Annotated in this window: 95 protein-coding genes (2 of these 95 only partly in view); 55 read left to right on the top strand and 40 right to left on the bottom strand. The window is 41.9% G+C overall.

What is annotated here, in order from left to right; all coding sequences use genetic code 11:
- Window positions 1-520, top strand: the end of a protein-coding gene (locus AAG747_RS07085) for a GH116 family glycosyl-hydrolase (protein ID WP_346820451.1). 2,093 nt of this gene lie to the left of the window's left edge; only the last 520 of its 2,613 coding nucleotides appear in the window; the start codon falls outside the window, past its left edge; it ends in the stop codon at window positions 518-520.
- 200 nt (window positions 521-720) lie between these two features.
- On the top strand, window positions 721-1,965 hold the full coding sequence (locus AAG747_RS07080; RefSeq protein WP_346820450.1) for a DUF6786 family protein: 1,245 nt from the start codon (window positions 721-723) through the stop codon (window positions 1,963-1,965).
- Between the two features lie 118 nt (window positions 1,966-2,083).
- On the opposite strand, the gene AAG747_RS07075 is transcribed toward AAG747_RS07080, so the two are convergent.
- Window positions 2,084-2,809, bottom strand: coding sequence for an alpha/beta hydrolase (locus AAG747_RS07075; RefSeq protein ID WP_346820449.1), 726 nt, complete (start codon window positions 2,807-2,809; stop codon window positions 2,084-2,086).
- Between the two features lie 409 nt (window positions 2,810-3,218).
- On the opposite strand from AAG747_RS07075, the gene AAG747_RS07070 reads away from it, so the two are divergent.
- The gene (locus AAG747_RS07070) at window positions 3,219-3,632 is read left to right on the top strand and encodes a hypothetical protein (RefSeq protein ID WP_346820448.1); all 414 of its coding nucleotides are present in this window, start codon (window positions 3,219-3,221) and stop codon (window positions 3,630-3,632) included.
- A gap of 153 nt (window positions 3,633-3,785) precedes the next feature.
- Here AAG747_RS07070 and AAG747_RS07065 read toward each other — a convergent pair whose 3' ends face one another.
- On the bottom strand, window positions 3,786-4,334 hold the full coding sequence (locus AAG747_RS07065) for a nucleotidyltransferase family protein (RefSeq protein WP_346820447.1): 549 nt from the start codon (window positions 4,332-4,334) through the stop codon (window positions 3,786-3,788).
- Window positions 4,335-4,473: 139 nt separating this feature from the next.
- On the opposite strand from AAG747_RS07065, the gene AAG747_RS07060 reads away from it, so the two are divergent.
- The 3 genes from AAG747_RS07060 (at window position 4,474) to AAG747_RS07050 (ending at window position 7,074) form a co-directional block, all read left to right on the top strand.
- Window positions 4,474-5,034, top strand: a complete 561-nt coding sequence (locus AAG747_RS07060; protein WP_346820446.1) for a TetR/AcrR family transcriptional regulator — start codon at window positions 4,474-4,476, stop codon at window positions 5,032-5,034.
- A gap of 49 nt (window positions 5,035-5,083) precedes the next feature.
- Entirely contained in the window at window positions 5,084-6,331 is a 1,248-nt protein-coding gene (fabF, locus tag AAG747_RS07055; RefSeq protein WP_346820445.1) for a beta-ketoacyl-ACP synthase II, read from the top strand.
- Between the two features lie 80 nt (window positions 6,332-6,411).
- Entirely contained in the window at window positions 6,412-7,074 is a 663-nt protein-coding gene (locus tag AAG747_RS07050; RefSeq protein ID WP_346820444.1) for an HAD family hydrolase, read from the top strand.
- A gap of 174 nt (window positions 7,075-7,248) precedes the next feature.
- Here the strand turns inward: AAG747_RS07050 and AAG747_RS07045 are convergent, their stop codons facing one another.
- Both AAG747_RS07045 and AAG747_RS07040 read right to left on the bottom strand, forming a co-directional pair.
- Window positions 7,249-7,950, bottom strand: coding sequence for a phytanoyl-CoA dioxygenase family protein (locus tag AAG747_RS07045; protein ID WP_346820443.1), 702 nt, complete (start codon window positions 7,948-7,950; stop codon window positions 7,249-7,251).
- A 72-nt stretch (window positions 7,951-8,022) separates the two neighbouring features.
- Complete coding sequence (locus AAG747_RS07040) at window positions 8,023-8,478, bottom strand: MarR family winged helix-turn-helix transcriptional regulator (RefSeq protein WP_346820442.1); 456 nt, start codon at window positions 8,476-8,478, stop codon at window positions 8,023-8,025.
- A 400-nt stretch (window positions 8,479-8,878) separates the two neighbouring features.
- On the opposite strand from AAG747_RS07040, the gene AAG747_RS07035 reads away from it, so the two are divergent.
- The 12 genes from AAG747_RS07035 to AAG747_RS06980 all read left to right on the top strand — a co-directional run bounded on the left by AAG747_RS07035 (window position 8,879) and on the right by AAG747_RS06980 (window position 29,740).
- Entirely contained in the window at window positions 8,879-10,366 is a 1,488-nt protein-coding gene (locus tag AAG747_RS07035; protein WP_346820441.1) for a gluconokinase, read from the top strand.
- Window positions 10,367-10,390: 24 nt separating this feature from the next.
- Window positions 10,391-11,296, top strand: coding sequence for a phosphogluconate dehydrogenase (NAD(+)-dependent, decarboxylating) (gnd, locus tag AAG747_RS07030; RefSeq protein ID WP_346820440.1), 906 nt, complete (start codon window positions 10,391-10,393; stop codon window positions 11,294-11,296).
- Between the two features lie 222 nt (window positions 11,297-11,518).
- Window positions 11,519-12,115, top strand: a complete 597-nt coding sequence (locus AAG747_RS07025) for an RNA polymerase sigma factor (protein WP_346820439.1) — start codon at window positions 11,519-11,521, stop codon at window positions 12,113-12,115.
- A gap of 315 nt (window positions 12,116-12,430) precedes the next feature.
- On the top strand, window positions 12,431-13,450 hold the full coding sequence (locus AAG747_RS07020) for a FecR family protein (RefSeq protein WP_346820438.1): 1,020 nt from the start codon (window positions 12,431-12,433) through the stop codon (window positions 13,448-13,450).
- A gap of 248 nt (window positions 13,451-13,698) precedes the next feature.
- A complete protein-coding gene (locus tag AAG747_RS07015) occupies window positions 13,699-17,175 on the top strand; it encodes a SusC/RagA family TonB-linked outer membrane protein (protein WP_346820437.1) in 3,477 nt (1,158 codons plus the stop codon).
- Between the two features lie 20 nt (window positions 17,176-17,195).
- Complete coding sequence (locus AAG747_RS07010; RefSeq protein ID WP_346820436.1) at window positions 17,196-19,010, top strand: RagB/SusD family nutrient uptake outer membrane protein; 1,815 nt, start codon at window positions 17,196-17,198, stop codon at window positions 19,008-19,010.
- A gap of 294 nt (window positions 19,011-19,304) precedes the next feature.
- Complete coding sequence (locus AAG747_RS07005; protein ID WP_346820435.1) at window positions 19,305-19,940, top strand: RNA polymerase sigma factor; 636 nt, start codon at window positions 19,305-19,307, stop codon at window positions 19,938-19,940.
- Between the two features lie 211 nt (window positions 19,941-20,151).
- Complete coding sequence (locus tag AAG747_RS07000) at window positions 20,152-21,174, top strand: FecR family protein (RefSeq protein WP_346820434.1); 1,023 nt, start codon at window positions 20,152-20,154, stop codon at window positions 21,172-21,174.
- 191 nt (window positions 21,175-21,365) lie between these two features.
- Entirely contained in the window at window positions 21,366-24,800 is a 3,435-nt protein-coding gene (locus AAG747_RS06995; RefSeq protein WP_346820433.1) for a SusC/RagA family TonB-linked outer membrane protein, read from the top strand.
- 22 nt (window positions 24,801-24,822) lie between these two features.
- On the top strand, window positions 24,823-26,337 hold the full coding sequence (locus AAG747_RS06990) for a SusD/RagB family nutrient-binding outer membrane lipoprotein (protein WP_346820432.1): 1,515 nt from the start codon (window positions 24,823-24,825) through the stop codon (window positions 26,335-26,337).
- A 527-nt stretch (window positions 26,338-26,864) separates the two neighbouring features.
- Entirely contained in the window at window positions 26,865-28,208 is a 1,344-nt protein-coding gene (locus AAG747_RS06985; protein WP_346820431.1) for a Gfo/Idh/MocA family oxidoreductase, read from the top strand.
- A 422-nt stretch (window positions 28,209-28,630) separates the two neighbouring features.
- Window positions 28,631-29,740, top strand: a complete 1,110-nt coding sequence (locus tag AAG747_RS06980; protein ID WP_346820430.1) for an App1 family protein phosphatidate phosphatase — start codon at window positions 28,631-28,633, stop codon at window positions 29,738-29,740.
- Window positions 29,741-30,032: 292 nt separating this feature from the next.
- Here AAG747_RS06980 and AAG747_RS06975 read toward each other — a convergent pair whose 3' ends face one another.
- The 4 genes from AAG747_RS06975 to AAG747_RS06960 all read right to left on the bottom strand — a co-directional run bounded on the left by AAG747_RS06975 (window position 30,033) and on the right by AAG747_RS06960 (window position 34,992).
- Window positions 30,033-30,419, bottom strand: coding sequence for a DUF3037 domain-containing protein (locus AAG747_RS06975; RefSeq protein ID WP_346820429.1), 387 nt, complete (start codon window positions 30,417-30,419; stop codon window positions 30,033-30,035).
- A complete protein-coding gene (locus AAG747_RS06970; protein WP_346820428.1) occupies window positions 30,394-31,191 on the bottom strand; it encodes a HipA family kinase in 798 nt (265 codons plus the stop codon). Before AAG747_RS06970 ends, AAG747_RS06975 begins: the two co-directional genes overlap by 26 nt.
- 326 nt (window positions 31,192-31,517) lie before the next feature.
- Window positions 31,518-33,749, bottom strand: coding sequence for a TonB-dependent receptor (locus AAG747_RS06965; RefSeq protein ID WP_346820427.1), 2,232 nt, complete (start codon window positions 33,747-33,749; stop codon window positions 31,518-31,520).
- A gap of 850 nt (window positions 33,750-34,599) precedes the next feature.
- Entirely contained in the window at window positions 34,600-34,992 is a 393-nt protein-coding gene (locus tag AAG747_RS06960; protein ID WP_346820426.1) for a hypothetical protein, read from the bottom strand.
- A gap of 312 nt (window positions 34,993-35,304) precedes the next feature.
- On the opposite strand from AAG747_RS06960, the gene AAG747_RS06955 reads away from it, so the two are divergent.
- Together AAG747_RS06955 and AAG747_RS06950 are read left to right on the top strand one after the other, a co-directional pair.
- On the top strand, window positions 35,305-35,649 hold the full coding sequence (locus AAG747_RS06955; RefSeq protein ID WP_346820425.1) for a VOC family protein: 345 nt from the start codon (window positions 35,305-35,307) through the stop codon (window positions 35,647-35,649).
- A gap of 270 nt (window positions 35,650-35,919) precedes the next feature.
- Window positions 35,920-36,600: an RNA polymerase sigma factor gene (locus AAG747_RS06950; RefSeq protein WP_346820424.1), complete on the top strand. Its 681-nt coding sequence runs from the start codon at window positions 35,920-35,922 to the stop codon at window positions 36,598-36,600.
- Between the two features lie 136 nt (window positions 36,601-36,736).
- Here the strand turns inward: AAG747_RS06950 and AAG747_RS06945 are convergent, their stop codons facing one another.
- Entirely contained in the window at window positions 36,737-38,473 is a 1,737-nt protein-coding gene (locus tag AAG747_RS06945) for a DEAD/DEAH box helicase (RefSeq protein WP_346820423.1), read from the bottom strand.
- Between the two features lie 743 nt (window positions 38,474-39,216).
- Between AAG747_RS06945 and AAG747_RS06940 the strand changes: the two genes are divergently transcribed.
- The 6 genes from AAG747_RS06940 to AAG747_RS06915 all read left to right on the top strand — a co-directional run bounded on the left by AAG747_RS06940 (window position 39,217) and on the right by AAG747_RS06915 (window position 48,916).
- A complete protein-coding gene (locus tag AAG747_RS06940; protein WP_346820422.1) occupies window positions 39,217-39,651 on the top strand; it encodes a MarR family winged helix-turn-helix transcriptional regulator in 435 nt (144 codons plus the stop codon).
- A gap of 953 nt (window positions 39,652-40,604) precedes the next feature.
- Window positions 40,605-46,316: a S8 family serine peptidase gene (locus tag AAG747_RS06935; protein ID WP_346820421.1), complete on the top strand. Its 5,712-nt coding sequence runs from the start codon at window positions 40,605-40,607 to the stop codon at window positions 46,314-46,316.
- A 185-nt stretch (window positions 46,317-46,501) separates the two neighbouring features.
- Complete coding sequence (locus AAG747_RS06930; RefSeq protein WP_346820420.1) at window positions 46,502-46,702, top strand: YwbE family protein; 201 nt, start codon at window positions 46,502-46,504, stop codon at window positions 46,700-46,702.
- A gap of 386 nt (window positions 46,703-47,088) precedes the next feature.
- Window positions 47,089-47,805 carry a hypothetical protein gene (locus AAG747_RS06925; RefSeq protein ID WP_346820419.1) on the top strand — a complete coding sequence of 239 codons (717 nt, stop codon included), beginning with the start codon at window positions 47,089-47,091 and terminating at the stop codon, window positions 47,803-47,805.
- Between the two features lie 12 nt (window positions 47,806-47,817).
- Window positions 47,818-48,276, top strand: coding sequence for a hypothetical protein (locus tag AAG747_RS06920; protein ID WP_346820418.1), 459 nt, complete (start codon window positions 47,818-47,820; stop codon window positions 48,274-48,276).
- A gap of 172 nt (window positions 48,277-48,448) precedes the next feature.
- Complete coding sequence (locus tag AAG747_RS06915) at window positions 48,449-48,916, top strand: hypothetical protein (RefSeq protein WP_346820417.1); 468 nt, start codon at window positions 48,449-48,451, stop codon at window positions 48,914-48,916.
- 89 nt (window positions 48,917-49,005) lie between these two features.
- Here AAG747_RS06915 and AAG747_RS06910 read toward each other — a convergent pair whose 3' ends face one another.
- On the bottom strand, window positions 49,006-49,344 hold the full coding sequence (locus AAG747_RS06910) for a winged helix-turn-helix transcriptional regulator (RefSeq protein WP_346820416.1): 339 nt from the start codon (window positions 49,342-49,344) through the stop codon (window positions 49,006-49,008).
- 139 nt (window positions 49,345-49,483) lie between these two features.
- On the opposite strand from AAG747_RS06910, the gene AAG747_RS06905 reads away from it, so the two are divergent.
- The 10 genes from AAG747_RS06905 (at window position 49,484) to tenA (ending at window position 66,068) form a co-directional block, all read left to right on the top strand.
- Entirely contained in the window at window positions 49,484-50,356 is an 873-nt protein-coding gene (locus AAG747_RS06905) for an MBL fold metallo-hydrolase (RefSeq protein ID WP_346820415.1), read from the top strand.
- 274 nt (window positions 50,357-50,630) lie between these two features.
- Window positions 50,631-51,215 (top strand): RNA polymerase sigma factor, encoded by a 585-nt coding sequence (locus tag AAG747_RS06900; RefSeq protein WP_346820414.1) that lies wholly within the window; start codon window positions 50,631-50,633, stop codon window positions 51,213-51,215.
- A gap of 155 nt (window positions 51,216-51,370) precedes the next feature.
- Entirely contained in the window at window positions 51,371-52,420 is a 1,050-nt protein-coding gene (locus AAG747_RS06895; RefSeq protein ID WP_346820413.1) for a FecR family protein, read from the top strand.
- Window positions 52,421-52,546: 126 nt separating this feature from the next.
- Entirely contained in the window at window positions 52,547-56,023 is a 3,477-nt protein-coding gene (locus AAG747_RS06890; RefSeq protein WP_346820412.1) for a SusC/RagA family TonB-linked outer membrane protein, read from the top strand.
- Between the two features lie 15 nt (window positions 56,024-56,038).
- On the top strand, window positions 56,039-57,934 hold the full coding sequence (locus AAG747_RS06885) for a RagB/SusD family nutrient uptake outer membrane protein (RefSeq protein WP_346820411.1): 1,896 nt from the start codon (window positions 56,039-56,041) through the stop codon (window positions 57,932-57,934).
- 73 nt (window positions 57,935-58,007) lie between these two features.
- Complete coding sequence (locus AAG747_RS06880) at window positions 58,008-59,183, top strand: DUF5000 domain-containing lipoprotein (RefSeq protein WP_346820410.1); 1,176 nt, start codon at window positions 58,008-58,010, stop codon at window positions 59,181-59,183.
- A gap of 38 nt (window positions 59,184-59,221) precedes the next feature.
- Window positions 59,222-60,412: a DUF4998 domain-containing protein gene (locus tag AAG747_RS06875; protein ID WP_346820409.1), complete on the top strand. Its 1,191-nt coding sequence runs from the start codon at window positions 59,222-59,224 to the stop codon at window positions 60,410-60,412.
- A gap of 288 nt (window positions 60,413-60,700) precedes the next feature.
- On the top strand, window positions 60,701-64,792 hold the full coding sequence (locus tag AAG747_RS06870) for a LamG-like jellyroll fold domain-containing protein (protein ID WP_346820408.1): 4,092 nt from the start codon (window positions 60,701-60,703) through the stop codon (window positions 64,790-64,792).
- A 325-nt stretch (window positions 64,793-65,117) separates the two neighbouring features.
- Window positions 65,118-65,330 (top strand): hypothetical protein, encoded by a 213-nt coding sequence (locus tag AAG747_RS06865; protein WP_346820407.1) that lies wholly within the window; start codon window positions 65,118-65,120, stop codon window positions 65,328-65,330.
- A 90-nt stretch (window positions 65,331-65,420) separates the two neighbouring features.
- Complete coding sequence (tenA, locus tag AAG747_RS06860) at window positions 65,421-66,068, top strand: thiaminase II (protein ID WP_346820406.1); 648 nt, start codon at window positions 65,421-65,423, stop codon at window positions 66,066-66,068.
- A gap of 56 nt (window positions 66,069-66,124) precedes the next feature.
- Here the strand turns inward: tenA and AAG747_RS06855 are convergent, their stop codons facing one another.
- Window positions 66,125-67,084, bottom strand: a complete 960-nt coding sequence (locus AAG747_RS06855) for a GNAT family N-acetyltransferase (RefSeq protein ID WP_346820405.1) — start codon at window positions 67,082-67,084, stop codon at window positions 66,125-66,127.
- A gap of 112 nt (window positions 67,085-67,196) precedes the next feature.
- On the opposite strand from AAG747_RS06855, the gene AAG747_RS06850 reads away from it, so the two are divergent.
- Complete coding sequence (locus tag AAG747_RS06850) at window positions 67,197-68,603, top strand: aminotransferase-like domain-containing protein (protein ID WP_346820404.1); 1,407 nt, start codon at window positions 67,197-67,199, stop codon at window positions 68,601-68,603.
- Between the two features lie 9 nt (window positions 68,604-68,612).
- On the opposite strand, the gene AAG747_RS06845 is transcribed toward AAG747_RS06850, so the two are convergent.
- The 14 genes from AAG747_RS06845 to AAG747_RS06780 all read right to left on the bottom strand — a co-directional run bounded on the left by AAG747_RS06845 (window position 68,613) and on the right by AAG747_RS06780 (window position 80,535).
- Entirely contained in the window at window positions 68,613-69,092 is a 480-nt protein-coding gene (locus AAG747_RS06845; RefSeq protein ID WP_346820403.1) for a DUF3592 domain-containing protein, read from the bottom strand.
- Window positions 69,093-69,110: 18 nt separating this feature from the next.
- Window positions 69,111-69,407 carry a GNAT family N-acetyltransferase gene (locus tag AAG747_RS06840; RefSeq protein WP_346820402.1) on the bottom strand — a complete coding sequence of 99 codons (297 nt, stop codon included), beginning with the start codon at window positions 69,405-69,407 and terminating at the stop codon, window positions 69,111-69,113.
- Entirely contained in the window at window positions 69,404-70,291 is an 888-nt protein-coding gene (locus AAG747_RS06835; protein WP_346820401.1) for a pirin family protein, read from the bottom strand. The genes AAG747_RS06840 and AAG747_RS06835 overlap by 4 nt, the downstream gene beginning before the upstream one ends.
- 273 nt (window positions 70,292-70,564) lie before the next feature.
- Window positions 70,565-71,728, bottom strand: a complete 1,164-nt coding sequence (locus AAG747_RS06830; RefSeq protein ID WP_346820400.1) for an MFS transporter — start codon at window positions 71,726-71,728, stop codon at window positions 70,565-70,567.
- Between the two features lie 70 nt (window positions 71,729-71,798).
- Window positions 71,799-72,542, bottom strand: coding sequence for an SDR family NAD(P)-dependent oxidoreductase (locus AAG747_RS06825; RefSeq protein WP_346820399.1), 744 nt, complete (start codon window positions 72,540-72,542; stop codon window positions 71,799-71,801).
- Window positions 72,543-72,764: 222 nt separating this feature from the next.
- On the bottom strand, window positions 72,765-73,199 hold the full coding sequence (locus AAG747_RS06820; RefSeq protein ID WP_346820398.1) for an SRPBCC family protein: 435 nt from the start codon (window positions 73,197-73,199) through the stop codon (window positions 72,765-72,767).
- A gap of 160 nt (window positions 73,200-73,359) precedes the next feature.
- Window positions 73,360-74,343 carry a helix-turn-helix domain-containing protein gene (locus AAG747_RS06815; protein WP_346820397.1) on the bottom strand — a complete coding sequence of 328 codons (984 nt, stop codon included), beginning with the start codon at window positions 74,341-74,343 and terminating at the stop codon, window positions 73,360-73,362.
- 77 nt (window positions 74,344-74,420) lie between these two features.
- The gene (locus tag AAG747_RS06810) at window positions 74,421-75,248 is read right to left on the bottom strand and encodes an MBL fold metallo-hydrolase (protein ID WP_346820396.1); all 828 of its coding nucleotides are present in this window, start codon (window positions 75,246-75,248) and stop codon (window positions 74,421-74,423) included.
- 17 nt (window positions 75,249-75,265) lie between these two features.
- Window positions 75,266-75,703, bottom strand: a complete 438-nt coding sequence (locus AAG747_RS06805) for a MarR family winged helix-turn-helix transcriptional regulator (protein ID WP_346820395.1) — start codon at window positions 75,701-75,703, stop codon at window positions 75,266-75,268.
- A 62-nt stretch (window positions 75,704-75,765) separates the two neighbouring features.
- Window positions 75,766-76,833, bottom strand: a complete 1,068-nt coding sequence (locus AAG747_RS06800) for a winged helix DNA-binding domain-containing protein (protein WP_346820394.1) — start codon at window positions 76,831-76,833, stop codon at window positions 75,766-75,768.
- 21 nt (window positions 76,834-76,854) lie between these two features.
- The gene (locus AAG747_RS06795; protein ID WP_346820393.1) at window positions 76,855-77,778 is read right to left on the bottom strand and encodes an arginase family protein; all 924 of its coding nucleotides are present in this window, start codon (window positions 77,776-77,778) and stop codon (window positions 76,855-76,857) included.
- A gap of 223 nt (window positions 77,779-78,001) precedes the next feature.
- On the bottom strand, window positions 78,002-78,394 hold the full coding sequence (locus AAG747_RS06790; protein ID WP_346820392.1) for a VOC family protein: 393 nt from the start codon (window positions 78,392-78,394) through the stop codon (window positions 78,002-78,004).
- Window positions 78,395-78,434: 40 nt separating this feature from the next.
- Window positions 78,435-79,160, bottom strand: coding sequence for a hypothetical protein (locus AAG747_RS06785; RefSeq protein ID WP_346820391.1), 726 nt, complete (start codon window positions 79,158-79,160; stop codon window positions 78,435-78,437).
- Between the two features lie 235 nt (window positions 79,161-79,395).
- Complete coding sequence (locus tag AAG747_RS06780) at window positions 79,396-80,535, bottom strand: epoxide hydrolase family protein (protein WP_346820390.1); 1,140 nt, start codon at window positions 80,533-80,535, stop codon at window positions 79,396-79,398.
- Between the two features lie 902 nt (window positions 80,536-81,437).
- Here AAG747_RS06780 and AAG747_RS06775 point away from each other — a divergent pair.
- Window positions 81,438-82,400 (top strand): GlxA family transcriptional regulator, encoded by a 963-nt coding sequence (locus AAG747_RS06775; RefSeq protein ID WP_346820389.1) that lies wholly within the window; start codon window positions 81,438-81,440, stop codon window positions 82,398-82,400.
- Between the two features lie 90 nt (window positions 82,401-82,490).
- Here AAG747_RS06775 and AAG747_RS06770 read toward each other — a convergent pair whose 3' ends face one another.
- Together AAG747_RS06770 and AAG747_RS06765 are read right to left on the bottom strand one after the other, a co-directional pair.
- Complete coding sequence (locus AAG747_RS06770; protein WP_346820388.1) at window positions 82,491-83,267, bottom strand: SDR family NAD(P)-dependent oxidoreductase; 777 nt, start codon at window positions 83,265-83,267, stop codon at window positions 82,491-82,493.
- Window positions 83,268-83,339: 72 nt separating this feature from the next.
- A complete protein-coding gene (locus AAG747_RS06765; RefSeq protein ID WP_346820387.1) occupies window positions 83,340-84,242 on the bottom strand; it encodes an AraC family transcriptional regulator in 903 nt (300 codons plus the stop codon).
- Between the two features lie 244 nt (window positions 84,243-84,486).
- On the opposite strand from AAG747_RS06765, the gene AAG747_RS06760 reads away from it, so the two are divergent.
- Entirely contained in the window at window positions 84,487-85,377 is an 891-nt protein-coding gene (locus AAG747_RS06760; protein WP_346820386.1) for an NAD(P)-dependent oxidoreductase, read from the top strand.
- Window positions 85,378-85,417: 40 nt separating this feature from the next.
- Entirely contained in the window at window positions 85,418-86,299 is an 882-nt protein-coding gene (locus tag AAG747_RS06755; protein ID WP_346820385.1) for an NAD(P)-dependent oxidoreductase, read from the top strand.
- A 1,679-nt stretch (window positions 86,300-87,978) separates the two neighbouring features.
- On the opposite strand, the gene AAG747_RS06750 is transcribed toward AAG747_RS06755, so the two are convergent.
- The 6 genes from AAG747_RS06750 to AAG747_RS06725 form a co-directional block, all read right to left on the bottom strand.
- Window positions 87,979-88,221: a hypothetical protein gene (locus tag AAG747_RS06750; RefSeq protein ID WP_346820384.1), complete on the bottom strand. Its 243-nt coding sequence runs from the start codon at window positions 88,219-88,221 to the stop codon at window positions 87,979-87,981.
- Window positions 88,222-88,424: 203 nt separating this feature from the next.
- The gene (locus AAG747_RS06745) at window positions 88,425-88,886 is read right to left on the bottom strand and encodes a carboxymuconolactone decarboxylase family protein (protein ID WP_346820383.1); all 462 of its coding nucleotides are present in this window, start codon (window positions 88,884-88,886) and stop codon (window positions 88,425-88,427) included.
- Between the two features lie 92 nt (window positions 88,887-88,978).
- Window positions 88,979-89,878, bottom strand: coding sequence for an EamA family transporter (locus AAG747_RS06740; RefSeq protein ID WP_346820382.1), 900 nt, complete (start codon window positions 89,876-89,878; stop codon window positions 88,979-88,981).
- A 4-nt stretch (window positions 89,879-89,882) separates the two neighbouring features.
- Window positions 89,883-90,284, bottom strand: coding sequence for a RidA family protein (locus tag AAG747_RS06735; protein WP_346820381.1), 402 nt, complete (start codon window positions 90,282-90,284; stop codon window positions 89,883-89,885).
- 54 nt (window positions 90,285-90,338) lie between these two features.
- Window positions 90,339-91,181: a sigma-70 family RNA polymerase sigma factor gene (locus tag AAG747_RS06730; protein WP_346820380.1), complete on the bottom strand. Its 843-nt coding sequence runs from the start codon at window positions 91,179-91,181 to the stop codon at window positions 90,339-90,341.
- A gap of 144 nt (window positions 91,182-91,325) precedes the next feature.
- Complete coding sequence (locus AAG747_RS06725; protein ID WP_346820379.1) at window positions 91,326-91,685, bottom strand: winged helix-turn-helix transcriptional regulator; 360 nt, start codon at window positions 91,683-91,685, stop codon at window positions 91,326-91,328.
- 208 nt (window positions 91,686-91,893) lie between these two features.
- On the opposite strand from AAG747_RS06725, the gene AAG747_RS06720 reads away from it, so the two are divergent.
- From AAG747_RS06720 to AAG747_RS06665, 12 genes are all read left to right on the top strand, one after another.
- Window positions 91,894-92,754 carry a DUF6597 domain-containing transcriptional factor gene (locus AAG747_RS06720; RefSeq protein WP_346820378.1) on the top strand — a complete coding sequence of 287 codons (861 nt, stop codon included), beginning with the start codon at window positions 91,894-91,896 and terminating at the stop codon, window positions 92,752-92,754.
- A 119-nt stretch (window positions 92,755-92,873) separates the two neighbouring features.
- Entirely contained in the window at window positions 92,874-93,770 is an 897-nt protein-coding gene (locus AAG747_RS06715) for a DUF6268 family outer membrane beta-barrel protein (protein WP_346820377.1), read from the top strand.
- Window positions 93,771-94,498: 728 nt separating this feature from the next.
- On the top strand, window positions 94,499-95,239 hold the full coding sequence (locus tag AAG747_RS06710) for an acyl-CoA desaturase (RefSeq protein ID WP_346820376.1): 741 nt from the start codon (window positions 94,499-94,501) through the stop codon (window positions 95,237-95,239).
- Window positions 95,240-95,413: 174 nt separating this feature from the next.
- A complete protein-coding gene (locus AAG747_RS06705; RefSeq protein ID WP_346820375.1) occupies window positions 95,414-95,758 on the top strand; it encodes a 5-carboxymethyl-2-hydroxymuconate Delta-isomerase in 345 nt (114 codons plus the stop codon).
- A gap of 109 nt (window positions 95,759-95,867) precedes the next feature.
- Window positions 95,868-96,605, top strand: a complete 738-nt coding sequence (gene bla / locus AAG747_RS06700) for a subclass B1 metallo-beta-lactamase (RefSeq protein ID WP_346820374.1) — start codon at window positions 95,868-95,870, stop codon at window positions 96,603-96,605.
- Window positions 96,606-96,848: 243 nt separating this feature from the next.
- On the top strand, window positions 96,849-97,382 hold the full coding sequence (locus tag AAG747_RS06695) for a dihydrofolate reductase family protein (RefSeq protein ID WP_346820373.1): 534 nt from the start codon (window positions 96,849-96,851) through the stop codon (window positions 97,380-97,382).
- A gap of 112 nt (window positions 97,383-97,494) precedes the next feature.
- The gene (locus AAG747_RS06690) at window positions 97,495-98,430 is read left to right on the top strand and encodes a polysaccharide deacetylase family protein (RefSeq protein ID WP_346820372.1); all 936 of its coding nucleotides are present in this window, start codon (window positions 97,495-97,497) and stop codon (window positions 98,428-98,430) included.
- A 219-nt stretch (window positions 98,431-98,649) separates the two neighbouring features.
- Window positions 98,650-99,372: a hypothetical protein gene (locus AAG747_RS06685; RefSeq protein WP_346820371.1), complete on the top strand. Its 723-nt coding sequence runs from the start codon at window positions 98,650-98,652 to the stop codon at window positions 99,370-99,372.
- Window positions 99,373-99,383: 11 nt separating this feature from the next.
- Window positions 99,384-99,845, top strand: a complete 462-nt coding sequence (locus AAG747_RS06680; RefSeq protein WP_346820370.1) for a GNAT family N-acetyltransferase — start codon at window positions 99,384-99,386, stop codon at window positions 99,843-99,845.
- Between the two features lie 78 nt (window positions 99,846-99,923).
- Window positions 99,924-100,484 (top strand): AAA family ATPase, encoded by a 561-nt coding sequence (locus AAG747_RS06675; protein WP_346820369.1) that lies wholly within the window; start codon window positions 99,924-99,926, stop codon window positions 100,482-100,484.
- 301 nt (window positions 100,485-100,785) lie between these two features.
- Window positions 100,786-104,070: a T9SS type A sorting domain-containing protein gene (locus AAG747_RS06670; protein WP_346820368.1), complete on the top strand. Its 3,285-nt coding sequence runs from the start codon at window positions 100,786-100,788 to the stop codon at window positions 104,068-104,070.
- A gap of 289 nt (window positions 104,071-104,359) precedes the next feature.
- Window positions 104,360-104,935 (top strand): hypothetical protein, encoded by a 576-nt coding sequence (locus tag AAG747_RS06665; protein WP_346820367.1) that lies wholly within the window; start codon window positions 104,360-104,362, stop codon window positions 104,933-104,935.
- 87 nt (window positions 104,936-105,022) lie between these two features.
- Here AAG747_RS06665 and AAG747_RS06660 read toward each other — a convergent pair whose 3' ends face one another.
- Window positions 105,023-106,288, bottom strand: coding sequence for a hypothetical protein (locus tag AAG747_RS06660; protein WP_346820366.1), 1,266 nt, complete (start codon window positions 106,286-106,288; stop codon window positions 105,023-105,025).
- A 358-nt stretch (window positions 106,289-106,646) separates the two neighbouring features.
- On the opposite strand from AAG747_RS06660, the gene AAG747_RS06655 reads away from it, so the two are divergent.
- Window positions 106,647-107,255 carry a hypothetical protein gene (locus tag AAG747_RS06655; protein ID WP_346820365.1) on the top strand — a complete coding sequence of 203 codons (609 nt, stop codon included), beginning with the start codon at window positions 106,647-106,649 and terminating at the stop codon, window positions 107,253-107,255.
- Between the two features lie 66 nt (window positions 107,256-107,321).
- Here the strand turns inward: AAG747_RS06655 and AAG747_RS06650 are convergent, their stop codons facing one another.
- Both AAG747_RS06650 and AAG747_RS06645 read right to left on the bottom strand, forming a co-directional pair.
- Entirely contained in the window at window positions 107,322-108,149 is an 828-nt protein-coding gene (locus tag AAG747_RS06650; RefSeq protein ID WP_346820364.1) for a hypothetical protein, read from the bottom strand.
- Between the two features lie 117 nt (window positions 108,150-108,266).
- Window positions 108,267-109,679 carry an MBOAT family O-acyltransferase gene (locus tag AAG747_RS06645; protein WP_346820363.1) on the bottom strand — a complete coding sequence of 471 codons (1,413 nt, stop codon included), beginning with the start codon at window positions 109,677-109,679 and terminating at the stop codon, window positions 108,267-108,269.
- A gap of 297 nt (window positions 109,680-109,976) precedes the next feature.
- Between AAG747_RS06645 and AAG747_RS06640 the strand changes: the two genes are divergently transcribed.
- Both AAG747_RS06640 and AAG747_RS06635 read left to right on the top strand, forming a co-directional pair.
- A complete protein-coding gene (locus AAG747_RS06640) occupies window positions 109,977-110,738 on the top strand; it encodes a carboxypeptidase-like regulatory domain-containing protein (protein ID WP_346820362.1) in 762 nt (253 codons plus the stop codon).
- A 197-nt stretch (window positions 110,739-110,935) separates the two neighbouring features.
- Window positions 110,936-112,123, top strand: coding sequence for a hypothetical protein (locus AAG747_RS06635; RefSeq protein ID WP_346820361.1), 1,188 nt, complete (start codon window positions 110,936-110,938; stop codon window positions 112,121-112,123).
- 62 nt (window positions 112,124-112,185) lie between these two features.
- Here AAG747_RS06635 and AAG747_RS06630 read toward each other — a convergent pair whose 3' ends face one another.
- The 4 genes from AAG747_RS06630 to AAG747_RS06615 form a co-directional block, all read right to left on the bottom strand.
- Complete coding sequence (locus AAG747_RS06630) at window positions 112,186-112,932, bottom strand: SDR family NAD(P)-dependent oxidoreductase (RefSeq protein WP_346820360.1); 747 nt, start codon at window positions 112,930-112,932, stop codon at window positions 112,186-112,188.
- 7 nt (window positions 112,933-112,939) lie between these two features.
- Window positions 112,940-113,143: a tautomerase family protein gene (locus AAG747_RS06625; RefSeq protein ID WP_346820359.1), complete on the bottom strand. Its 204-nt coding sequence runs from the start codon at window positions 113,141-113,143 to the stop codon at window positions 112,940-112,942.
- 133 nt (window positions 113,144-113,276) lie between these two features.
- Window positions 113,277-114,125 (bottom strand): helix-turn-helix domain-containing protein, encoded by an 849-nt coding sequence (locus AAG747_RS06620; protein ID WP_346820358.1) that lies wholly within the window; start codon window positions 114,123-114,125, stop codon window positions 113,277-113,279.
- Window positions 114,126-114,266: 141 nt separating this feature from the next.
- Window positions 114,267-115,343, bottom strand: the 3' portion of a protein-coding gene (locus AAG747_RS06615; RefSeq protein ID WP_346820357.1) for a TolC family protein. The gene runs 390 nt beyond the window's last position; only the last 1,077 of its 1,467 coding nucleotides appear in the window; its start codon lies beyond the right edge, outside the window; its stop codon occupies window positions 114,267-114,269.

The raw sequence follows: 115,343 nt of genomic DNA, 5'->3' as shown, positions 1-115,343 counted from the left end.
GCTGATGGCAAGTTGGCCCAAAGGGCGTCTTAAAGTCCCTTTTCCGTATTTTGCCGAATCTATGACGGGGTTCGAATACACTGCGGCCGTGGGCATGTTGTACGAAGGGCAAATCGACAATGGCCTGAAATCTATCCAAAGTATCCGCGCTCGTTTTGACGGCAGAAAACGCAACCCTTTTAGCGAACCCGAGTGCGGGCACCACTATGCCCGTTCCATGACCAGTTGGGCTGCCTTATTGGCCTGGACCGAATTTCATTATTCCGGAATAGAAAAATCCTTTTCGATCACCTCCAAGCCCGGCAAATACTTTTGGTCCAATGGCTACGCCTGGGGAACCTGTGAAGTCAAAGGCAATGAGGCGACATTAACCGTGCTGCATGGAGAGTTGCTTATCCGGGAACTGGTTTTAGAAGGAAACCCCGGTAAGAAATTTCCTGAAAAAATTCTAAAAGAGGGAGATGTTTTTTCTATTGTAATTCAACGCTCCGGAAGCTTTCCTTCCGGGACTGACAAGTGATTCGGCAGGACTTATATTGGGAGCTAGGCAAGGCTGGCCGTGCATAGTATTAGCACATAAATGCAAGAATCGATTTTGAAAAGGCTTATACCCTAGATAGGATAAATCCTCTTGCTGCGCCAGTTTTTCAAAATGCCCAATAGGATGACTACATTGCCAAATAATCTTTTAGATTATTATTGAAAATCAATAAAATAAATATGAAAACAACAATTTTCATCCTTTTATCACACTTGATGTTGTTCCTCTTTTTAGGATGTAATCAGCAGTCATCCCAATCCGAATCTTCAAAAGCGAATATTTATCCTAAAGGGACATTTGGGTATGACCTGCAATTTTTAGAGAAGTATTTTAAGGACTTGATCATTTTGACACATCAAGATGCCCGGGTGTTGATCTCCCCGCAATTTCAAGGGCGGGTACTTACCAGTACCGCTGAAGGAAGGGAAGGAATCAGTTTTGGATGGCTAAACTACGAGTTAATTGCTTCGGAAAGAGTGCAGCCTCATATTCATGCTATCGGAGGAGAAGAGCGTTTTTGGTTGGGCCCGGAAGGAGGGCAGTTTTCCCTGTTTTTTCAACCCGACTCGGCATTTACCATTGAAAACTGGCAAGTGCCTAAGGAAATCGATACGGAACCTTTCCACCTGTTGGAAAATAGTGAGCGGGAAGTCCGCTTTGAAAAAGTAATGCAGTTGACTAATTATTCGGGTACCCGTTTCAACTTAAGGGTAAATCGTACAATCCGGTTATTGGATCGGGGGAACGTCCGGTCTCTGTTAGCTATGAATCTGCCAGAAGGCGTAAATATGGTAGCCTTCGAGTCGGAAAACAAGCTGACCAATACCGGAGAGAACACCTGGAACGAACAATCCGGAATGCTGTCTGTTTGGATATTGAGTATGTTAAACTCCTCTCCACATACTATGGTAATTGTACCTTTCCGACAGGGCAATGGCAAGGAACTGGGAAGGGTGGTCACTGACGATTATTTTGGGAAAGTCCCCGCAGACCGGCTTATTTTACAAGACAGCGTATTGCTTTTCAAAGCGGATGGACAATTACGAGGGAAAATCGGATTGTCACCGCAACGGGCCAAACCTGTAGCCGGGAGTTATGATGCCGGCAATAAAGTGTTGACGATTATTCAGTATAGTTTGCCGGAAGGGAAGAAAGCTTATGTCAATTCCCTATGGGAAATCCAGCAAGAACCTTTTGAAGGAGATGTCTTGAACGCCTACAATGATGGTCCCTTGGAAGACGGTAGTCAGTTAGGTCCTTTTTACGAGCTGGAAAGTTCCTCTCCGGCTGCTAATTTACAGCCCGGGGCAAGTTTAACCCATATTCACCGAACCTACCATTTTAGCGGAAGTGAAAAGCAATTGAGTAAAATAGCCCAATCGGTATTGGGAGTGGACCTGCAGAGGGTAAAGAGAGCGTATTGAGGCTGTTTAATCGTGTCGGGTTACGTCAAATAAGTTTAACTTTTACTGATGTATCCCTGACTCATTGATAAGAAACACCCATCTTGTTTTATGAAAAAAAATTTGATGGGTGTTTAGATTATTCTTTCCTTTTAAAAAAATTATCAAAATACAAGAGCTGGTATTTTATGGCATTTCTCCAATATTCCCAATTATGAGCTCCTGGCCGCTCTATGTAATCGTGTGGGATATTGCGTTCCACCATTTTTTTGTGTAAATTTTTATTGACTTCATAGAAGAAATCATCCGTGCCGCAGTCAAAGATTAATTTTAAAGACTTGTCATTCAGCAAATATAAAAGATTGATCACAGTGTTGGTTTCCCAATTGTCAGGGTGTTGAGCATATGTCCCCAAGCGTTTGGCTAAGTCCCAACCTTTGGGAAAGGGACGTATATCAACCCCTCCGCTCATACTCCCGGCAGCTCCCCATATATCTTGATGGCGAAATGCCAGATAAAAAGCTCCGTGACCTCCCATGCTCAATCCCGTGATGGCCCTGCCTTGTTGCTTGGGAATGGTATTGTAATGTTGATCCATCCATTGGACTAACTCTTGACTGATATAAGTTTCATACTTCATTTTTTTGTCTACCGGGCTATCAAAGTACCAACTGGTTTTTTCTCCATCCGGACAAACAATGAGCATTTCGTATGTGTCCGCAAAAGTTTGTAACTCAGGTACTTTGTTTAACCAACTGTCATATTGACCATATGCCCCGTGAAGAAGGTATAAAGTTGGAAAAGCCTTCCCTTGTGGTAAATATGTTTTAGGTTTGATTACCAGATTTTTAATGGATTTGTCCATTGCTTTGCTGGTTACCAATATTGTGTCTACCTTTGATGCATAGCTGTGTAGACTTTGGGTAAAAATGAAGAGAAAAAAGAAAGTCAATTTCATAGAAATAAATAGCTAATCCGGATAAGTTGATTCTCTCTAATTTAGAGTATTCAAATCAATATTTTGATCTTTTTTAAAAATTTCATCCGGAGCGTAATCACCTTCATAGCGTTTACAACCGGAAAATCAGTGTTGTTGAGAAGCGCTATCATATTGGAAATTCAGAGCGTATAGGAGAGGTTTCGTTTTTTCAGAAGCATTTCTTTTGGCATAAATGTGGAATTTTTTTATATATACACTAAATTAGGTAGTGGTTATTGGCGTTTTTTTAACTGAAAAACATTATTTTTTATTCAATAATTAAATTGTAGAACAAATGAGTGAATTAGTAGCCTCAACCTCACTAAAGAATGAAAAGCATTTTCATCTGTTTATTGATGATGCAAATCAAGTAATTGTAGCCCGATGGAAAGGTTTTTTAAAACCTGAGCAACTCGATGAAGGAACCAAGGCATTGACCCAAGCTATCCGCTCCAGAAGAATCAAGAAGCACCTAAGTGACCAATCAGAGTTGAAAGTACTTTCTTCGGATATCCAGAAACGACTGGTAGAAGGGGTTTTACCCGAAATTGAAAGAGCCGGAGTGACGAAGTTAGCCGTGAAATCTGCGGATGATATTTTCGCCATTGCTACAGTAGAAAAAGTAAACAATTCTTCTCAGATTGGGAATATGACAATCAAAACTTTTAATACTGATCAACAATGTCTCAACTGGTTAAATGAAAAATAATGTCAGTTGACTGACCGGAAGGTTTATCAATAGAATCGTACTATCAAAGATCAGGGTTTTGGGCAGCCAAAACCCTCTTTGTTATCTAGTGCCTTAGCCATCAATCGAAGCACTTAGTTAAACAGGGAAGAGTTCAAAATTGCGAATTGGTTATTAGGCCTCATAATTTTCGAAAAACTTTAATTTGGGCCATTTTTCTTTCCAGGCTTTTTGCTCAATACGTTGTTTGTAAATTCTCAAGTCAATGAATGGGGTGGGTCTTACTACTAAGTTGAATAAATCCTTGAGTCCATAGGGTGCAATACATTCCAATTGACCATAATTGTTGAGCCTTACCGCGATAGCTGTTGCGGTTTCCGACCAAAACGAAAGAGCATGTTCACAGTCCATATAGCCTGGGTGATGGTTTTTAATATGCATCCGTGCTTGGTTTTTCACCGACCAGTTTAAGCCCGGCCAATCGGATATTAGTTTTCCTTCTATTTGCTGATCTCTTTCCGGAGTTTTATTCGTTGAGTTAAAGTAAATGACATCGATATCATTGAGCTCACTCCTTTCTTTTTGATGGAGATAGTCCCATACCCTGTTTCTGACAAATCCTGCTCCTATCCAACAGTCCGTTAACTTCAGGTTTTTGACGGTTTTCAAAACATCCATCATCCATTGGTCCTCTCTGATGATTGTGTATAACTTTTCTTTCATACAGTTAAGTCCTTATGCTTTTGTGTACAGTTTTAATTTACAAAATTTGTTTTTGATGTGCATACAACAAATTTCCGATAGATAATTTGTTTACTTACATGTTAGTAAGTTTATTTGTCAAGTAAAATTAGAAAGAAATATGTCAATTACACGGGAAAAAATATTGGAATTGGGAGAGTTTTTTATCCAAACCAAAGGATATAATGCATTTAGTTATAATGATATTTCCAAAGAGTTAGGGGTTAAAAATGCGGCTATTCATTATTATTTTCCCACAAAGGCCAGTTTGGGCATCAGCATTCTTAAAAATAATATCCTCCGGTTTGAAGAGATGACCCGTAATATGGAAATTCTCAAACACAACGAATCACAGAAGTTAGAGTCTTTCATCAAAATTTATGTCAAAAGCAATCGTGAGCATAAAATCTGTTTAATCGGTTCCTTAGGTTCCGATTATATCACATTGGACGGATCCGTGCAGAAGGAATTAACCAAGATGACCGATCTGATAGCCAGTTGGCTTTCAGAAGTTTTGGAGACGGGTAGAGAGAAGGGCTTATTTCAATTCAAAGGCACCGCCCATAGCCGGGCTTTATTACTGCTCTCCAATTTAATGGGCGCTTTACAGCTTGCTTGGATTACAAATAAAAATACTTTCAAAACGATCCATACAACGATTTTGGAAGAATTGTACATCTAAAAAAAATTTATTCAATAAACTTACTAACTAGTAAGTAAAACTAATTGCCATGAAAAAAAGAGTTGTCATTACAGGATTAGGAACGGTCAACCCATTGGGGAACGATGTAAATACTTATTGGAAAAATCTACAATTGGGAACAAACGGATGCGGACCCATCACCAAATTTGACCCTCAAAACTTTAAGACGCAGTTTGCTTGCGAGGTCAAAAATTTCAACCCGTTGGATTATTTGGAAAAAAAAGAAATCCGGAAAATGGATTTATTTACCCAATATGCCTTGGCGGCAACACAAGAGTGTATGGACGATGCCCGGTTTGACGATACCTGGGGTAAAGACAGGGTGGGGGTGATCTGGGCAACGGGGATTGGTGGTATTCAGACCTTTGAAGAACAAGTAATGGATTTTTGTGAAAATGGGGAAGTACCCCGGTTTAGTCCTTTTTTTATTACCCGTATGATACCCAATATGGCTTCCGGGCTTATTTCGATTCGCTATGGTTTGAAAGGAATTAGCCATGCCACCGTTAGTGCCTGTGCTTCGTCTAATACGGCAATTTCGGAAGCCTTTCATCAAATCAGCCTGGGCAATGTCGATGCCATGTTGGTAGGAGGTTCGGAGGCATCTGTTACGAGAGCTGCTATTGGTGGCTTTAACGCATCGAGGGCTCTTTCTACTCAAAATGAAGCCTGTCAGTCCGCATCCAAACCTTTTGATACTACCCGGAATGGTTTTGTAATGGGAGAAGGAGCGGGTGCGATTATGCTGGAGGAATTGGATCATGCCATGAAGCGAGGTGCCACGATTTATGCGGAAATTGCCGGAGTGGGGGCTACTTCGGATGCATATCATATGACTGCCTCTCATCCGGAAGGGAGGGGGTTGCGTTTGGCGATGGAACAGGCGATAAGTGAAGCCCGGTTGACTCCCAAAGATGTGGATTATATCAATGCCCATGCTACGTCCACACCTGTAGGAGATTTAAGCGAGGGGAAGGCCATTGAACACTTGTTCGGTGAATACTTGGACGGATTGCATGTAAGTGCGACAAAGTCGATGACAGGGCATTTGTTAGGAGCAGCGGGTGCTATAGAGGCTATTGTCTGTATTTTGGCTGTGCGGAATGATATCATTCCGCCTACAATTAATTTGGAAGAAGTCGACCCCCAATTTCATCCGCAAATTAATTTTACTCAAAAAGAGAAAGTGCAAAAACCGGTTGAAGTCGCTTTAAGCAATACTGTGGGTTTCGGAGGACATTCGGTGGTATCATTGTTTAGAAAATTCAGAGAATAATGAGTGAATGAAGCGTGAATTTATTGGGTAAAAACCGGGAGACGGCCCACTTTCCCAAAAGCTTTTGCTATTTTTGCGGCATGATAAAACAACTCATATTTGATTGTGACGGGGTATTGGTAGATTCTGAAATCCTCGCTACCCGTGTTTTGTTGAAAAAATTGTATGCTCATGGGTTTGAATTTGAAGAGAAAGACTTCATTCAAACTTTTACAGGTCAACAGACTAGCCAAATATTGACCAATTTGTTTACGCAAAAGGGAAAAGAAGCTCCTGAAGGATTTGTGGAAGAGGTGGATAAAGGGATGTGGCAAGTGATGGAAAGTGAATTGGAGCCGATCAAACAAGTCAAGAATACATTGACTCAAATGAGCTTGCCTAAAGCGGTGGTTTCTAACAGCACATTGCCTTGGGTACAACGATCATTGAAAGTGGCCGATATTCATCATCTCTTTGATGAAAAATTATTTGTGGCCAATATGGTTGAAAACCCCAAACCGGCTCCGGATGTATATTTATTTGCGGCTGAGAAGTTAAAGGTACAACCTGAAGAATGTCTGGTCGTTGAAGATAGTCCCAGTGGAGCTACGGCTGCACTTTCGGCAGGTATGAAGGTCATTGGCTTTTTAGGGGCCAGCCATATCTTAGATGGACACGATGAGAAGTTAATGGATCGGGGAGTGGAGCATTTGGCCAAAGACATGGACGAATTGCTTCTCCGGGTAAACGAACTGGTAAATTAATGTTGAATAATATGTGGGGAAGTAAATCCCGGTCAATGGTGATTGACTAAGTGAAAGAAGGCTCATAGGCCTTGAGAAGTTAGTACAACTTCATTACTTTAAATAACTCAATTCTAAGCCCAGTCGCTATTTTTAGCGAATGGGCTTTTTTATGGAAATACCTTTTTTGAACTCTTAAATCCAATCTTCTTCCTCTGCCCATTGCATTCCCTCCGGTAAGTCAAGTGTGCTAAATTCCAGGTGAATCACTCTGCGGCTTTGCTGGTTTTCGGTGCGTCTGGAGCTGTGTAATATTAAGGGTTTCATCATCAAGATTCCCCCTGCTTCTACTTCACATATTTGTTCCTGAGAGAGCAATGTATCTGTAAAATCCTCTGGCCTGATCAAGTCGTGATGGGTCTGAGGAATTACCCGCAATGCCCCATTTTGGGAGGTGCAATCATCCAGGTGGATGCGTAAGGTAAGTTGATCTTGCAAAAAGGTGAGGGGTGGATGAACGGAATACTGGTCTTTCTTTTTCAACCAATGCGTAAAGCCTTCTTGTTCTTTTTTATGAGTTACGGCAACGGTCAGATCTTGATGCCAATTAACGATCCAGTTTGCCTGTGGTGGTTTGTCAAAGTAAATGGCTTTTACCAAACGGTAATTGGGGTGAATGGACTGAACGAACGTTCGAAGCTTGGAATGTAGGAATTCCTCTTTGAGTTCGGGAAATTCTTTGAACAGTCTCCGAATGGCAAATAAGGTTTGTGTACCTTGAAAGTCCGGATGCTTTTCTGTCTGCTCCTGAATACAGGAAAGGAGATTTTGAATTTCTGAAAAAGCGTAAAACTGAGAAATCGTTTTGTATCCTGATGAGTCGAATTGACGGACCATAAAAATAACGTTAGGGAATCCACGCTAAACTAAATAAAGAAGGGTAGATTCCCTTAAATCCTTTCAGGAAGTTTATCCTCTCAACTTATCCAGTAAGTCACTTAGCAAGTCCGCTTCTTGCTCTGTCAGGTTATTTTGAAATACTTGATACTCTTTTTCCAAATCAGGGCCAATGGAATCTATTAAGTCCAACCCTTCTTGTGTAATTCCGATATCTACTTTCCTCCGGCTATTTGGGCAAGTATTCCGGAACACCAGTCCCTTTTGTACCAACCGGTCTACCAAACGGGTGACATCCGGGTTTTTGTCCAACATGACCAATTTGATATCCCCGGCACATTTTACTTCCGGATGGGCTCCTTTCAAAATGCGGAGAATATTGAATTGTTGGCTGGTAAGCCCGTGCTTTTTAAAGGCTTTGTCAAATTGGTTAGACAGGGAATTGGACGTGTAAATCAGATTAATATACAACTTCTGGTAGGCATCTTTGAAGGCCTTTCCTTGTCTGATTGCGTCTTCTATCTTCATAATACGTATAAACAATATTTGTTTAAACAAAAATATACTATTTTTATTGAAAAAACAAATCAACGCTGTGAAATTCGCTGGTTTCAAGAAGTTTAGATCTTTAATCTATAAAAAGAAAAGGAAGTAGAATGCTACTTATTAAAAGGTGGAAGAAATCGGGTCAATTGTACCTGAAAAAGTAGAAAATGTTGATAAAAAGATAAACATTCAGGCTATATTTTAATGATTCAAGTAATTGATTTTTAGTTTTTTAATTGATATTAGGAGGGATTCCAAAATCTAATATTTAACTTGTCGATGGAGTAGTTCTTAAGAGGTTACTTAGAAATAACCCTAAGCTTTCAACAGTTGACTTGAAATGCACCCTTGTCTTTATAGCATACCTCTAATGTAAAGATTTATGCCTGTCCGGAATACTAAACCTTATTTTATTGGAGTAGATATCGGAACTACCAGTACCAAAGCACTGGCAGTGGATCTTTCAGGAAAGGTACTGGGTAGTAAACAACAGGGCTATCCGATCCTGACTCCTCAACCCCACTATGCCGAACAGTCACCTGAAGCATATTTCCAAGCAGTGTTAAGTACTCTTCGGGATTTGGTAAAAGAAGTCTCGGGTGAAGGTTTGGTGGGTATTGGGTTTTCTTGTGCCATGCATGGGCTGATGGCTATGGACGCATCCGGAAAACCCTTAACAAACACACTGATTTGGGCAGATAACCGGAGCAAAGATTATGCACAAGAACTTCGTAAAGGCTTATTTGCCCAACTGCTATACGAACAAACCGGAACTCCCATCCATCCTATGTCCCCACTCTGTAAAATTGCTTGGCTGAGAGATTTTCAGTCGGAATTGTTTCAAAAAACAGACAAGTTTATTTCAGCCAAAGAGTATGTGTTTTTGCGCTTATTTGGCAAGTATGTGGTGGATTATTCAGTTGCATCCGCCATGGGATTGATGAATATCCACCGATTATGTTGGGATAAGGAGGCTTTGGCTTTTGCGGGGATAGATACCCAGCAACTTTCAAGGCTTGTGCCTCCGACTCATTATGAACAAGGACTGAATAAAAGGCTAGCCGAATACCTGGGCATTCCGGTGGATATTCCCTTTTTTATAGGTGGAAGTGACGGTTGTTTGGCGAATTGGGGAGTTGGAGCCATACACACAGAGGAGACTTGCTTAACCATAGGGACGAGTGGGGCATTGCGGATGTTTACAAACCAGCCGGTAATTGATCCGGAAGGCCGCACATTTTGCTATGCATTTGACCGGAACCAATATCTGGTAGGTGGACCAATTAACAATGGCGGAATCGCTTTACAGTGGTTTAAAAAGAACTTTGGAATAAATACCGAAGAGGAATTTCAAAAATTACAGAACGAGGCAACGAAGCTTCCGGCTGGGGCAGAGGGTTTGTTATTCCTCCCTTATTTATTAGGTGAGCGGGCTCCTCATTGGAATGCCAATGCCAAAGGTGTGTTTTTTGGCATGCAGTACGAACACAATCCTGCACATTTTCTCAGAGCCGTATTCGAAGGGGTAAGTTACGGTTTAAAAGAAATTGCTGATTTGTTAGAATCTCAACAAGGAAAAGTAAAACACATAGTGGCTAATGGAGGATTTACCCGTTCCGGCCTTTGGTTACAAATCGTAGCCAATGTTTTTCAGTGCGAAGTATGGGTACCCGGTTGTGCCGAGAGTTCGGCTTTGGGTGCTGCATTTATTGCCATGAAAGGCAAAGGGTTTCTGCAAAGTGAAAAGGAACTTCAGGAGAAGGTAAAACAACAGAAAAAATACCTGCCGGATTTTACTTGTCAACAAGTTTATCAACAGGAAGTTGATAAGTATAAAAGGCTGTACCACAAGATTAAAGATGAATTTTAATCCTAATTTATAAACACAAATACTATGCAAATCGGACTTGTCGGACTAGGTAAAATGGGCTACCAATTAACCTTAAATTTATTGAGAAACAACCATCAGGTGGTGGCTTACGATGTGGAGCCTGAGTTAGTGGAGTCGGTACGGAAGGAGGGAGCGCTGCCTGCAAACTCCTTAGAAGAATTGATTCGAAAGCTTCATAATAAAAGAGTTATTTGGTTGATGGTACCGGCCGGAAAAATAGTGGATCAAGTTTTGGAAAACATAACCCCTCATCTGTCTGCCGGGGATATTATTATTGACGGAGGTAATTCAAACTTTAAAATGTCTATAGAAAGAGCCGCCCGGCTCGAACAACGAGGTATTGACTTTTTAGATTGTGGCACCAGTGGGGGAATTAGCGGAGCATTGAAGGGTGCATGTACAATGGTTGGTGGAGGTAAATCTGCGTTTGAATATTGTGAAGCGATATTTAAAGATATTTCTGTGGAAAATGGCTATTTGTACTGTGGTCCTTCGGGGAGCGGGCATTTTGTGAAAATGGTGCATAATGGAATTGAATACGGGATGATGCAGGCTATTGCCGAGGGCTTTGAAGTGTTGGAAAAAAGTGCTTTTGATTTGGATTTGGAAGCGGTTGCCAAAGTGTGGAACCATGGTTCGGTAGTGCGTAGTTGGTTGATGGAATTGACGGAGCAGGCCTTCCACAAAGATGCTAAGCTGGAACAAATCAAGGGAATCATGCATTCCTCAGGCGAAGGCAAGTGGACCGTAGAAAGTGCTTTGGAGTTGAATGTCCCTACGCCTGTCATCGCGCTTTCCTTGATGATGCGGTACCGGTCCTTACAGGAAGATACCTTTACGGGTAAGGTAGTAGCAGCCCTGCGCAATGAGTTTGGCGGACATAAAGTAGAGAAAACGAAGGGGGAATAAGAGTGAGAGAAGCAGAGAGTGGATGGAAGGTTTTCATAAGAAAACCTTTTTTGATTTATAAGAGGGGCAACAAAAGAAAATGCTTGAGTATTAACTAAAAATTAAGTTTAATTTTTTTCTTAAACATATTTTAATTTATAAATTTCAAGATTGAACGACTAACCGGATTAATTTTACACCGCTCATTGTAAACTCGCAATCAGGCTAACTAGGCACAAGAATATGCATGAAAATGATCTACACAAGGAAAAAGAGTGGGTGGGAAAATTGAAGAAAGGCGATCAATCTGCATTTGATTGGCTCTTTTTTCAATATGAGAAAAAGCTCTTTGCGTTTATTTCTGGATTTTGTAAATCCAAAGCTGACGCAGAAGAAGTGTTGCAGGAAACCTTCATTAAAGTTTGGGAAAATCGCCACAAGTTGGAGGTGGAGAAATCGTTTGGCAGTTTCCTGTTTACCATTGCCAAAAATACCACCTTGAATTTATTGAGAAGCCGGCAGTACCATTCCCAATTGGTGGAAGAGTTGAGATTACAAAAACAGGAAGCACATAGTGCTACCGAACAGCAAATTATCTATGGGGATTATCAAAGCCAATTGGAACATTGGGTAGACAATCTGACTCCTCGCAGAAAGCAAATCTTTATCATGAGTCGTCAAGAGGGTATGAATTATACTGAGATAGCTCAAAAACTGCAAGTATCCACCAAGTTTGTAGAAAAGCAAATGAGCCTTTCCTTGAAAACCATCAAAAAGCATTTGCAAGCCAGTAGTATTCTTACTTCATTTGCGGCTTTGTTATACTTTTTCTTTGAATAAAATTCAGGTAAAGTAAATAATTCCTTCGCGCAGAGAAGGTTATTTTTCGTCTTTCCTTATCATTTGATGATTTCCTCCCCGGAACTCTGAACAACGTAAAGTTTCCTTTCCATAAAAAGCTTGGGAAAGCTGAAACATTCTCAATTCTCTTTTCAATACCTTTCAAGTTACCACCGGAACAGAATGGTTATTGGGTGACTGACATGATTTGTTTTGTAGTTGTGCTTGTTGCTTGAAAGAATAAATTTTTTTTTTTCACAGAGAGGGGGGATAAGAGGGGGTTCATGTGTATACCTTTTAGAAATACCAAAACGCATGTTTGAAATTGAACGAAAAATATTAGAAGACTTTTTCTATAACCGTTTGCCCAAAGAAGATTGGCCCAAAGCATATCGCTTGTTAGAAGATCCGCGATATAGTGAACTTGTGGGCGAATTTATGAAAGAACAGTGGCAGCAACAGGAAGAGACCGAAACCACAAAAGATGAGGATTCAAAAAAGAGATTGTCCCGTTTGCACCAACAACTCCAATTCACAAAAACACCACTAACCGCACAACACGGACGAACTCGCGCCAATCCTTATCTCACTTGGTTAAAAATCGCTTCCATCATTGTTTTGCCTTTGCTCTTTATCGTAGGCTTGTATCAATTCAATGACTTGAAACCGGCTGAGCCCGTAGCGATGGTTCGGAAAAGCACCCAACCAGGTACCCGGATGCATCTTACCTTACCAGATAGTTCCATAGTATGGTTGAATGGCGACAGTCAATTGAGTTTTCCGGAAAAGTTTGAAGAGAATGAGCGAAGGGTACTGTTGACGGGAGAAGCTTTTTTTGAAGTGAAGAAAAATCCTTCCAAACCTTTCATTGTACAAACGGCACATACGGAAGTCGAAGCACTGGGAACTTCATTTAATGTAAACACAACTTCACAAAAACAAGAGGAAGTAGCCCTGGTGACCGGCAAAGTAGAAGTGCGGTTTTCAAAGGGGAATAACAAAGTGGACGCGCTGCAGTTAACTCCGAATGAAATGGCAAAAATTGACCTGGAAAACCGTCAACTATCCAAAGGGAATTTTGACTACGAAGACTTGGTCGGTTGGAAAGAGTACATTCTTAATTTCCAGAATGTTGGTTTGGAAGACATTACAGAGAAATTGGAGCGCTACTATGGAGTCCGTATTGAAATTCAGGGACTTCAAAAAAGCCATCAAGCCTGGAAATTCAAAGCGAGGTTTGAGAAACAGTCTTTGGAAAACGTATTGAAGAGCTTAAGCTTTACAAAGAAGTTTGCTTTTACAATTACAGGGAAGCAAGTGACTATCAAGCTTTAATATGAGGTGTAAATGCCAATGAAGCAATCTGTAAGGAAGAATAACTGACCCGTGGAAAGGCCTGCTTTTTAGAAAGGGAGTTTGGCCGGTTCAACCACACAAAAACAAAACCGACTGAAGGAATTTTCCTTCAGCCGGTCCCAGTACGATAAGACTCAATAGGATAAGTTCACAATAGGCCTTCGGAACTTATTCCTGCTTGAGCATAACTCATTGTAAACTAATTATTCACAAAAACACCCAAATTTATGAAATTTAAATTAATACGACTACTTGTTATGTCAAGTATCTATACTTTCATTGGGGTCTTTCTTCAATGTATTTTGCTCAACAGCCTCCTGGCTTCGGAGTTGAGTGCCCAACGATATCAAAGCATACGTCATGTATTTGTTGACATAAACACGCAAAATACCACTTTAGAGGGCACTTTACGAGCTATCGAAACCCAAACGGAATTTAATTTTGTCTATGAATTAAGAGATCTGGAAAAAGGAATGATGCTCAATACCAAGCCGGGAAAACAATCCGTAGCAGAGCTATTGGTTGAAATTTCTCGACAAGCAGGTTTGAAATTCAGACAGATCAACAACAATATAAATGTACAGAAACTTAACAAGCGACTTCCCACACGTAAAGCGGTACAAGCCATTGAGCAAGAAGTGTTGGTGAAAGGAGCCGTGAAAGATGAAAACGGAGAGCCGCTACCGGGGGTGAGTATTCTGGTAAAAGGAACATCTACCGGTACTACTACAGATATGGATGGAAACTTCAGTATCTCTGTGCCGGAGTCATCCACACTGCTTTTTAGTTTTATTGGATACGAAGCCCAGGAAATCGCCTTGAACGGACAAACTGCCCTGGAGGTAGTGATGGCAACTTCCTCCACCGAGTTAGACGAAATTGTGGTGGTGGGATACGGCACTCAAAAGAAGGCCAATTTGAGTGGTGCGGTTGATGTAGTAAGTGCTGATGCGATTGTAAACCGCCCGGTGACCAGCACAGGAGCGGCCTTACAAGGGATGATTCCCAACTTGAATATTTCAATCAGTAGTGGTCAAGCTACAGAGGCTCCCGAATTCAATATCCGGGGATTCACCTCTATCAATGGGGGAGGACCTTTGATTCTGGTGGATAATATTCCCGTGTCGAATGAAGAAGTAGCCCGGATTAATCCGAACGATATCGAGAGTGTTTCGGTCTTGAAAGATGCGGCTTCGGCAGCGATCTATGGAGCAAGAGGAGCGTTTGGGGTAGTATTGATTACCACCAAATCCGGTACCTCAGATAAGCTTACCGTATCGGCTAACGCCAACTATGCAGTTAGAACTTTAGGAAAAACTCCTGATGTTGTGACAGATCCGTATATGGCCATGAAGTATAAACACGATGCGGCCTTCCCGCTATACAACCTTTATCCGGAATCGGTACGCGAATATGCCAAGCAACGTTCGGAAGACCCTTCTCTGCCCGCAGCCATTCCTAATCCTAACAACCCGGATGCATGGCAGTACTACGGTTCTACCAATTGGTTGGATGAAGTATATAACAAGTCGGCAGCTTCTTACAATGCCAACTTCAGCATCGGCAAGAAAGACGAGAAAATGAACTACTATTTATCTTCCGATTATTTCAAACAGGAAGGAATGTTCCGTTACGGAAATGATATTTATAACCGCTACAATCTCAGAGGTAAAGTTGCTTTGCAAGTAACTGACTGGTTACAGTTGGGTAATAATACGGTCTTTACACATAGCGATTACGAGGAGCCATCTTATAACAATGGAGAGAGCTTTTTCCACGAAGTAAACCGTAAAAACTCATTAGATATTCCCAAAAATCCGGATGGAACCCGGACCAATACGGGAGCCAGTATGTTGGGTCGTTTACAAGAAGGTGGCCGGGCCGATACCAAGTTAAATGAGATTCAGACTTCATTTAATATGGAAGTAGCCTTGATCAAAGATACTTGGTTATTGAAAGGAGATGCGACTTTCCGAAGATCAAACGAAACCTATAAGCGATATGAAATTCCGGTAGCCTATAGAACAGGTCCGAACCAACCTTTGCAATATATTGGAGCAAATACCAAAGCGGTTAATTCCAGCGAAGAAGTTCAGTACAATGTTTATAACGTTTATACCGATTTTCATAAAACTTTTGGTGGAAAGCACTTTGTCCAGGCAGTAGTGGGGTACAATCAAGAATATCGTACCGAAAGCTACTCTTATGTATCTAGAGACAAGCTGATTACCAGTTCTCTTCCTTCTTTAGGTTTGGCCTCAGGTGCATTTAATGGAGGGGAAACCATTGAAGATTGGGCCGTACGTGGAGCTTTTTACCGGTTAAATTATGTTTTTGACGATCGCTATATTTTCGAATTTAACGGCCGTTATGACGGATCAAGCCGTTTCCCGAAAGATGACCGCTTTGGCTTTTTCCCTTCTGCTTCAGCCGCTTGGGTAGTATCCAAAGAAGCGTTTTTTCAGTCAATTGGAGAAGCGATCAAAATGGATTTTTTCAAGTTAAGAGCTTCATACGGGTCCTTGGGCAACCAGGATGTGGATGCCTATGAATATATCATGATGATGACTCCCGGTAGAATCGGTCCGGTTCTGGGAGGAGAAAGACCGGTGTACGTGTCTACTCCGGGATTGGTTTCCCCTTCTTTAACCTGGGAGAAAGTTTCTACGGTGAACTTCGGAGCGGATTTGTCCTTTTTCAAAAATAAATTGGATTTAGGTTTTGACTTGTACACTCGCTATAACGAAGGGATGTTGACCAAAGGAAAAACCCTGCCTAACGTCATTGGAACACTTGAACCAAATGAAAATGCCGCAGATTTGAAGACGAATGGTTGGGAACTGAAAGTAACTTGGCGGGATGATTTTATGTTGGCTAATTCTCCCTTCAGATACGGAGTGACAGTAGCTTTGGCCGACAGTCGAGCGTATATCACCAAAATCGACAACCCCAATAAATTGTTGAGTGGGTATTACGAGGGACAAGAGTTGGGCGAAATCTGGGGCTTGGAAACCGAAGGTTTTTTCCAGTCTAAAGAAGAATTGGAAAACCATGCAGACCAAACTGCTGTGGGTTCGGATGACCAAGGCTATCGCTTTGATGTGGGGGATTTGAAATTTAAAGATCAGAATGGTGACGGAAAAATTGATAGAGGTGATGGAACCGTAGATAATCCCGGAGACTTTAAAGTGATTGGAAACAGCCGGGAGCGTTTGCCATTTAGTGTTAACCTTACCGCAGAATGGAAAGGCTTTGATTTACGGGCTTTTGTTCAGGGAGTAGGTAAGAGAGATTGGTACCCGGAGGCCTCCAACCATTATTTCTGGGGGATTTATGCTCAGCCATGGACCAATGTACAAGCACATAACCTGGATCACTGGACTCCTGATAATCCTAATGGGTATTTTCCAAGAGTAAAATCGTATATCGCAGAAGACGAATCAGAGTTGGGAATCCCTCAAACTCGCTATTTGCAAAACGCTGCTTACCTCAGAATGAAAAACATTACCCTGGGGTATACTTTGCCAAGTCAGTTGATGTCAAAAATTGGGATAGAGAGACTACGGGTATATGTGAGTGCGGAAAATGTATTTGAAATCTCTTCTTTAAAAGCCAAGTTGGACCCGGAGTCTATCCAAAAAAGCAGGGCGAGAGTGTATCCTTTCCAACGTACGGTGTCTATGGGTGTCAACCTCAATTTTTAATCACTTAACAAGTAGAAAACATGAAGATTTTAAAATATACTACCATTCTGTTAGGCTTGTTGATGACCTTGTTGACAGGATGTAATGACGATTTTTTACAGAGAGATCCGCAAACGGATATTACTCCGGAGTTGTTTTTCCAAAATCCCAATGATCTTGAGATTTATACCAACGGGATGTATAGTCAACTAAAATTCAGCTATGAGGATATCGGTTCGGACAACATTGCTTTTTACAGCGGCAATAGCGAAGCGGATCAAATCTTAATCGGAAATGTAAACGCAGCCAATGCCGGAGGATGGAGTAAAGACGATTGGGCGGATTTGAGAAAAATCAACTTTATGTTGGAGAGGATGGATCAAGTACAGGGAAATGCCGAAGAGATCAAGAACTATGAAGGAATTGCCCGTTTTTTCAGAGCTTGGTTTTACTTTGGGAAAGTACAGCGTTACAGCGATGTGCCTTGGTATTCCGAAAGCATTGAAGCGAGTGACGAAGCATTGATCTATAAGGCCAAAGATCCCCGTGCTGTGGTCGTGGATTCGATCATGGCAGACCTGGAATATGCGGTGGAAAATATCATTGTGAACGATGATAATACAAGAGTCACCCGGTGGGCGGCATTGACTTTGTTGGCTCGTTTTGCACTGTACGAAGGTACTTTCCGCAAATATCACGAAGAATTAAGCCTGACGGGTGACTACGAACGCTTTTTGAAAAGAGCCGTATCGGCTTCAGAGGAAATTATGGAAAATGGTGGCTTTTCAATCCACTCAACAGGCAATGGAGTGCAGGATTACCGCGAATTGTTTGTAGGAACTACCCTGGGAAGTAACAATGAAATGATTCTTTGGGCGAATTATGACCGTGACTTAGGCCGTGGTAACAACAGCCATACCGTATTTGACTGGCAATGGGCCCTGAGCCGTAGTTTGGCAGATGCCTACTTGATGAAAGATGGAACTCCTTTTACTTCCACTCCCGATTTTGACAAGAAGTCCTTTACTCAGGTATTTGATAACCGCGACCCACGGATGATGGAAACCATCGGCTATCCGGGTTTTGTCAATGCGGGAAGCACGGAGCCTTTCCGTATCAAGCCTACTTTCGGAGGGTATAACCAACTGAAATTTAACCCGCGGGATGCGGCCTTACGCCAAGGCTGGGATGCGAACTACACCGACCTGCCAGTATTCAGATATGCCGAAGTCTTATTGATTTATGCCGAAGCCAAAGCCGAATTGGGTACATTGGCACAATCTGATATCGACAAAACTGTCAATGTAATCAGAGCCAGAGTGAATATGCCTGCTTTGGATATGAATGCAGCCAATGCTCAAGTGGATCCGGTGCAAGCGGCCCGCTATCCGAATGTAATGGTGGCGAATAAAGGTGCATTGTTAGAAATCCGGAGAGAGCGTAGAGTGGAAATGGCTTGTGAAGGCTTGCGGTATATGGACTTGATGCGTTGGAAAGCCGGCAAATTGTTAGAAGACGGGCAAGAAGGAATGTACGTTCCTGCTCTGGGTGCTTTTGATGTTACCGGAGACGGTGAGGTTGACATTGCTATTTTAGAATCGCCCGACAAACTGGGACCGATTGCCCATTTGACAAAAGAAGAACAAGATGCTTTGTCTAAGTATTTTCTGATTGATAGCGATGGTGCGGAGCAAAACTTTTACTTGTCTGAAGGCACAAGTGGTTTTATCCGCTTTGTAAGAGATAAAAACATTACCCGGGATTTTGTAGAACCGAAATATTATTACAGACCTATTCCTCAGCAACAACTTTTATTAAATCCGAATTTGGAACAAACCATTTTTTGGAATAATTAACTAGGTCAACGGTGGGGATTGACAATTTTTTGAATAGGTCATTTATAATTGTTTTCATTCAAATCCCTATCGTGAGATAAAAGAATCTCATTTCATCGAAAAGGTCGTCTTGTATCCTACAAGCGACCTTTTTTCATTCTTTCAAGAAGGATTGTCCTGGCTCCGGATGGTGTTACTATTCTTTTGATTCCCTTGTCATTCCATAAAAAATATGTTTATTTGATATTTTAGTAAAGAGTCAATTGTAGAAGTTTTCATATTACTTTGATGGATCTCCCGGAAAAATACCAGGCAATGAAAGACCAAGAGTTGTGGCGGTTGGTGAGCCAGGGAGATGGCGCTGCATTTTCCTTTGTATATCACCGGTATTTTAACGACCTGTATTTATACGGTTTGCGGATAAGCGAACGGGAAGAACTGGTAAAAGACGTCATTCAGGAATTGTTTATCGATGTGTGGAGTAAACGGGAACGATTGTTAATCACCTCTTCTATAAAATACTATTTGTTGAAAGCCCTCCGGAGAAAAACAGTTGAAAAACTTACGGAACTCCAAAAAAAACAAAGTAAAACCGGAGCTTTTATAGCCAACCAACCTTTGATCTCCTTTTCACAAGAAGATTTTGTGATTCGGAATGAAGAAGATCTTCAACGCCGGCAAATTGTAGCCCAAGTCTTAAATTCTTTACCTAAGCGTCAACGGGAGGCGGTTTATCTGCGGTACTTCAGGGAACTGAGCTATCAGGAAGTAGCAACAATGATGGGCCTTACCGAAAAAGCCGTGGTTAACCATGTGTACAAAGCCTTTCGGAAAATCAGAAAGAAAGGGGCTTTGGAAAAGATCATCGATTTGGGAATGGTCATTACCACTCTGGCCAGTGTTTTTTATTTAGTACATCAAGCAAAAGCGTTTTCTCAGCTATTTCTTTGAAAAGAAGTATTTTAGATCGTGAAAAACCATTCTTGTCACACCTTTGCTTTCCCTTCACCCTTCAAAAATTTCCTCTTCCTCAAAAAAAATAAAAAAATAGGGGATGTAAATTCTCTTTTGCCCTCTTATGTGTGAAATGCTTGTGTAAATGCAGCTGTATTGATGAGCAAACACAAAGGCTTTGGCCCATTTCAAAATTTAAGAAGCTTCTATGGATATGTTTGAAATAGAAAAGTTAATTCAAGACCCCTCCTTTCAAAATTGGGTATACCACTCAAACCCGCAGGATTTTGCCTTGTGGGAAAAGCGTATACAAGAGCACCCGGAGAAAAGGGAAGTGGTGGAGGTAGCGGCACAAATGCTAAAAGGGATGCCCGTACAAGAACATGGGCTAGACCAGGAGGAAATCCATCAAGAATGGGAAATGTTGCAAGAAAAACTGAGCCAGCCATCGGTTTCTCCCAAAAGAGAAAACTATCATAACCGGAAAGATCAATGGACCTTATGGATAAAAGTCGCGGCAATGATTACGGTTGTCATGGGGGTGGGGCTGATAACCTGGTGGAATCAATACCAAACACCACCACGCGCCTTACATTGGGTGGAAAAACAAAATCCCGCCGGGCAGCGCTCTGTAATCACACTTTCCGATGGGAGCAAGGTATGGTTGAATGCAGCAAGTAAGCTTCGGTTTCCGGAAGTATTTTCTGAAAAAAAACGCACTGTATTTCTGGAAGGAGAAGCTTTTTTTGAAGTGAGTAAAGACCCCTCAAGGGTGTTTAAAGTACATTCCGGATCGTCCACAGTAGCTGTACTGGGGACCTCATTTAATATCAATGCCTTTGCGGAAAATGACCGGATAGAGGTGGCTTTGGCCAGCGGTAAAGTGCTATTTGAAAGTGAGGGAATTGCCGAAAAAGTGCCTTTGTCTCCGGAGGAGCTGCTTTCGTTCGATACAAAGAATCGTCAATGGGCGAAATCCCAATTTAACAAAGATGAAGTATTGGGTTGGAAAGACAATATTCTGTACTTTCAGGATGCTTCTTTCGAGGAAGTAGTGAAAAAACTGGAACGTTGGTATGGGGTAGAGTTTATTGTCCGGAGGAAAGTGCCGGTCAGCAAGGGGTTTACCGGGTGGTTTAAGCAAAAGCCATTGGAACATGTATTGAAAGGTATTGGCTTTTCTTCCAAATTTGATTATCGCATTGAAGATAAAAAAGTACTGATTTATTAAGTAAAATAATGATTTCGCCTATGATTAACCACTACATTAACTCTAGCTAATTTTTTTCATTCTCTTTTTAGAACCTTTTCAAAGGACAATCAAAAAGCCCTACCGTACAGATAAGTTTGGGACGCGCATCTGTCGGTAAGGCCTGGCTTGTCTTTGACTCAACTTTCTATTCATCAAAAACACTGTAATTTATGAAAATGATCTTTATCAGACAATTTCTGGTCATGACAAAACTATCCTTTTATGGCCTGGCCCTTCAAATGCTATTCAGTGTGATGCTGATGGCAAAAGAGGGCCATTCGCAGCACCAGAAGCTTGAAGAGGTGATTATCTCTATTGATTTAAAAAATACCCGTTTAGATAAAGCTTTTGCTCAGATTGAACAGGCCACCGACTTTAATTTTTTGTACAATACGGGCGTCATTGACAAAGGTGCCCGCGTGAATGTGAAAACACAGAATGAGTCATTAATCAGCTTATTGAAAAAGATTTCCGAAGGTACCGGTCTGAAGTTCATGCGGATCAACGAAAATATTTACGTAAGTAAAAAAGAAGTGGACGCTAAGCCTTCGTCTATCCTGGTGGTAGAGGCCATTGACGATGTGGTGGTGAAGGGAAAAGTGACCTCCAGTGAAGACCATCAACCCTTGCCGGGTGTGAGTATTTTGATCAAAGGCACAAGCTTGGGAACCACTACGGATGCCAAAGGAGAATATACCCTGTCGGTTCCTGAGGATGCCATCCTTATTTACAGTTTTATCGGGTATACCCCTCAGGAAATAGCGGTTAACAATCAATCGGTGATTGATATAAGCATGCAGCCGGATGCTACCGAACTGGAAGAAGTAGTAGTGACCGCCATGAATATTAAAAAGAGTAAAAAAGTATTGGGTTACTCCGTTTCCGAAATCGGAGGAGATAAGTTAATCAAAGCCCGGGAAACGAATATAGCCAATACTCTTACCGGGAAAATAGCCGGAGTAAATGTAGTGAAACCGGTATCGGGTTCTATGGGATCCAGCCGGGTAGTGATCCGGGGAAACGGCTCTTTAAGTAGCAACCAACCGCTTTATGTGATTGATGGTATCCCTTTGAACAACGGTTCAAGTGGTCAACCGCACGATATATATGGAGGGAGTGACGGAGGAGACGGTATTTCTTCTATCAACCCAGATGATATCGAATCCATGTCGGTATTGAAAGGGGCCACTGCTGCGGCTTTGTATGGTTCGATGGCTTCTAACGGAGCAATTATCATTACCACCAAGCAAGGAAAAGCCCGCAAAGGGATCGGGGTGGAAGTAAACAGTACCTTTACTTTTGAAAAACCGATCATTTTTACAGAGGACGATTATCAATATGAATACGGCCAGGGGATACTGGGTCAAAAGCCTCAGACAAAAGAACAGGCCTTGGAATTGGGTGTAATGAACTGGGGACCCAAATTAGACGGATCTCCCGTGGTGCAGTTTGATGGGGTAGAACGGCCTTATGCTCCGGTAAAAGACAACATGAAAGAATTTTATTCGGGCGCTTATACTGCCACCAACTCACTGGCATTTAACGGAGGAAATGAGACGTCTAATTTCCGTTTTTCGATTTCCGATTTGCGTAATGAGGATTTGTTCCCGAATTCCGAATTGAAAAGAAATACATTTACATTGAATTACGGACACGAAGTTACCAAAAAGCTGAGTTTACGTTTGCGGACGTCCTATATCCGTGAGCGTGTGAAAAACCGGCCGAATGTCAATGATTTTGATGCCAACGGTAATTTCACTCCTTACATGTTGCCCACCAATTACGATATCAATAACCTGGAACAGAGAGTGGATGAAGACGGAAAGGAATACCTCTTTTCCAAAGATATCTATTTTGCCAACCCTTATTTTATCGCTTATGAATACCGCAAAAGAGAGAAAAAAGACCGTATTATTGGCTCCATCGAAGCGCGATACCAGTTTTCCGATGCCTTGTATGCACAAGTGAGAGGAGGAGGGGATTTCTATCATAAAAAAAGTAGTTCGGTGCGTCCGACAGGTTCCGGACCTATACCGGACGGTACGATGGGAGAGGGATATAACTATTCCGGTGTGTTTAATTACGAAGCTTTATTAGGTTTTCAAAAGGAATTGAACAGCAATTGGACCGTAGATGCTTTTGTGGGAGGAAACATAATGAAAGAGCAAAGTGAATCGGTTTCCGCTTCCGGCAGAGGGTTTATTGTACCAGGTTTTTATGCATTGGGCAATACCAAGTCTTCCAGCAAAGGGCATAATTTGTCCGAAAGACAAATCAACTCGGTATTCGGATCTGTGGAAGTAGGATATAAATCTTTCCTTTACCTGACTTTTACAGGAAGAAGTGATTGGTTCTCTACACTGAACCCTGAAGACAACAATATCTTTTATCCGTCCGTGGGAGCCAGTTTTATCCTTTCCGATGCAGTGGAATTGCCTTCTTGGATTTCTTATATGAAATTCAGAGGCTCATGGGCCAATGCCGGTGGAGGAGATATTTCTCCGTATGCCCGCCATCTGACTTTTGGTTTTAACGATACACACTTGGGGCGTCCGATAGGATATGTTTCCAGTGGAACGATTCCGAACAGCAACCTGAGGCCTTTTATCAATACTACTTATGAGGCCGGTTTGGATGCCCGTTTCCTGAATAACCGTTTGGGAATTGACTTCACGGTTTATAAAAGAAAGGCGACTGATGATATTTTGTCCAGTTTAGTATCAGTGACCTCCGGTTATTCTTCCGTAAAGGTGAACGTAGGGGGAGTGGAAAACCAAGGAGTGGAATTGATGTTGACAGGTACGCCTATAAAAACGGACAAATTCGCCTGGGATATCACCCTGAACGGGGCTTACAACCAAAGCAAAGTCATTTCCCTATCGGATGGCTTGGAGGAAATGCAGGTTTCTATCAGTCGCCCCGGATACTGGGGAGACCCGGGAGTCCCCGGGTTCGTCTTTCATGAAGTAGGTCAGCCCTTCGGAGTTATCAAGGGATTTCCTTATAAAAGAGACGAGAACGGCAACATCGTTCACGATGCCAATGGTTTGCCGGTACAAGGGGAACTGACCAAACTGGGTGAAGGCGTATCGCCACTTACCATAGGCCTGAGTAATACTTTCACGTATCAAGGTTTTTACCTGAACTTCTTATTCGATTCCAAATTCGGAGGGGATATTTATTCGGGGACCAATGTCTACGCCTATATGTTTGGTTTACACAAAAACACACTGAATGGCCGTGAGGGAGGTTTGGTAAGTCCTGGAGTCAATGAGCAAGGTCAGCCAAACACCGTAAACGTGTCTGCCCAGGATTACTATGGATATATCGGTGATAATATTACCGAAGAGTTTGTTTACGATGCCAGTTTTATCAAACTGAGAGAATTGTCCATCGGTTATTCCGTACCTCGTTCTTTTCTGGGGCGTACTCCTTTCCAAGCGCTGAGTATTTCTTTAGTTGGTAGAAATTTATGGACCTTACTCAGTCATGTACCGATCGTTGATCCCGAATCAACCTATTCGGCTGGCAATGCTCAAGGATTTGAAATGTTTGCCCTGCCGGCAACCAGAAGTTTTGGAGTGAATTTGAATGTGAAACTGTAAAATGCGCTTAACAATGATACTGATGAAACCCACAAAGAATAGTATATATATCCTGTTGTTGACAGTATTGGGCTTTTCTTGTAACCTGGAAGAGCTGGATGTCAACCCGAATTCTCCTACCGAAGTGGCCCCGGGCCCCTTGTTTACCAATGTGCTCTTGCGAACAGCCGGGGAAACCGGCACTTCCCGCAGAGGGAGTATCGGTTATTGTATGATGATGGTACAACAAACCGCCACGCTTAAAACCGATGATCTTGAAGGAGATAAATACCTGGCCAGTAACAACGTGAGCCAATTGTTTAACTTCACTTATAGTACCCTTGCTAAAAATATCGAAGCGGTCATTGCGATGGTGAAAGAGGATCCTGCACAAGCTAACCTGTACGGAGCCATCCGGATCTGGAAGGTATTGGTATACCACCGTGTGACCGACTTGTATGGCGATGTGCCGTATTTTGAAGCGGGTGCCGGATACAATCAACAGGTCTATTTCCCGAAATACGATGCTCAAGAGGAGATTTACATGCATATGTTAAAAGAACTGGAAGAGGCGAGTGCTTTATTGGCCACTGACGACCAATCCATAGCCGATGCGGATTTTATTTATGACGGAGACATAGCCCGCTGGAAGCGATTGGCCAATTCTTTAATGTTGCGTTTGGCGATGCGACTGGTAAAAAAGGATCCGGCCAAAGCCGAAGAATGGACCAAAAAGGCGCTTGCAGGCGGAGTAATGGACAGCAATGCCGATGATTGTATGATCCGGCATGAATCTACCCGTGAAGTAAACTCAAATCCGGCAGCCTTTGCCTTTTTTAAATTTGATTTGGTGAAGTTAGGGGATATCAAGATTAGCAAAACCTTGATGGATTACCTGAAGCAAACGGGAGATCCCCGGATCAGTGTGTATTGTTCTTTGCCCGATGGCGACAGCGATCCCGCCATGCAAAAAGGATTGCCCAATGGCTATGACATTACCACCATTGATAACTTCGAACCAAGCGCGGATTTAACCACATTCTCAAATCCGAACATTGCCTCCTTCCTGGATTTGAGTGCTCCTACCGTGTTGTTGACTTGGTCAGAAACGGAATTGCTTCGTGCCGAAGCGGCTGCCCGGGGTTGGACCGGTGAAAATGCAGCAGAACATTATGCCAAAGGACTGGAAGCATCTATGAAACAACAAGCAGTGTACGGAGAGGCAGGAATGATAGAGGCCAGTGCAATCACAGGCTTTATTACGGCTAATCCATATCCTTCAGGTGGAACGTTGGAAGAGCAATTACGACAGATCAATGTCCAGTATTGGGTAGCTACATTTATGAATGGTTTTGAATCCTATGCCAATTGGAGACGGACCGGGTATCCTGAATTGGTTCCGGTTAATTATAATAATAATGCATCCAACGGGACCATTCCCCGGAGGTTAATGTATCCGATTGCCGAGTATAGTGCCAATGGTTCAAATCTAAAAACAGCTATTGATCGCCAAGGAGTTGATAAATTTACCACCCGGATTTGGTGGGATCAAGAATAATAATTCCAGTACGTGTTTAATTTCCATGACTCAATTCCTCTGCCCACTTTGAGTTTTCAAAGTGGGTTTTTCTTTTCTGTAAATTCTTCCTTCTTTTTAAAACCTCGAAAACTTTTCCCTGAAAAAATTGAATTTTTCAACAGGTTTCTTAATATATTTGGACAACTAGTATTGATACCTGCCTTTTGCAGCGAGATCAGAGAGAAATATAAATATAAACTTGAACATTAACTCTGGTAGCAATAGAGCTGCACAATTCTTTTTTATTTTCCAACAACATAGCTGCTTAGGGACAGTCTTTGATAACAAAGCTCCCCACAGGGATTAGATGAGGTATAATCTTGTATTTTCTTTGTGGAGAGTGGTGTAAAACACAAAGTTCTTTCCTTTGTTGTAGCTTATCCGGACGTAATAATTTGGAGGTCACATGGGGGAAAATCGCGCCTTGGTGCATCTTTTATATAGAGGCCGGATAAGGACTCTGTAAATATGGAAACAAAAATTAATATCAAAAACAGATTATAACTATGAGTAATTTTAAACGCAGGGATTTTATCAAGACGACTGCCGCTGCGGGGGTAGGCGCTACACTGTTTGCTCCGAATATTGTGAAAGGTAAGGACGACCGGAAAGTGCGGATAGGGTTTATCGGAGTAGGAGGTAGAGGCCGTTCACACCTCCGAAATATCTTATTGCGTGACGATGTGATTGTTCCGGCAATCTGTGATATTGACCCGGAAGCTATCACCAAGGCGCAAAAAATGATCAAAGACGCTAAGCAAAAAGCAGAAGCATATACTGAAGGAGAGTTTGCCTATGAGAAAATGCTGGACAGGGATGACCTGGACGGGGTGATCATCTCTACTCCTTGGTTGTGGCATACACGTATGGCCGTAGCAGCCATGAGAAAAGGAAAATATGCAGGGGTGGAAGTATCGGCAGCCAACACGATTGAAGAATGCTGGGACTTGGTGGAGACCTATGAGGAAACCAAAGTGCCTTGTATGATCCTGGAAAACGTATGTTACCGACAGGATGTAATGGCTGTATTGCAAATGGTGCGCGAAGGTGTGTTTGGTGAGTTATTGCACTACCGTTGTGGATACTTGCATGACTTGAGAGGAGTGAAATTTAACGGAGAGAGTGGAGCCGAATTTGGCCCTGGGTCACACGGAGAAGCACGATGGAGAACTGCCCACTCACTGCATCGTAACGGAGACCTGTATCCTACACACGGGGTAGGCCCGGTTGCATTGATGGCTGATATCAACAAAGGAAACCGCTTTGTCTCATTGACTTCTACCGCTACCAAAGCCAGAGGGTTGAATGATTATATCGTGAAAAAAGCCGGTGAAGATCATCCGAATGCCAAATTGAAATGGAAGTTAGGAGATGTAGTGACCACCACCGTGACAACTGCCCGTGGCGAAACCATTATCATTACACACGATACCAACTTGCCAAGGCCTTATTCTTTAGGTTTCCGGGTACAAGGTACCAATGGCTTGACTGACTTTGATTATCATACTCGAAGGGTATTTATCGAAGGGACTTCCAAAGGACATGGCTGGGAAGAGGCCAAACCATACCTTGAAAAATACGATCACCCCTTGTGGAAGAAGTATGGTGAATATGCCAAAGGTTCAGGTCACGGAGGAATGGACTTCTTTGTAGCCCATGCGTTTGTAGAGTCAATCAAACGCAAAGTGAATCCTCCTATGGATGCTTATGATGCCGCTGCATGGAGTGCTATTACGCCTCTTTCTGAAATGTCAATTGCCAATAACGGTGAGCCGCAAAGTTTCCCTGATTTCACCCGGGGACGTTGGATGACCAGAAAGAATGACTTTGCCTTAAATGACGAATTTTAAACTTGCTTTTGTACATAAATTAAAACCAGCTCATAACATTCGAGCTGGTTTTTTTGTTTTACCCCTCTCTGGTTTAGAGATGCTCTTTGCTTCTCTAGTAATTCATTGTAATTTCATGAAAATTTTCTAGAGTATTGCTAACTTTAACCGGGTACAAAAGGTTAAGAATATACCATATTACTGATCAAATTAACAACAAGAAAACTACTAAAATAGAGAAGGTCGTCTCTTTGAAAAATACTTTTTTAAAAAAGAAGAACTTCAAATTGCAAATTTCCCCACATTGTAATGGAGAAGACCTTTGGATGCATAATTTTTATGTAAATTATACAATCACTTCACCAATAATTGATGTTTGAGACGTGGGTAGGTTTAGGAGAAAAGTAAAAAAAGTAATCAGACACCCCTTCAACCGCTTAAAAGTGGCCGTTAAGCGGAAAATGGGATGGCTAGGTGTGCCTTTAATACAAACCTACCGGGGCTTTGGCACGGAAGAAGAGGTGTATATACGCGGAAGGGTGATAGAAGACCATGGAATTCTTCAGCCCAAGCCCCATGACAGCAAGTGGAAAAACTTGTTGTCCATGTTTAAACGCTATGCCAGTTCCGGTCTACCCGGAGTCAAAATCAAAGTTGCCTTTTACAGTCAGGTGAAAGAGACCGTTTCTGACGATGACGGCTATTTTGAAGTGTATTTTCAGCCGGGAACTCATATCAATCATCGTAAACGTTGGCATGAAGTGGTGTTTGAGCTTCCCAATATTTCTTCTAACGGGATCAGTAGTCACTGTGTAAAAGGAGAGGTATTGATTCCCAGAGAAAATTGCCATTATGGTATTATTTCGGATATTGACGACACTTTTCTGGTAAGTTACTCTACTGATGTACTGCGCAAAATCCGGCTAATGGCGATCAAAAATGCCCATACCCGCTTGCCCTTTGATGGGGTGACGGCCTTCTATAATGCCCTGCACCGGGGCAAAACCGGGCGTAGTCATAATCCCCTGTTTTATGTGTCTAGCAGTGAATGGCATATCTATGATTTGTTGAAAGATTTTTGCAAAGTGCAAAATATCCCCCGGGGAATTTTCCTGTTAAGGGATATGGAACACAGCATCTTTAAATTCTGGAAAGCCGGACAGGGAAACCACGATCATAAACTGGAAAAAATCCGGATGATTTTTGATGTGTACGATGGCTTGAAATTTTTCCTGATCGGAGACTCCGGACAACGGGATGTGGAAATTTATTCCCAGATAGCCGAAGAGTTTCCCGACCGCATCCAAGCCGTATATATCCGGGATGTTTCTTCCCGAAGGCGATATGATGAGGTACTACACTATGCTCATAAATTAGATCGCTTAGGTATTGACTTGGAGTTGGTAAAAGATACGGAAGCCGCGGCCCGGCATGCTCTCCAACACAACTATATCAGTAAAATAGCCTTTGAGGAAGTGATGGCAGACAAAAAGCACAACCTGGAATTGCCTTCCGATATAGAAGAACTTTTGCATATTGGTGAGTGGGACTGATTTTGGGTGAAAATCAACTGGCTCTTCAAGAATGATAAAAAGGCTCGTGCTAATTTATCCAAGTTATGCCCTCAAGGAGGTTCCAATTTGCTGAATGAGTGAACGAGTGAGTGGATGATACATGAAAGAGTTCAATAAATAATCACTTCGGATTCACATTCTACACAATGATCCGAAAATAAGCTTTTTACACCTCCAACTCACCATTTCACCCTCACCATTTCACCCATTCACCATTCCACTCTGCCCGGAAAAGATAAGCTGCTTGGCAGAGCTACTCGAAAAATTTTTCTTATAGAACCAGTTGTTTTAACAAACGCTCTAAAGTAATTTGAGGGTCTTCGCACAGGCCCGGGTGAACCGGAGACGTTTGTACGATTGTGCTACAACTGGCGGTAAGCCAACGAAAACGTTCGGCAATGCCCAGTTGGCCAATGGTACCTCCTTCGGAGCCTCCTGTACAGATTACCTGAAACATTTTCAATCTGTCTTCAATTTCCCGGAGATCCAGTTCTTCGGAAAAAGCCATTAACCTTTCCTTATCGAGTATATACGAGGTCTGTAGAAATCCCTTGGGACGGCAATATAAAATCACCCCCACATTGATGAATTCTTCCCGTTCCACCTTGGGCATTACTCGAATCACAGCGTACTCAAATATATGCTTTTCTTGCCTCATATGCTTCTTTGATAAATACTTGTGAGTTTGAAATTCTGGTTTCCAAATACTGGGCATAAGCTTGCCGGTGCTCCTCCGCACTTTCGAAAGAAGGGCTTCCGTTCAACCATTCACCGGGAATTAATGCGGTCAATTCCCGAATCTTTTCCGGAGTTAAGATTGCCTTGAATGCCGCATCTACTTCTTCCAATTCTGTTGCCTGAGGAAGCAAAACATGATCTTTTACATAAGTGAAAGGACGGAGTGCATGCTGCTCTGCATCTTGCCAGGCATGGTGAAAATAGAAGGAGGCACCATGGTCAATCAACCATAAGTCTTTATGCCAGGTAAGCATATTGGTATTCCGGACGGTACGGTCCACATTGGCTACCAGGCTATCAAACCACACGATTTGGGAAGCCAGTTGGGTATCAATGGTGGTGACTAAGGGATTAAAAGTGATGGAGCCTGAAAGGTAATGTAATGCCAGGTTGAGCCCTTCGCTGGCCCGGAGTAAATCCTGGATTTCTTCATCTCCTTCCGAGCGACCAAAAGAAGGGTCGAGTTGTGCAAAAACAATTTCGGGAATTTTAAAACCCAGCAGCCTTGCAATCTCTCCGGCCAACAGTTCGGCAATCAGTGCTTTTGTTCCTTGTCCGGCTCCACGAAATTTGAGGACGTACAAAAATTCATCATCGGCCTCAACCAAGGCAGGCAATGAACCCCCTTCCCGCAAGGGGGTGACGTACCGGGTGACATTGACCTTTCTAAGATCGGGATGGCTATGATTCATAGTTCAATGTTAGGTTGTGTTCAAGTAAGTAAAAAGGCAATGGAATGATAAATTTTTGTCGAATGTACGAAATTACAATAAAAGTCCATTGTCTTCATCGTTTGAGTTTATGGAGGGGTTACTGTGCTTGGGAAGCTCTTGAGAATTGTTATTGAGGAAAAGGATAAGAGCTGAGAGTGAAAAAAACAGGTTCTTTCCACTCTCGCTTCTCTTACCTTGCGTTACGATAAAAACCAATCGGTTCTTATAGTTTAAGGAGTTGATGAAAACCTCATTTGCAAAAGCGCAATCCATTTTTCAACATAATGAGTTTTCAACGGGTTCTGTTATTTTAACGTAAATCCGATTTTTCCACGAATGTAAAAAGGGATTCCCGGTGTAAAATGTATTTCTTCAACACTGTTGGGTTCATCCTTCAAGCGGGTTTCCGTTGCAAATTGGGTCTCATTCCATTCTGTGTCCAACAAGTTTTCGATCACCAACCCGAAATTGACATTTTTATATTGATAATTCAAGTTCATATCCGTCACAAAATAGCCTTTGGCTACGATGCTATTATCTTCGTTAGCAGGGCGGTCGGCCACGGTGCGGTAACGGATACCCCCTGAAAAGCCCGAAGGAAGTTGAAAGGAAAGTCCTCCGCTGGATGTCCACTCCGGAGCCAAAGGTATATAGTTCAGGCCCTCCGGGTCATCTTTGCTACGGGCATGAGCATAGTTCAGGTTCGCATCCAAAAACATCCAGTTGGTTAGTTGATAATGCACCCCGGCATCGATCCCCATGCGTTCGGTACGGCCACTGGGTTCTACGACTCCTTCATCTCCAACATAAACAAACTCTTGCTCTAGGAATAGATACCAAAGCGCTGCATTCACAACCAATCTTGGCGTAGGCTTCCAGATAGTCCCCAAATCGGAACCGTATGCTGCCGGAAGAATGTCCTGACCGCTTTGATTAACGACTACTCGCGTGTCATTAGAGTGGAAGCCTGTTCCGGTTTTTAAATAAAACTGCCAATCCGAATTGGGTGCATATACAATGTTTAATTTGGGGCTGGCGATGGCTTTGGATTCGGATAGGTTGCTGTAAACGCTGTCCAGCTGATTGATATAATCGAATTGTAAATAGTCAATCCGTGTTCCAGGGTTGATTAGCCATTTGCCAAAAGTAAGTTCTACATTACCAAAAGCATATAAATGGGACTCATCAATGTCGCCTAGTGCGCTGGTAGAAAGGGTTGTTTTACGGTGAGCCGTATGTGATAATTCGTTGTTATTCACATCATCATACCGGAAACCTGCCCCTGCTTGTATGTTAAGATCGAAGTTTTGAAAATTATAGTTTTTGTTGAATACACTTTCCAGGCCTAGCAAATTTCTGTCTTCTTTTTGTTTGATCTGATCTCCGTTTACCGGATCATTTAAAGAGAAAGTGAAGTTAGAGTAGAGTTCGAAGTTGTAATGGGTAAAAAAGGCTCTACTTTGAATAAAGGTATTCCGGTCAATGATTTTCGAATGCTTCAGGGAAAAGTTTGTCCGGCTGGTTTTGCCCCCTTCCGTATCGTCAATGGCCCCGAAGCGGTCAATCAGACCTGCATCCACTGCTCGTTGGGGAATCTGCCCGGAAGCGTCCCATTTGCTTTGAAAATGAGAAGCTGTCAAGGTGATTTTTTGATTTTGTTTGATGCTTGCTGTGTATTTGGTCATGACATTCAAACGGTTAAAATTCTGAGGAGAAGAAAAAGGCCCGTCTGCCAGATAATATTCCCCGGCAAAATAAGCATGTTGGGTATTGGTATTTAATAAATTGAACATGCTGACGGTACGCAAAGTATTGAATTTTCCGTACTCAAAATTGACCTGGCTGTTATTTACCCGCTCTTTCGTGTGAAAGTCCACATACCCGGCAGTGGCAAAATTGCCTTTGTTGGCATTGTAAGGCCCTTTGCCGTAGTCGATGTTTTCAACGGTTTCCGGAATTAAAAAATGCAAGTCCGAATAGCCTTGACCGTGTGCATGTGACACCATATTGACCGGCATTCCATCCACCGAAATGTTGATATCCGTACCATGGTCAATATCAAAACCTCTGAGAAAGATTTGTTCGGCTTTTCCGCCTCCGGCATGTTGTCCGATCATCAATCCGGGTACGCTTCGCAGCAATTCCTGAGAAGATTTTACCGGATGGGTTTGCAAATTGATTTTCGAAATCTGGTTTAAAGAATTTAGTTTAGGGCTGATGGTCACCTGGTCCAATTCTACAGGTGCTTCTTCCAGTTGAATATGCCATTCTTGTTGAAACATTTGTGCAGAAATAGCCTCCTTGCGGGTTTTGTACCCGATATGGGCTATTACCAGTGTGTCCCCTACGTTGATATTACTAAGTTGAAAATGTCCGAAAGCATTGGTATGTGTATGGGCCGCCTGGCTGGAATTGTACAAATACACATCCTGTAAGGGAAGATTGTCCTGATTGGTCACTTTTCCGGAAAGGGACTGTGCGAGTACGGCACTGTAGCTTCCAATACAGAAAATAAATAATAAAATATTCCTTTTCATCTTGTTAGTGAATTGATTCTCTTAAAGTTTTATTAATTCAATACTTGTTACTATATCCTTTTCGGATAAATTGATTTACCGAAAAGCGGTCAAAATTGGCTGACAAAGAAAACCGTGTCCTGACTCCAAATAAAGAAAAAGTACACAAACCTTCAGGGAGTCAGGATTAACGGCTGTTATCGGTTTAACTACTAAGCACCGGTAAAGGCAAAGTTTTATTCAGTGTTCATTCATCAATACATTTGTAAATAGAATTGATCACAGCGTTTATATTCCACTCTAATGCATACACAAGTATGTACGAAGTGGAAAAGGGCTTTGGATTTTTATGATTTTGAAAAAAACTTCTGATTACCAATCCATAAAGACCATTCCGGCTCCACAAATCAAAATGGTCAATTCTCCCTGAGGTATGGATATGAATTTCAGAAATTAGCTGATAACAAGCCTGTCAATGCTTTGTGTGTATCTTGAATGTTGACAAAAGGCATTGAACACAACATATGTTTTCTGAATATGCTATGAAGCATCTAGGCTATGGTTTACAGTAATAAAATTTAGACATAACAAAGCCATCCGATTATTTGAAAGTACATGCGGTATACTTTGAAGTGGTTTACACGTATAGTTTTTGACCGAAGATGGAATCAAAATCGGCTTCTTTGTTAAAAAATGCTTTTAACAGCCATTCTAGCGTTTTTCTTCAAATAATGACTTCCGTAAATGATAACCCATCAGCGTATGAGAAATATACAGGGCAGACTTATCCAGTTCTTATGTTCAATAGCTGAGTAATCATTTCGGATTCCCTAAAGGGACGTTTCAACTTTGTGGTAAAAAAGGGATTGAATTAAAGACGTATGTAGGGTGGAGCATGTATGGGGGCATTCAGAAAAAACCTGTGGTATGGATTTTTTTGAGGATATACGATTGGTAAAGAGAAAACAACGAGGGCGGAATGATAAGCGTTAGGAGGGCTCAACCCGACAGGGCCTTTTGAAAAGACCGGCTTGACTTTCTTTTCATGATCAGTACATTCTTCAAATAAACCATGGGACTCCTGGTGCTCCATGATTTTCCGGCTTTTTTCGGGAGCGGTTTGAGCTGAAGAATGAGATGAAATTTGTTCAGACAGGTGACAATCCTGTATCGAAAGAGAGGTGTCTTTTGCAAGTAAGGGACCTTTAAAAATAAAGGTAGCCATCAGGATAAATAAGAATATAAAGATATTCTTTTTGCTCATAATGCTTGTCTGATCTGAAATAGAATTGAGGTTCAAGATTAGAACTCATTTTGCTAATATGCAAAATTATTCTATTAAAACCTGTTAAAAATTTTAGTGACTTGTACGTACACAGTGCGATATATAGCATGTGAACTATCCCTGAAAAGGGAATGAGTGTTTGGTACTGTCCTTTGCAAAAGAGTGATGAAAACCCTTTATGCTGTGCCTTTTATTAAAAGACACAGCATCTATACAGGGGCTGATATAGGTAGGAGCATAGGTACTTATTTTTTATCTTAGGTAGTGTCTTTTACTTTTAACTTCAACACCATGAACTTAGAAACTTTCTATTTGTCCTTAAGTGTGAAAAACATCCGTTTCTCCAAGATTTTTTATGAAAAACTAGGTTTTACCACTATCCCAAACGGTGGGTCTCTGGAAAAAAAGTGGCTGATCATGACCAATGGAAAAATTAAGATCGGCTTGTTTCAGGACATGTTTCCCAATAATACCCTTACCTTCAACCCCCCGGATGTAAGAGCCATCTATCGGCAATTGAAAGCAGAAGGTTTTGAAATGGTGTACGAATCGGAAAGTTTGGCTGATGCTGAAGGGCCTTGCTCTTTTGTGATTGTGGACCCTGACGGCAATCCTATTTTATTTGACCAACACTAAGAATTAGGGCCTATTTATTTCTTCGTTTGATTCCTGTCTTGATTGTAGAGTAGCATTTACAGGGGCTTGTAGTTGCAAACGTTTTCATGGAATTGTGTAGGAAAAAAACATACATTTGACGATTCGCTTAAGGAAGCCATTCTGAAATTTTCCCTTTGTAAACCTAACAAAACCTACCCGGTAGTGTTGGGAAGTATTTACTTCCTTTGCCGAATATCAGATACCAATCCACAACCGTTACTAGCATCCCTTCACTCAATGTACATGAACATGTCTACACAAAAGCTAACTTATGTAGGTAAATCTATTACAGCATTTAAAGTCATCAAAGAAGAGGAGGCTTTTGATGCTTTGGAGGACATCGATGTGTGGAGAGCGTTTAAAGAGGGCAGTGAGGCTGCTTTTCATCATATCTATCAAGTGTACTTTCCGGTGTTGTTTAACTACGGACATCAGTTTACTGCTGATCGCGAACTTGTTAAAGATTTGATTCAGGATTTATTTATCGATATCAAGGAAAAACGGAAAAAACTCGGGGATACAACCTCTATTAAATTTTATTTGTTCAGAGCCCTGAGAAGAAGGGTATTACGTGCCGAGCAGCGACACCGTCTAAAGTTTTTCCGGAATGCCAGCCAGGAAGAACATGGATTTGAAATATCACTTTCCCATGAAACCAAGTTGATCAATGCCCAGATGGACGAAGAATTAAAAGCGAATTTGGAAAAAGCTTTTGCTTCACTCACCAAGCGACAAAAAGAAATTATCCTGTACTACTACTATGAAGGGATGAGCTATCAGGACATTACCAAAGTAATGGGTTTTGCCAAAGTGGAATACGCCCGGGTACTTGTTCACCGGAGTATCGTCAAGCTACGGGAAGTCATGAAATCCGTGAAAAGTTTATTTGCTCTATTGGGCATTGGACTTTGGGGAAGCCCGGAAGGTTGAGCACCGGCTTGCCTTCAAATAAAATCGCCCGGTGACAAGCTGTTGATTGTTCATCACCGGGCAAATGTTTTCTATAAGAAAGAATCAAGTACGTTATCATCGATGCCTTCAAGGACATTGACGAAACCACAAACTCTTATGATTCTCTTGAATTATTATAGTTTCTACGGCCTCTGCCGTTGCTGTTATAACCACCTCTTTTCTTTCCTTTGAAATCGTCTCTGCCTCTTCCGTAGTTACCGCCTCCGCTGCGTTTTTGGGCCGCCGGCTTTACTTCCACAGGCATCCCTCCGATATTTACTTCTTTAAAACTTCTTAATAACTCCTGGTCGAAGCGCTGGTCTACTTCAAAGAAAGAGCGGTTTTGTTGAATTTCAATCTTTCCGATTTCAATGTTTTTCAACTTCGGACGATCGTTAATCATTCCGATCAAGCGGGCCGCTGACAAGCCACTTCTTCCTCCCAAGTTAATGGAAAAGCGGGCAAATTTCATCCCGGAACGTCTTCCATTATTTCCGTTACGTTTGTCTTGTTGACCCCCTTCTCTGACTTTCACATTTAAGTCCGGTGCATTTTTGTAATAAGACAAAAAGCGGTTAAACTCCACCGATACGAAGTGCTTGATCAACTCTTCCCGGCTTAGCCAGTCGAGTTTTTTATAGATATCCGGTAAGTACTGATCGATTTGATGGTCGTTTACCTCCACCTTTTCTACTTTATCAACCAGGTTGAAGAGTTGCTTTTCGCAAATGTCCTTTCCGTTAGGAACCATTTTGCGGTCAAATTTATTTTTGATTTTCCGCTCCAGTTCCCGGATGCGGCCCACCTCTCGCATATGCACAATGGCAATGGAGATACCTGTGTTACCAGCTCTACCGGTACGGCCGCTTCGGTGAATGTATACCTCAATATCGTCCGGTAAATTGTAGTTGATCACATGTGTCAACTCATTTACATCCAGTCCCCGGGCTGCTACATCCGTAGCGACCAGTAACTGTAAGTTTTTCATCCGGAAGCGGTTCATCACATGGTCACGCTGAGCTTGTGACAAATCGCCATGCAAGGCATCGGCATTGTATCCGTCTTGCATCAATTTGTCGGCCACCTCTTTGGTTTCTTTCCGTGTACGACAGAAGATGATTCCGTAGATTTCCGGTGACATATCTGCAATCCTTTTCAAAGCAGAATACCGGTCACGGGCATGCACCACATAGTATTGGTGATCCACATTGGTTGATCCGGTGTTACGTTGTCCGGCAGAGATTTCATGCGGAGTGTCCATGTACACTTCTGCAATGTTGGCGATCTCTTTCGGCATGGTTGCAGAAAACAACAAAGTTTGTTTCTCTTGAGGTGTTTCTGCCAAGATGGTATCCAAGTCATCCTTAAAGCCCATGTTCAGCATTTCATCCGCTTCGTCCAATACCACCCACTGTACATTGGCTAATTTGAGTTTTCTACGGTTGATCAAATCGATCATCCGTCCGGGGGTTCCCACCACAATATGGGCTCCCTTGTTCAGTGCTTTGATTTGCTTGGAAATATCAGCGCCTCCATATACGGCTACCACATGAATGTCCAAATATTTGCTGAAACTTTCAATGTCTCGTGCAATTTGTAAACAGAGTTCACGGGTGGGGCAAAGTATCAGGGTTTGTACATCGCTAGAGTCAGTCTCGGTTTGATGTACTAAAGGTAAACTGAACGCTGCAGTTTTTCCAGTTCCGGTTTGAGCCAGTGCAATTAAGTCTCTGCGGGAAGACAGAAGAAAAGGAATGGTTTGCTCTTGAATGGCAGTAGGTTGTTCAAATCCTAATTCCTGTACCGCTTTTACAATTTCCGGCTTTAAACCGGCTTCTTGAAATTTACTCATATTGTTTTTTAAAAATCCCATTCCCAAGCCTTTCCATTTTGCAAATGCTTGGAGTTTTTATTCAATGAAATTATGCTTGTAGGAATGGATTCCCCATGAAACCAGCCCTAACTCATAATCGCTGCAAAATTAAACTTAGTTTTTGTAAATATGGCCTCTTTGCCCGGATAAGTTTAAGGCAGCGAGTGAGATAAGGGGGATTTTGACAAAAAAACAGAGGGAAAATAGTAAGTAAAAAGCCTCTTTGAAGGCTGATAAGTGGGGTGAAACCGACTTTTTTATACCCGCTTTAAAGCAGTGAAAAAAAATCGTAAAAATCAGATAATCAGTAAGAAGTATGAGTCAAAATGATGAAGTTGTTTTCTTTGTATAGGCCTTTTGGTTGGAATTACTTTTTACCGGATGTGCCTATTTTCAAAAAATCCTGAGCGGCACTCTTTTTTTCATTTGTTTTTAAAAGGAATTTTTGAACGAGAGACCCCAATACTACCACTAAAGAGTTGAATTGTGTATTGTTTCACTCTCAATTTATCTTTGTTGTAAAGAATGTTTTAAGGAGGGAAAAAGCAAAGATTTAGAAGGAAAGCGCAGTAGTGAAAGTAATTTCAAATAGTATTAGAGCATGTTTAAAATTCGTTGCGGGGGCTGCCCTTTTGGTGGTAAAAATGCTGTATTGAGGTTCCTGAAATGGGAGTTTTTGACCCAAAGGATGAAATTTAAACATGCTCTTATATCTTTGCTGCATGAATGTGAATGAATCTTGCTTAATTGATGATATTAACCCGGCCATATGTGTGAATGGCCGTTTACGGAGAGTAACCCGGCTTGTGAACCGTTTATATTCCCGTCATTTACGGGCTGTAGGAATTTCTTCCGGCCAACAAACAATATTATTTTTTGTAGGTAAGGTGAAAGCTATCGAACAGCGCGAAATCGGCAAACGCCTGCAATTGGAGCGTTCTACCGTAACCCGTGAATTGAATGGGCTTGTTGAAAAAGGTTATGTTATAAAATCCGAGGGAAGCCAACGCCCGGTGATTGAGTTGACCAGTGAAGGGGCCCGCTTTCTGAATAAAATGGTACCCATTTGGCAAGATGCTCAAAACGAAGCACTCGAGCTATTGGGCCGGGAAGGGGATGAGGCCCTGAACACCCTTTTGGTCAATACCAAAGCCTAAGTTTTTTTTGAGGAAGAGCATAGTACTTTGAAGCTTTTTTAAAATGGTAAGAAGCAGGTTTTAAGCCCTTTAAAACTGTACGCTTCTTACTGGATATAGTAATATTATCTACCCAAAAAATCTTAAAAAAATATTGTGAATCAATTCTAAAAATACTAGATTTAAAATCTACCTGCTTTGCTAGGTTTCATGCAACAATTCAAATAAATGAATCACAATCTACCAACGAACAAAAGTTGGTATGAGCGAGCCCGTTACGATATGTAATGGTATTTTTTGTTAAACCAAAAACCCTGTACAGATTCAATCACGTCACTTTCTGAAGTAGTGAGTGCGTGTTTGTTACAAATACGTCTCTCTGTTTTACTTTGGCTGTGTTCCGGTTTTTATCAAAGAGGTTGTATGGCAGGTTGTGACAAAGCATCATCGTATATCGTATTCATTAAGGCCTGGTTCCTCCTTATCTTACAAGGCAATACAGTAGAACATACAATACAAGCATATTTGTGGTAGAGTTAATTGGTAACTAACCCGAAGGTTTAGCCGGATCTCAAAGGAGCTGGCTCGGAAGGGCATTTGTGTGTATTTGATGGAAGAAAATACATGACTTATGGTTCCTGCTTTTGGTTAGGCAATAAACGTTTTCTCATATTCTTTTTCACAAAAAACGCTCTTTTCTTCAGAAGCAGCGGTGAGAGAGCATTGTGTCGTATCAATTGAGTTCTAGCCCTCAAAGCCTGATGTGTACGAGAAAAGGTATTGTAGTCAGAGCATTTCATGAAGATATAGGTCTGTAAAACTTTTAAACGGCAAGAGCCAGAGTACATCTGTACTTTGCTAACAACGCGCAAATAGATGAATTCTATACCACTTTGCAACTAACCATTTAACTGCTGTAAGGTACAGCAGATTTTACGTCCTTTTAATCTTTAAATTTTCAAATTAATACTCACATGATGAATGCACAATTTTTACGCAAGTACCATTATTGGCTACTGTGTTTTCTGATCGGGGGATTATTCCTTGTCCCTTGGAATGGATATGCACAGGACAATGGCATCCGGAAAAATGTCATACGGGTGAAATTCAAAGCCCAAATGAGTGGAAAGCTGGATGTGATGAAAACCAGCCGGGGGGCCAGTGGCGAACTGTTGACCGGTATTCGTTCGCTGGATGCAGCCAGTAAAGATTTCCAAATTCAATCCATGCGTAGGGTATTTCCCTACTCGCCAAAGTATGAAGCCAAACACCGGAAATACGGTCTTCACCTTTGGTATGAACTGGTTTATCAGGAAAAAACATCGCCTAAAAAAGTACAAAAGACCTTGCAGGCTTTTAAAGAAGTTGAGAAAACTTCATTGATCTTGGAGAAGCAACGGATAGGGGATTTACCACTTAATAACGGCTCTTCCATGGCGACTACAAATGATCCTTTGCTCAGTCAACAGTGGCATTACAATAATACCGGGCAGTCGGGTGGAGAACCCGGAAGGGATATTCAACTCTTTGATGCCTGGGACATCACCACGGGTTCGCCTAATGTCATTGTCGGAGTGCTTGACGGTGGGATTGATGTTACTCATGAAGATTTGGTGGGAAACCTTTGGGTGAATGAGGCCGAAGCCAACGGGCTCCCCGGAGTGGATGATGATGGCAACGGTTATGTCGATGATATCAACGGGTATAATTTTGTTGATAATACGGGAGTTATCGAGCCCGGTGCTCATGGAACGCACGTAGCAGGTACCATAGCCGCTATGAATAATAATGGTATTGGCGTGTCTGGTATAGCGGGGGGAGACGGTACAGCGAACAGTGGGGTCAAGGTTATGTCTTGTCAGGTATTTACGGCTTCCGGCAATGGTGGTTTTGCCGAAGGGCTAGTATATATGGCAGACAACGGGGCTGTGATCTCCCAAAACAGTTGGGGATATACCATACCGGATGTATATGATCAGGCCGAGCTGGATGCCATCGATTATTTTATTGCTGAAGCAGGTAAGGACGGAAACAACCAGCCACGTGAAAACACGCTGATGTTCGGAGGAATTGTCATTTTTGCTGCAGGCAACAGTGATCGGGATGCCAACTGGTATCCGGGGTATTACGAACCTACATTAGCGGTAGCAGCCACTACCCATGAAGATACCAAATCTTGGTATTCAAACTATGGCTCTTGGGTAGATATATCGGCTCCGGGAGGAGAAACTTTTGTGAGCAATGACCCAAAAGGAGTGCTTAGTACGGTAGTAGGAAACAGTTATGCCTTCTTTCAAGGTACTTCCATGGCATGCCCGCATACTTCCGGGGTGGCGGCTTTGGTCTTGTCCCAATTCGGTAGTAGTTCTTATACACCTGATTTATTAAGGAGTCGCTTGTTGAATACCACCGATCCTTTGGACCGGATTTCGGCTAACTATCAGGGAAAAATGGGTGCAGGCCGCTTGAATGCTTTTAATGCTTTGCAAACAGATGGGGGCATTGCGCCTGATGCTATTACGGATTTGAGTGTCGCGGCTGCCGGCCAACAAACCATTACATTGTCTTGGACGGTTCCGGCGGATTCGGATAATGATGTTCCATCCTCTTATGATATTCGTTATAGTACGGAAGAAATTACCGCTGCCAATTTTGATCAGGCTTCACAAATGTCCAAAAGCAATGAAAAGGCGGTCGGAGCATTGGATTCGGCTACGGTAGAAGGACTTCTGCCTGCTACTACCTATTACTTTGCGGTAAAAGCGATAGACCTTTGGGGAAATACTTCTGCAATTTCGAATGTGATTTCCAGCTCGACCTCAGTGGCTCCCTCTGCCAGTGTGAATCCGGACAGTTTGGAGGTGCAACTGGATGTCTCCGTTTCTCCCGAAACCACTGAAACCTTGAGCTTGAGTAATAGCTCTTCGGGCACTCTTACTTGGGAAGCCAAAGTAACATACAATGCCAGTGCCATGAGTTGGATGCCGAAGCCTACCCCCAAAGGTGTTCACCATGCTACACTCTCCACAATGGAGCCTTTGACACAGGCTAACCGGACAACGCTTGCCAATGCTGATGTCAAACCCTTGCAAGAAGATGCGCCAAATTATGTGGATGGTATCTGGTACGATCCGGAAAAAGCCCCGGACGATTTCGTAGGGGTGGACAATCCTACGATCTCCTTGGCTTCCGCTACCCGCTTTGTGGTTCCTGAAGACAAAGCACCTTTTAACTTGACACATGTTTCGAACTATATCTCCATTCAAGGAGCTGCCAACGGAGATCCGGTAATCCTTCAAGTGCTAAAAGGCGGAAGTACCCCTGGTGAAGCAGAATTGTTATTAAGCCAAACGTATAATGAAACACCCGATGGAGAAAACAGGGTGCATATTCCTTTGGAAGAGGCTTTTGCCTTTAATGCCGGAGAGGTCTTTTGGATTAATTTTATTTTCCCTCCGATGACAACCAATTATCCCATGGGCTTTGATGACAATATCACCGATGTGGGCGGGATTTATTATGTCAGTACCGATGGTGGAAGTAATTATGTGTTGATAGAGGATGCTTTTCGGCCTGTGGCTCTGAAAACCAGAGCAATGAGTACGGGTTCAACCGGAGGGTCTTTTATCAGTTTGTCTCCTACACAGGGCGAAATTATTGGAGAAGACACTCAAGATATATCGGTTCATTTCAATGCGGCCAATCTGACAAATGGGGTACATACGGCTACCATTAGTTTGAAAACCAATGACCCGCTGCAAGAGGAAATTTCCATTCCGGTATCTCTGACTGTTTCCGGACAAGTGGCGCAACCTGTACTTTCTGCGGACCTGTTGGAGTTCGGAAGTGTTTTTGTCGGAGGAGAGAAAGCGCTTTCTTTGGAATTGAGTAATGAAGGAATGGCTGATTTGGAAGTCAGCGGGCATACAAATTCGAATACAGACTTTGAATTAAGCGAAGCAGGTGCCTTTACCGTTGCGCCGGGTGAAACATATATGTTAAGCCTGACTTTAAATCCTTTAGCTCCGGGGAATCACAATACTACGATTACATTCGAAACCAATGCCGGTAGCCTTTCATTGTATGCGGTAGGTACCGGGGTAGAACCTCCGGTAGCAAGCTTGTTGCCTGATTCTATCCAAACGGCTACACAGGCAAATCAAAGTAAACAGGAAGCGTTTGTGTTGAAAAATACCGGAAATTACCCCTTGACATATTCCTTTCCTGAGTTTTCCGAAAAAGTACAAAAAGCACAAAAAAGTGCCCGGGTAGGACAACTTGGAGAAGGAAATGACATGGGATTCGGCTATTCCTGGATTGACAGCGATGAACCGGGAGGACCGGTAGCCGGCTTGTTCTGGGATATCTCTGAGACGGGAACGGATATTACCTCCCAATTCGGAAGTGATGACCAAATAGGCATTTCTATAGGATTTGAATTTCCGTTTTACGGAAGTGAGTTTTCCGAAATTTTTATCCATGAAAACGGAATGCTCAACTTTGATAACCGGGGGCTATCATGGTGGAACAATTATCCGCTTCCTACAGAAAATGGCCCCAATGGGATGATCGCTCCGATGTGGGATGATCTGGAACTGGCAAATAGCGAGGATGCCCGGATTTATTACCAAGAGCTTCCCGGAAGACTTGTGGTTCAATACGAAAAAATGCCTCACTACTACAGCTTTGAAGAGGGGTATGTCACCTTCCAGGTAGTACTCTACCGCAACGGTACCATTGAATATCGCTATAAGGATGTGGAAACGGCTACTTTCGATGGAGTAGTGGGTATTCAAAACCTGGAGGCCAACGAGGCACTTATGGTCGCAGACGATCAGACCATGTACGTGAAGAATGATTTGGTAGTACAAATCATCGCACCTCAATCGAATGATTTTATTGAGTCGGTTTCAAAAACTTCCGGTATCATTCCTCCCGGTGGCGAAGATTCCTTATCAATAACGCTCAACCCGGAAATGTCTCACCTGACAGAAGGGGTTTATGAAGATATCTTGATGGTCAGCAGTAATGATCCTACTTCCCCGGCCGAATTATGGGTGGAGCTCACCGTGCATGGGCAAGCGGCTTTGAGTGCTACTGAAGACAGCCTGTACTTCGGTAGCTTGTATCTGGGAACACAGAAAGAAAAAAGTTTATTCTTAGCCAACGAGGGTACCAAGGCCGTGACGATTACGGAAACCGTAACACAATCGGGAGCATTTTCTACCGATTTGAATTTGCCGCTTACTTTAGAACCGGATGGCCTGGTTGAATTTTCTGTGATTTTTTCTCCACAAAGTCCCGGAACAGTAGAAGATCATTTGCAATTTATTAGCGACTCCTCAGATTCCCTGTCTATTTATTTGACAGGTACAGGTACGGGAGATGCTTGGGTGGAAAGCCTGGTTTTGGTCAATGCCGATAACGACCAGGATCTTGATACTTTGTATGACGGGTATGTGATCCAATTGGAAGACATGCCAACGGAAAACCTGGAAGTACGGGCCAACATTGCTCCGGCCGTAGTCGGCAGTGTTCGCTTTATCTTGAACGGACAAGTTACTGGAACAGAGAAAGATGCTCCTTATGTCATGTTTGGTGATTTGAATGGCGATTATTCCAGCGGAAGAGTATGGAATCCTGAACCGGGTACACATGTGCTCTCAGTGACTCCGTATAGTGCCGCAAACGGTCAAGGTGTAGAAGGTGAAAATACCACGATTAACATTGTCGTGCAGAAGAACCATGCACCGGTCCTTGCCAATCCGATTGCGAACCAACACGTTAAACTCGAAGACGGAATGTTTAACATCGACTTTTCGCAAACCTTTACCGATCAAGATGCCCAGACACTTAATTATTCGCTGGAAGTAGCTCCGGAAGGTATTGTGGATGCAACGATGAGTGGTAACCAACTGGATGTGACGCCTAGTGCATTGGGAGATGCTACCATTACCCTGACGGCCCATGACGGTTATACAAGTACTTCTACCAGCTTCCTGGTACGGGTTACCTCTACTCAGGCTTCCTACGTAGAAAGTTTGATCTTGGTCAATGCCGACAATGATCAGGACATTGATACTTTGCATGACGGATATGTCATTAACCTGGATGCCTTACCTACTGAAAACCTGGAAGTACGGGCCAATATCTATCCGGAAATTGTCGGCAGTGTTCGCTTTATCTTAAATGGACAAATTACCGGAACGGAAGTGAATCCTCCATATGTGATGTATGGCGATTTGGATGGTGACTATTCCAGCGGAAGAGTATGGAACCCGGCACTTGGTACACATACTTTGGAAGTGATTCCGTTTAGTGAAGCTAATGGTCAGGGAGATGCAGGGGGAAGCATGTATATTACCATGCAAGTGGTAAGACAAAGTGTAAGCCAACAGATGAATAGAGAAGCCAGTCCGGAAAGCAAAATGGGTCTGGGCGAATCTTCTGACTTGTTAGTGTATCCGAATCCTACCGCCAATACAGCGAGGTTTGTATTGAGCAATGGAAGTAAACAGCCGGTATCCTTGCAGGTATTTAATGCCACAGGACAATTGATACACCAACTGGATACCCAAGAGTCCTTGGATACACAGTTTGATTTTGCAAAACAAGGTGCAGGTATTTACCTGATTCGTGCAATGGTCGGAGAGAAACTTGTTGTCAAACGTTTAGTCGTGAAATAATTGCTCATCTGACATGTAATACCCGAAAGGCCATTCTTACTAGAGTGGCCTTTTTTACTATAAATAGGGTGGAAAGAATAAAGGCTTAGAGGTATGAAGAAGGAAGCCGGGTAAAATTTTTGCAAATGATCCCTCATTTCACAACAAATCACAGAACTTTGCCTCCTGGATAAAATATACAAGACATGGACGGAAAACAGCGAAAAAATATCAAACCGGGATTATTAGTGAGAATCGTATTGAAAAAAGACCAACGAACCGGAGAACTCACCGAAGGCGTGGTAAAAGACATTCTGACCAAATCTCCTACCCATCCGCACGGCATCAAAGTCCGCCTGGAAGACGGAGACGTAGGCCGGGTAAAAGAAATTGTGGAGGAAGATTAATTTGCTACTTCTGCCAACCAACTTATCAAACCTTTTACAGGAAACTGGAAGCAACCAGTTTCCTCTTTTGTACCTCCGCTAAATTTAGTAATCCTCTCAATTAGTTAGAACTACATTTAATCTAACCAATACCGCTTGAGATCATAGGCTCTTCAACTTCTCTCGCCCGTTATAATTGAAAGATATTGAGTGTTTTACTAAAAGATCGTTTTTTTTACCTTTTAATTGGTAATGTAATTTTGCGGTTTTTTCTATTTTTGGGCTGACAAATCCTGGAACACTATTGGAAAGAGACAGACCTAAACTCCGAGCCTGTAGAGCCAACTACGTTAGCCGACCAGTATGATAAACTCACTGCAGGGGATGGGAGTGTTTTAGGGCCGGTGGTGGAGGGGGCTGCTTCTGAGACAGAGGAAAAAGAGAAAATAACTAGATTTGAATATGAGTATGATGTAACTACTCAAACTACCTATATAAAGTCTGATAGTTTAAATGGGATGATGGTAACCAGAATAACATCTACTTCAACAAGGGTTGTTGCTCCAGAAGTAATAATTGATAGAAAAGATCAATTTGGCCCTAAAGAGCCCATTCCACAGGGAGATATGACAAAAACAGTTTCCATTACTGAAGTATATATAAATGGGATTGGTGGATTTGAGTGTTTGGTTTATGAAGAAAAAGTATATGAAAAACCTGAAGGGCAGAAAGACTATAAAGAAATGAAAGCTCGAGGTGGTGTGGTAAATTTAGAAATGGGAACAATTGATTATAGAGACGGAAGTAGTAAAGATCTGGATCCCAATTTGGCTTCTGATGTAGCTATTATAAAAAAGTTTAATAAAGAAGAGGATATAGATTTTCCTCGTGCTTCAATGCAAGATGAATTGGATAAAACAAATATAGCTTTAGGGTTGCTAGGACTTATACCAACTCCGCATAGCATTGGCTCTATTCTAATCTTCTTTGGCGCACAAGTGTTGCCCGGTAGTGATGAACTTGCACAAGAAGGATTCGAAATACAAAGATCGCAATATGGTAATATAATGAATGCTCCATATCATGATGTAATGAGAAAGTTTAAACCATTTTTCGTGAATTAGTTGTAATAAACAATGAAGGCAATATTTTTTACTTTACTTGTAATTTTTTGTGCTTGCAAAGATAATAAAGGCAAAAATTGTAAAATTTCTGAGAATGATTTAAAGAGTAACGGATTTCGCGCTTGGCAAGTAAAAACAACAGATCATGAGGGGAAAGAAGTTATCATAGATATGAATAAAACCTACTCCAAAGAGTTTGGCGATACCTCTATTGTATTTCAATTGGATAACAAAAGGGAAGTTTATAAAAAAGATTTATACATACCCATAGAGCCAAGTGAGAAAGTTATTGAGACTTTTACCAGAAATAATAGCGACTTTATTCATTTGATAGATAAGGACAGTATGAAAAACGACTACTTATATCACCGCAAGTCCAAAATACTGTATGAAGTCAGTTTATCTAATTCGAGAAAGAAGATTTATTTAACTCAAGTCACGGGTTGTTTAACATTGGATATTGATATTTAAAGAGAGGCTGACCGAAAAGGACAGCCTTTTTGCAAGGTTTAAGCGTATTTCAAACGAAAACTTGATCCCACTTCCAGAAGAAACCCAAAATCGGAAGCTGTCCAGATGGTAGGGCAGTTTTTCTATGATATATCCATAGGTTTAATCACGCGATGGTTTAAATAAAACAGGTATGCAACCCAAGAACTATATTTCCTTATTAATCATTTTAACTCCCATATTGTACCACTTTTTCTATAGACCCGATTATGGCATCGTCTATAATGAAGAACGTTTAAAAAAAGGGATGGTCCTAATTCCCTCGGGTTGGACTTCCGGTAGGACTAACGGTTATGAAATACAATTTTGGGAGCCGGTGGAGCCAGACACCACTAAAGCCTATCATAAATTCAAAAAGGTTGCTTGTTCTATGAGGCAGATTGATTATGAGTACGATTATTTTGTCGTTGAGAAAAGAAAATGTGAAGTAATTCTCTCGTATGTAGTGGAATACGAAGACGAAAAGGGTAAAAGCCCATGGATTGTGCAGTTAATTGAAGGAGATGGGAAAGAAATTGCAAGTATTGAAACTATATCCATTGAGAAAGGTTTGAAAATACTCCGGGAGCATGGTTTATATCCTCTTCGTCCTTCTAAGTGAGTAGCGTTTCTTAGAGGAGAAAGGTGAGAGCAAGAATATTATTAAAGAGGCTGTCTTTTCGGACAGCCTCTTATTTATGCTAAAGCTTCTTAGACTTGTATATCCGGCTGATTTTCTTTCATATATTCTACTCCCCAGTCATAAAGAGGATGGAGGCTCATACATAATTTTTGTCCTGATACGGTGAGTGAATATTCCACTTTTGGGGGAACCTGGGGATAGACTTTTCTGGACACAATCCCGTCTTTTTCCAACTCTCTTAGTTGTTGGGTCAGCATCTTTTCCGTGATCTTATTACAGGCTTTTCTGAGTTCGGAATACCGGTAGCTTTCCTTGGCAAACAGGGTACGTAAAATGAACAATTTATATTTTCCGCTGATTATGTTGATAGCAATGTTCAATGGACAGTGGTCTTGTAACTCCGTCATTTTTTTGATTTTTTTTTCGCAGTTAACGCGTTGAATGAGAACATAGCGCACCAAAAGGTATGTATCGAACCCAAAAGTACGCTCTTGTGCAAAGCTATATACCGTCTTACTTTCGTCTCTCATTTAAACAAAAAAAGAGATGAAAAAAGCACACATAATGTATACCTTATTGGCTTTGGCAATGTATAGTTGTAAGTCCATGGATGTTCATAAACCTTCGGGTACAATTCAATTGATCAGAAATGCTACGGTTGTGGTGGAGTTAAATAACCAAAAGCTGTTGGTAGATCCGATTTTAGCGGACAAAGGGACCGAACCTCCGATTCCCTTTTCAAATCAACTCAAAAATCCAACGATATCCTTGCCGGTGGATAAAATGACATTGGTCCGGCATACGGATGCCGTATTGCTCACTCATTATCATCCGGATCATTTCGATCAGGGAGCAGAAAAGATCATACCCAAAGAAATGTTGATTTTTTGCCAACCGGGTGACGATGAAAAATTAAAAGCCAAGGGCTTTCATAACTTACAAGTGGTGGACAGTACGGTACAGTGGGAGGGAGTTGTGATTTCCAGGTTTAGAGCCAGTCACCATGAAGGAGCCACAGGAGAACCTCCTTTTGGTGAGTCCTCTTCGTTTCATTTGCAAACCGACCGCGAATCGATATTTTTTACGGGAGATGCTGTTTTCGATACACGCTTGAAAGCTAGTTTGAAGAAGCTTCAACCTCCGGTAATAGTGGCTAATTCCGGGGAATGTACCTTTTCAGAAGAAAATCCGGTGTTGGCGCCCGGTGTCACCATGACCTTGACCACTCAAGAGATCAAAGAAATGGCCCGGTTTTTTCCCGGGTCGAAAATCATTGCGGTCCATATGGATGCTATCAATCACTGTGGTTTGTCCAAGCAGGAGATGCGACAGTTTATTGAAAAAGAAAGTTTGAACGGACAAATAGTGGTACCTGACGAAGGGGATACAATTTCTTATAGTACTTTGAGAAACAATTAGGCATTGGATTCAAGGCAAGGGTTTAAGGTGTTTGTGAATGGAGCAAAAGCCTTAGACCCTTTTTATTTAGGACACATTTATGGGGCTTTGAGGGAGTATGGCTAGGTGAAGATTCCGAAAAAAGCCGGGTAGGTAGTGAGCCCTCTTTCCTTCGTCACCGGAACTTCAAGAGATTTCATTATGAAAAAATGAAAAAAATAGTATTTTAGTTTTGTTGAATTACTTACAATAAAGCTATTGACTTCCTTGAACTTCTATGAAAAACAAAATGACTATGAATGAAAAGCAACTGGTAATATCTCTGAATCAAGGAGATGAAAGTGCTTTTCAAAGTCTTTTTGACCTCTATAGCTCCCGTCTTTATTTGTATTGTTTTCGCTTTTTGAAGTCCAAAGATCTTTCCGATGAAATTGTACAGGGAGTATTTATCAAAATCTGGGAGCAACGTGCCAATGTCAATCCGGAGTTCAACTTTAGTGCTTTTATCTTCAAAGTAGCCAAGAACTTATTAGTGGATTTTTTACGGAAAATGTCCCGGGAAGAAGAAGCCAAAATGGAACTACAACTGAAAACCCAACTCTATCAAAGCCTGCCGGAGGACGAGATGATTTATTCGGAACTGAAAAAATTGATTGAAGATGCGGTACATAAGCTTCCCGAAAAACGTCAACGTATTTTCCGGATGAGTCGCTTTGAGGGGTTGAGCCATGAAGAAATTGCGCGACAATTAGGTTTGTCGAAAAACACCGTCAAAGTCAGTATTTTTAAATCCTTATGTTTTCTCCGGGAATACCTCGCCTCTCATGATAAGATAAAAGTGAGTTATCTTTTGCTTCTGTTCCTAATGGTCAGAAAGTAGAAAGTCCCACTGGTATTAAGTTTTTGAATATAATTTAATCATAAATTAATATTCTGATTATTAATTAGTTATGATTTTTTGTAAAAAAATAATGCATGAGAGTAATACCCCTTTCTTTTTGAGACGTATTCCGGGTGTAATTAAATCAAATCAACTTGGAAAAACCGAAAATCAATAAAGCATTAATCGAGAGGTATTACCAGAATCAATGTTCGGAAGAAGAGGTGGAAAGGATATTGGAAGCGTTTGATGAGAATGGAGAGGAGTTGGATGCCTGGATGTTTGAAATTTGGGAAAATCTTAACACCGACTTTAAACTGAACCAGTCGCATAAAAAAACACTTTGGAAGCGTATTTCTTCTGCTTTACCCATAGAAAAGCAAGTAACATGCAAACCAGCGACCCCGACTAAAAGGCAATTTGCGGTACATCGTGCCAAGCAAAACTTTTGGAACTACGGTACGCGTATGGCAGCTTCCGTCATGATGGCCTTCGGTTTGTGTTGGTCGGTTTGGTATTTCACCCATTCTCATGAAAAACTCCCTGTTTTAGTAGAAAAGATCAACCCTTTGGGGCAAAAGCTGTCCTTAGTACTACCGGATGGTACAGAAGTGAAGCTCAACGGAGGAAGTACCTTGAGGTATCCTCAAGAATTTTCTGACAGTTTACGCCAAGTTGAGTTAGAAGGGGAAGCCTATTTTTCAGTTGTCAAAAACCGGAGGAAGCCCTTTGAAATTAAAGCTAACAATGTATACACAAGGGTATTAGGGACAGAGTTTAATGTGAGGGCTTATCCGGAAGACTCCTTGATTAACATTGCATTGGTAGAAGGAAAGGTAGCCGTAAAAACCAGGCGAACTCTAAAGGATACCTCTTTTCTGTTGACTCCCGGGCAGTTAGCTATCTATGATGTCCAACATCAACAATTGGCAAAAAGCGAATTTCACAACAAAGAATTCACCGCCTGGAAAGATAAAATCCTGTTTTTTTACGAAGCCAGTTTTGAGGAAATCCTGACCAAGTTATCGCGATGGTACGGGGTGAAATTTGAACTGCAAAATCCGGATATGGCGCATCGTTACTCTGATAAGTTTTCCGGTGAATATCAAAACGAATCCTTAGAAAATGTACTGAATGCCATCTCTTATTCCAAACGCTTTCAATACCGTATTGAAGGCGATAGTGTATTTATCAAATTTTTTTAAAAATGAAAATAAGTATCAATGGTCCATAGCTGAGTAGGATACAGGTTCTGTATATCAGGCTGGTAGTCGAATAATTCATCTAGACTAACAATAACAATTCTTTATACACCAAACTATGCAGTAAATATGAAAATTAGTTTACTCCACACGTTATGTACGTTTACCCGATATATATGGCTGGGGCTAGTAGTACAGTATCTCTGTATGTCTACCTTAGGAGCCGTTCCCCTTGATGACGGTCAACACTATATTAGTGCCCGCAAAGTGTTTATCAAATTTCAATTACCCCAAGCCCAGTTAAAAACAATTTTTCAGTATATCGAAGAACACACCAAATTTAAGTTTTCCTATCATCCTAAAGATCTCCAAGCAAAACCCACCTTGTCTATGGATACCGGGGAGCGCTCAGTGGCCGATATTCTGACGGAAGTATCCGGGAAGGCAAGACTCAAATTCAAACAGATCAACAATATTATTTCCGTGGACAAACTCAAAAATGCCTCCTCCGTACCTTTTGAAGTATTGAATCAGGATGTTAACGTTACCGGAAAAGTTTTGGATGAAAATGAAGATCCCTTACCGGGAGCAACCATCCAGGTAAGAGGAACCACCCGGGGAGTGATTACGGATGTGGATGGTTCTTATGTCATTAAGGCCAAGCCCGGAGATGTGCTAATCTGTTCTTTTGTGGGAATGGAAACTCAAATCATTGAGGTCGGGAATCAACGGGAAATCGTGATCAAATTACTTCCTAAAGCCGAATCCCTGGAGGAAGTGGAAGTTGTGGCTTTTGCCACCCAGAAAAAAGAAAGTGTGATTGCTTCCATCACAACCGTAAAACCTGGGGATTTGAAAGTGCCATCCAGTAACCTGACAACCGCCTTGGCAGGCCGTATGTCCGGGATTATTTCTTACCAACGGAGTGGAGAACCCGGTCAGGACAATGCACAGTTTTTTATCCGGGGAGTCACCACCTTCGGATATAAAAAAGATCCCTTGATTTTGATTGACGGGGTAGAATTGACCTCTGAAGACCTGGCCCGTATGCAGCCGGACGATATCGCCAGCTTTTCCATCATGAAGGATGCCACGGCAACAGCCTTGTATGGGGCTCGCGGAGCAAACGGGGTGATATTGGTGACCACCAAAGAAGGAGTGGAGGGGAAGGCAAAAGTCAGTATCCGCTTTGAAAATTCCATTTCCAGCCCTACGAAGGAGATACAATTGGCCGACCCGGTAACGTATATGAAGCTACACAACGAATCGGTCCGGACCCGGAACCCACTGAATAAGTTGCCTTATATGGAAAATAAAATTGCCCAAACGGAAGCGGGAGGAGACCCCTTTTTGTACCCGGCGACTAACTGGCACAAAGAGTTATTTAAAGAGTATACGGTTAATCAACGCTTAAATTTTAACATCAGTGGCGGTGGAAAAGTAGCCCGTTATTACCTGGCGGCTACCTATAATAAAGACAATGGAATCCTGAATGTGGATAAACGGAATAATTTCAACAGCAATATCAATCTGAAGAAATACCTGATCCGCTCGAATATTAATTTGACCTTGACCAAAAGTACCGAAGCCGTAATTCGGATGCACGGAACCTTTGATGACTATACCGGACCGATAGATGGAGGGAGCGCCATGTATAAAAAGGTTATGAAGGCCAACCCGGTGTTATTCCCTGCCTACTATCCGGCCGATGAAGCACATCAATTCACCCGGCATATCTTGTTTGGAAATCATGCGGAGGGAAGTTTGCCTTATATTAATCCGTATGCGGAAATGGTGAAAGGATATAAGGATTATTCCAAAACCCTGTTACTGACCCAAGTTGAATTAAAGCAAAAACTAGATTTTATCACCAAAGGTTTGTCCATTCGTACCTTAGGCAATATCAACCGCTATTCCTATTTTGATGTGTCCCGGAATTACAATCCCTATTATTATCAGATAGGGTATTATAACCGGGATAAAGATACCTATACATTGAGTGCCATCAATCCTGAAACCGGCACCGAATACCTGGAGTACAGCGAAGGGGATAAGCACATCACTTCTACAATGTATTGGGAGACAGCTCTTCAATACAACCGGGAATTTAATGAGGCACATGGAGTAAGTGGTTTGTTGGTGTACATTATGCGTGAGCAACTGAAAGGAAATGCGGGCGATTTACAAAAATCTCTTCCCTATCGTAACCTGGGGCTTTCCGGTCGCTTTACCTATGCCTACAAAGGGCGTTATTTCACGGAATTTAATTTTGGGTTTAATGGTTCCGAGCGTTTCTCCAAAGAAAATCGCTTTGGCTTTTTCCCTTCCATGGGTTTAGGCTGGTATGTGTCTAACGAACCTTTCTGGGAGGGCATCAGCAAGGTAGTCCATAAACTAAAATTCAAGGCAACGTATGGCTTGGTAGGGAATGATGCCATTGGCAATGAAAACGATCGCTTCTTTTACCTTTCCAATGTCAATCTGAAAAATGAAGACCGGACCGTATCGTTTGGAAAAAACTTTATTTACGGAAAACCCGGAGTGTCCATTTCCCGCTATGCAAACTCCAATATCACCTGGGAAACGGCAAAAAAACTAAATATCGGGATAGAGTTGGGTTTGTTTGAAAATTTTGAAGTACAGGTAGATTTGTTCCGGGAAGACCGGGAAAATATCCTGATGAACCGGGTTTCCTTGGCCAGTATGGGCTTGCAAGCGCCTGTCCGGGCCAATGTGGGGGAAGCTTATAGCGAAGGTGTTGATTTTTCGGTGGATTATCAGAAATTCTTCAGCAATGAATTGTGGCTGACCGTTCGGGGAAATTTCACATACGCTACCGGGAAGTTTAAAAAATACGAAGAACCCAATTATGAAAGTACGCCTTGGTTATCCAGAAAAGACTACTCAATCAGCCAAACCTGGGGGTACATTGCAGAGCGCTTATTTATCGATGAGGCGGAAGTGCGCAATTCTCCGGAGCAAACTTTCGGAGACTATACGGCAGGGGATATCAAATACAGGGACATTAATGGAGACGGAAAAATCACTACCTTGGACAGAGTGCCTTTGGGCTATCCGACCAGCCCTGAAATTGTCTACGGTTTTGGCTTTTCTGCTGGGTATAAAAAGTTCGATATTTCATGCTTTTTTCAAGGGCTTGCCCGGGAGTCTTTTTGGATAGATGCTGTAAAAACGGCCCCCTTTATCCATTATGACGATCCGTACGAGAGTTATGACGACAGTTACGCACTCAACAATGCTTTGCTGGAAGTATATGCTCAGAACCATTGGTCAGAAGCCAATCCCGACCAATATGCGTTATGGCCGCGGCTGGATTCCCGCTTTAATGCCAATAATTCTCAAACCAGTACTTGGTTTATGCAAAACGGGGCTTTTCTGCGATTAAAGTCCTTGGAAGTGGGCTATTCCTTGGCAAGTAAGGGATGGGTAGAGCGCATTGGAATGGAGCAATTCCGGCTGTATGCCAGTGGGGTAAACCTGTTGACGTTTAGCAAATTCAAACTGTGGGACCCGGAAATGGGTGGAAACGGTTTGGGCTACCCGATTCAACGGGTCATAAACCTCGGTTTACAAATATCCTTTTAATTAAAGATGATGATCATGAGAAAATATATCTACCACTTAGTATACCTCAGCTTGTTCGCTACGACACACTGGTCTTGTAATTACCTGGATGTGGTACCGGATAATGTAGCTACCATTGACAATGCTTTTACAGACAAGTACAATGCAGAAAAATTTCTGTTTACTTGCTATTCCTATTTACCCCAACATGCTGTGATCAATGTCAATCCGGCTTTATTGGGAGGGGATGAAACCTGGGCCAGTACCATCAATAGTTCATTAAGTGGGATCGATCTTGCCTTGGGCTTGCAAAATGTCAATAGCCCGATCATGAATTATTGGAATGGAGAGAGAGGAGGCAAAAACCTGTACACCGGTATCCGGGATTGTAATATTTTTCTGGAAGAGGTAGGAAAAGTACCTGATCTGAGAGAGTATGAGCGGAAACGTTGGGTGGCTGAAGTGAAATTTTTAAAAGCCTATTTCCACTTTTGGTTGATAAAAAATTACGGCCCTATTCACTTAGTTAAAGAGAATATCCCTGTATCAGCTTCTACAGAAGAAATACTCATGTCCAGAGAGCCGGTGGATTCCTGTTTTAATTATGTGAGTCAGCTCTTAGACGAAGCCATTCCGGATTTACCCTTGGCGATTCAACAACAGGCTACGGAGTTGGGGCGTATCACACAGCCCGTTGCCTATGCCATCAAAGCACGGGTATTAATGACGGCTGCAAGTCCTTTGTTTAATGGAAATACGGACTTTGCCGGATTAAAAGACCAAGAGGGGAATAGTTTGTTTAGTGCCGGATTTGAAGCCGGTAAGTGGGAAAAAGCCGCAAAAGCTTGCCGGGAAGCCATTGAAATCTGTGAGCAAGCCGGACATGGCCTGTATCAGATGAATGACTATGTTAATCCTTTTGAAATTTCCGATGAAACGCGCAGAATCGCCATTTTGAGAAATTGTGTGACCGAAAGGTGGAATAAAGAACTGATTTGGGGAAATACCGTGAGCATGGCTTCCGGTATTCAATGGTGGGCACAACCTCGCTTGTATTCTATGGAAGCCAATCCTGTCACTTCCCGGTATGCAGCGACTCTCCGAATGGCCGAAACCTTTTATTCAAAAAACGGTGTGCCGATCGAAGAGGATAAAAATTGGGAATATGAAAAACGTTTCGAAATACAAACCGCTACCGAAAAAGACCGCTTGTATATCAAAGAAGGGGAAACCACGGCCAAACTGCATTATGACCGGGAACCCCGGTTCTACGCTTCACTGGCATTTGACCGGGGAATCTGGTATGGCAACGGGCGTTTGGAGGAAGGTAATGCCTGGCATATCGAAGCCAGAAAAGGGGAGTTTGCCTCTACGTTTAATGCTAACGATCATTCGATTACCGGCTATTGGCCTAAGAAATTAGTACATATAAATAATGAGATTCAAAATGGAGTTAGTTACGAGGTAGAGAGATATCCTTGGCCGGTAGTGCGTCTGGCCGATTTGTACTTATACTATGCCGAAGCATTGAATGAAGTAAAAGGTGCCCCGGATGCCGAAGTATACGCGTGGGTCGACCGGGTGCGGGAAAGAGCCGGCCTTGAGGGGGTGAAGGAAAGCTGGACTGCGTATTCCAACAAACCTAACAAACCCGTATCAAAAGAAGGAATGCGGGAAATCATTCAACAGGAAAGAATGATCGAGCTGGCCTTTGAAGGAGCCCGTTATTGGGACTTGCGAAGATGGAAATTGTCCTATGAGTATTTGAACAAGCCGGTACGGGCATGGAGAATTGATCAGAAAGATCCGGAAAACTATTACCGGGTGCAAGTTATTGCCAACCCCTCTTTTGAAATCAAGGATTATTTATTCCCGATCAAAGAATATGAAATGGTGATCAATCCCAATCTGGTACAAAACCCTGGCTGGTAAGGTACAGGAAAATCCGTGCGTTTGGGATGGCTGATCTCTCTTTCTTTTTGTGAACATTTTATATCCAGTTGTTATGAATTTATTCAAAAGACTATTCTATATAAGTTTGATACTTTTGGTACATAGCTGTCAGGAACTAACCACAGGACCGATCAATTCCGACAGTACTCCTCCGGCTCCGGTAACTGGTGTGGAAGTTAAAAGTATTCCCGGTGGGGCTAAACTTTCCTATGTTCCGCCGGATGATAAAGATTTACTATATGTAAAAGCTGTTTTTACCACGAAGGAAGGTGGACAACAAAAGGAAGTAAAAGCGTCTTTATATGAAAACCAAATGACGATAGAAGGCTTTGGAGATACCTTACTGCATCAAGTTATGCTCTATGCCGTGGACCGCGGAGAAAATGTGTCCGAGCCTATTTCGGTCAATGTAAAACCCTTAAAACCTCCTTTTCAAAATATATTCGAAACTTTAGAGATTACCGAAGATTTTGGAGGGGCACGCTTTTCCTGGGAAAACACTTTCGAATCTCCCGTAGCCATCATTTTGTTAGCTCCCGACAGTTTACAAAAGATGTCGATTTACGAAATGGTCTATACTTCCGAACTCCGGGGGACCCGCTCTATCAGAGGCTTTGATCCTGAAAAACAAAAGTTTGCCGTATTGATTCGCGATCGCTGGGACAATTATTCGGACACTTTGACCAAAGAAATCATTCCAATGTATGAGGAAGAAATGGATAAGTCCAAATTCCAACCGGTATACCTGGCCAATGATAATGAATGGGATGCCTGGGAAGGGGAGTTTGAATATATCTATGACGATGACTTGGAAACCTTCAACCATACGGCCGGAGGAACCGGATGGCCACAACAACTCACTATTGACCTGGGGGTGACAGTCAAGTTGAGCCGGTATAAGCTCTGGCAACGGCAGGGTGGTTATTCATACAAACATGGAAATTTTAAAAAATGGGAAATCTATGGCAGAGCGGATGTACCGGAGGATGACGGTAGTTGGGACAACTGGAAAAAATTGATGGTGTGTGACAGTTATAAACCTTCCGGCTTGCCCATCGGGCAAGAGACTAACGAAGATCTGGCCCATATGAAAGCAGGAGATGAGTTTACTTTTGATTTGGAGGGAGAACCGGTACGGTATATCCGAATCCGTGTGTTGGAAACCTGGTCGGGTGCTACTTTTTCACATATGGCCGAAATATCATTTTACGGACAGATTGTAGAGTAAACTTATATTGCCTTTACAATCCAAAAAAAACATTTGTTATGACTAAAAAATCTATTCATATCCTTTTGCTTTCCGGCTTGATGCTTTCCCTGGGCTTATTTTCTTGTGATAAAATGGAAGATTTCCATTCCGAATTTTTGCAAGGAGGCGAAATCATCTATTCCGAAAAGCCTGATTCTACGTATTCATTTCCGGGAAAGGACCGGATCAAATTGGGCTGGCTTTTAGTTTCTGCTTCCAGGGTGACGCAATGTGCCGTGTACTGGAATGCAGGGGAAAATATGAAAATGGTAGAAGTGCCTGCCGGAGAAGATTCCGTTTGGGTGGAAACACTCCTGGAAGATATGGAAGAGAAATCGTATATTTTTGAAATCTATACGCTGGATAAAGACGGCAACCGCTCCGTAAAAGTAGAAGAATTTGGAGTGGTATACGGAGAAAAATACCAAGCGACATTGTCGAACAGGGATTATCTGAATGCAAAATATTCTTTGGATGAAAACCGCCTGACCATTGATTGGTTTCCCGCCGAAGAAAATGCAGTGGGTGTGGAAGCCTATTATGTGGATAAATCAGGAACAAGTCATGAACTGTTTATTCCCAACGAGAAAGAGCAAACGGTCATTGAAAATTTTGCCTTTGAGGGAGAATTCCGGTATAAAACCTTATTGTTACCTGATGAAAAGGCAATTGATACTTTTTATACGGAAAGTCAATCCGTCAAAATCACCGAAATCGACCTGAAAAACTCCAATTACCCGATTCAACATGGAGAGTGGGACGGTAAGCGTTGGGGGATGCCTAAGGATTGGATCGTGAGTGAGTCGGCAAAAAATCAAGCGGGCTACGGAGGTTTTGACGGTACGGATGAAGGAGGATATTTTTCGATGGAAAAATGGACGGAGAACGAAGAGGATAAAATTATCAATGGGAAAATTTACCAAGTAATGACCCTGCCCCCTGGTACCTATCAATTGAAAGCCAATTTTTCAGATGGAGAGGCCGGGTTCGATGTGAAAGACGAGGCGTATTTGGTGGTCACTCCGGGAAATAATTTTTTGAATATTGATGACCTTACTCCGGCTTTGGGCTATGCGAGCTTTAATCAAGCGGAAGTGGAATTTACATTGGAAGAAGAAACGGAAATATCTATGGGGCTGATTACCACCTTTGAACAGCCCTATCAGTATTTCCGATGTTACAGCGTCCGTTTATTAAAGACAAACTAGTGTTAAGTAAAAAAAGAAATGGGTTGGTGTGAATCGTAGCCCATTTCTTTTTTGTATACCATATTTTTTTTTAACTTGAATTGGGGATTGTTTTTCAGTATTCGTCAAAATAATCCCAAGCCTGATTGGATAATTCTCCTTATACAAAAAACTACCAATCCAAAATCCCATTATTACCATCATTCCATGTATGCATTTTTTTGAATTCAAAATGTGTACGATAACAAATTACTCTCAGTTAGATCTATTACCTGTATTCTGTTAACTTTTAAAAAACAAACCTTGAAAATGAAATCTTTTTATTGGCTAAGTTTATTGTCCTTGTTATTGCTTACAAAAGCCCATGCGCAAAATGATCCTTCCTTTTTCAAAACTATTCCACCAATAGAAACCACCACACCGGAATGGGCGAAAACGATGTATGGGGATAATCCGAACGTATTTGAAGTGGACCATCTTTTTTGGAAGTATTATACAGCGCAAGAGTTTCAAAAGAACATCCACACACAGAATTACAAATTCTGGCGCAAACATGTCGACCCGTATATCAATGAGGAGGGATATATCATCTTGCCTTCTAAAAAAGACCGGGTACTCTCCGTCCAAAAGCTTTTGAAAAGAAAACAACAATTCAAATCGGCCAAATCAGCCTCTGCAGGTTGGGTGAATATTGGTCCTTTGGAAACCTATAACCTGAGCCATGAAGGAAATTTTCCGGTATCCTGGCAAGCCAATATTTATTCCTTTGATCAATCGGTTTCTAATCCTGATATTTTGGTGGCCGGGACAGAAGCCGGTGGCGTATTTAAGTCTACGGACCGGGGACTTCACTGGAGTCTGATTTCTGAAGATGAGCCCTTTGTCAAGGGAATTTCCGATGTGAAAATTGCACCAAGCAACAGTGAAATCATCTATGTATTGGCCGGAGATGAGCGGAAAATTTACAAAACAACCAACGGAGGCGATAGTTGGGCCGAAGTATGGTTTACCAATACAGGAGGCAATCGCTTTTTGTATGTTCACCCTACCAATCCGGATATCGTGTTTTGTACAACCGATCAGGGTTTGTATAAAACGATAGACGGAGGGGTTAACTGGAATCAGGTGCTTAGTGGTAATTGTTGGGATGTGACGGCCCATACGGCCCAGCCTTCCACTATGTATGCCTTAAAATCCAATGAAACACTCAAACGATGTGAATTTTTTAAATCTACGGATGGCGGCAATACCTGGACCTTGAAAGACCAAGGGTGGTATATGCCTGCCGATGTGGCCAATGCCAATGATGGAGGAGCCCGGTTGGCGGTTAGCCCGGCTGCTGCGGATTGGGTATATGCGGTGTTGATTGGTGCCAGTAAAGCAGATGACAATGGTTGGATCGGGATATACCGGAGTAAAGATGCCGGTGAAACCTGGACAAATCCGAGGGGGCAGGACGGAGGCCCTTACAATAGTGAAACCATGCCGAATTTGGCTTCATTTAATCCCAACGGTTCGGGGTTTCATCAGGGGTTTTACAATTTGGGTATAGCCGTTTCTCACAACGATGCCAACAAACTTTGGATAGGCTGCCTGGCCTTGTCCGAATCCTCCGATGGAGGGGCCACTTGGGAGCGGATCGGTGCCTATTATGCAGGAACCAACGATATAGGTTGGATACATCCTGATATACAGGATCTTCATACTTTGGGTAATGACGTATGGGTGTGTACGGATGGTGGGATCAACTACTCCAACGATGAATTAACCACCCATGAGTCCAGGAAGAATGGCATTTTCGCTTCGGATTATTGGGGCTTTGGTACCGGCTGGAATGAAGATATATTGGTAGGAGGGCGCTATCACAACGGAAATTCCGGATATTATCAGACCTATGGTGTAGGAAATACATTGCGATTGGGAGGAGCGGAAGCACCTACAGGTTATGTCAATCCGATGGATAATTTTACAACTTACTTTTCCGATATCAATACTACCGTTCTTCCTACGGCCTTGGACGGACCCGTACAACGCTTGGCAAAACTCGCCTATTACCCCAATCAGCATTATGTGGAATCGTATTCCAGTGAAATTGAGTGGGACCCTCGTTATGCCAATCATATGTATTTGGGGAAAGATGAGAAAATCTATAAATCTACGGATGGAGGAGTGAGTTTTGAGGCTTTGCATAGTTTTGCCGCTTCAGGGAGAGTATTGGAGATTGAAATCTCCCGGAACAACCCCGAGGTCATGTATTGTGTATTCCAGGAAGGTACGTATTTCTGGAATGCGACATCCATTTATAAAACAACGGATGGAGGACAGTCCTGGTCCAAACTTCCGGATATTCAAGCTTCCCGTACCCGGTTAGAGATTTCGGTCAACCCGGGAAATGAAAATGAACTTTGGGTATGTGCACCTTATGCTGCTAACGGGGAAAAGGTTTTTCGCACTACCGATGGGGGAAGTTCTTGGGACAATGTCAGTAGTCCTCTGCTCAATGACGAGCGCCCCCGCGATATCTTGTTTCAGGCGGGTTCCGGTGGTGTCGTTTATTTGGCCACTAACAATACCGTATTTTATTACGAACCCGCTTCCGGCACTTGGGTGGATTATGGCATGGGTTTTCCTTTGAGAATTTATGCCTTGCAAATGAAGCCTTTTTACAGAGACAGCAAACTGAGATTGGCCAGCTATGGCCGGGGTATCTGGGAAGCACCGTTGGCTGTGCTTTCTAAGCCAATGGCTCAACCCATGACCTTGACCAACAATGTGTATTGTTCTCGCGATACCGTTCAGTTTGATAGTTATTCGGTTCTCGACCATGAAAATGCTACTTGGGAGTGGAACTTCAGCCCGGTTCCTTTGTATATAAGTTCAACTTCCGCCCGCAATCCCAAGGTAGTATTTGGGAATAATGGTGCTTTTGATGTCACTCTTACGGTAAGGGATGGAAATGGTCAATCTTCTTCCCAAACCGTGAGCAATATGGTCACAGTAGATAGCCAATGTGAGCCGGAAGATATTCCGGGTTTGGCCTTACAAACCATCAATAACGGAGATTATGCGCAAACGCTGCCTTTGAATATACTGTCTAATACGGTCACAATGACTGCTTGGGTAAAGCCCAATGGCATCCAACCGGATTATTCGGGTATTGTGATGAATGACGGGGAGACTGCCGGGTTTAATTTTGCTTCGGGCAATAATACCTTAGCCTATCACTGGCCCGGTGGAGCATGGTGGTTCAATAGTGGTTTGATTGTACCGGCTGACGAATGGTCATATGTAGCTATGGTGGCTACTCCGGATTCTATGACCTTGTACGTAAACGGACAAGCATCCACCCATCATACGTCTTTGAATGAGGTCGAATTATCCACAATGAAGATAGGCAGTTACAAAGGGTGGAGTGGCAGGAATTATAAAGGGTTAATTGATGAAGTGGCGGTTTGGAACCGGGCTTTAAGTCAGGAAGAAATCCGGGAATTACGCCATTTGACCAAAGGCCACTTGATCCCTTCTGACACAGCTTTAATTGCCTACTATCAATTTAATGAAACCAATGGCAGTAATCAGGTGCTGGACCGGGCCGGAATGCATCATGCTTTGATGGCCGGTACTTCCAACAGAGTGATGTCAACGGCTCCCGTGGGAAGCGGTGTGAGTGAACGGCAAAGTATGACGGCAAATTCCGGATATACATTTGAAGAAACCGGGTTAACACTTCAATTTCAAGAAACAGGCCAAACGCCTCAGGGAGAAATCGTAGTGAGTCGGTTGAGTAATGCTCCGGACAAAGCACCGAATACCGCGAAGGACTTACTGCTTGAAAGTACGTATTGGGTGGTGAATAATTACGGTGCTAATACAACTTTTGATGAGTTGCAATACATTGTGTTCGAAGATATTGATATCCCTACGGGAAATGTTGTGCATCCCCGGTCTATCCGGCTGTACCGGAGAAATGAAAATGCGGAAGATACCACCTGGAATCAGGCATTGGATATAGCGGATGAAGTGGAAAAAGAGGAGAATGGCTGGGTGAAATTCGAAGAGAAAAACCAGGTAACCTCCTTCGGGCAGTTTCTGTTAGGCATTGGCACGGCACCCAACGACAAAGGAGAGGATACCATCACTGCTTTGGAGAACTCAACGGGTAAAATTCAAGTGTCTACCTATCCCAACCCTGTAATGAAAGGAGAAGAGATTTTTATCAATTATACAGGAACTGATGAACTAAGAGTCCGGATTTTTAATAGTTCGGGTAAGCTTTTGAAAGATCGTATTGTTCCTTCCGGTCAAAGGTCTCTTTCCAGTTCTGGTCTTAAAACAGGGCTGTACTTTATTTCTATTGAAGGAAACCGTTTTATTCAAAATAAAAAACTCATCGTGAAATAGTCTCATTTTTCAATGTCAGGTAAGAAAAGCCCTTCTGATTTTTAGAAGGGTTTTTTATTCGAAGTCGCGGAAGATGCTCCTTTGAGCGGTCGCCCCTTTGGTGGTAAAAATTCTCAATTTAGGATTCTCAAAATACTACACTGAGGTTCCTGAAATGGGAGTTTTTAATCCAAAGAATGAAATTTAAATATGCTCTGAGTAGGATATTTGGTGTCAATAAATTACCTACCTAACAAGTTGTACGATTTCTATTTGATGCTTAATGTGTTTTGCTTATTTTTAGGTACATGCTAAACCAGGATTCACAAACAAAATCATAATTCGTATGAACTTCCGTCAACTTTTGTATTATTTCCTATTGCTTTTAGGAGGGGGATTGTTAGGGTTGTTTGTCTTTGTCATCAAAACTGATCCGGACATTACTTTGTGGAATTTTTATCGTTACATCGTCCCAAGAAGTTTTTTGATCAGTGGGGTGTTGGCCTCTATGCTCGCATTTACAGGCCTGTTTATACATTCCAGGTATCCAGGAAGGTAACAGATAGAATTCTGAAATTTTGCCAGGAGGTTTCCTGAGTTTGAGAGATTGCAGTCCAGAGTCAGTATCTTTACTTCAAAAAGGAAAATAATGATTTGGAGTAAAGAAACCTGGCAACAAATTGAACCGGTATATCAGGAAATAATAGCCTTGCCATTTATCCACGAGCTGAAAGAAGGAATTCTGCCAAAGGAGAAATTTCTGTTTTATATACAACAAGATGCTTTGTATTTGGCGGAGTTTGGCAAGGTGCTCTCCGGTATTGCCGGCAAATTGAGCAGTTTTGAACATATTCAGGCATTTTTAGGCTTTTCAAAAGATACTATCATTGTGGAAAAAGCCCTGCATGAAACCTTTCTAAACGAAAGCACTCTGGAGCTAAAGCCTTCCCCTACCTGTTTGTTATATACCAACTTCATGCATGCACAATTGGCGACCCAAGCCTTGCCCGTAGCCATGGCATCAGTACTACCATGCTTTTGGATTTACAAAGAAGTGGGTGATTATATTACCGAGCATCAGATTCCCGGGGATAACCCTTATCAGGATTGGATTGATACATATTCGGGAGAGGAGTTTGCCGAGGCAGTGAAAAAGGCCATTGCTATTTGTGATGAAATAGCCGAGACCTGTACCGAAACCCAAAGGGCAACTATGACCGAAGCCTTTGTGATGGCTTCCCGGATGGAATGGATGTTTTGGGACAGTGCTTATCGTCAGGAAAAGTGGCCGGTTTAACGTTTTATACTCAGGGGAAGAACGGATCTGCTCATCCCCTGAGCATACAAGTGTATTTAATGTACTTCTTGAAGGAGCTTGGGTTGTACTTTTTCCATTACTAAATGATGATCGGCCGGGCCAAATTGATATTGAGTATATAGCTTATGGGCATCTTTTGTTGCTAGCATCATTCTTCGAAGATTTTTGACCCACTCCAAATTCATCAGGTAGTTTAGCATTAGCTTGGAAAGACCTTTCTTTCTGTGAGTCTCTATCACAAATACATCCGCCAGATAACCAAAGGAAGTATAGTCGGTAATCAATCGCATAAAGGCGACTTGTTCCGCACCTGCAAAAACACCTATACAAAAAGAGTTGGCAAGTGCCATTTGGACATTTTTCTTACTGATTCCCGGACTCCAATAAGACTCATTGGAAAGGAATTGATGAATTGTTTCCAAATCCATATTCTCCCGGCCGGTCTTTATATAATAATTTCCTTGTTCTACGGATAATTCAAACAAGGCAATTCTCTGATTCCAATAGTGTGCTTGTAAAGAAGGGGATGGGGGAACAATACGCTCATCTACTTTTGTGAATCCCGATTGTTGATAGTAATTGATCAAACTTGCGCTCCCCGCCCAAGTATCTAAGCGGGCAAAGGGTCTGCTTCCGGCCTGAGCATGAGCAATCATCCATTCTTTAATTTTCCGGAACAGGCTATTTCCTCTGTATTCGGGGTGCGCAGCCATACGATGGAGGTATACGGCTTCTGCCCCTTCCGTGTCCCCCCAGATTACGGGTTCATCATACACGATGGAAAATATACAGATAATACTGCCTAGATTTTCAATTTTATAATGTTTCCCTTCTCTGATTTCTTGTAAGACAGAATTCTCCTCAAATTCTGGCCAGTGTACCGCGCCTTTTTCTTTTTGGTACGTAATGGCCGCTTGATACAATTGCATGATCTCTTTTAAATCTATTTCTTGTGAAGGAGTAATAACATGCTCAACGTTGGTCTGTATATTCATTCTCTGTCCGGGTAATAAATTTTAAATCGTTTTTCCAATGCAAATTTGTAAGGAATTTAAGAAATAAAACAGATTCAGATTTTTATATTTGTACCATAACAGATCCGGGAGTATGGGAAAATTTATTTATCAGGAATTATCGGACCGTTTTGAGGAAATGATTGTACAAGGTACTCTTAAGACGGGCGATAGGCTGCCTTCGGTCAGGAGTTTGAGTAAAGAAGAAGAAATCAGTATCAGCAGTGTGTACCAAGCTTACATTGACTTGGAAAGTAAAGGACTGATAGAGGCCAGACCCAAATCCGGTTACTATGTGAAATTCTCTCCAAGACAAATGCACCGGATTACCTCTGTAAATCCTTCAAAGCCGGATCGTGCTCAAAAAGCCACGTCTCTGGCCGAAGAAGTGTATACGAATCTGAAAAAAGAAAATTTGGTAATGCTTTCTGTGAATAAACCCGATGCAGCAGTATTGCCTGTGGCCAAATTGAAAAACTCCTTGCTACAAGTGATCCGCAAAGACCCGGAAGAGTTGCTGGATTACAATAGTATTTATGGGAATGAAAGTTTGAGAAGGCAAATTGCCCGTATCTCTTTTTCTGCTGGTATTACAGTGAAAAGTGAGGAAATTATTACAACTTCAGGTTGTTTGGAGGCTATTCATTTTGCCCTTTTGACAGTGACCCAACCCGGAGATAAAATAGCTTTGGAAAGCCCCACTTATTTTGGTTTGTTCAAAGCGATTGAAACTGCAGGCCGCATTCCGGTGGAGATCCATTCCGATCCTCTCACAGGCATCGAGTTGGAGGCCTTGGAGGAAGCTATTGAAGAAGGTGTCAAAGCTTGTATTGTGATCAGTAGCTTTTCCAATCCGTTAGGAGCAAGTCTTCCGGATGATAAACGAAAAGCTTTGGTAGAATTGGTTACCCGCAAAAATATCTATTTGGTAGAAGACGATATTTATGGAGAGTTGTATTTTGGTAATGCCCGCCAAAAGGCATGTAAGGCCTATGATACGAAGGGGCATGTGATTTTGTGTTCTTCTTTTTCCAAGTCAGTGGCTCCGGGCTACCGGGTGGGCTGGGTGATTCCCGGAAGGTATTACGGAGAAGTACTGAATTTAAAAATGAGTCATTCCGTCTCTACTTCTTCATTGACAGAAATTGCCATGGCACACTTTTTGGAAAATGGCCGGTACGACCTGCATATGCGTAATCTGCGCAAGGTACTTCATCTCCAAAGTCTGCAATACCTGCAAGCTATTCACCGGCATTTTCCTGAAGATATCAAAGTGTCCCAACCTCATGGTGGCTTTGTGGTTTGGGTGGAACTCCCAAAAGGGAGAAATACCGAGGAGCTTTATCGAAAAGCCCTTGAAAGGGGGATTAGCATTGCTCCTGGACAGTTGTTTTCACAAAAAGCCGATTTGAATAATTATTTCCGTTTGAGTTTTGGTAAACCTTTTACCAACGAAATTGACATGGCTTTAAAAGTATTGGGAGAGTTGATGGCTGAGTGAAACAGCTAGTTAGCTCCTAAAAATAGGACGGAGCAATGTATAGAGAATATAAAAAAGGGGCAAAATGCCTAAAATACTTCCCATGACAAGGCGATAGTATTTTTGAATTCCTTCTTTATAAAATCCATCCACCATAAAATCATTTGGATCTTCTTTGGAATAATATACCGTCACTGAATCAGCGGCTTTTTTATAAACTTTTTTGGGTTGGACAACATACGAGTCTTTACATTGATCCTGAAACTCGATTCTGAAAAAATAGCCTCCTTTACTTTCCGGAGTACGGGTGATACCGACCCGGTGGCCCCCTTCTATGGATTGACTTTTATACTTTACCGGTACCATGCCCACTACTTTCCCTAAGGTGGTAATGGCATTTTTTTTAAACTCAATTTCTTCCCTTATTTCCCAAAGCGCTAAAAAGAAAAATAATGTACCAGGCAAAGCAAAAACCAAAATCACCAATAAATTGACTGCTAAGCTTTGCATAAACCGGAAATAAAGCTTTTAGTGGAATAAAACGTCCTGGATTTCCTCTGTTTTTCCAAAGACTTTGTGGGCAAATGGGCAAAGAGGAATGATTTTTACATGTTTGTCTCTGGCAAATTTCACAGCTTCCGTTACCAATTGTTTTCCTATCCCTAATTTAGAAAATTCAGGATATACCTCCGTATGATCTATGATAAATTTATCCTCCCCTGCCCAGGTATAGGTCAGCCTTCCCGCCTCTGTATTTTGCCTGATTGCCTTAAAGTACCCCTTTGTTCCTTCTTGTACGTGTTCGATGAGCATTTGATTTTTCATTTGAGATGTTTATAACCTTGTGGCAAGGGCACAAACTCCGTTTCTCCGGGTACATCGGGAAAGTTTTGTTCCACCCAATCTTTCTTCGCTTTCTCAATTCGCATTTTGTCGGAGGATACGAAATTCCAATAGATATAGCGTTCTTCAGGAAATGGCTCACCTCCAAACATATAAATGGTAGAATTTTCTCCGATTTCGAACGAACAAAGCTTGCTGTCTTTGGCCACTAATAGTTGTTTCGGTTCATAGGTATTGCCCTCACTTTTGATCTGCCCTTCTAAAATATACAAAGCACTCTCTCCGAACAAGTCCTCACCAAGAGTCAACTGTTGGGCATGTTGACTTTTTATTTCGATAAAATAAAGAGGGCTAAATACAGGCACCGGAGATTTTTTGCCAAAGGCTTCTCCTGCGATAAGTTTTATGGAAACTCCGTCTTGTTCCCAAACAGGAATTTCACTTTCGGGCACATGGGCAAAAGAAGGTTCCATTTCTTCCAGCTCTTTGGGAAGCGCTACCCAGATCTGTAAACCGTGCAGCATTTTATCCGAAACCCTGAGGTAATCGGGAGTTCTTTCCGAATGCACAATTCCTTTTCCGGCGGTCATCCAATTGACGGCTCCCGGTTGGATTTCTATTTCCGTGCCCAAGCTGTCTTTGTGCATAATACTGCCTTCAAACAAATATGTGAGGGTGGAAAGACCTATGTGAGGATGCGGGGGGACATCCAAGCTTTCGTATTCGCGCATGCATGTAGGGCCCATATGATCGATAAAGGCAAAAGGACCCACCATTCTTTTTTCCCTGAACGGCAGCAAACGACCTACCATAAAGTTGCCGATATTGGCTGCCCGTTCTTCTATGATTAACCGGATATTTGACATGGGTTAAAGAAGTTATCTTTTGAAGAATTGATCCACAATATTGAGTGAGTGCAAAGCGAAGTATCCCGAATGAAAGTTACTCAATAAAAATCGCATCTGTGCAATCAATCGTCTCTTTGTGCAGATGGTAAAGAGTTAAAAAAACTGACAGGGATTTGTACGAATGGGGACTTACAAGCACCGAAAGCAGAGTAGCTTTCATCAAAAGTGATTGAAAAATTTGCCCTGTGGTTATTTACAGAGGCCGGTATTTGTGCTAAGTATCGAACAATTCTAAAAAGGAATGCCTTGAAAAGAGCGTTTCGCATAAAGTTTAATCGTCACGATCACCAATACGGAAGAGAGGGAAAATGAAAGTATACCACCCCATAAAACATACTCAATACCAAAGGTTGCTATAATAAATCCACCTAATGAAGCGCCCATGGCAATGCCTAAGTTAGAAACAGAAACCACTAAACTATTTGCAAATTCAGGCGCTTCCGGAGCACTTATACTGATCCACGCTTGACTGATAACAAAACCGGCCATATGGAAAAATCCCCAAAAACCTATGATAAAGGATTGAAAGAGAACACTGGAGTTGGCTTGTTGTAAAAGAAGGAAAGTACTTCCCATAGCAATGCTATGCATCAGGATAGTGGCATATATATTTTTACTTAAGGTAATTCCTGCGAACCAATTGCCTACCACCCCGGCAATGCCAAATATCAATAACATAATGCTGATTTGGCTACCGTCCATCACAAATACATTGTGTAAATAATCTGCAAAATAGCTATATACGGAAAAAGCTCCGGCGGCAATCAGGCAGACGGTCAACGCTGTTAGCCAAAGGGGTTTTTTTCTTAATATTCCCAATTGCGCTTTGTAAGAACTTGGTTGATTGCCTTGTGTATCGGGAATAAAGTAGTAAATACTGATAAAGGCAATGGTATTGATCAATGCGATTACCCAAAAAGAAGTTTTCCAATGGAACCTATCGGCAATGTAGGTAGTCATAGGAATGCCTAAAATCGTAGCAATACTTAAACCTGTATAAACCGTTGCGATGGCTTTCATACTATTTTTCTTTTGAACGGAGTTAGCCGCAATGACCAGTCCGTTGGAAAAATACACAGGTAAGAGAAAAGCGGGTAAAACTCTGGCAATGACCAACCATCCGAACGAAGGAGAACATGCAGACAGGATATTGGAAATAATAAATAGAAGGATGGAGGAAAGTATAACTTTTTTCTTGTTAAAACGGGCCATACTGATGGTCAAAACCGGTCCGGCAATGGCCACCGCTATCGCAAACAAACTGACTAGTACACCGGTATCTTCAATGCTGACCAGGTAATGGGCGGAAATCTTCGGTAAGATGCCGATGATGCCAAACTCTGTGGTGATGACCCCAAATACACCTAATGCCAGGACATTAGTGATTTTGTTCATGGTATTATTGTCTGTAAAATGGGAAAAGTCAAGGAAGAGAATTCAATTTCTCTTCCTCTCAAAAGGAGATTTAGATGTTGAAGCCTCCGTCAATGGTAAGGGAAGTGCCTGTAATAAACTGGCTTTCTTCACGAGCGAGATATGCCACAAGTCCGGCAATTTCCTCCGTTTTACCATAGCGGTTAAAGGTCATGAAGTCTTTTAAAAAAGGCGCATGGTCACTTTTCTCAGGATTCATGTCCGTATCCACGGGGCCGGGTTGTACCAGGTTGACCGAAATCCCTTTGGGTCCCAAATCCCTGGCGAGTCCTTTGTTCAATCCAATCAGTGCGGATTTGCTCATGGCATACAGACTTCCTCCGGCCCCGGGTACCCGGTCAGCCATATTGCTGCCTATGGTAATGATCCGGCCTCCGCTTTTCAAATGCCGTGCGGCAATCTGCGAAGCGATAAAAACGGCCTTCACATTTACATCCATCACCTGGTCGTAGTCACTTAGCGAAAGCTCCTCTATGGTTTTTTGTATGTAGACGCCTGCATTGTTGACCAGAATATCAAGTCTGCCAAACTCTTGAAGGGCTGTTTCCAAAGCCCTTTGAAGAGCATTAGGATCTTCGTTATCGGCTTCTAATGCAAGTCCTTTGACTTTATTGGCTTTGACCGCCTCCAATACCTCATTGGCTTTTTCAGGGTTTTTGCCGGAATGCGTAAATACAATATTGGCACCTTCCTGCGAGAGACGTTTGGCAATAGCCGCTCCCATACCCCGGCTTCCACCGGTGATAAAAGCCACTTTTCCTTGTACTTGTTTCATGGTGAATAGAAAATTTTGTTTTGAAATACACAGGCTAAAGTAGGGCGGGTACTTTACTTTTGTAAGTACTTACAAAATTGTTAGAGACTCACAAAACCGTTAGAAATGGCAGGAAATGGCTGTTTCGGAGAGAAAATTTTTATGAGTAACAGGGGGATTAGTTGTGAAGGGGGGGATAAACCTAAACATGCTCTTAAGGTGTCACAACTAATCCCTAATTATCTAGGCTTCTAATAGCGCTTTCATCTTATTGAAAACCGCCTCCCAATTTTCTAAGGAGTGTTCGTACATAGTCTGTGTTGCGGAGTTTTCTTGAGTAAAGATCATTTTTGTGGCCCCGTTTTGTTCGGAGAGTCGAAACGTGAGCAGAATATAGTTTTCAGGAATATCGGCTATACCTGAAAAATTGCTCCAATAGTCGTATTGTAAAAGCTTTTCAGGTTCGAATTTCCGGATGGTTCCTTTGTCTTCATAGGGTTTACCTTCCCAGGTGCCGGTGAACAAAATCGGTGTGTCTGCTTTCCAGTCGGAAATCACTGTGGTCCCGAACATATACTCTTTGATTTTTTCAGCAGAGGTCAGTACTTCCCATACCTTGGCTTTGGAAGCGTTAAATAAGATTTCCTTTTTGATGATAGGATATTTTTCTTTTTCCATTACACTTGTCTTTTTTTACAAAAATAGGGGGCAGGTCGTTAGAGGATTTATATCAAAAGGAGCAAAACGTATAGATTTTGAAAATCTATGTCTGTAAAAAAAAGAGGGGCAATTGCCATTCATTCCTCTTCATTTCTTCAACTTTTCATTCCCTCAACCTTTATTTTCGCGCTTCTTTGGGAGGTACTCCGAACTTCTTTTTAAAAGCCGCACTAAAATGTTGGGGAGAAGAATAACCCAATTGATAAGCAATTTCCGAAATGGTTTTTTGAGTGTCCAAAAGTGTTTCTAAGGCCAAGTCAAGGCGGTACTCGGAAAGAAAGCCAAACGCAGTGGTATGAAACATTTCTTTAAATCCCCGCTTGAGTTTGTATTCGTTTAGCCCTACTTGTTTGGCTAATTCCGGAAGACTAGGGGGATTTTCTAATTGTTGTACCAGATAGTCCCGGGCAGCAACAATCCGCTCTTTGTCTTCCTTTACTTTGCAATATTCTGTTGATTGACGTTCAGCCTGGTCGAAAGCCTCCGCTTGTAAAACTAATATTTCCAGGCACTTGGAAAGCATATACATTTTGCGAAGCCCACCTGTGTAGCGGCAGTTTAATAAATCCTGAATGGCTTTGTGGAGTTCGGGGTTGAGCAATAGCGAATTGGGGGATAACACTACCGGGCCCCCTTTGAACATATTGTCGGCAAATCTTTTCAAAATATCATTGCTCTCTTCAATGATCCGGAGAAACGTTTGGGGAGTGAATTGGATGGTGAGACTTTCGGCTTGAAGTGTGCTGTTGACAAAGGAATTGCTGAAGCCGGGAGAGTAGACAATATTGTGTTTTCGTCCTTTTACATGATATTCGTTGCCCTTCTGCCGGATGAGATAATTACCTTGTAAGTTGAAACCCAAACCTACTACATCCAGAGGGTTTTCTTTGTGAAAAGAATACTGCCCGTTATACTTATGCTTCATCCAAACGACTCTGATTCCCTCAAAATACCAATGCCGCATTTCCGTAGTGCCATAGGGTAAATTTGTGGTAAGGCTTTCTTCTACAAGTTCAGAAGTGTAGAGATCCTCCTCCGATATGGAGGGTTGAAAAAAGTCTTGATTGGACGTTAGCGCTTTGATACCTGTTTGCTTTTTCATTTCATAAAATAAGAAGGAAGAAATTAAGAAATACCTTAAGCATTTCCAATTCTTCTGCTTCATATCATCAAGCCATCTCACAACTGCCGGTTATATAGTTGTTGATAACGTTCAAAAGATTGTGTAAAAATGTCTTTGGCTCCTTCGTATACATTTTGCCAGCTAAATGCCCCAAACATACTGTCAAAAGTCAATGTATTGATTACTTTAAACACCCGGAACAATTCGTCAGGAGCTAAAGGAATCACATTCGGATAACTGTACATGGCCGAAAGGTGTTTTTTGTCTAATGACAGGTACAAGGTATCCCCAATAAACAAGCTGGGTTTGTGATTTTGCGGTTGGTAATGCAACACTGCGCTACCCGGAAAATGCCCTCCGGTGTGAATGACTTCTAACCCGGGTAAAAGAGGTAATTTCTCTTCGGAAAAATAATGCACATGTTTTTCTTTGTCCATTACCCATTTTCGATCTGCTTGGTGAAGATGCACCGGACATTCAAAAGCGTTGGCCCATTCTTGCATCAAACTGTAATAGTGAGGGTGTGAAATAGCAATGGCATTTATCCCTCCTTGGGATTGGATAAATGCCAAGGTCGCTTCGTCCAGAAATGGAATACAATCCCAAAGGATGTTGCCTTTGGGGGTTAAAATCAGATGGGCTTTTTGTCCGATGGCAAAAGAAGGGAAAACCTTCAACTCAAAAATATCTTCCCGCAATTGTTTTATTTTTACCGTATGGTTTTCCAACAGACCGGAATAACTGAGCCATTGCTGTCCGTAACTTTTCAGATATTGACGATCATCCAGGCATACCAGACAATATTTCTCGTCAAATTTGCCAGTTGCATACCGGGTGCCGCAAGTCTTACAGATGTTGTGAGCATTTGGATTTGAGATATGCATGGTTTTTTACTCTATGTTCAGTCCGTGTATTCTTTTAAGTTTTCAATCATTTTTTGAAGAGTGTCAACGGTAGTACAATAATCTTCTTCCGAAATACCTCGCAGAGCATTTTGTTTGATTTCCTCCTGGATCTCAAAGACTTCATCAAATACCTGTTCGCCTTTGTGGGTGATTGAAAGATGCTGTTGGTCAGCTTGAATCAAGTTTTCCGACTCAAACCGATGTACAACGGTTTGAATTTCGGAATCTGTAGCGAAAGAGCTTAAAAATTCAGTTACTTCAACTAAGGCAAGTTGTTTCTTTTCATGTAGAGTGTTTAACAGTTGCCATTCGAGCCGGTTGAAACTACCATTTTGTCGAGTTGTTCTGGTTACGTTAGTAAATACAGAATCGGCCTTCTTTATCCAGTAGCCAATAGGTCCTTTTTTATCAAAAATTTCTTTTATGTTTTCCATATAGAGTAAAATGAAAATAGATGCTTAGGGATTTCTATACCTTAAATAACAGGAATTTCCAACTATGTAGTAGTCGCTAATTCTACGAAACGTCCGTATTGTTCTATAGCCTCTATCAAAGCTTTGTTTTGGGATTTGGGAAGAGGGTGGAAATAATGCGTAGTAATTTGAACTTTATCTTTTTTGATGGTCCGTTTCCATAAACCTACTACCTGTCCATCTACTACAATTACGGGTCTGAAAATTCCATTAATGGTGATGGTTTGACGGGTAACGACCGGGTCCAAAACGGTTGAGCGGTCTTTGTAACTCACCAAAAACTCATCAAAGGCTGGTAAAAAGTGAACATTGCCTGCAATACCGTTTTCGTGCAAATGACCTTTGCGGTACCAATAGGTTTGTTTATCTGTTTGAACCTTTTGCAGTTCGGGTTCTATCATTTTGATTGCCTTCCGGGAATCCGCCATCGTCAAGCCGGACCACCAAGAAAAATCTTGTACGGAAGCCGGGCCGTGGCTGGTAAAATAACGCAAGGCTAATTTAGTCAAAGCTTCCTCTCTGTCGATGGAACTTGCCGGAGGAACCCTTTCATCGAGTAAAGCATAGGTAATCTGCTTGCCCCGTCTTGGCCCATTGCATACTATACCATCCTGTTCGGCACTCATCATGATTAAGGTAGCAGGAATTTTATCTACTCCCTGATTTTGTTGGCTTATTGCCTCTACGATTTCTTTCCGGGTGAGGTAATTGTTTCCCTCTAATATTTGCTCAATGATTTTATAACAGCGACTTATAAACTCATTATCCAATCCATATTTTTTGCACATGGAGGAGAGGGGCTGCTTTACATGAGGAGCCGTAAGTTCAAGCATCCAACGAAGGTCTTCGGCCGCTACCAAATGCCAGGTGGGTCGCATGATATGCGTCCGGATAATTTCCCCCCGGTTTATGGCTTCTTCAATGGCTGAGTCGGTGGCAGGTTTTCGTACACCTACTGCCCATTTGGACATGGCGTAGTCTTGGGCCTGCATTGCCCCAAAGTGACGGACAACCTGTTGAGCTGAAGTTAATTGTGTTCCAAGCAGTTGTTGATTGAATAATCTGTTTTTAGCGATCTCTTCTCGTCTCATTTTTTAATTTAATGTTGGTTTTTATTTGGAGTTGTCACTCGTTGTTTTTACCGCCTCAATAATGGTAATGAATTCAGAAATAAATTGTGTGGTATATTTTCCGTCCTTGTCCAGATGGGGATCAAGTATGGTAATTTCCATACCGATGGCTTTGGGGCTGGAAAGTAAATTGTATAATAAACTGTTAAACTCCGGATAGCTTAAGCCGTCCTTTTCCCGGCTGTCTACCGCCGGCATGATGGCATCGTCCAATACGTCTACGTCCAAATGAATGAAAAAGCCGTCTAGTTTTTGGGCTTCCACCATTTGTAAAAATTGAGTCGTACAACGCTGCATACCTGTTGCCCGAAGTGTTTTTAGATCGAGGTAAGTAATGCCTGATTCTAAAATAGGTTGTACATAACCGGGGTCGTACTCCCTATTGCCAACACACCAGACGTTCTGTTCTTGGATATAGGGCTTTAGGTGCAAAATATTGCTTAACTTTTCAGGTCCATAACCGGTGACAAAGGCCAAGTCCATTCCGGCCGCACCACCGGTTTGAGAGCGATCGGGCAACATAAAGTCCGTATGTCCATCGAGATAGAACAAGCCATAGTTTCCTTGCTGACGTAAAGCGATGGCATTGCCGATCATAATGCTACAATCACCTCCCAGGATGAGTTGGAAACTGCCTTGGCGGAGGTATGGCGACAGTAGGGCTGCTTGTTTCTCGGCGTAGTTGATAATTTTTTCTACATTTCGGACTCCTGTCTTCTCATCCAAATCCATTGAGTACTCAGGTGGATTCAGGGTAAAGATTTGCTCCGGTTGGATACGCTCATGAAAATGATGTTTTCGAAACCAGGAGGGAAGTTTCTTTACACCTGGTTCAAGCTCGGGTCTTGTCTTTTTAAGTCCTAAATTGGATGGAAATTCAAAGAGGTTGATGATATGACTGTTCATAGTTCAGTTTGTGTTCACTTTTATAGAATTCAACCGAAGGGGCCTTTGGATCAAAGCGTTGGTCTTTAAGAGCTCATCAAAGGTGGAATTCATCTGTTCCCAATCGTTAAGGCTTATAGCCGGTCCCTTCGATAAGGTAAAGTATCCGCATTGGTAATATTTGCCTTCATTCCCGAATTTTTCCAAGATGGCCGTTTGGTAGTTGGTTCCATCTTTTATCAGGCTAATTGTTGGCCTCTAACAGATCCCATAAATTGCCATACAGATCTTCAAAAACCGCTACAGTGCCGTATTCTTCCTTTCTGGGAGGTTGAACAAAGTTTACCCCTCTTTCCTGCATTTTTTGATAGTCTCTTTGGATATCATCGGTATACAAAAAGAGAAATACCCGGCCTCCGGTTTGGTTACCTACACTGGTTTGCTGCCGGACGTTTGCGGCTTTGGCCAGTAATAAACAACATTCTTCCCCTCCGGGAGGGGCTACCAATACCCAGCGTTTGGTGTCGCTCATCCGGGTATCTTCCAGAAGCTTGAAATCCAGTTTCTTTGTATAGAATTCAATGGCTTCATCATAATCATGAACAACTAAGGCGATACGGGCTATTCTTTGTTTCATAGTAATTTTCTTGTTAATCCGTTTGAATTTTATTTCAGCATTAATTTGCTTCCGGGTAGGCACTTAACCGTGCACTGTATTTCCACAATTCGGAAGTATTGCTTTTTACCGATTGACTGTATTCTTGGGCCAGTTTTGTTGTTGTTTCCGAAAATCCGAACAAGTTTTCACACCATCGTAACTCCTCCAGTTTATTCAGACTAACAAACAGTTGATAGGCATGGGTAGTCCCTCCCGAAACCGTTTTCATCCATATGAATGAAACTTCTTTCAGTTGGGTTTGTAATTGCGCTTTATAGTCTCTCAGAAATGTCCGGAAAGTGGCTCCTTGTCCGTGTTTTATTTCAAGATGGTATACCTGCAAATAAGGTTTTTTATACCAATCTTGTTGATAATGGCTATATTCCTTCAAAAGGCTTTTGTAGCTTCCGGAAGGTTTTTCTACATAGGGTGTCCAATGAATATTATTGTGCCGGGCATTTTCAGCGCCATTAACTTTCCAACGGTCAAAATCACTCCATTGATGATCGGGAGTCGCATCTATAAAACGTCCTCTTCGCTCACCGTTGATTACAAACCAACCGACCCATGCCCAGTCGTCCTTTTGAGATTGATGCCACTCCAGATCTTTTTCGTATCCATTGATAAACTGTTCGCGCATCCCCTCCTTAAGTTTGTATTCAAAAAATGAAAAGACAGACTCCTGGGCATAGTTCAAATGGAAATTAAATATACAGAGAAGTAAAAAAATGAAAGTTGTTTTCATGGTAGTTGGAAGATTTACAGTCTAGGTATTTTCACATACTACATTAAGCACCTGGTATGGAGGGCAGGTGCTTGCGTAGTACATGAGTAAAATATTTACTGATGAAATTGACACTAGTATATAGTACGCTAAGAGTTTTGGGAAAGAGATGAATTGCTTGTGAATGGAATTGATTCTTAGAGCATGCTTAAATTTCACCTTTTTGATTCCCGGCTCTCTGAAAAAAAACAATAGTTTAATAGTACTCAGAGAAGAAAGCTCTTAATTCATTCACCCACAACTCAGGTTCTTCCATCGTGGCAAAATGGCCGCCTTGGGGCATTTTGCTAAACTGTTTTACATTGGTTAACCTTTCGGCCCATTCCTTGGGGGTAGGTGCTTCGCCCGGGAAGATGGCAACTCCGGTAGGTACTTCTACATATTGAGAGGACTTTAATCCTCCGGAATACATAGCCCTTGCATTCATCGCATACGTCCTGATGGATGAATTGATGGTTTGTGTGACCCAATAAATCATGATATTGGTAAGCAACTCATCTTTACTAAAACTGTTTTCAATATTGCCTTGGTTGTCACTCCAGGAGTTGAATTTTTCCAGAATCCAGGAAGCCAGCCCCACCGGGGAATCGTTCAATCCATAACCCAACGTTTGGGGTTTGGTGGATTGAAGCATATTGAAAGCTCCTTCCGTGTAAAACCACTGTTGGATAAACTGCCCGAATTCTTGTTCAGCAGCGGACATGGTAGACCAGTCTTCCGTTCCGTTCGGATAACCTACGTCCGTAAGGTGTATAGCACGCACCTTGTCCGGGTATTGATTAGCCAGCGACTTGGTGATGCCCGTACCCATATCACCTCCTGCTGCCAGATAAGAATCATATGCTAGTACGTCACTCATAAGCTTCGCCCATAGTTGGGCTGTTCGGTCATCATTCAAAGCAACTTTGTCGGAGAAGCCAAAGCCTGGGATGGAAGGAATCACCACATCAAAAGCTTCAAGGGGCTTTCCTCCGTTTCCGGCAGGATTCGTAAGCATAGGGATCACTTTATGAAAGCGGTAAAAGCTATCAGGCCAGCCATGGGTGAGCAACAGGGGACGAGGGTTGTCTCCTTTACCTTTTACATGAATAAAGTGAATGGAGATTCCGTCAATGTCCGCTTTATAATGAGGGTATTGGTTTAATAAAGCTTCCTGTTTGTACCAGTCGTATTCGTTTTGCCAATAGTGGACCAGTTCTTTTAGGTAATTGGGGTCGGTTCCGAAGTTCCAGCCGGCATCTTGGGGCTCGTCCGTCCAACGGGTTTGTTTTAATCGGATTTGTAAATCGTCTAAAATCTCTTGAGTTACTTCGATTCGGAATGGCTTTTTTATCATGGTTTTCGCTTGTATTGAATAAAGATAGTTTTCATGATTTTTGGGTGATCCGCCTGTTTGAGCAAGCGGATATGATAATAGTTACCGGGTCTGTTTCGAAGGCTGATTACATGAACCAACCGAACAAGCATCTGTTGTTTTTTGGCAATGTTTTAACTGCTCATTTTGAGTTTGATAGTTTTTTGGGCGTTTGGTCCCTACTTTCCCTCCCATAAATAAATGGATATATTCTTTCATGAGATTGCCGAATAAAAAGTTATTAAAATCCTTTGTCAAGTTTAGTGATAGAGTCGCTGGTTGAGCGTTGTCAGTTCTCATCCCTTGACCTGGTATGCATTCGAATCCGTTGTTAATTTTTGTGTGAACTTGAACATAAAAGTTTGTACCTGAGTCATTTTTTACTGGTTTTCTGTGAATAGTTTCTTTTTCTTCTTACTTGGTAATACAAAGGTAAAAGCACTTAGTGACAGCAGTATGTCAGTAAAAAATGAGCAATTGATTTTTTTTAAAATTACTCTCCTTTCTTCTTTCGAAGTTTGATTTTTTGTAAAACCCTACCCATATCTCATTTTTCTGATGATGATATTGAACTCCTCGTGATTTTTAAAAAATGAGGCATCATTTGTATTTCTTATTTCATTGTATTATTTAGCAAGTTTCCTCTAGTTATATTCCAGATCTGATGAGTTACACGCTTCAAGTAGGCCCGTGCAACTTTGAGGAATTGCCCCCGGAAATTGAAGATGTTGCTTAGGCTTTCAAAGAGAAATTAATAACCATGGTAGTCTTTAGAGTTGAATGATATCCTTGATTACAAAGATATTGGAAATATCGGCAGGCTGAAATGGGGGAAAACGACAATAATACAGGTTAAATGTGCCAATCGAAAACCCGAATCATGTATGAAGAATGTTGCTGTACTCATCACACACCAGGCACTTATTGCAGCGATTGGGAATACCCGGTATATGTTTACAATGGTCAATCGTTTTTTAAAACAAACCGGTAAAGACGAATTGTTTAATGTGAGTTTGGTGGGCCTTTCCAAAACCGTGGAATTAGACCAAGGTTTGTATACCATCAAAGCTGATGCGAAACTGGATGAAGTCAAACAAATCGACTTAATCATCATTCCTCCGATGAGTGGTGATATGGAAAAGGGAATTTCCCTGAACCGGGCGTATATTCCGTGGATTCTACAACAATATCAACGAGGGGCGGAAGTGGCGAGTTTGTGTGTAGGGGCTTTTATACTGGCTGAAACAGGTTTGTTAAAAGGAAGGGAATGTTCTACGCATTGGCAAACCGCGAATGAGTTTAAGAAAAGGTATCCGGATGTTCAATTGGTAGAAGACAAAATTGTGACCGACTACAAAGGCTTATATACTAGCGGAGGAGCCAATTCTTACTGGAATTTGCTGGTATATCTGGTAGAAAAATTTACCGACCGGGAAATCGCAATTTCCACCTCCAAGTATTTTGAAGTGGAGTTGGGCAGGGATAATCAGTACGAGTTTATGACCTTTGAAGGATGCCGGTTGCATCAGGATGAGGCAATTATGGAAGTGCAGCACTATATTGAAATGCATTACCAGGATAGAATCACCATCGATCAATTGGCCCGGATGACGCATTTGGGCCGTAGGACATTTCAAAGGCGATTTAAAAATGCAACTCACAATACCGTGAGAGAATATATCCGGAAAGTGAAAGCTGAGGCAGCTAAGAAATTGTTGGAATCACAACGGTTTACAGTCAACGAAGTGATGTTTGAAGTGGGGTATAATGATCCGAAGGCTTTCCGGGATGTGTTTAAGAAAGTCATCGGGATGACACCGCTGGAGTATAGAAATAAATTTTCCTGATCTGTTTGAATTACAAAGTGAATCAAGGTTCAAGCTTGTTTTGTCAAGTTTGGACCTTGATATTTTTCCGGGTATTGAAAACCCGGAGGATTAGTGACGTTGCCCGCCGATGGCCAATCCTCCATCCACCGAAAGGCATTCTCCGGTCACAAAAGAGGAGGCAGGACTACTTAGCCAAACTACCGCTTCCGCTACCTCTTCCGGGCTGGCAAACCGGCCTATGGGAGCATGAGTTTTTAAAGGCTGCCTGTCCGCTTCATTGGGAAGGATCCGCTCAAACATAGGGGTGTGTATATACCCCGGGTTGACATTATTGATCCGTATATTGAAAGGCCCGGTTTCGATGGCCAACGCTTTGATCATACCATCCAAGGCGGCCTTGCTGGCAGAGTAAAGACTGGAGCCGGGAAATGCCCCTTTGCTTAGCCAGGAAGATGTGTTGACGATCGTGCCGGTGCTCCCTTGCTTTTTAAATTGTTCGATTTCGTATTTGCAAGCTAGCCAAACGCCCTTCAGGTTAATATCCATCAATGTAGTATATTCTTCTTCCGTAGTTTCGTCAATAGCAGCAAATCCTCCCTCAATGCCGGCATTATTAAAAGCAATGTCAACACGGCCGTAGATGCTTACCGTTTCCGAAATGAGATGCTGTACATCTTTACTTTTCGAGACGTCCGTAGGGATAAAATGAACCGGGGGACTAATCTGACGCAGTTGTTCTTCTGCAATTTGTCCCTGTTTTTGTCTTCTTCCTGCAATTACGACTTTGGCTCCTTTTTGTAGAAACAGGGAAGCAGCGGCATAGCCAATGCCGGTGGTCCCTCCGGTGATGATCACCACTTTGTTCTTCAGATGTTCTTGTATCATAACTTGAAATTTTACTTTGATACAAAGCTAAAGGAGGAGGGGATTCCAAAATTATGTAAATCAAACAATATGTTATGACATCACAACCTCATGCTGACGAAATTGTTTGGGAGTACTTCCTACTTGTTTTTTAAAGAAGATATTAAAGTTGGAAGCGTGCTCAAAGCCCAGGCAATAGCCGATTTCCGAAATATTCCAGCTACTGTGTAATAACAGTGATTTGGCTTCCTGAACAACCCTTTCGGAAATCCATTGGGTCGTAGTTTTGCCGGTAGTTTCTTTCAAAGCCCTGTTTAGATGATTGGTATGGATCGAAAGCTGGTCAGCAAACTCATTGGCTGTTTTAAATGAAAGAGTATGTTGGGGAGCATCGATGGGAAATTGCCTGTCCAATAACTCCAAAAACAAAGAGCTGATTCGAGCGTGTGCGTTTTTGTGCTGAATCTTTGTTTCGGGAGGTTGTATTTTTAATGCTTCGTGAATAATGATCTGAATATAATTGCGCAACAGATCGTATTTATGAATATATGTGGACTGCATCTCCGTAAGCATATTCTCAAATATACCACTCAAAAAATGCATCTTCTCATCATCAGGAATCAAAATATGATTGCCCCCTACTCTAAATAAAGGAGATTGTGAAAGGCTTTCCGCTTTGTTTTGATTAATAAAATCTTCGGTAAACAAACAAAAATACCCGGTTTGGTCTTCTGTGGTTGGCCCCCAGGCATAAGGAATCAAAGGGTTTAGAAATGTGATGGCACTGTTTTTAAGCTGAATGGATTTATCAGCATAAGAAAGTATTCCCTCACCTTTGGTTACCAATGAAATTTTGTAAAAATCTCTTCTGTTTGGGGGCAATGAAGTGTCATGGCATGCAAATTCTTCCCTCCTGTATATGTTGAATTGTCCGGCATGGGAATAGTCTTGTCCATGTCTTTGGTAGAAGTCCTTTATGGTTTCGGTATTTTTCATATGCTAAAGTTATGTAAATCAAACGATGAATGCTAATCCATCCGGAGTGAGAAGAACTTTATAAAGGGTTTAAAATAAAAGAAGAAAAGGCAATCCACCGGCATTTCAATTCCGGAAACTTCCAATATATTCATCCTGTACGTAGTGATAAATTTTTCCCTACCTGAATCTTTTTTCCCTTATTGTCTGGAGAAGTGGTTACACTGAAATTTGCCACAGTAATCAACAACAAAATTATTTCAATATGTCAGAAAACAAAATTCCAGGATTGGTCTCAGTGATTGGTTTAGGAGCCATGGGATCTACATTGGCCCTATTGCTAGTCAAAAACGGATATCAAGTCACTGTATGGAACAGAACATCCGCCAAGGCCGAATCCCTGATTCGGGAAGGGGCGACCTTGGCAACTTCTGCGGTCGCAGCCGTGAAAGCAAGCCCGGTGACGGTGATTTGTGTGCATAATTATGCGGCAACCGATGACATCCTTCATACAGAAGAAATCGAAAATAATGTATCGGGCCGAACTTTTATCCAATTGACCAGTGGGAGCCCGAAGGAGGCGAGAGACTTCGAGGCCTGGACCCGGAAACATGGCGCTCGTTACCTGGACGGGGCTATTCAGGCAGCGCCTAGTCAGATGGGACGCCCTGACACACCCATCTTGGTATCCGGAGCAAAAGACGTTTTTGAACAACATGAAGCCTTGCTCAAGGTATTCGGTGGAGGGATCTCTTTTATCGGGGAAGAGGCTGGTTCTGCCTCGGCCATAGACCTGGCGACACTCTCTTATGTATACGGGTCGGTGCTGGGCTTTTTTCACGGAGCACGTATTGTCGAGTCGGAAGGCTTCCGGGTGGATACTTACAGTGACTTGGTGGCTGGCATTACGCCTACCTTCGGGGACTTTCTCAAACATGAAGGGAGAATGATTCAATCGGAAAATTATGAAATATCCGAAAGCCCTTTAAAAATCTCGGTGGATGCCGTAGAGCGGATTAGCGATCAGGCTCATAAAGCCGGGATAAATCATGCCTTCCCGACTTTTGCCTCGGCTCTCTTCCAAAAAGCTTCGGCTATGAATTTGGGAAATGAGGAATTGGCGGCCATTATCAAAGTATTGCGGACAGCGAACTGATCTCTGTTCATGCTAAATAATCTTTTAAAATAACAAAACCATGAAAAAGCAAAAAGTAACAGTAATTGGCTTAGGGGCCATGGGGACTGCTTTGGCCAAGGCATTTCTCAATGCAGGACATACCACTACGGTTTGGAACCGCTCTCCCGAAAAAGCCAGGCCTTTGGTTGCTGAGGGAGCAAATCTTGCCAATTCCCTAGAAGAGGCCGTAGAAGCCAGTCCTTTGATTGTCATTTGTGTGTTGAATTATAAAGTGTTGCGTAAAATTATTGAGCCTGTTGGCGAAGCTTTGGAAGGCCGAACATTAGTAAGCCTTACCAATGATACTCCTGAAAAAGCCCGTGAAATGGCTGTATGGACCCAAGAAAACAATATTCAGTATCTGGATGGATCGGTGCTTGTGCCGGTACCGGTGATCGGGTCAGCCGAAAGCTTAATCCTTTACAGCGGACCGAAAGGCGTATATGACACATATCTGTCAACGTTGAAAGCTTTGGGAGGAAGGCCCACCTATCTGGGTGAGGAACATGGAATAGCTGCCTTGTACGACATGGGCATGATGAATATTTTCTTCACCAGTTTAAGTGGTGTATTACATTCGTATGCCCTGGTAGGTTCGGACGGGGTTGCTGCAAAACAGTTTTTACCTTTTGCCAAAGAAGTATTTGCGGTAGCGGGCTCTTTTTTGGAAGAGTTTGCCGAAAATGTGGATGGAAAACATTATCCGGGGGACTTGGATAACATCACGATGGAAGCTGCCGGAATCGAACATATTCTGGAAGCTAGTCGCCATCGGGGAATGGATGTAGGGGTATTAAACGGACTGAAAACTGTGTACGACCGGGCGATTGCCGCAGGTTACGGGGCAAACGGAATGCCTAGTGCAATTGAAGGAATGAAAACTAACGGTAAAGCTCAATGAGTCTGAGAAACAACATTAAAACCATAGAAAATTCTTTTGAAGTAATAGCGATTATTACGAATCAAATAGTATAAGGGAGCCAAAGAGTGAGTGATGTAATTTTCCCACAGGAAAACGTATTCACCCACGCGCTTCAAGGCTTTGCAGAGCCTGAGCGAGTGTGGATTTGAAGATTCTTGTCAGAATTCCGGCCTATTGTGGAAACATATTTTCGCTATCATCCTCTGAAAGGGGACAAAAGGGTATGCCCAATGCGAAAGCTCAATACGAGCTTGTTAGGAGCAAGAGTTCGATTGTACTTTACGGAGGTGTAAAAAAGTGCCGGCAGTACTTCCCCGGGATCCGTTCCGTTATGAATAAACCGCTCTTCTTCTCCTTTTCAGAACAAAAATACCGGTGTTCAGCCTAAAAAAGACGGCAACTGCCGGGAAGCCTTTTTGTTAGGGGCCTTTCAGCTATTTTCACTTATTTTCATTTTTTTTCAGCTATTTTCAGTTAGCTTTTCACTTAGCAGAGGCGCGAAAAAAAAAATTTATTGAAGGCTTGCTAAGTGAAAATAAGTGAAAAGGGCTGTTAAGTGAAAATAGCTGAAAAACAGCCAGTCATCCGTTCGAATTAACCGGAGCGAATCAAGGGCTAAAATTCCCGGCAGCTTTGTATTTTTCAAGGAATACCGCTCCGGGAGTAAAATACCTTGGAATTTTTTGCCACTTAAAAACAGGGCGGGGTCAGAAAGGCGGGGAGGAGCGTTTCGTTGCCAGGGACTAGTTGTTAGTGATTGGCTATTTGGAGTTGATGGCTATTGATTACAACATTACCCCTCCGAACATGGGCCTTGACGGAATACTAGCAAGAAAGCCAGGGGTTTTGGGAGCCATAAAAATTAGAGATTTTACGGAAAACAGTAAATTAAGGGAGAAAAAGTGAAAAAATACGGATGAGCCTTGTGTAAAGTATAAGTGACTGTATGTTTTTGGGTTCTTTGAGGGGAGGGAGAGGAGTTCTGTAGATGAACAAATTATGCGTCATACTGAAAAACACCCCTTAATCAATTAGTTCGTAATAAGGTTTAATTACTTTTCTCTCTATGAAAGACATTCATTTTTTGTCATTTAATCATAAACCAAGCATATCTAAAAAATGATAAGGAGCAAAAGAGAAATTTACTGGAATATAGCCTTAACCACTCTCAGTGTATTGGTATTTTGGCTGTTTACCGAATTAAAAGCTTCCGGAAAAATAGAGGTCCAACTTTTTGAGCGCTATTTGTTTAGTACCTTTTTTATGAATGTATGGAGCCTGACAGCGATACTTATCACTTTGCGGAAAGTTTTTTTTGCTCTTTGACTAAAAAAAATCCTGTTTCAGCTCTTGTTTGGGGTATTATTATCGAGATCGTCTTACTATTATTTATTTCATTGCTCGTAGTTACGGTAACAAGTACTCCGAATTGGTTAAACCTGACAATGGGCGTTGTGCTCTTGCCACAGCTTTTCTTTGGGGTACTTGAATATAGATTGCTCAAAAGGATGATGCTTTTTATCAAACTGTAGATTGGGGAGTAAGTCGTAAATAAAGAAAGTCCTGATGCTGTAAAAACAGTTTCAGGACTTTCATAATGTTGTCTTCAGGAAGAGAAAAGCCTTCACTCTGATGACTTGTTTTCCGGGGCTTGTATATTACTCTTCATCGAAAAGCAGGTGAGAAGAAGCCACCGGTTGTAGTACTTCTATTACCGGAGTCCTTTCCAAGCCGCTTTCATCTCTTTGTTGTTGAAATGATTTGAAGGAAGGGGTTTCCAACAATTGTTGCTGGATATCTTCATGTTGATAGCGGGAAAAATGCACGAAGGTTTTTCCGTCTTCCTTCAAATAAACATGGTAACGGAAAGCCACGCTATTCAGCTTTTTGAAATCCTGCATGAACGTATGAATGTTTTCCTGATTTTTTTCTGCGAATTCTAGCCGAACGGTGTAGGTTACTTTAACTTTTACTTAATAAAATAGTGAATGGGTGAAATAGTGAAGTGGTGAGTGGGTGAATTGATGATACACTACAAGCCTTATTATGCATACCTTCAATCCTTCTGTCCTTCTCTCCTTCATTCCTTCAATCCCTCAAACTTTTAACTAAACTGCCCCACTTTGTATTCGCCCGGGGTGGTCAGAAAGGCCTTGTTAATCCGGTTCCAGGCATTGATCTGGGTGATGCCCAAAGTCAATACGGCAATTTCCTCCTTGGAATAAAATGCCTGTAATTGTTCAAACAGATCATCTTCCACTCCTTGTTGGTTGGCCTGAGTTAATGCTTCGGCAAAAGCGAGAGTGGCTTTTTCTTTTTCACTGTAAAACGGACATTCGCGCCAGGCCGCCAGTGAGTGCAAGCGTAGTTCACTTTCGCCCATATGAATGGCTTCCTTGTGGTGCATATCCAGGCAGAAGGCACAACCGTTGATTTGAGAAACTCTGTATTTTACCAATTCCAATAGCTTTAAATCAAAGCCTGATTTGTGTAAGTAGGCTTCGCTTTTATACATTCCTGAAAACATTTCTTGATTTAATTCCTGGAAGGATATTCGCTCTTTCATTTTGATTGTTTTTTACTTGAAAAGTATGATTAAAAGATTTTTGGAGATAAGACACAAAGGCCCCTTGGAACGTGACCGGATTCAGAAATTTTTTAGCTCGATTTTTTCAAAATCCGATAATTGAGCACAACCACGGCCAGGAGGATCAACAGAATGCCTCCCCATTGCCATAAATTAACTTGCTCGTGCAGAAGGAAATAAGCCAGGCTCACAGAAACCGGTATTTCGATAGCGATTAGGATGGACCCCAGGCCCACGCCTGTTTTGGGCATTCCCGTATTAAAAAGAAAAGGAGGAAGGACCGTTCCGAACAGCGCCAATAGCAATCCCCAGGACCAAAAGATGGAAGTATCAAATTTGAGCAAAAGCGAGGGCAGGCCGATAGAAGCTACCATCAGAAAAGAGCCCAAGAGTATATAAAAACTTCGCTTTTCGGCAGGCAATGTGGGAGCCACTTTGTTGGCTACGGTCATGGAAATCGTGTACATTACCGCTGTTGTCAGCCCCCAAAAGATTCCTGTGGCGGGCAATTGCTCCAAATTTTGATGGGCATTGGTGGCCAATACCGTTCCTACGCATACGATCAGACTTCCGGTAATTTTAAAAATCGAAGGAAATCGTCTGTTTATCATACACTCTATCACCGTTCCCATCCAGATACTTTGCATCAACAACACTACGGCAATGGATACCGGCAGGTATTGTACGGAGAAGTAATAAGCCATTCCGGTAAGCCCGAAAGCACTTCCTCCCAAGGTCAGTTTTGCATAGGTTTTGGCTTTTACTTTTAAAGGCTGTGGCTGGCGGAGTTGTTTCTGTTTGAACAAATACAATACACCAAAGCTTAGCAGGCCCAACAAGTACTGGGCAAAAATGACTTCGGAAGGAGTGTACCCTTGGTTATACGCCAGCCTGACAAGGGTGGCCAGCACTCCGTAACTTGCAGCTCCGGCCGTGACCAGAACAATCCCTAAGCTTAATTCTTTTTTCATACCCTTAAGCTTTTACGGCAATGGCCTCCACTTCGAACAACATGTCTTCCAGGGCAAGTTTGGGTACCGGGATCAAGGTTTGGGCCGGATAAACTTTGTCAGGCCAGATATGCCGGGATTCTTCAATCAGGACCTGGTGTTTGGCAGCATCGTAATCCACAATCAAAGTGCTGAGTTTTACGATGTCTTTCATTTCCAGATGAACTTCGGCAAGTGCTTTTTGAATATTTGCAAAAGCTTGTTTTACCTGAGCTCTGAAATCCGCCTGTAGGTTACCTTCCCGGTCTTCCCCTCCTTGTCCGGCTACAAATACCAGATGGCTTCCGGCTTGTACACTGGCCATATGAGAATAACCATAGGGGGTAGGGTTATACAGGGATTGGGGGTTTAAAATTTGAGTTTTCATAACTGTCTATTTTTGAGGGGAAGACAGTTATGAAAACCAAAGCGTGACAAACTATCAGAGGTTTTTGAGGTTTTTCAGTTTTTCGGGATCCAGTACCACACTGATACGCTTGACCCTGGAGGTGCCTTCTTCCAGCTCGAACACCTGGCAAGTGGTCAGCTGGTCGCGGTAGTAATACAACAAGGCAGGTTGGTGATTCATAATAAAAGGTTTGACCGTATAGTTCTTTTGGTATTTGTGATAAACCAAGAGCAAGAGATCGGCCACCTCTTGTATGCCGGTGCAGTATTTTTTCACCACTTTGATTTTATCTCCGCCATCGGCATAGAATGTGATCTCTTTGGAAAGCAACTGGTGTAAAGTGTCCAGGTCTTTTTGGCGGATTGCCGAGGTAAATTGTTCTATACTTTGAAACTGCTCTTTGAGTGTGTTGGGCCGGGGTACTCGCTTTTCTTTTTGATGCACTTTTTGGTTGGCCCGGCTCAATAATTTTCTGGAATGTTCTATAGTGATGGAGAGCACATCGGCAATTTCTTCATGCGTGTAAGCAAAGGCTTCTTTCAGAATAAAGACAGCCCGCTCTTTGGGATTCAGCCGCTCCAACAGATACAAAAGCGAATACGAAACCAGTTCTCTGAGTTCAAGCCCCACATCGGATTTTTCGGTGGCAACCGGTTCCGGCAGCCAGGTTTCTTCCGGTTGGGTTCTTTGCTTTTGCCGTTTAAGATTGATCGATTGATTGATCACGCCCCGGATTAAGTAATTCTTCTCATTTTCCGGCTGAACGCCCTTTATGGTGTATTTTAGTATTACGTCTTGAATAGCATCTTTGGCATCTTCAGCCGAACCGAGAATATTATAAGCGTATGGAAACAGCAAGGATTGGTAATCTTTCACTTGAGTAAAATTTAGATTGCAGTGAGAAAATGAATCATTAGCTCACTGACACTTCAACAGCTCAAAGCGTGACAAGCCAGATAAAAAAGTTATTAAAAAAGTAAATTCAACGGTTTTTTACCCGGTAAGTCAGGGTTGCCGGGTTTATGATTGTTGAACATACGCTTCTTCTACTAAGATCGTGTCCCGGTGTTCATCGCCCCATTGGCCCATGGCATCTATGATGGGAAGCAAGCTTTCGCCCAACTCAGTGAGCTTGTATTCTACTTTGAGAGGCAAGCCCTGATAGACCTTTTTATCTATAATCCCATGGTCAAGCAATTCTTTGAGTTGCATGTTGATGACGCGGGGAGTAGCTACGGCAATACTTTTATGAATTTCATTGGGGCGTTGGATACCTCGGTGAATGCAATCAATGATACAGAATTTCCATTTACCTCCCAATGCTAAAGTGAAAACGTTGATACCGCATTCCAAATCGATAGGGATCTTTCTTTCATGCATAGTGTATAAGGGTTTGGTTGCAGGATTAAAGATAATAGATTTTTGAAACAGGTAAAAAATTCCCGGAGCCGGCAGTAGTTGAAGTGAAGGAATTTACCTGTTGTATGCGTGTCGAAACGTAGAATTCGGGTATATTAGCCGGTAAAGCCTCTTAACATAAAAGTTTCCGGGGCTTACATGACCTGGAGGAACATTAACGCAAGAAAGAATGAATTACCAGAAATATAAGCCCGGCAAACTACTTTCCGAATATGTCGATTGCTATTGGGCGGGCAGCATCTATGACCAATCAATTTCCGGAAGGGGGGAATCCTTTGTTCTTATTCCCGATGGAGTTATTGAATTGGCTTTCAATTTTGGCGATGGTATCACGGAAACGCTGGATAGCCGGAAGGAAGTTATTACAGGTTCTTATATTTCCGGTATTAGAAAATATTCCCCTCAAATGACTCTGCCCTGTTACCTGAATTTGTTTTGTGTCCGGTTTAAGTTAGGAGGAATTTATCCTTTTTTCCAGGTCCCGATGAATCTGCTTACCAATACATATTCCAAACCGGACGAATTTCTGGGAAAAGAATACGGTGAATTAGAAGAACGGATGTATGAAGCATCTGATAATTTGGAAAGAGTGGCATTGATTGAGCGGTATTTACTAAAAAAACTGAGAGCATCCTCTCAAGAAGACCATTTTGTAAAAGACTGTTCAGATTTGTTGTTTCAAGATACTTCATTACGGGTGAGTCAGTTAGGGGACTTGTTTGGAACTACCTATAAGACTATAGAGCGAAAATTTAAAAAAGCGATTGGGGTGCGTCCGTCCGAACTGATCAAAATAAAACGAATCAATAATGCCATTCATTCGATATATTCCTCTCAGTCTTCTACCTTAACCGAGGTAGCTTATACGTGTGGGTATTATGATCAGTCTCATTTTATCCGCGAATTTAAACAAGTAACCACCCATACCCCCAGGGAGTTTGTCCAAAAGCAGTATGCCATTTGCCTGAATACCGAGTTCAAAATACCAGTCTCAAGCAAGGAAAGGGGAAGAGAAATGCAAGTTCTGTAAGGATTTTCCAGTTAACATCCTGCCTTCCGACAGCTGTCTGCCAGGGGTGTCGAAATTGTACAATTAATAACAAGGTGAAGCGCCTATGTTTGCCAAAAAAATTGATAAAAGGCAAAATCATGAAAAAGCAACTCCTTGTTTTATTAATCTTAACGTCTTGTCATATAGGCTATGCGCAATTTGAAGACGGGTTCCAGGTTTCCAATACGATGTTTCCGGAGAATGCAAAAGTAGATATCTTTAAGTCACAAATCTCTTTGCAAAAATCTCTACGAGTGAGTGATAAAGGGGCTGCGGTAATCGTGGGTGGTAGTTATATGTTTTCAAAATTTGATTTTGACCGCTATAAATCACCTTACTCTTTCTCCTCCCTTGAAAATTTCCACTCTGCTTCTGTAAAGTTGGGGTATACAAGAGCTTTGGGAAAAAACTTGAGGTTTTTAGCCTTGACAGAACCTATGTTTTCTTCAAACCTTGATGATGAATTGAAAATCAGGGATTTTAGCATTATAGGAATTGTGGTGTTTACATTGAGTAATAAACACAAAAACTCTTTTTTTAACTTCGGTTTGGTTTACGACAGTCAGTTAGGCTTTCCGGTAGGTGTGCTTAACTTTCAACGGATTGTCAATAAAAAGTGGTCCTTTCGACTTGGTGCTCCCAGTTTTAATTTGGCCTATAACCTGAATGAGCGAAATACCCTACAGCCTTTTGCAAAGTTGGATTGGTTTTATGGGAATGTGAGCCGTTCGGTACTTTCTAGCTTGGGTGATACGAAGAGTCGTTTGTCACATATTGCCTTACTAGGTGGGATGGCCTATATCCATAAGATGGGAAAACATATAAGCTTATCGGTAGAAGGGGGATATTCTCTTGTCAATGAACTGGACATTCTCAACTATGAAATTGATGATAACGAATTACTCGATTTTGATATGCGCAATAACCTGTATTTGAAATTGGAAGTCCGATACAAGTTTCTGCGAAGTAAGCCTCCGGTTCATAAGAGAATGTAAGTACAGAAGAAGTGCTGTCTGATTCTTAAATCCTTAATGAAAAATAGCTCGACACTTTGAAATATTACTTTTAACATTGTATACAATCTCAATAAGAGAAATACGCTCCCACCGTTTGTCAAATATCAAGAAATTAGAGCTTCTGAGTCACAAACTGGTACACGATTTTGACACTAAGCCAACTTTGTAGTTGGACATTGGCGTCCAATACAAAACCGAAGGAAGTTCATCATATTTGGCATTTAACTGTTTGAAAATAAGTGATTATGAACTCTTTTGCGGAGCCGTTTTTCACACATGAAAAAACGGAAGAACTCTTGTTTTTTACCCGTTTGCAAATTTTATTTTGTCATAATTGAAGTGAACAAATTGCCGTATGCATTATTATGGTTACCTTTAAGGCTTTCAATACATGTTTGATGAAAAACTTAAACATGTTCAAAGGTCAACCGGAAACCAAGACGTGGGTTTCCGGGCTTGTAAGGAACTTTCAGATTTTTTTTACTGGCTTGGCTTGATGTTGAATTAGAATGATCATTTAAACGGAGTTCTTATAACAAGGTGATCCTTTAGAACAATAGCATACCGTAAGACCAACATTCACTTGTGGTATTCCCCTGATAGGTTTCTTTCCATTCCTTTTGCGGAGGCCTAGAATGAAACTGGGCCCGTTCTGCACCGGGTGTTGCTTTTGAAGTCGTAACCTCATTTTTAAAAAAGTAAAATTTATGGAATTAGTAGCCTTTTTTGTCATACATTGGTATGCCTCATTATTTTTTCAATCGGTTTTCCACCACCGTTATGCCGCACACGGTTTGTTCACCATGTCCCGGACCATGGAAAAGTTATTTTACCTCGGTTGTTTTTTCACCCAAGGTTCCTCGTATATGAGCGCTTCTGCTTATGGAATCATGCATCGCTTGCACCATGCACACACCGATACGGAAAGCGATCCGCACTCTCCTAAAAATACGCCCAGTATTTTGGGGATGCTTTGGTCCACCCGGAACAATTATTTTAACATCTATTCCGGTAAAACCGAAGTGGACGAAAAGTTCAAGAAAAACTTGCCGGATTGGAAGTCCTTTGAAAAAATAACCCATAATTGGATTGTCCGTGTGATGTGGATCGGCATCTATACAAGCATTTATATACATTTCGCCACGGCTTGGTGGATGTTTTTATTCTTACCCATTACCTGTGCCATGGCTTCTTTGCAAGGTGCGGCTGTCAACTGGTGGGCTCACAAATTTGGCTATGTGAACTTCCGGGTTAACAATACTTCTAAAAACATACTTCCGATAGATTTGATTTTTTGGGGTGAGGCCTATCACAACAACCATCACCGTTACCCTAACAATCCGAACAACTCTGCCAAATGGTTTGAAATTGATCCGGGGTATTATATGATGAAACTGTTGGATAAATTAGGGATCATCCGGTTGAAAACGTTGGCTCCGACAGTCTGATGAATATCACGATTTGACAACAAAAGCCCCCAATAGTTGTATTTGCATCTATTGGGGGCTTTTGTTGCTAGAGGATGACTGGAAAGTCTTCTAAAATATTTGCCAGTTGAATAAAAAATATTGTTTCAGAGATGATTAACTTTGGTTTACCAATTAATCAAAAACCTTAATCATATGCCACATTTTGTCATGGATTGTTCGGAAAATATCCTTGAACTGAAACAACCCGAAGAAATCATTCAGGCGGTATACGCTACTGCCGAAGCTACCGGACTTTTTGCCAAAGGAGATATTAAAGTCAGGCTTAACCCCTATAAATACTTTACCGTGGGAAATACCAAAGACGATTTCATCCATGTCTTTGCCAATATTATGGAAGGCCGGAATTCGGAACAGAAAAGCGATCTTTCCCATAAAATCGTTTCACGGCTAAAAACCATGTTTCCCGGTGTTCCGATTATTTCCATGAACATCCGGGATTTTGAAAAAGCCGGTTATTGTAATAAATCCATGGTGTAAGTGCTACCTTGTTTGATCCGGTTAAGGTAGGCAATGCAACATTTAGACTGAAACGTTATACTAGCTTCGGTTCGATTTGTAACCATAACCACTATTTTCAACTATTCAAATGAAAACAACAACACTACTATTCCTGGCAGTATGCTTATTTTGGGTGGCTTGTACCGCAGAAAAAAAAGAGGAAAACAAAAATTACCCATCAGACTCTTTGATCATCAAACCTTTAAGCGAAAATGTATTTGTGCACACTACGTATCTGGCCATTCCCGGTTACGGTAACTTTCCTTGTAATGGATTGATTGTGAAAGACCAAGGGGAAGCGGTGATTTTCGATACCCCTTCTACCGATTCGGTTTCGGTGGAATTGATCGAATGGGTGGAAAAGGAGTTGGATTGTAAAATCAAAGCGGTGGTGGCCACACACTTTCACGATGATTGTTTAGGAGGGTTAAATGCTTTCCATGAACGGAATATTGAATCGTATGCAAATAACCCAACCATTACTTTTGCCGGACAAGAAGGGAATCCCATTCCTCAAAAGGGCTTTGACGGAGTCCTTGAGATAATGGTAGGGAGTAAAAAAATAGTGAATACGTTTTTTGGAGAAGGACATACCAAAGATAATGTGGTGACTTATGTACCCGGAGAACAGGTGTTGTTTGGCGGATGTCTGATCAAAGAAATGAATGCCGGCAAAGGTAATCTGAACGATGCCAACACAGCAGATTGGCCGGTTACGGTTCAAAAAGTAAAAGAGGCATATCCTGAGATACAATATGTAGTACCGGGGCATGGAGAGGTTGGCGGTCCGGAGTTGTTTGATTATACCATTAAACTGTTTCAATAAAGAAGATTTACATGGCTGCTTATGGATGAAGTCCCGGAACCGTTTTATCAAGAGTTTTGGTGTAAACGTACCTAAAACCCTTGCGTTATTCTACGGATTGGATACGGAGGGGGGAGGGTAAATCCAACGGATTGCCCAATGAATTGTCAAGAAAAATAAACATTTCTTTGGAGAACTAACGGATTCCGATAATTTCGAATACAAACAGACTAAAGGCTATTTTTTTACCTGAATTCTATGAGCATGAGAAAGATTGTTTATTATGTTGCTTGTTCTGTTGATGGGTATATTTCAGGACCTGATGATGATATCAGTGGATTCAGACAAGAGGGTAGTGGAGTGGAAAAGTATCTGAATGACTTGAAGGAGTTTGATACGGTAATTATGGGAAGAAACACCTATGAGTTTGGCTATCAGTACGGTTTAAAACCCGGTCAGCCTGCTTATCCCCATATGAGGCATTATATTTTTTCAGAAAGTCTGCAACTGGAAAAACCCTCTGATAAAGTAACTGTTTGTATTCCGGATATTGCCACCGTTCGCTCGCTTAAGGAAGAATCCGGTTCGGATATATATTTGTGCGGAGGAGGAGTGTTTGCCGGTTGGCTGTTAGAAAATGAAATGATTGATACTTTAAAAATAAAGCTCAATCCTTTTATTCAAGGAAGCGGTATAAAGTTATTTGCGGATACCCAAAAGGTGTATCAATTGATCTTGAAAAACCAGGAACAGTACGACCATGGCTTGCAGATCATTACCTATGAAGTGAAGTATTGACCTCTTACCCGGACCACCGGAGTTTGCCATGAGAGCATGTTTAAGTTGTGTTATGGGCGGTTCCCGCAACGAATTTTAAACATGCTTTTTATACTAAAACAATGAATAAAGAATGAAAATAACACTCCTGTATATATTTCTTTTCTGCGGACTCTTACCGGAGCTGATGGGGCAGTCGCAGGTTGCTATTACCATTGACGATGTGCCAAATACTCATCAGTATGAAAAGGATGGTTTCAAATCCCGCTTGTTGGAGCAATTGGACTCTTTGGATCTACCCGTTGCTATTTTTATCAATGAAGGCTTGCTTTATAAAAATACTTCTACGAAAAAGAACCTTGTACTTCTGAAGCAATGGGCCAAACGGAAGTATATCACCTTGGGAAATCATACTTACCGGCATTCCCGGTATTCCCAAGTAGGCTTTCACGCATTTATGGAAGATGTGGAAAAAGGAGAGAAAATGCTTGATAAACTTGCTCTGAAATACCGTAAGCGCTTGAAGTATTTCCGCTTTCCATTTAACGATTTGGGTGAAGACTCTCTTCAACATGCGAAAATTGAGCAGTTCTTAAAGGCTAAAGATTACCAAATTACCCCCTTTACCGTGGAGAGTTCCGATTGGATGTTTAACTATCTGTATGAACAGTATCTGGAGAAAGGAAAAACTGAAGAGGCTAAAGCTATAGGGAAGGCCTACATTGATAAGACACTGGCCCTTTTCGACTTTTTTGATTCCCTGAGCCTGAAGCTTTACGGAAGACAGATCAAGCAGATTTACCTTTGCCATGACAATACGCTGAATGCCGATTATCTGGCTACTTTGGTGGATAAACTTCAACAAAAGAACTATTCTTTTATCAGTTTGGAGGAAGCCCTGGAAGATAAAGTGTATGAAAGTCCGGACGTATACTATAAAAAATGGGGTGTTTCCTGGGTGTACCGTTGGATGACTGACTCAAAAGAAAGAAGCCGCCTCATGCGCTCAGAACCTTCGGTAGAGGAATATTATAAAACATATCAGGAACTTAGTACAGCCGGAGAATAAGTAGGGTTTGCCGGAAGGGATGAGTAAGAGTCTATGATCGACTTTGGGAAAAGGGGGACATGATGGGTTGATAAGAAAAAGACAAATAAGGGATGATTGCAGGGCTAAATCTAAGGATTTGAGTACTTTTGGAAGGAATTAAGAAAATCCAAATTAACCTTTACCCTTAAAGGGGAGATGAAAGCATCGGATAACCTCCGGTATAGATTACGATTTACAATGAGACTTTTACTATTAAGCTTGCTAATTGTAGGGAGTTTACTCTCGTGCAATTCTCAAAAGCAAACAACAGAACAAAAAAACATAGAACAGTATATTGAACATCAACTTCCTTATACCGGTCTATGCTCATTTCAGGTGCGGGATAACCAATGGATTCGAAATCCGGAGAATATATTGACCGTACACGAAACCCTCAAAAAGTCTTTCTACCAGAAATATTTAACAGAAGAAATCTTGGAGGAAACGCCTTTTATCTATGGCGATTTATATTTCAATACGCCTCTTAAAACCAAGATTGACTCTTTACTCCTCACCTATGCTGAGCATCAGGAAGCCACAAAATATTACCGGGAGTTTTGGGAACGTAGGAAGCAAGAGAAAAATGATTCTACAGTCAATCTGGTGTTGGGAGAAGTCCAGGCGATGATGAATGGGCAAACCCTGGAAATCCGGGAAGAATATGTAAACGCTACCTTGGAAAAGTTGATTGGCATTTGGGGGGATTTCGAAAATATGACTGTTGAAAAAGCGAATGCGCATTTTGCGTTTTTCAAAGCGATGAAAATGCATCAGTCTGCGTACAACTTGCTTTATGAAAATTCACATTATGAGGCATTGCGCATCCACCGGGATTCCTTAGTAGCTACACTAGTAAGCGAAAAAGTGAATTGGGATACGGTTGATTCCCGGATTGTATTTATTGAGGACAATACCAAATAGATAAACGTTTTATGAGGTTTAGAATCGCCAGCAAAGAGGACGTTCCAGCCATTGTGAAACTGTTGGCAAATGATGTGTTGGGGAAGACAAGAGAGCGTTTTCAAGAGCCGCTGCCAAAAGAATATTATCAAGCGTTTGAGAACATCGTATCAGATCCTAATCAGGAATTGATGGTGGTGGAAGACGAACAAGCCTCCGAAATCATGGGTACTTTGCAACTGACTTTTATACAATACTTGACGTATCAGGGAGGTATCAGAGCCCAATTAGAAGCGGTTCGGATCAGGGAAGACATCCGGGGGCAAGGAATCGGGCAGAAGATGTTGGAATGGGCGATTGAGCGAGCTAAGATCCGTAAGGCTCATGTCCTTCAACTAACAACGGATAAACAACGGCCGGAAGCCATTCGCTTTTATGAAAAACTAGGGTTTAAAGCCTCTCATGAAGGTATGAAAATGCATTTTCCCTCTTGATGCGTAAGCATTCCGCATTGCCCGGCCAGGGTATTTCATAAAGTGTAGAAAAGTAATCCATAAATCATATATTTTATCATGCGTTTTTTAGAAAAATACCTGAATGAGAATTTCTTTGTCATTACCGGAGGGCCCGGTGTTGGCAAAACCACTTTACTGGATGAATTGAATAGAAAAGGGTTTTGCTGTGTGCCTGAGGTTGCCCGTGAAATTATCAAAGAACAAATGAGTAGTAAGGGGGATGCGTTGCCTTGGGGGAATAAAAGGTTGTATATGCAGCTGATGTTAGAACGCTCAGTGGAAAGTTATCAAGAAACCGTAAAAACAGACACCAGTCCCATTTTCTTTGACCGGGGAATCCTCGATACTCTGTGTTATGCAAAATTAATAGAAGCTGAGGTTACCAAAGAGATGGAACATTATGCCCGGAAGTTTCGCTATAATTTTAAAGTGTTTCTGTTGCCTCCTTGGAAAGCAATTTATCAAACAGACACCGAAAGAAAACAATCCTGGGAAGAAGCAGTTGCTACGTATGAAATGATGGTAGAAACGTACGAATATTACGGTTACAACGTGATTGAAGTGCCCAAAAGTAGTGTTGAGGAGCGGGTCGAGTTTATTTTAAAACATATTTCTTGATAGGGGTGCTCCTTTCGGAATGGTATTATATTAATAGCTGCACATGTACTAAGTCGTTAGCCTTGATTTTAAGCGCTTCAGATAGCTTCCTTCTCTTTTTTATCAACAAATCATATTGACTTCTCCGGGACGGCCCTTCTTCATGGGGAATTGTTGAGTACTGATCACCTCTATGGCCTCCATTGCTGGCCTTTTTCATCAAAATTTAATACTTTGATAAAGATAGGTATATTTAGGTATTCTGTTCAGTTTATATATTGATTTTCAAAAATTTAATTACTAAACTAACCTCGAAATGCTTATGAAACCGAATCTTTTATTCTTTCAAAGGTTTTGGCCTTTGTTAGTGCTGTTTTTCTGTGGGATGAAGCTAACTGCCTATGCACAAACTTCCGTCTTTATCAACGAAATTCATTATGACAACACCAGTACGGATAGTGGGGAAGCCATTGAATTGGCCGGTCCGGCAGGGATTGACTTGAGTGGCTGGCAAATTGTGTTGTACAATGGTAGTGGCGGAGCTGAGTACAACACACGCACCTTGTCCGGGAGTATTCCGGATGCCGGAAATGGAGTGGGGTTTGTTGTGGAAAATTATCCGGTAAACGGCTTGCAGAACGGTAGTCCCGATGGCATTGCTTTGGTCAATCAATTGGGGCAAGTGCTGCAGTTTTTAAGTTATGAAGGTTCGTTTACGGCTGTCGGGGGCCCGGCAGACGGAATGACAAGTACGGATATTGGAGTTTCGGAAGCCTCGTCTACTCCTGTGGGTTATTCTTTGCAATTGGCCGGAAATGGTAGTTTTTACGAAGACTTTACCTGGGAAGTAGCTTTGGCAAATACCTTCGCCCATCAAAATACCCATCAAACTCTGGGTACGGTTCAAGCGGTAGTCATGATCAACGAAATCGATGCGGACAACCCCGGTACGGACGACCGGGAGTTTATCGAGTTGTTCGATGGAGGAGTGGGAAATACTTCGCTGGACGGTTTGGTAATGGTGTTGTACAATGGCAATGGAGATGTGAGTTATCAAGCGATTGATCTGAATGGCTATACCACTAATGCTACCGGTTATTTTGTGATCGGAAGTAGCAACGTATCCAATGTGGATCTGACGGTTTTTACAAGCAATGGCCTTCAAAACGGAGCGGATGCTGCGGCCTTGTATGCCGGCAATGCTTCGGACTTCCCCAATGGCACGGCTGTAACGTTGGATAGCTTACTGGATGCGGTGGTGTACGACACGGATGATGCGGATGACACCGGTTTATTAGCTTTACTGAATAACGGTGAATTGCAGTTAAACGAAAACCAAAAAGGCGATAAAGACCAACACTCTTTGCAAAGAATACCAAACGGGTCCGGAGGTTTGCGTAATACTGTGTCTTATACAGTGGCTATCCCTACTCCGGGTATGCCCAATGAGGAGGGAGCCGTTACCCCGGGTGTGGTCAGTATTGCTACAGCCAGAGCTTTGCCGAACGGAGAAACGGTGACCGTACAGGGAGTACTGACAGTTACAGATCAATTCGGAGGACCTGCATACTTGCAAGATTCTACCGGGGGAATTCCTGTTTTTGACTTGGCGGTGCATGGAAATGGGGTTTTCCAACTGGGTGACGAGATTAAGATCACAGCAAAGCGGACGGAATTTCAACAGCAAAAGCAATTGGGAAGTGTCAGCGAAGTAGTGTACATTGGGACAGCTTCCTTACCTGCACCGGTTGAGATTTCATTGAGCCAGTTGGCAGACTACGAAGGACAATTGGTACACTTGACAGGCGTGGAATTTCCATCCTCCGGGCAGTTGTTATTTGGCAATTCCAATTACAATGTGTCGGATACATCCGGAAGCGGCCAGCTCCGTTTGGATGCGGAAGTGAACAGTCTTGTCGGAAAGGTACAACCTGATGTTTGTGAAGTCACCGGAGTGATTGGTAGTTTTCAGGGGGCTCCTCAACTTCTCCCGCGTTTTGCTGCTGATTTACCTTGTGCTACCGATTTTGTGCCACCTTCGGGCTCGGTGTCTTCCGATTCCACGCTGGATATTGTGACCTGGAATGTGGAGTGGTTTGGGAATTTAAGTAATGGTCCATCCCCTGAAAATTTGCAAAAGGAGAAAGTAAAAGCCGTTATCGAAGCCATTGATGCCGACTTGTATGCTTTTCAGGAAATTGCCGATGAAAATTTATTACAACAATTGGCCGATGAGCTTCCCGCTTACGAATTGATTGTGAATGTGACCCATGTGTCTTACCCGCCTAATGTGCCTGGTGATTCTCAAAAACTGGCCTTTTTGTACAAAAAAAGCATAATCAATCCGGTGGCCAGTAAGGCCTTGTTGGCTTCCATCCATCCCTTGTACAATGGTGGGGATGCCAGCGCTTTGACGGGCTATCCGGCAGATCCTTCCCGTTTTTATGCCAGTGGGCGTTTGCCTTTTATGTTGGTGGCAGATGTGCAACTTAACGGAATTTCAGAGCGCTTTCATTTTGTCAATTTGCATGCCCGGGCCAACAGCAGCAGCGACGCGGCCGGAAGGTATGCCATGCGGAAATACGATGTGGAGGTTTTGAAAGACAGCCTGGATACTTACTTTGCGGAGGAAAATATCGTGATGCTGGGCGATTATAATGACGATGTGGACGAAACCGTGGCCGATGTCCCTACCACACTGACCTCCTACGAAGTATTTGTTAACGATACGGTCAATTATGCCATCAAAACAGCCACTTTGAGTGAGGCCGGCTATCGCTCTTATGCATTCCGTGAAAATATGATTGACCATATTACCCTTTCAGATGAATTGTTTGATAATTACCTGACAAGCTCCGAAATCGTGCATTACGAGTTTTTTGACGGAGACTATGCCAATACCACTTCCGATCATTTTCCTGTTTCACTGAATTTGCACCTGATGCCAGAGCCAATGGGTATTGCAGGTTTTATGATGACAAACCCTTGGAAAGGCGAACATGTGATGGAAATTAAGGAGGGCATGGAAATTAACCGGAGGAAATATAAATCCGAACAACGTACTTCCTGGTTCAATATTCAGGTGATGACTGACAACGAAGAAATAGGAAGCGTATACTTTGAATTGCAACGAAATGGCAAGGTAATATGGAAAAATATCTGTAGTTCAACCCCATACGAATTGTTTTGGTGGGGAGGTATTTTACTAAAAGGAGACTATACACTTACCGCTACTCCTTATTCGGAGAACTGGGCAAGGGGGGAAGCCGGCGAATCGCTGACAAGTTCTTTTAAAGTCATCAATAAAAGTGACAGAAAAGGAAGTTCACGGGAAGCACTCTTGAGAAAGCCGGATGGTGTTGATGCCGGGCAACTAAGTATTTACCCCAATCCCTCAAGGGGGCAGGTGAATATTACACTTCCTCTACAAGGGGCAAGTGCCGGAATTCTCACCATTTATAACAGTACCGGTCAGGTGGTTTTTTCAAAAGAATATCATGAAAATACAGTCGAAAGTTTTGATTTGAGCCGTTTTGGCAAAGGCTTGTTCGTTGCTTCTTTCCAAGTGGAAGAAGAGGTGCAAGTAAAGAAGTTTTTAGTGGAATAGGTTGTTGAAATAACCTGTAAAAAAATTGCTGTAAAGTCAATTCGTTTATACCCCCTTACACATAGCTGTCATAAAACTCAACTTGAGTTTTATGACAGCTATGCCTGTTTCTCAGGGTTGTTGTCATAAAAATGTAGTATAGTTTTTTTGTAAAAGTGTTGGTAATCAGCATTTTTGAAGCAAAATAAGAGTTGCTTTTGCTTGAGAAATTTCTTATCATGTTATGGATATGCGCTACTTATTTGGAAGGAACAACTACACTATTTTTACTATGAGTTCTTTGTAATTTATGAAGCCGTATTTAAAATTTTGGGTTTGTTTTCTGATGATTGGATGTATCGTATCTTGCACCAAAGAGGGAGATGTTGGGCCTCAAGGTCCTCCGGGTGATCAAGGGGCCCAAGGCGATCAGGGAGACCAAGGGGAAAGGGGAACCGCTAATGTAATCTATTCCGACTGGATCAACTTTGATGCACAAAAATGGAGTGATCCCACTGATTTCTTCGGGCAAAACAGGAGGATCTATGAAATTGACGAAGATAGTATTAGTGAGGATATCCTGAATGTAGGAGTCGTAAGTGTATATGTAAAATTCGGAGGGACTTCCAATAATATTCAACCACTTCCGATTACTCAGGCCATCACCTTGATAAAAGCTCAAAGCTTGATCCACTACCTGAAATTAAACCAAATTGTATTGGCTTTTTATAATGAGGATGATACCAATGACCCGGGTACTATCGGTCCCGGGAATAGTTACAGGTATGTGATTATTCCCGGGGAAATTCCGAGTTCGGGAAGAATCGAAGAGGTAGACCTTTCTGACTACGAAGCGGTAAAGGAGTATTATAACCTTCCCGATTGATTGTAGAATCAACGAGTATAAGTGTCTTTTGACGCTTCTGAAAATTTGTAAAAAGTCCCGGTAGTGATATGTCTACCGGGACTTTTCTTACCAAAATAAGGCTTGGTTTTCTTCCTTCCACATTAACAAGCGGAATTCTTCATAGTGCTTGCCATTACCAATGGTATGTGTGTCGCGGTGGCCTTTGTTGAGTTTGAGCTTATGAAGGATGCCGGCATAGGTGCCTACCGCCAAGGTGTTTTCATCAGGAGAGAGGGCCATTCCGGAAATAGTAGAACCTAAAAAATACCGCCATAGGTTATTCCCTTTCTTGTCAAAAGCCCGGATATAGCCATAGGCATCTCCCAGGATATAATAATCTTTGGTAGCCACACCGGCATATACCCTACACGCTTCGTCTATGGTTTGGAATCGTTCTTCTTCGGAAGGCCATTCGGCAGTTCGAAAATCCGGCAGGTCTTTGGTGGAAACCCCATAAGTGGCCCCATTGTAAAAATGACAGGCATTCATAATCAGTTGGCTTTCATCCTTTGCAAACAAAGCAAAGTGCGGATAACTGGATTCCGGTGGGAGTTCGGCAATCAATTCAAGTTGCCGGTTGTACACCAGGTGGTCAGATGACTGATGTCCCAGGCAAAAGAAGTTTCCGGAGGGAGAAATAGCGGCATGTTCCATATCCAAAATATGCAGAGAGTCGCCTTCCGTCTCATCGTAGAAGTATTCCTCCAGTTCTTCCGGGCCGGGCATCATTAGTTGGGTCCTTTCTTCCGAAAGGTAATAGATTCCCCCGCTACTTACCAGTAATACGGCCTTCCCATCGGGAAAGGGTAACAAATCGGTTACGGTGATGTTCGGGTGCGGCAGATCGAATATATGCAGGACCTGGCCTTCCTGGCCTTGGGTCAAAAGGATTTTTCTGGAACGCATGTTCAGTGCGAACACATCATTTTCTAAAGATTTACCTACACAACGAGCCTCTTTCAGAGGACGTAATGTCTGGCCATCCAATATATAGGTAGGTTGTTCCTGATAAGAACTACCTACCGTAAAGACAAGGCGTTCGTTATCGGAAAAGTGAATATTCTGAATGGATTGACCCTGTTGATCGAGCATTTGAACAAAAGGCAAATGAGCCGGAGGAAACTGCTCGCGAAATCGTGCAACCTGCCCTTGGGCATTGGCTGCCTTGAGACTATTGAGTACCGCTTCTGCCAAATGACTCCGTTTATCTTTGGGCTCTTCTCCTTTCCAACTGTCCCAACCGTGCTTATCGGTATAGGCCACCATTTCATTGACGGCTTGGGCATAGACTTGCCCTTTGCTATACCATTCCTGTTGAAGTGCTGTATCCATTTCAGTCATTTTTTTACTTTAATCTATTTGAAAAGTGTATCTGAACATCCTCTTTATCTGTTGAGAAAAATGCAGAATGATTTGATAAACAGAATAGTTAAAAAGGTGGTTGTGATCCGTGTTTTACAAACCTAGTAGCAATCTTCCGGAAGTTTATCCCCTTTTCCGGTGAAGTTGGAAATTAACGGTAAAGCATCAGTGAACAATGAAAAATATAAGAAGCTGTAGGGAATTACATATTTTTGGCTGTGAAATTGACTTTCAAGAATTTGGGTGTGGGAGCCCGTTTTCTGAAACTGGATAAAAAATACTATAGTATGACTTTGTATTAAAATATGTAATCAAATAACGAATGATAATGAAACGATTTTTACTATGTTTTTGCATCTTGTGGTCCGCTTGTTCACAAGTAGCGGAAAAGAACACAAAACAAGCCAGTGAACAAACAGAGCCTTCCCCTGAGAAGCTTGAGCCATCAAGTCAAAATGAAACACAAGCTACTTCTTTTCAGCAATTGTTAAGCAACGTTTCGTCACAAAAGCTTCCTTACACTGATTCGACCAACTTTGACAATTTCAATAAAGAAGACTACTTGACGAAAGAGCAGATGCGACTGCTTCAGCTGCACAAAATTTATCCTGAAATGGATAAAGAAGGGTTTACGTTGAAAGCGGTCTTGTCTTACAGGTTGGATTTATCAGTTGAGTATACAACGCTTGTGGTGATAGTGTTTAAAGGCGACCATGAAATGGAAAGCCAATTGATTAATTACGATACTCAGGAGCAATTGATAGATCATCTGACTATTTCCTATGATGAAATTGCGGAAGGTTGGAGTCGTAAAGAGTCTCTGGTTGGAAAAGAGAAAATTACTGTTACGGATATTTTATGGATGGAAGAAAAACAAGTGGAAATTACCGAATATCTTCTGGATACAAAAGGGAATATCAATCCGGTGAAATCGTAAGTTCGAATTGATCGTAGACATCTCTGAAAAAGGCTCCCGATAGCCTAACTACCGGGAGCCTTTTTATTATTCTTTATATGCCCAGTTGGCTGTTTGTATATGTTGTTTGAGGTATAGTGCATATCGAAAGGAAGACTCATGAATGAGGTGATAGCCATCGCTTGTGGTGTACTCTTGGCAATCCGGCAATGGAATATAAGCGTATTCTGAGGGAGGGAAATATGCTGAAAACGCTTCCCGTATAGCATTCGGGCAGGGTAAGTCACATAACTCAGGATGCACAGGCATCTCAAAAAAAGAAATGGTTATGCCTTTGGCTTCCAGTTCCCGCACCAGTCGCTTCAAGGTTGTAAACACCCGTGTGATCTGTTCAGGTTTTGGAAGTTGTGAGTTTTGTGAAATAAAATAACTCAAGGTAGCCTCTTTTAATGCAACTTGTTGTTGGGTAAGGGGCTGGGTTGTTTGGGTTTTAAACAAATGGATAATCTTATAAGTACATTGCCAGGTGACTACTCCTCCCAGTACGGCCAAGGGCTGGTTTTTCTCTTGCAATGAAGGAAGGTGTTTTTTGATGGGGAAAGGAAAAGGGGATGAAAGGGCTTCCGCAAAATATTTATTTTTTCCTCGCATGACCATATTTGTTTCAATGTATACTTCTTTGGGTGGCCTTTCCATTTGAGTCAGTATTTCCAAGCCATCAAAGATACTTTGCCCGCTGAAAGCCAGGTTTTTGGTATCCGGCAGACTATCCATGATCAAGAGGGCAGAAAGAGAAGACCCCAGAATGACCCGTTTTACCGGAGTATCCCGGTAAATAAACTCTTGCGCTTTCATTAGATTTTGGTGCCATTGGTTTTGAGCTGTGTTCCACCAAGGGTTTATAAAGACAATCATTGTTGTGTACAATGTTATTGAGATCATGCTTGTTAACAAAGCTTTGCGTATCATAATGATTTAAGTTAAAAAGTAAGTAATATGTGTTCTTGGAGAGGAGTTGGGTAGATCAAGAAATTAAAATTGAAAATAAATAAAGGCACCGGTCGTACCACTATTTGTAAAAATCATAAATAGTAAAAAGCCATAAACAGAATAGTCGAACCGGATCATCTGCTGATACTTCAGTGGAGAATGTTCTTTAAGCAGGTATGCTATATGGTAGGCAATGACGGGCAGGGAATAGAGCAAACAATAGGTGATTATTTTGTAATGATCTTCTACCATCCAATTACTCCGGATGGTGTGCATATAAGCCATGACATGTTCAAATTGAGGGAGCTTAAATAACAGCCAAGCCCATGTGACTAAACAAAATATCAGTATTCCTTTAAAGAATTGTACCGCTTTGGAAGAACGTAGAGTAAACCAACTTGTAAGGATTCGCTCGATGGCTAAGGCCAAACCATGAAAACAACCCCAAACCGCATAGCTCCATGCGGCTCCATGCCATAAACCACCTAATAACATTGTGATCAACAGGTTGAGATAAGTTTGAAACGGGCCTTTGCGATTGCCTCCCAATGGAATGTAGAGGTATTCTTTTAGAAAAGACGAGAGTGAAATATGCCAGCGCTTCCAGAATTCGGAGAAAGAAGTAGCGATATACGGAAAGTTAAAATTCATCTTCAACTGATAGCCAAACAGGCCGGCAATACCGATGGCAATGAGGGAGTAACCGGCAAAATCCGCAAAGATTTGAATGGAATAGCCGAAGAGCATTACCAATAATGTTAAAGAAGAAAGTTGTTGAAAATAGGGGTACATGATCCAAAAAGTAAAGTCCTTTAAATTATCAGCAATGACCATTTTGAGGAAATAGCCCATGACCAGGTTTTTAAAACAAGTCTCCCAATCAATATTCCGGAGGCTTTTCTTTGTGATTTGGGGCAAAAACTCATGGGCTTTTACGATAGGGCCAGCCACCAATTGAGGAAAGAAAGAGATGAAAAACAAGGTGTTACGACAGTGTTTAAGAAAGGAGTGAGCAACCGTATCCGTACGGGAAGTATATTTTCCTTTGAATACATCCATGACCAGACTGATGCCCTGAAAGGTGTAAAATGAAATCCCCACCGGTAAGGGAATCGAAAGTAGAAAATGCCCGATTGAATCACTGCTTTGAAAGAAAGTGTTGGCCACTAAAGGACTGTATTTGAAAAAGGCCAGAATGAACAAATTTGCCATCACTCCAACAATGGCAAATGCCTTTTGGTAGTGTACCTTTCCATGTACGACAAAATAACTGGTAAGGCAATTGACGGTAGCAGATGAGACGAGTAGGATGACCAGCACCGGTTGACTGGAAGCGTAGAAGAGCAAACTTGAAAGGATTAAAATGATTACCTGGCGTTTGGCCATAAAAGGCAGGTAATACAAAGCGAAAGTTACCAGAACCAATCTGGCAAAATCAAAACTATTGAACAGCATTTTTACTTAACAAATAAGGGGAAATATTTGGTAGTCAGTGTTGCTGAATCTAAAATACTAATATTAAAATTTTATACCTATTTTATTGTATATGTATTAAGAAATGTTTGCGAAACATTTCAGCAATGTGTATTTGCCCTGCACTTCTGTGTACAGTTTAAGAAGGTATTTATATCATTAAGTAGTAACTAAATAAAGTGTCAATAAGTAATTTCTGGTAAATAGAGCGTATTGGTGTATATTCGTATGTTCTCCCTCGTTAATTTGAGGTACTATTCTGTCCGTTTTTAAGTAATCATGCAGTATTTATATTTGGGAATCATCTTATTCTTCTCCTTGAGTTCTTTTGCGCAAACCGTGGAAATTTCCGGGCGTGTTTTTGATGAAGCAGGGGAGCCACTACCTGGCGCTGTATTACATGTGAACGATAGTATTTATGCAATAACCGATATTGAAGGGAACTTCAGGCTTCGAGCTGAAGTTGGTGATACGGTAATTTGTTCTTATGTGGGTTTTAATAAAAATCAGTTTGTCATTACAGACGAAACCGAGTATAAAATTACCTTAGAAGAGTTTGTTGTATACTCATGTGGGATGAAAATTTATGTTGGCGATTATGAGGAGGTATATTATTCTACGAATACAACTTCTGATATAGCAATAGGTTATAGTTATTTTTTTAATAAGAAAGGTAGTTCAAGCTTTTGGAAGCTAATAAAGAGAAAGGTAGGCTTAGGAGTGGAAGTACTGCATACGAAAAAGGATTTTGATACATATGTTATCCCCTTTCTCCAATTACATGGGCTATTCGGCTTTGATATATTTGATGGCAATGTAGATCCATTAAAATTTGGTGTTGGAATCAACCCCTATATCAGAGTTGGACCATCGTATTCATTCAATCGAGAATGTTTTACTCCAAAATATGATTTTGGAAGTTATTTTATCTCTACAAGATTGGGAAAATTTAATATCAGAATGGATGCAAAATATACGGTAATGAAACATTTGGACGATGGCCTTTTCTTCAATATCGCATTTAGTAAACTTTGGTTTTAATTTTTAAACGCATATAGGCTAATCCGTTATCATCAATTTGCCAATCACTATCTTAGTTTAGATAAAAACAGAAGTAATGCAGTATTAACGGCCTAATCCCTCAAAATATAAGAGGTACTCCTTTAAAAAAAAACTTATATAAATGCGTGTTTTTGGGGTGTTGGCTATACTTTCGTATTTGAAACAAACCCCTAAGTATGAAAACACTATTTACGCATTTTACCCTTCTTACTATTTTAAGTTTTGCAATATGGGGCTGTAGTTCCGGTTCGGAAGATTCGAGTAACCCGGACCCGAAACCCATTCCTGATCCGGATCCTGAGGTACCCGAAGTAGCCATTTCCTTTTTAAAAGAAGGTACGGAGTACATGTACGATTATAACAATGGACTTGAAGTGCTGCCTATTAATATGGTGGTGGAAAAGCAATTGTCCAAGGACACGTTTTTAGTCAGAAATTATACCGAAACCCCTTATGTAAACCCAACAATCTATTGGGTATTGAAGGACAATATGTGGTATTCTTCTTACCGTTTACGTGATCCTGATTTTTATCAGGTAGAATGCAAGTTTGGTCAACCGGTAGGAACTTCTTGGACGGTAACCAGAGGGATTTATACGAGTACATATACGATTGAAGCGGTGGATGTCACCGTAAAAACCGGAAAAGGCGATGTGGAAGATGCGATCAAGTTAAAAATTAAAGACCCTTTTGGAGATATTGAGTATTCGTATGTTTCGCCTACGGTAGGACCAATAGGAAATGGAGATTATGACCCGGAAGGCGGTGAATCCTCCCTTCAACTGAAAGACTATACTTTAGGAAGCCTATCCAAAGATGAGAATGTACTCCCTGCCATTACCTTTGGTGATTTTCCTTTTATGAAAGTAGGAGCTTATTGGAAGTTTAGTGCAGAAGATATTTCGGGAAAGAAGTCGGTGTATACACAAGAAATTATTGGTAAGGTAGATGGGAAAAATATTTATAAGGTAAAACTAACGAATGCTGAGGAGACCGTTTATTCGAATTGGTATGAGGATAACGGCTTGTTGATGTCTTATGAAGAAGGAGAAACATTAGTACAGGCCGACCCGATTTATATGGATGCTTCTGTGGCCAAACCGGAATATGGATGGACCGGTACCGCAAAGAATGGTAGTGTGTTTATTTACCGTATTGCTGAAATGAATAGAAAGACAAATACCTTTTTTGGTGAGTTACCTTGTATGTTGATAGATGTCACTAACTTTAACACGTGGCAGACAAACTATTGGAATCAGGAAAAAGGTCATTTGTCGATTGACGGCATATTTTTAACCAGTGAGGTAGTTTCCTCAAATGCTAAAATGGAAAAAAGACCCTTCATTCCATTTTTATCATTGTAAAGAAAAATACATACAAATAAACAAAAACAGCGCTTGGGCTACCCCAAGCGCTGTTTTTGTTCTTAGCCGAATTTATGGCCGATGGTATGGCCACCGGCTACGTTGAGGGTCTCTCCGGTCACAAAGTCGGCTGTCGCCAGGTAGTAAGCCGCTTCCGCAATGTCATCCGGTTCTCCGATTTTTTCTAACAAGTGCAAGCCTGCCAGACTCTCTACATTTTCTACTCCGATTTTGCCCTGTAGAGGACTTCTGATAATCCCCGGTGCTATGGTGTTCACCCGGATATTGTCTTTGCCGAATTCAGCGGCCAGTTGCCGGGTGAGCGCATGAATGGCGCCTTTGCTACTGACGGGTGCCGCTGAAGGAAAGCCCGCAATAGCATGTTCTACTAACACGGTACCGGTATTAATGATGGAACCTCCCGCTTGCCGGAGCATTTGACGGATGGCCGCTTGTGAAGTGAAGAAAGTACCTTTTAAGTTGATGCTTAAAAAGCGGTCAAGGTCAGCCTCTTTTACTTCCAAAAAGGGTTGGGGTTGAAATACCCCGGCATTGTTGACCAGTACGTCTACTGCTCCGAATTTTTCTACGGCAACGTTTACAAGTTTTTCAGCGACTTCTTGTTGACTGATATCCCCGGTGACGGGAATAACATTCGATGGTGAGCCAAACTCCTGGTAGGTTCGATAAAGATTAGCTTCCGTAGCCGAATTGATGATGAGGTTGCTTCCTTTTTCTATAAATAGCGTTGCAATGGCTTTGCCTAATCCGGTGGATGCTCCGGTGATAATCACAGTTTTTCCTTTCATGGTTCTTTTAGTTTTTAGCTTGGATGATCTCTGAATATTGTGTTCCCCTAACACCCCAATTGTCAATGTTCACTTCGTCAATGACTACGTGTGTCATTTCCGGGTTTTTGTGAAGAACTTCTACGAGCAGTTGAGTAGCCCCGGCAATCAATTGTTGCTTTTGCTCCTTACTTAGATTTTCGTCTGTGACTTTGATGTTGATATACGGCATGATTGAATAAGATTTTTGTTCTTACAAATCTCGTCCGGAATCATATCCGTAGAAAGGTAAAGATTCACCTATGAATGGTAATTTTTCACCAAAGTGGAAAGTAAAGGCTGAAAATATATGGAGATGAAATCATTCAGTTTAGCGTAGATTCCCGGAAGGAAGCAGGAGTAATACCCGTGTATTTTTTAAAATACTTGACCATATTGGTAGGTTCGTCAAATCCCAGGTGATACGCAATCTCCTTCACAGACATTTTGGAACCGGCCAATAGGCGTTTGATTTCCAGGATGACTCTTTCCACAATGATTTCTTTAGGAGTTTGTTGGCAGTACTGGGCCGTATACCGAGAAAGGCTGTTATAAGTCAGGTTGAGGTGATCTGTATAATAATGGACCGATTGCGTATTTTTAAAGTTTGATTCAAGTAGTTTGGTGAATTGTCGGATGGCTTCGGAATGGGAGACTCCCTCCAAGTCTTTTTGTTGATTTGTTTTGAGATGATTACAATACAGTAAAAAGAGTTGGATCAAATGATAAGCGGAAGCCTTTTTCATATCCGGATTCCAACTCTCAGGAATAAACCGTAACTGCTCCAAAAGACCATCCAGATAGTTGCTATCTTGCCCGTTGGTTTTGAGAATTTGCTTTCCCTCATAGTGTTCGCGAATACAGAAGGATAGCAAGAGTTGTATGTCTTCCGATGAATGGTTGAGTAGCTCTTGAGCAAACGTAATGACGACATATTCGCTGTCGGGAGTTGTAAACTCGAAAGAGGTATTTTGATTTTTGGAAATTAAAATCAGAGTGTCCGGAGCAAACGGATATTCTTTAAAATCAATAAAGTACCTGCCTTCTCCTTGTCTAAGCCATACTATGGCATACCAGTTTTGAAATTTGGGACGAAACAAACCGGAAGTCTTTTCCACACCGGGAAAAGAATTAACGTTGAGGGTAAAATTTTTATGTTCGGCTATAGGTGTCATCTTCAAAATAAGGCAAGAAGAGTCTTTTTTTGAGACTGTTTTGTTTTTGTAAAGGAACAAAATTTACTCTTTTTCTAAAAGAAAACCCTGCCTGAAGCAAATGCCATAGACAGGGTTTGGTCGGTGTTTCATCCGGATGGGTTATTGTATCCAACCTCCTCCGAGAGATTTATACAACTTTACTACGCTTTGCAACTGTTCCTTTTTTAAATTGATATATTCCAACTCAGCTAGCAAGGCCCGGCTTTGTGAATTAATGACTTCCAGGTAATTCGCATATCCCACCGAGAACATGGTGTTGGAATTGTCAATAGAGCGCTTTTGTACGGCTACTTCTTTTGCCTTAAGTGTCAATTGCTTATTGAGGGTCTGATAGTTATTTAAGGTGCTTAATACTTCCAAGTAACTATTCAGTACAGTTTCCTGATACGCTAAGTAAGCAATTTTTTGTTTGGCCTTCGCAGTTTCCATGGCCGTTTTAATTTGCTTTCTATTGAAAATAGGAGCGGTCAGCCCTGCGCCCGCCTGATAAATGGTAGAGGCTGGGCTTAAGAATAACTTACTCAATTCAAAGGCATTAAATCCCGCCATGCCAAACAAATTGATGGAAGGGAAAAAAGCGGCTCTGGCTACCTGTACATCTGCTTTGCTGGCTAGCAAATTGCGTTCGGCCATCCGTATGTCCGGCCGGTATTGTACCAGATTGGCCGGGACACCGATTTTGAGTATTTCCGCTTGGGTATTGACTTGTGTAAGTGGCTCCCGAACGATTTCCTCTTCAGGATAAGTCCCCAATAGTTTACTCAAAGCCATTTCCGTAGCATACACTTCCCTTTCTTTTTCTATTAATAATGAACGGGTATTTAAAACCTGAGCTTCAAATTGATCTACTGCCAACTGATTTTCTTTCCCGGATGCTTTCAGTTCTTTGGTAAGATCAAAGGCAAGTTGTTGGTTGGAAATGTTTTTTTCCAAGGCATTGATCTCTTCGTCCAAACCGCTTAGCTCATAGTAAAGATTAGCGACTTCCGCAATCAGCCAGGTGTTGACACTGTTGCTCATTTCCTGGGTAGCCATCCACCGGGCTGCTGCGGCTTTTTTCCGGTTTTTATATTTTCCCCATACATCCACTTCCCATTTAAATTCCGCTCCTATGATAAAGTCAGTATAGGGACTGGGCAGTTTTTTATCATCCGGTACGGTTTCGGAAATATTGGT

The sequence above is a fragment of the Rapidithrix thailandica genome (genome assembly GCF_039710355.1).
Classification (GTDB): Bacteria; Bacteroidota; Bacteroidia; order Cytophagales; family Flammeovirgaceae; genus Rapidithrix; species Rapidithrix thailandica.
This window is presented reverse-complemented; position numbering and strand designations above follow the sequence as displayed.

Bases quoted from the DNA above. Each gene is read 5' to 3' on its own strand.
- AAG747_RS06900 (WP_346820414.1), top strand. From the start codon at position 50,631: ATGAATGAAAAGCAACTGGTAATATCTCTGAATCAAGGAGATGAAAGT.
- AAG747_RS06680 (WP_346820370.1), top strand. From the start codon at position 99,384: ATGAGGTTTAGAATCGCCAGCAAAGAGGACGTTCCAGCCATTGTGAAA.
- AAG747_RS07060 (WP_346820446.1), top strand. From the start codon at position 4,474: ATGTCAATTACACGGGAAAAAATATTGGAATTGGGAGAGTTTTTTATC.
- AAG747_RS06870 (WP_346820408.1), top strand. From the start codon at position 60,701: ATGAAATCTTTTTATTGGCTAAGTTTATTGTCCTTGTTATTGCTTACA.
- AAG747_RS06785 (WP_346820391.1), bottom strand. From the start codon at position 79,160: ATGAAAACAACTTTCATTTTTTTACTTCTCTGTATATTTAATTTCCAT.
- AAG747_RS06695 (WP_346820373.1), top strand. From the start codon at position 96,849: ATGAGAAAGATTGTTTATTATGTTGCTTGTTCTGTTGATGGGTATATT.
- AAG747_RS06660 (WP_346820366.1), bottom strand. From the start codon at position 106,288: ATGGATACAGCACTTCAACAGGAATGGTATAGCAAAGGGCAAGTCTAT.
- AAG747_RS06795 (WP_346820393.1), bottom strand. From the start codon at position 77,778: ATGAACAGTCATATCATCAACCTCTTTGAATTTCCATCCAATTTAGGA.
- AAG747_RS06775 (WP_346820389.1), top strand. From the start codon at position 81,438: ATGAAGAATGTTGCTGTACTCATCACACACCAGGCACTTATTGCAGCG.
- AAG747_RS06705 (WP_346820375.1), top strand. From the start codon at position 95,414: ATGCCACATTTTGTCATGGATTGTTCGGAAAATATCCTTGAACTGAAA.
- AAG747_RS06735 (WP_346820381.1), bottom strand. From the start codon at position 90,284: ATGAAAACTCAAATTTTAAACCCCCAATCCCTGTATAACCCTACCCCC.
- AAG747_RS06850 (WP_346820404.1), top strand. From the start codon at position 67,197: ATGGGAAAATTTATTTATCAGGAATTATCGGACCGTTTTGAGGAAATG.
- AAG747_RS06960 (WP_346820426.1), bottom strand. From the start codon at position 34,992: ATGAGCAAAAAGAATATCTTTATATTCTTATTTATCCTGATGGCTACC.
- gnd (WP_346820440.1), top strand. From the start codon at position 10,391: ATGCAAATCGGACTTGTCGGACTAGGTAAAATGGGCTACCAATTAACC.
- fabF (WP_346820445.1), top strand. From the start codon at position 5,084: ATGAAAAAAAGAGTTGTCATTACAGGATTAGGAACGGTCAACCCATTG.
- AAG747_RS06945 (WP_346820423.1), bottom strand. From the start codon at position 38,473: ATGAGTAAATTTCAAGAAGCCGGTTTAAAGCCGGAAATTGTAAAAGCG.
- AAG747_RS06965 (WP_346820427.1), bottom strand. From the start codon at position 33,749: ATGAAAAGGAATATTTTATTATTTATTTTCTGTATTGGAAGCTACAGT.
- AAG747_RS06820 (WP_346820398.1), bottom strand. From the start codon at position 73,199: ATGGAAAAAGAAAAATATCCTATCATCAAAAAGGAAATCTTATTTAAC.
- AAG747_RS06805 (WP_346820395.1), bottom strand. From the start codon at position 75,703: ATGGAAAACATAAAAGAAATTTTTGATAAAAAAGGACCTATTGGCTAC.
- AAG747_RS07045 (WP_346820443.1), bottom strand. From the start codon at position 7,950: ATGGTCCGTCAATTCGACTCATCAGGATACAAAACGATTTCTCAGTTT.
- AAG747_RS06740 (WP_346820382.1), bottom strand. From the start codon at position 89,878: ATGAAAAAAGAATTAAGCTTAGGGATTGTTCTGGTCACGGCCGGAGCT.
- AAG747_RS07040 (WP_346820442.1), bottom strand. From the start codon at position 8,478: ATGAAGATAGAAGACGCAATCAGACAAGGAAAGGCCTTCAAAGATGCC.
- AAG747_RS06645 (WP_346820363.1), bottom strand. From the start codon at position 109,679: ATGCTGTTCAATAGTTTTGATTTTGCCAGATTGGTTCTGGTAACTTTC.
- AAG747_RS06675 (WP_346820369.1), top strand. From the start codon at position 99,924: ATGCGTTTTTTAGAAAAATACCTGAATGAGAATTTCTTTGTCATTACC.
- AAG747_RS07000 (WP_346820434.1), top strand. From the start codon at position 20,152: ATGGATATGTTTGAAATAGAAAAGTTAATTCAAGACCCCTCCTTTCAA.
- AAG747_RS06760 (WP_346820386.1), top strand. From the start codon at position 84,487: ATGTCAGAAAACAAAATTCCAGGATTGGTCTCAGTGATTGGTTTAGGA.
- AAG747_RS07080 (WP_346820450.1), top strand. From the start codon at position 721: ATGAAAACAACAATTTTCATCCTTTTATCACACTTGATGTTGTTCCTC.
- AAG747_RS06710 (WP_346820376.1), top strand. From the start codon at position 94,499: ATGGAATTAGTAGCCTTTTTTGTCATACATTGGTATGCCTCATTATTT.
- AAG747_RS07050 (WP_346820444.1), top strand. From the start codon at position 6,412: ATGATAAAACAACTCATATTTGATTGTGACGGGGTATTGGTAGATTCT.
- AAG747_RS06840 (WP_346820402.1), bottom strand. From the start codon at position 69,407: ATGAAAAATCAAATGCTCATCGAACACGTACAAGAAGGAACAAAGGGG.
- AAG747_RS06950 (WP_346820424.1), top strand. From the start codon at position 35,920: ATGTCTACACAAAAGCTAACTTATGTAGGTAAATCTATTACAGCATTT.
- AAG747_RS06890 (WP_346820412.1), top strand. From the start codon at position 52,547: ATGAAAATTAGTTTACTCCACACGTTATGTACGTTTACCCGATATATA.
- AAG747_RS07035 (WP_346820441.1), top strand. From the start codon at position 8,879: ATGCCTGTCCGGAATACTAAACCTTATTTTATTGGAGTAGATATCGGA.
- AAG747_RS06790 (WP_346820392.1), bottom strand. From the start codon at position 78,394: ATGAAACAAAGAATAGCCCGTATCGCCTTAGTTGTTCATGATTATGAT.
- AAG747_RS06875 (WP_346820409.1), top strand. From the start codon at position 59,222: ATGACTAAAAAATCTATTCATATCCTTTTGCTTTCCGGCTTGATGCTT.
- bla (WP_346820374.1), top strand. From the start codon at position 95,868: ATGAAAACAACAACACTACTATTCCTGGCAGTATGCTTATTTTGGGTG.
- AAG747_RS06940 (WP_346820422.1), top strand. From the start codon at position 39,217: ATGAATGTGAATGAATCTTGCTTAATTGATGATATTAACCCGGCCATA.
- AAG747_RS06620 (WP_346820358.1), bottom strand. From the start codon at position 114,125: ATGACACCTATAGCCGAACATAAAAATTTTACCCTCAACGTTAATTCT.
- AAG747_RS07020 (WP_346820438.1), top strand. From the start codon at position 12,431: ATGTTTGAAATTGAACGAAAAATATTAGAAGACTTTTTCTATAACCGT.
- AAG747_RS06845 (WP_346820403.1), bottom strand. From the start codon at position 69,092: ATGCAAAGCTTAGCAGTCAATTTATTGGTGATTTTGGTTTTTGCTTTG.
- AAG747_RS06665 (WP_346820367.1), top strand. From the start codon at position 104,360: ATGAAGCCGTATTTAAAATTTTGGGTTTGTTTTCTGATGATTGGATGT.
- AAG747_RS06745 (WP_346820383.1), bottom strand. From the start codon at position 88,886: ATGAAAGAGCGAATATCCTTCCAGGAATTAAATCAAGAAATGTTTTCA.
- AAG747_RS07025 (WP_346820439.1), top strand. From the start codon at position 11,519: ATGCATGAAAATGATCTACACAAGGAAAAAGAGTGGGTGGGAAAATTG.
- AAG747_RS06915 (WP_346820417.1), top strand. From the start codon at position 48,449: ATGCAACCCAAGAACTATATTTCCTTATTAATCATTTTAACTCCCATA.
- AAG747_RS06985 (WP_346820431.1), top strand. From the start codon at position 26,865: ATGAGTAATTTTAAACGCAGGGATTTTATCAAGACGACTGCCGCTGCG.
- AAG747_RS06975 (WP_346820429.1), bottom strand. From the start codon at position 30,419: ATGAGGCAAGAAAAGCATATATTTGAGTACGCTGTGATTCGAGTAATG.
- AAG747_RS06865 (WP_346820407.1), top strand. From the start codon at position 65,118: ATGAACTTCCGTCAACTTTTGTATTATTTCCTATTGCTTTTAGGAGGG.
- AAG747_RS06670 (WP_346820368.1), top strand. From the start codon at position 100,786: ATGAAACCGAATCTTTTATTCTTTCAAAGGTTTTGGCCTTTGTTAGTG.
- AAG747_RS06640 (WP_346820362.1), top strand. From the start codon at position 109,977: ATGCAGTATTTATATTTGGGAATCATCTTATTCTTCTCCTTGAGTTCT.
- AAG747_RS07075 (WP_346820449.1), bottom strand. From the start codon at position 2,809: ATGGACAAATCCATTAAAAATCTGGTAATCAAACCTAAAACATATTTA.
- AAG747_RS06825 (WP_346820399.1), bottom strand. From the start codon at position 72,542: ATGAAACAAGTACAAGGAAAAGTGGCTTTTATCACCGGTGGAAGCCGG.
- AAG747_RS06810 (WP_346820396.1), bottom strand. From the start codon at position 75,248: ATGCATATCTCAAATCCAAATGCTCACAACATCTGTAAGACTTGCGGC.
- AAG747_RS07010 (WP_346820436.1), top strand. From the start codon at position 17,196: ATGAAGATTTTAAAATATACTACCATTCTGTTAGGCTTGTTGATGACC.
- AAG747_RS06630 (WP_346820360.1), bottom strand. From the start codon at position 112,932: ATGAAAGGAAAAACTGTGATTATCACCGGAGCATCCACCGGATTAGGC.
- AAG747_RS06655 (WP_346820365.1), top strand. From the start codon at position 106,647: ATGAAACGATTTTTACTATGTTTTTGCATCTTGTGGTCCGCTTGTTCA.
- AAG747_RS06770 (WP_346820388.1), bottom strand. From the start codon at position 83,267: ATGATACAAGAACATCTGAAGAACAAAGTGGTGATCATCACCGGAGGG.
- AAG747_RS06765 (WP_346820387.1), bottom strand. From the start codon at position 84,242: ATGAAAAATACCGAAACCATAAAGGACTTCTACCAAAGACATGGACAA.
- AAG747_RS06780 (WP_346820390.1), bottom strand. From the start codon at position 80,535: ATGATAAAAAAGCCATTCCGAATCGAAGTAACTCAAGAGATTTTAGAC.
- AAG747_RS06955 (WP_346820425.1), top strand. From the start codon at position 35,305: ATGAACTTAGAAACTTTCTATTTGTCCTTAAGTGTGAAAAACATCCGT.
- AAG747_RS06935 (WP_346820421.1), top strand. From the start codon at position 40,605: ATGATGAATGCACAATTTTTACGCAAGTACCATTATTGGCTACTGTGT.
- AAG747_RS06995 (WP_346820433.1), top strand. From the start codon at position 21,366: ATGAAAATGATCTTTATCAGACAATTTCTGGTCATGACAAAACTATCC.
- AAG747_RS06855 (WP_346820405.1), bottom strand. From the start codon at position 67,084: ATGAATATACAGACCAACGTTGAGCATGTTATTACTCCTTCACAAGAA.
- AAG747_RS06650 (WP_346820364.1), bottom strand. From the start codon at position 108,149: ATGATTGTCTTTATAAACCCTTGGTGGAACACAGCTCAAAACCAATGG.
- AAG747_RS07070 (WP_346820448.1), top strand. From the start codon at position 3,219: ATGAGTGAATTAGTAGCCTCAACCTCACTAAAGAATGAAAAGCATTTT.
- AAG747_RS06830 (WP_346820400.1), bottom strand. From the start codon at position 71,728: ATGAACAAAATCACTAATGTCCTGGCATTAGGTGTATTTGGGGTCATC.
- AAG747_RS06920 (WP_346820418.1), top strand. From the start codon at position 47,818: ATGAAGGCAATATTTTTTACTTTACTTGTAATTTTTTGTGCTTGCAAA.
- AAG747_RS06835 (WP_346820401.1), bottom strand. From the start codon at position 70,291: ATGTCAAATATCCGGTTAATCATAGAAGAACGGGCAGCCAATATCGGC.
- tenA (WP_346820406.1), top strand. From the start codon at position 65,421: ATGATTTGGAGTAAAGAAACCTGGCAACAAATTGAACCGGTATATCAG.
- AAG747_RS07065 (WP_346820447.1), bottom strand. From the start codon at position 4,334: ATGAAAGAAAAGTTATACACAATCATCAGAGAGGACCAATGGATGATG.
- AAG747_RS06685 (WP_346820371.1), top strand. From the start codon at position 98,650: ATGAGACTTTTACTATTAAGCTTGCTAATTGTAGGGAGTTTACTCTCG.
- AAG747_RS06800 (WP_346820394.1), bottom strand. From the start codon at position 76,833: ATGAGACGAGAAGAGATCGCTAAAAACAGATTATTCAATCAACAACTG.
- AAG747_RS07005 (WP_346820435.1), top strand. From the start codon at position 19,305: ATGAAAGACCAAGAGTTGTGGCGGTTGGTGAGCCAGGGAGATGGCGCT.
- AAG747_RS06725 (WP_346820379.1), bottom strand. From the start codon at position 91,685: ATGCATGAAAGAAAGATCCCTATCGATTTGGAATGCGGTATCAACGTT.
- AAG747_RS06690 (WP_346820372.1), top strand. From the start codon at position 97,495: ATGAAAATAACACTCCTGTATATATTTCTTTTCTGCGGACTCTTACCG.
- AAG747_RS07015 (WP_346820437.1), top strand. From the start codon at position 13,699: ATGAAATTTAAATTAATACGACTACTTGTTATGTCAAGTATCTATACT.
- AAG747_RS06930 (WP_346820420.1), top strand. From the start codon at position 46,502: ATGGACGGAAAACAGCGAAAAAATATCAAACCGGGATTATTAGTGAGA.
- AAG747_RS06885 (WP_346820411.1), top strand. From the start codon at position 56,039: ATGAGAAAATATATCTACCACTTAGTATACCTCAGCTTGTTCGCTACG.
- AAG747_RS06990 (WP_346820432.1), top strand. From the start codon at position 24,823: ATGAAACCCACAAAGAATAGTATATATATCCTGTTGTTGACAGTATTG.
- AAG747_RS06910 (WP_346820416.1), bottom strand. From the start codon at position 49,344: ATGACGGAGTTACAAGACCACTGTCCATTGAACATTGCTATCAACATA.
- AAG747_RS06880 (WP_346820410.1), top strand. From the start codon at position 58,008: ATGAATTTATTCAAAAGACTATTCTATATAAGTTTGATACTTTTGGTA.
- AAG747_RS06815 (WP_346820397.1), bottom strand. From the start codon at position 74,343: ATGAAAAAGCAAACAGGTATCAAAGCGCTAACGTCCAATCAAGACTTT.
- AAG747_RS06720 (WP_346820378.1), top strand. From the start codon at position 91,894: ATGAATTACCAGAAATATAAGCCCGGCAAACTACTTTCCGAATATGTC.
- AAG747_RS06715 (WP_346820377.1), top strand. From the start codon at position 92,874: ATGAAAAAGCAACTCCTTGTTTTATTAATCTTAACGTCTTGTCATATA.
- AAG747_RS06905 (WP_346820415.1), top strand. From the start codon at position 49,484: ATGAAAAAAGCACACATAATGTATACCTTATTGGCTTTGGCAATGTAT.
- AAG747_RS06970 (WP_346820428.1), bottom strand. From the start codon at position 31,191: ATGAATCATAGCCATCCCGATCTTAGAAAGGTCAATGTCACCCGGTAC.
- AAG747_RS06750 (WP_346820384.1), bottom strand. From the start codon at position 88,221: ATGCAGGATTTCAAAAAGCTGAATAGCGTGGCTTTCCGTTACCATGTT.
- AAG747_RS06625 (WP_346820359.1), bottom strand. From the start codon at position 113,143: ATGCCGTATATCAACATCAAAGTCACAGACGAAAATCTAAGTAAGGAG.
- AAG747_RS06635 (WP_346820361.1), top strand. From the start codon at position 110,936: ATGAAAACACTATTTACGCATTTTACCCTTCTTACTATTTTAAGTTTT.
- AAG747_RS06755 (WP_346820385.1), top strand. From the start codon at position 85,418: ATGAAAAAGCAAAAAGTAACAGTAATTGGCTTAGGGGCCATGGGGACT.